Here is a 112,520-nt window from a genome sequence, read left to right as displayed (position 1 = left end):
AGCCGGGTGATCAACCCGCGGATGCGGGCGGCGCTTTTGCGGGTGCGGCGCTGATGCGGGCGCGGAATCCAGCGGGGCAGGGGGAAAAGCGTGGCGAGGCTGATCACCGGCTGGGTTTCCTGATGCTCGCGGAAGGCGGCGAAAACCTCGGCCGCGGTCCGGTCCTCGATGGGGATCGAGAACAGGGCGCGAAAGATGGCGTCGGCGGCGGCATGGCTGGTCATCGGCTCGATATCGAAGGGGCCGAGGTCGGCGCGGGCGGCGATCCGGTCGCTGGCGGCGGCGGTGGCGGCGCGGAGCGCGGGGAAAACCTCGCGCAGGCGGCCGCCCTCGAACGCGGGGTCGATGATGCGGCGCTGATGGCGCCAGACCGCGCCATTGGTCACAAAGATGGACTGGCCGAGAAGCGGCGCCAGCCCGTCGCGAAGCCGGTCGGATTTCGGGAAATTCTCGGGGTGGCGGCGCAGGATCTCGGTGATCAGGGCGGGATCGTTGCACAGGAAGGAATGGCTGACCGGTGTCCGGTACTCGGCCATCCACGCCCGGTAGAGCCGCTGCGGCAGGGCCGACAGCAGATCGCGGCGAAAGTCCCGGACAAGGCGCAGCAAGGATGCGCGCCCCTGCCGCGCGGGGGGTTTGGGCGGGATCATGTCGCGGTCCAGCGGTTCACGGCCCGGGTGATCCGGCCGGGCGAGTGCGGCCGGCCCCGGTAACGGTCGGCGAGTGTGCGGGGGCCGGCGCTGATCGCGAAATAGTCGTAATCGCCGGGCCGGTCGAAGGCGTGCAGATACTGGAAATGCAGCCGGAACCAGCGGTGACGAAGCTGGCGCTGCTTTTCGGGCGACAGGGTCCGGGTGAAGGCGGCCGAGATGACTAGCGGCCAGCGCTGACCTGTGGGCGCGACGCCGGTAACCGCGACCGGATCGCACAGGCCAAAGCTGCACGGATCACCGGGGGCGCTGACATCGACCCAGGTCAGCCGGTCGCTGGCCGAGAGATAGCGCAGATCACCGCGCAGCCGGTTCGCGGTCGGCAGGAACGACGCCATCGGCACCGCCTGACCCAGCGTCAGCAGCGCCAGCGGCGCCTGTGCCGCGTCAGGCGGGTCGGCGCGCAGCAGGTCCGACAGGACCGACACCGCAAGATGCGCGCCCGAGGAATGGCCGACCACCAGAACCTCGTCCCAATCCTGCGCCAGCGCCTCGCGTATGCGGGCGGTAAAGGCCGCCATGCGAGGTTCTAGCTGCGGGGGATAGGCGCCGCCGCAGGCCGCGGTAAAGGCATAGTCGTGCATCAAATAATAGGCGTAAAACCGGTGATCCATGCGGCGGAACAGGATCAGGGTGCCCGCAGCAAGCGCCAGAAACGCCAGCAGGGACAGCGGCCATGACCCCAGAAGATGCCACAGGATCCAGCCGGCGATCGCGCCCAGAACCAGACCCAGAACCAGTTGCAGGCTTAGAAAGACGATCGGATAAAGCCCGGCGATGACCGGCCCGTTCCGGATCTGCAACATCCGGCGAAGCGCGCTTGAGACGGCATAGATCCACAGCGTGCGGACCAGTTGCCAATAGGTCGCGACGATCGAGCGACCCATGGACTTCTGCACGATGTCGGACCAGATCAGCACCTCGACCTGCGCCTCGGTCTCGGCGCCGTCCATGACCGTGGCCACGCCCCAGCCATAGTTCTGGCTTTTCCCCCGATCCTGCCGGGCGCGGGGTTTCAGGTTCAGGGAATAGCCCGAGATGCGCGCCTGTTCCGCGCCCTCGGCCCGATAGATCTCGCGATAGCGTCGCGGCGGAATCGGATCATAGCCGGGGATGTAAAAGACCTTGCGGCGGATAATACGGGACAATTCTGATCCTGACGGCAAGGCACTCATTCACCGCGCCAGAATAGGCGAATGCGGCCCCGGCACAAGGTTCTGCTGTGGATTTCATGGGGGCGGCTTCGGCCCGTGAAGGGCCGCGCGGCTACAGCCCCCAGCGCCGTTCCAGCGCCTCGATCGCGGCGATGCGTTGCGGGGTTGGCGGGTGCGAACGCAGCCATGCCGGCGCCGCAGCTGCGACCGGGGCGACACCCCCGGGACTGGTCAGCGTGTCCAGCTTGGCGAACAGCGATTTCTGGGGCGCGGTGCCAAGACCGGCCTTGACCATCAGGGCGCTGGCGAAGGCGTCGGCCTCGAACTCGTCCTGACGCGACAGGCGCGCGGCCAGCGCCGAGGCGACAAGCCCCGCGATCCACGTCCCGATCCCCGGCAGGAACCGGCCGAGCACGCCCGCCAGCACCAGCCGCACGGCGTTGTGACCGGCGAAATCGACCATGCGGCGGCGCGAGTGGCCCTTGGCCACGTGGCCAAGCTCATGGGCGATGACCGAGGCGAGTTCGGGGGCGGTGACCGCGCCCGCGTCCAGACGGTCCAGAAACCCCCGGGTCAGGAATACCCGGCCGTCGGGGATGGCCAGACCGTTGACGATCGGCACCTCATAGACATGGGCCTGAATCCGCGGCAGGTCCATGGCGCGGGCCAGCCGGTCCAGATGTGGCGTCAGCCGCGGATCGGCAAGCGGCGTCGAACGCCGGTCCATTTCCCTGCGCAGCCGCCATGCGGAAAAAAACCACATGGCCATGGCATAGAGAACCAGCAAAAGCAGGGGCAGAAGCTTGATCATCCATCAAACATAGGCCCGCCGCGCCGGCGATCAACTGGCGATCAACCGGCAATCGGCCATAGATCCGTTATCCGACCTGTTGGCTGCGCTCTAGCCGTCCAGCATCTGGCGCTGACGCGCGCGGTAGCTAAGCCAGAACCACAGGCCGGCCGCCAGCACGGCGACCCCGGCGGCGATGCCGACGGTCGAGCCGGCGATCTCGGCCACGCGCTCGTAATTCGCGCCGACCTCGCGACCGATCAGCAGATAGGCCAGTACCCAGACCACATCGCCAAGAACCGTAGGCACCGCGAAACGCCCGAACGGATGGCGGGCCAGACCCGCGGCAAGGTTCATCCACGGCCCGAGCGGGCTGAGGATGTTGCGGCTGAGGAAGATCGCCCAGAACCCGCGCCGGGCCAGCGACATGCCGGCGCGGCGGACGGCCGCCTGCGTGCGGCGGCTGCGCGCGGCGATCCGGTCGCCGGCGATCCGCCCGGTCAGATAGCCGCAACCATCGCCCAGAAGCGCGCCCGCGATCCCGCAGAAGATCAGCAGCTCAAGCCCGATCCGGCCGGTGCCCGCAACCGCGCCCGCCGCCAGCATCACCAGCGAGGCCGGGATCGGCGCGCCAAAACAGGCCAGCGCGTTCGCCACGAACAGGATCAGCCCGCCATGATAGGGCAGCCATCCCAGCATTTCGTCGACGGTCATCCCAGCACCCGCATTGCATCGCTTAGACCCTCAAGCGTCAACGGCATCATTCGTTCCGCGAAAATCTCGCCTATCATATTGATTGAGCGGGTCATCGCCCAATTCTGCCGGGGAACCGGGTTCAGCCAGACGTGGTCGGGCCAGGTCTCGGTCGCGCGGCGCAGCCAGACCTCGCCGGATTCGGCGTTCCAGTGTTCGTTGGCGCCGCCCGGGACGGCGATCTCATAGGGCGACATGCTGGCGTCACCGACGAAGATCGCCTTCCAGTCGCGCCCGAAACGATGCAGCACGTCCCAGGTCGGCACGGTTTCGTTCCAACGCCGGCGATTGTCGCGCCAGACGGATTCGTAAAGGCAGTTGTGGAAATAGAACTGTTCCAGATTGCGGAACTCGGCCCGGGCTGCCGAAAACAGCTCATCCATCACCCGGATGTGGTCGTCCATGCTGCCCCCGACATCAAGAAACAGCAGCACCTTGACCGCGTTGCGCCGTTCCGGCCGGGTCTGCACGTCGATATAGCCGTGATCGGCGGTGGCGCGGATGGTGGCGTCCAGATCCAGCTCATCCGCCGCGCCGTGCCGCGCCCACGCCCGCAGACGTTTCAGCGCGACCTTGATGTTGCGGGTGCCAAGCTCGACCGTATCGTCGAAGTCACGGAACGCGCGCCGGTCCCAGACCTTGACCGCGCGGCGGTGGCGGCTTTCGTGTTGCCCGATGCGCACGCCCTCGGGGTTATAGCCATAGGCGCCGAAGGGCGAGGTGCCGGCGGTGCCGATCCACTTGCTGCCGCCCTGATGGCGCCCGGCCTGCTCGGCCAGCCGCTCACGCAGACGGTTCATCAGTGCCTCGAAACTGCCGGCGCTGGCGATGTCCGCCATTTCCTCGGGGGTGAGGATTTTTTCGGCCAGCTTCTCCAGCCACTCCGGCGGCAGGTCGACGGCGTTGATCAGCACCTCGAGAGGGATGGTTTCGACGCCCGCGAACGCCGCCTGGAACGCCCGGTCGAAACGGTCCAGATGGCGTTCGTCCTTGACCAGAACCGCGCGGGCGAAATGATAGAAACTGTCGGTATCGAAACCCGCGACGCCGGCTTTCATCCCGGCCATCAGATCGAGCCATTCCCGCAGCGATACCGGCACCCCCTGTTCCCGCAGCGAGACCAGAAAGGGGCGCAGCATGATCAGACCGCCATGCGATAGACTATAACCGCGATAAGCGTGACGGCGCCGAAGGCGAACCCGTGGGCCAGCGCATATTGCGCCACATCCATGCCGTTGCCGCCCGCGCGCCGCGCCCGCCAGAACCCGATCGCGGCACCCAAAGCGAAGATGATGATATAAAGCATGATGCGCCTTTCGTTCCGTGCCGGTCAGATAGCGCCGCCACCGGCAAAAGTCGACCCTGACCGAAGCCGGAATCGGCCCGGGGCGGGTTAAGATAGCGTGACTTCGAATCGCGCCCGCATATGCGACGGGGCGGGTTCGGGCGAAACCGGCGCGATTCAGGCGGCGATGCGTGCGCCGGCAGGGATCTCGCGCGTGATGGCGCCGTGGCCGGTCATGAATAGCCTCGAATGCCGATCCGGGGCCGGTCGCGCCTTGACCGTTTGCCGCGACCCGTCGCCGCAGGGGCACTCGTCGCAAAACGGGCGGCGCAGGGGCCCGCGGAAACCCCGATGTCGACCGCTTTACCGCTTGCCGGGGGTCCGGGGATCGGCGCCGGAACGCCGCCCCCGATCACACCCCCGATCACATCCCCGATCAATCCGGCACATCACCGGCCCTTGAACACGGGGCACGGGCACGTTACCTTGTTTTCAACTTGTTATCGGAGGGCGTGGATATGACGCCCAGGCGTCCTGCGGGTATGGACGCGTTCCCGAGCCCGGTAGAGCCGACCATCACCCGCGCATCCGAGCAGGGCGAGCTATACGCCGCCCTTGATCTCGGGACAAATAGTTGCCGGATGCTGATTGCCCGTCCTCAGGGCAGTCAGTTTCAGGTTGTGGACAGCTTTTCAAAGCCTGTCCAGTTGGGCCATGGGCTGGAAGCCTCTGGCCGGCTTTCGCGCATCTCGATGGCGCGCACGGTGCATGCCTTGCAGGTCTGTCGCCGCAAGATCGAAACACATAACGTCACTCGCATGCGTCTGGTTGCAACCGAGGCCTGCCGGCGCGCCCGCAACAGCCGCGATTTCATGCGCCTGATCCGGCGCGAGACCGGTCTGCCGCTGGAAATCATCGAGGCCGAGGAAGAGGCGCGGCTGGCCGTGATCTCCTGCGCGCCGCTGGTCAGCCTGCGGACCGAACAGCTTATGGTGGTCGACATCGGCGGCGGTTCGACCGAACTGGTCTGGATCGACCTGACCGAGGTCGAGCCGGCCGAAAGGCCGCGTTCGATCATGCGGCTGGCCGACAGTTTCCGTGATCCGCGGCCGGGCGCGGCGCGGGTGGTCGACTGGATCTCGGTGCCGCTGGGTGTCGCCACGCTGCGCGACCAGTTCGCGGATGTCGAGGACGATCAGGGCCGGTTCGCGCTGATGAGCTGGTATTTCGAGGAAAAGCTTGCCGATTTCGCGCCCTATTCCGCCGGCGCGCCGCCCGAGAATTTCCAGATCATCGGCACCTCGGGCACGGTGACCACGGTCGCGGCCAGCCATCTTGGGCTGAAACGCTATGACCGGACCAAGGTCGACGGGCTGACCATGACCAGCGACCAGATCGACCGGGTGATCCGCGACTATCTGATGCTGGGCCCCTCGGGGCGGCGCGCCGATCCCCGCATCGGGCGGGAACGCCATGCGCTGATCATGTCGGGCGCGGCGATCCTGCAAACGCTGATGCGGGTCTGGCCGACCAACCGGCTGTCGGTCGCCGACCGGGGCCTGCGCGAGGGGTTGCTTTATGCGCAGATGGCGCGCGATGGCGTGCTGGAATCCGACGGGTTGAACGGGGTGGCGTGATGACGGGCGAAAAGAAGTCCGGGGAAAAGAAGTCGTCCGGGCGCGGACAGCGCGATCTGCGGGTCCGGGTCAAGACCGCCAAGGGCCGCAAGCTGTCCAGCACGCTGTGGCTGGAGCGGCAGTTGAACGACCCTTATGTCGCCCGCGCCAAGCGCGAGGGCTTTCGCGGCCGCGCCGCCTTCAAGATACTGGAACTGGACGATAAATACCACTTTCTCGTGCCGGGCGCCCGGGTCGTCGATCTGGGCTGCGCGCCGGGCGGCTGGTGTCAGGTCGCGGTGGCGCGCGTGAATGCGCTTGGCGAGAAATCCGGCAAGAAGGTCGGCCGGGTGCTGGGCGTGGACCTGCAAGAGGTCGATCCGATTGCCGGGGCCGAGATCCATCAGCTTGATTTTCTGGACGAAGGTGCCGACGACAAGGTCAAGGCATGGCTCGGTGGCCGTGCCGATGTGGTGATGTCGGACATGGCCGCGGCCGCAAGCGGGCACAAGGGCACCGACCATCTGCGCATCGTGGCGCTGGTCGAGGCGGCGGCGGCATTCGCCTTTGACGTGCTGGAAGAGGGCGGCACTTTCGTCGCCAAGGTTCTGGCCGGCGGTGCCGAGAACGAGATGCAGGCGATCCTGAAGCGCAATTTCGCCAAGGTCGCCAATGTGAAACCGCCCGCGAGCCGCAGCGATTCATCGGAAAAATTCGTGGTTGCGCAGGGGTTTCGGGGCCGATCACCCGATGATGGCGACGGGTCGGTCGAGGATGGCGACGGGACCGGAGCCTAAAGCCGGATCGCGGTTTCCTCTTTGCCGGTGCGGATCACCATCATGGTGGTGAAGCGCGCGACATTGGTCTGGGTGCGGAACAGCCGGTCGCAAAGCGCGTCGAATTCCTCCATGTCGCTGAGCCGCAGAAACAGCACCACATCGGGCTCGCCGGTCACGGCATAGGCTTGGGCGACGGCTTCCTCACGCGTGGCGAGGTCCAGGAACCGCCGCATGTGCTGGTCGCTGTGCGCCTTCAGTTCGACCGTCACCACCGCCTTCAGCACCCGGCCGGCGCGGGCCGGGTTCAGCACCGCCACAATCCGTTCGATGATGCCCGCGCCGCGCAGCCGGCGCACCCGGCGCAGGCAGGTCGAGGGCGACAGCCCGACCGCATCGGCCAGATCGGCGTTGGTGCGCGCGGCATCCTGCTGCATCAGGTTCAGGATCTTGCGGTCGATGCGGTCCATGGGCGGCCTTTCGGTTTGCAATAATATTGCACAAAACCGCAATCTTTGACCACAACCGTCACGCCACCCGTGCCAGAAAGGAGCCGTCAAGAAGGGAATCATACCATGGCTCGGTTGCAGGCGTTCAGGCGCAAGACGGCGGATCTGCTGGTCATCTACTGGGAACTGGCGCGGCTGATCGTGCCGATTACGCTGGCCGCCGAAGCCCTGTCGCGCGCCGGGGTGATCAAGGCGATCGCCCCCGCCTTCGCGCCGGTCATGTCCTTCTATGGGCTGCCGCCCGAACTGGGGCTGGCCTGGCTGACCGGGATGCTGGTCGGCATCTGGGGGGCGTTGCCGCTGATCTTCACGCTGGTGCCGGTATCCGAACTGACCACCGCCGACATCACCGTTTTCTCGGCGCTGCTGCTGTTCACCCACGCCCTGCCGATCGAGCAGGGCATCCTGCGCCGCGCCGGGGCGGCGATGATCGCCAGCACGGCGATCCGGGTGCTGGGCGGCCTTGTCTATGCCGCGATCCTGCACCGGATCAGCCTGACGACGGGCTGGCTCGACGGCCCGATCCAGGCGGTCTGGACGCCGATGGCGGCCAGCCAGGACTGGCCGGGCTTTCTGTGGTCGCTGGCCCAGATGATGCTGTGGATGCTGGTCATCCTGCTGGCGCTTGGCTGGGGCGTCGCGGCCTTGGAGGCGACGGGGACGATGGCGGCGATGAACCGGGCGATCGACCCGGTGCTGCGGCTTGCCGGCATCCGGGGCGAGGCGCGGCAATTCGCGGTGATCGGCACGCTTCTGGGCATCGCCTATGGCGGCGGGCTGATGATCCGCGAGGCGCAAAGCGGCCGCATCACGCCGCGCCAGATTCTCGCCGCCTGCATCTTCATGGGGTTCGCCCATGGCATGATCGAGGATACCGCCGTGGTCATGGCCATCGGCGCCGATGGCTGGGCGATGATCCCGGGGCGGCTGATCTTTGCCATCGTGGCGACGGCGGCGATCATGCGGCTGATCCGGGCGGTCCCCGACCGCTGGTTCCACGGCCTGCTGTTCGTCGGGCCCGCGCCCGCGACGGCCGGGGCCGGGCGCCAGCCGGGGTAGGCGCACGCGCCACACCGGCACGCCCGACCCGGCTCGTCCTACCCGGCCGTCCGGTTTTCTGCTGCTTTTGCGCTGCCTCTGGCCGCCGGCGCGTTCAGCCCGCGGCCACCGGCTGCCAGTCCTGCATCCGGCCGCGAAACCAGATGCGTTGCGATTTCGCGTATTGGCGGGTGGCGATGACGGCACGCTCGATCGCCGCGTCAAGCGTCGTCTCGCCGCGCAGATGCGCGGCCAGTTCCGGGGCGCCGATGGCGCGGATCCATTGCGCGCCCGGCTGCCAATGGGGCAGGGCGGCGCGGACCTCGTCCAGCGCACCCGCCGCCATCATCAGGGCGAAACGGCGGGCGATGCGGTCGGCCAGCCAATCCCGGTCGGCGGTGATCAGCAGCCGCAGCGCGCTTTCCGGTGGCACCAGCGGCGCCGGGGTCTCTGCCTGCCAGTCGGCAAGCCCGCGTCCGGTGGCGCGCAGCACCTCCCACGCGCGCTGAACGCGGGCGGGGTTGCAAAGGTCGATACCGGCCGCGGTGCGGGGGTCCAGCCCCGCGACCATGCGCGCCAGCCCGTCGGGTTCGGCCAGAAGCGCATCGCCGGCAATTCGGATCTCGGGCGGGACCGGGGGAATTACCGCAAGCCCGCGCGTCAGCGCGGTCAGATAAAGCCCGGTGCCGCCGATGATGATCGGTCGCGGACCGCCCCGGGCGGCGGCGCGCAGGATCGCCGCCACCTCGGCCAGCCAGTCGCCGACCGAATAGCTGCGGCCGGGCGCGACATGGCCGTAAAGCGCATGCGGCGCGGCGCCCTCATCGGCGGCCGAGGGGCGCGCGGTCAGCACCCGCCAGCACGACCAGACCTGAAGCGCATCGGCATTCACCACCACCCCGCCGCGGGTCTGCGCGATACGCAGCGCCAGCGCCGATTTGCCGCTGGCCGTGGGGCCGGCGATCAGGACCGGGCGGTCGTCCGGCAGGTCGCTGAGTGACGCAAGGGCAGGATCACGCATCAGATCAATCCAGCGGTTGAAACCAACCCGCTTTTGCGACATTTTGCCCGGCGATGACAGCCTGGCACGACAACTGGCACGACAAGGGGAACCCGATGACAACCAAGGAAGGGACCGCCCCGACCAGCTACCAGCGCGTAATGCTCAAGATTTCGGGCGAGGCGCTGATGGGGGACCAAGGCTACGGGCTGCATCCGCCCACCGTCGCGCGCATCGCCGATGAGGTCGAATCGGTCCACAAGCTGGGCGTCGAGGTCTGCATGGTGATCGGCGGCGGCAACATCTTTCGCGGGTTGCAAGGCAGCGCCCAGGGGATGGAGCGGACGACGGCCGATTACATGGGGATGCTGGCCACGGTGATGAACGCGCTGGCCATGCAATCAGCGCTGGAGGCCAAGGGCATCCATACCCGGGTGATCAGCGCCATCCGCATGGACGAGGTGGCCGAGCCCTATATCCGCCGCCGCGCCGTCCGGCACCTTGAGAAAAAGCGCGTGATCATCTTCGCCGCCGGTACCGGCAACCCCTATTTCACCACCGACACCGCCGCCACGCTGCGCGCCAATGAGATGAACTGCGAGGCCATCTTCAAGGGCACCAAGGTCGATGGGGTCTATGACAAGGACCCGAAGAAATTCCCCGACGCCAAACGCTATGAGAACGTGACCTATGACGAGGTGCTGCAAAAGCATCTGGGGGTGATGGACGCCTCGGCCATCGCGCTCGCGCGGGACAACGGCCTGCCGATCATCGTGTTTTCGCTGGATGAACCGGGCGGCTTCCGGGGTATTCTGGAAGGCCGTGGCACCAGTACGCAGGTTCACGGCTGATCCCCCCGCTGATCCCCTGCGGCCGCCCGCGCCCGACGCGCGACCGGATGGCGGCATCCGGGGCGCGAAAAGCGGCCGGGGGATGACTGCCGGCGCGCGGCGCCGGGCGCATCGCCTGCAACCGACATCGAACGTGTGAAACCGGCATCACGAACCGGCGTCCGGCCGCATGGGACGCGGCAAATGCTTTGCCAAGCCATCGCATTGCAGGTACAACGAAACGAAAGACAAAACGACAGGCAAGACACGATGGCAGATGAGATTGAAGTCGATACCGACGACCTTGAGCGTCGGATGAAAGGCGCAATGGAAAGCCTGCGCCACGAATTCGGCAGCCTGCGCACCGGGCGTGCGTCGGCGACCATGGTCGAGCCGATCATGGTCGATGCCTATGGCAGCCCGACCCCGATCAACCAGATCGGCACCGTGAACGTGCCCGAGCCGCGCATGGTCACCATCAACATCTGGGACAAGGGTCTGGTGGGCAAAGCCGAAAAGGCGATCCGGGAAAGCGGCCTGGGCATCAACCCGCAACTGAACGGCACCATCATCATGCTGCCGATCCCCGAATTGAACGAGGAACGGCGCCGCGAGCTGACCAAGGTCGCCGCGCAATATGCCGAACATGCCCGCGTCGCGATTCGCAACGTTCGCCGGGACGGCATGGATCAGGTCAAGAAGGCCAAATCCGCCGGCATGGCCGAGGATGACCAGAAGTTCTGGGAAAGCGCCGTGCAGGATCTGACCGACAAGATGATCGCCGAGGTCGACAAGGCGCTTGAGGCCAAGCAGGCCGAGATCATGCAGGTGTGATGCCATGGCCGAACCCCTGCCGCGCCCCGAACTCGCCGCGCCCGCACCCGGCGCCGTCATCCCCGGCACGCCCGGACGCCCGCGCCATGTCGCCATCATCATGGACGGCAACGGCCGCTGGGCCACCAACCGCGGCTGGCCGCGCCTTGTCGGCCACCGCAAGGGCGCCGAGCGTGTCAAGCAGATCGTCAGCGCCTGTCCCGACATGGGTGTCGACTGGCTGACGCTATATGCGTTCTCGACCGAGAACTGGAAACGCACGACCGAGGAAGTGCTTGGTCTCATGGGCATATTCGCCCGCTATATCGAGCGCGAGGCCGGGCGCATGTCGGCCGAGGGCGTGCGCATGCGCTTTATCGGCGAGCGTGAGAAGCTGAACCCGAAGCTGCGCGGGCTGATGGACAAGATCGAGATCACCACCTCGGGCAACACAAGGCTGAACTTGACGGTCGGAATCAACTATGGCGGTCGCGATGAAATCGTCCGCGCCGCCGTCCGCATGGCCGAAAAGGTCCGCCGGGGCGAGCTTGGTCAGGATCAATGCGACAGCGCCGCTTTTGCCGGCTGTCTGGACACGGCCGGGCATCCCGACCCGGATCTGGTCATCCGCACCTCGGGCGAGACCCGGGTCTCGAACTTTCTGCCGTGGCAGGCAGCCTATGCCGAATATGAATTCACGCCCACGCTGTGGCCGGATTTCTCGCCCGCGCATCTGGCCGAGATTCTGGACCGCTTCGGCAACCGTGACCGGCGTTTCGGCGGCGTATGACGTCAGGCAACCGATCCGGGACCGAAGGACGGGGCAGATGGGCCGATCTTGGGGTCCGTGTAACCTCGGCCGCGGTGCTGATCGTCATTGCCGTCATTCTGGCGTGGTCGTCGGGGATCTGGCTGCGGCTTGGGGTTTCGGTCCTGACCGGCACGATGATCTGGGAACTGGCGCGGATGACCGCGTGGAGCCACCCCGAGTTTCACACCGTCCTGTCCGGTGAATGGCGGCCGCTGATCACCGGGATTCTGGCGGCGCTGATGACATTTCTGGCGCTGACGATCGATTCAAACTGGGCCGTGCTTTTGCTAGGGATACCGGCATTCGCGGGCATGCTGGGCGCGCGAAACGACCTGAAGCCGGCCTTCGTGCTGTTCGCCGTCGCCATGGGGCTGGGCGGATACGGGCTGGTCCTGCTGCTTGAGGCCAAGGGCTTCGCCGTCGTCGGCTGGATCGTCGGCTGCGTGATCCTGTCCGACGTGGCGGGCTATTTCGCCGGCAAGCAGTTCGGCGGCCCCAAGTTCTGGCCGGCGATCAGCCCCAAGAAAACATGGTCGGGCACCGTCGCGGGCTGGCTCGCCGCTGCGCTTTACGGGCTGGTTCTGGTGGTGGCGGGCCATGCCGGGCCGCTGTTGATCCTGCTGTCGCCGCTGGTCGCTTTCGCCGGGCAGATGGGCGACATCGCGGAAAGCTGGCTCAAGCGACGGACCGGCGTCAAGGACAGCTCGAACCTGATCCCGGGGCATGGCGGCGTCATGGACCGCTTTGATGCGATGACCGGCGCGATCCTTGCCGCGTTGCTGATATGGCTGCTAAGCGGTCTGCCGCAGATCGGGACCGGGGGCTAGCGGATGCGCAGCGTGACCGTGCTTGGCGCGACCGGATCGGTCGGCGAAAACACATTCGATCTGTTGATGCGGGCGGGCGGGCCGGAGGCGTTCGAGACCGTCGCGCTGACCGGGGGCCGGAATGTCGCGCGTCTGGCCGAAATGGCCCGCGCCCTGCGGGCAAAAGCCGCTGTGATCGCGGATGAGGCGCTTTTGGCGGATCTGCGCGAGGCCCTGGCCGGCACCGATACCGTCGCCATGTCGGGCGCGGGCGCGGTGGCCGAGGCGGGCGCGATGCCGGCCGGCTGGGTCATGTCGGCCATCGTCGGCGCGGCCGGTCTGGCGCCGGGACTGGCGGCGGTGGAACGCGGCGCGACACTGGCGCTGGCCAACAAGGAAACGCTTGTCGCGGCCGGCCCGCTGATCATGCGGGCGGCACGCCGCGCCGGCGCCACGATCCTGCCGGTCGACAGCGAGCATTCGGCGATATTTCAGCTGCTTGGCCCCGAAAAGCCCGATTCCGTCAGCCATGTCACCATAACCGCATCCGGCGGCGCGTTTCGCGACTGGCCCATCGAAAAGCTGGCGACGGCCACGGTGGAACAAGCCTCGTCGCATCCGAACTGGGCCATGGGGCAGCGGATCACCATCGACAGCGCCTCAATGTTCAATAAGGCAATGGAAGTCATTGAGGCTGTCGAGTTTTTTGGCCTTACCTCAGATGAAATCGAGGTTCTGGTGCACCCCGAATCCCTGGTTCATGCGCTGGTCACCCATCGCGACGGCGGCACAATCGCCCATCTGGGCGCGCCGGATATGCGCCACGCGATCGGCTATGCGCTGAACTGGCCAAAGCGGTTGCCGCTGCCGGTTCAGCGCCTCGATCTCGCCGCGGCGGGCAGGCTGTCGTTTTACCTCCCCGACGAGGCCCGCTGGCCCGCGCTGCGGCTGGCGCGCGAGGTGATCGACGCGGGCGGGATGGCGGGGGCGGTGTTCAATTCTGCGAAAGAAGCGGCGCTGGACGCCTTTATCGCCGGAAGCATCCGTTTTACAGACATGGCGCCGGTGGTCGAAAACGCGCTGGCGCAGATGGCGGGACAGCCGGGATTCGCACGCGATCCCGACAGCCTTGCCACGGTGATGGACTGGGACGGCGCCGGGCGCCGCGCCGCGCTTCGGGCGACAAGGGAATTTGCATGATCGACTGGCTGCCTGATTTCGGATCCACCCTGTGGACCTTGCTTGCCTTTGTGGTGGCGCTTTCGGTGGTCGTGACCGTGCACGAATTCGGCCATTACATCGTCGGTCGGTGGAGCGGCATCAGAGCCGAGGTGTTTTCGGTCGGTTTCGGCCCGCGGCTTTTTGCCGTGCGCGACCGGCGCGGCACGCTCTGGCAGGTCGCGGCCATTCCCTTGGGCGGCTATGTGAAATTCGCCGGGGACGCGAACGCGGCCTCGATGGGCAGCCGCACCGATGGCATGTCCGCGCGCCAGCGCAGCGAAACGATGGAGGGCGCAGGGCTTTGGGCGCGCTTCGCCACCGTGGCGGCGGGGCCGGTTTTCAACTTCATCCTGTCGGTGCTGATCTTCGGCGGTGTCGCGATGTTCGGCGGTATCGCTGTCGATCAGGTCCGGGTGGGCAGCGTCCTGAACGCGCCGCCCGGGGTCCCGAACGAGTTGCGCGCGGGCGACGAAATTCTGGCCGTCGGCGGGCAGGTGACCCCCGATTGGAGCGCCTTTTTCAAATTGCCCCAGACGCTTAACCCCGGCCCGCAGGATTGGCTGGTCCTGCGCGACGGGGCGCGGACGACCGTGCGCGGTCCCGACCCGTCGCCGGCCCGCATCGGCAATGTCGGCCCGGGTTCGGCGGCGGATGACGCGGGGATCCTTGCGGGCGACGTGGTGCTGTCGGTCGACGGCACCCCGGTCAGCCGCTTTGCCGATCTGCGCGAGCGCGTGGGCGCGGCCGAGGGCGCGCCGATCGCGCTGCGGATCTGGCGCGACGGCACGGGCGAGGTCGCGCTGACGGTCGCGGCGCGGGAAACCGATGTTCCGAACCCGGGCGGCGGGTTTTCAAAGCGCTGGCTGTTGGGCGTGACCGGGGGCGAGGGCTATTTCACCCCCGCGACCCGGATGGCCGGTCCGGTCGAGGCGCTGCAACTGGGCGTGACGCAGGTCTGGGACGTGATCGTGCAGTCGCTCAGCGGGTTGTGGGCGATGGTGACGGGGGCGATCGACAGTTGCAACCTGCGCGGCGCGATCACCATCGCCGACACGACCGGGGCGGCCGCCAGCGCGGGCTTGCAGACCTTCATATGGTGGATCGGGATGCTGTCGACCGCCATCGGTTTTCTGAACCTGCTGCCGATACCGGTGCTGGACGGCGGCCATCTGGCGCTTTACCTTTTCGAGGGCGTCGCACGTCGTCCGCCCAGCCCGCAGGTCGTCAACGTGCTGTCTTTCATGGGCATGGCGCTGGTCATCGGACTGATGCTTTTTGGCCTAACCAACGACATTATCTGCCCCTGATAACGCTTGTTCTTTTGACATTCGCGCCGCCTTTTGCTTTAGGTCTTCGATAAAGCGGTCGGGATAAACCACTACCGCGCAGCCGGGCGTCGAGAGGGGCGGGACAATGACAAGATCAAATGGGCGGGCGCGTGGCCCCGCTGCCGGGAATCGGCGTTCCAGCAGAACGGGTTTGGGACGCGCGGCGGCGCTTGTGACCGCGATCAGCCTTGCGGTTCCGGTCGGGTTCGTCCCGGCGCCGGCCGCGGCCTTTGTCTTTAATTCGATCCGAATCGAGGGCAATCAGCGGATCGAGCCGCAGACGATCATCTCTTACGCCAATATTCCGCGCGGTGCCCAGGTCTCGGCCGGTCAGGTGAACGACGCGGTGCAGCGGTTGCAGAACTCGGGCCTGTTCGAGACGGTCGAGATCATCCCGCAGGGCTCGACCCTTGTGATCCGCGTATCGGAATACCCCACCATCAACGTGATCAGCATCGAGGGCAACCGTCGCATCAAGGACGAACAGTTAAGCTCGGTCATCAAATCGCAGGCGAACCGGGTGTTTTCGCCCGCGACCGCCGAATCCGATGCCGAGGAAATGGCCAAGGTCTATGCCTCGCAGGGGCGTCTGGCCGCGCGCATCGACCCCAAGGTCATCCGCCGTGCCAATAACCGCGTCGATCTGGTGTTCGAGGTCCGCGAAGGCGACGTGACCGAGATCGAGCGCATCACATTTACCGGCAACCGCACCTTTTCGGACCGCCGCCTGCGGCAGGTGCTGGAAACCAAGCAGGCCGGGCTGCTGCGCGCCTTCATCAAACGCGACACCTATCTGCCCGACCGCATCGGTCTGGACGAACGGCTGCTGACCGATTTCTACCGTTCGCGCGGCTATGCCGATTTCAAGGTTCAGGGGATCGCCCCCGAAATCGCGCGCGAGCGGGATGCGTTCTTCATCACCTTCAACATTCAGGAAGGCCCGCGCTATACCTTTGGCAACGTCAATGTGATCAGCGAGATTCCGGGCGTTGATGCGGCGCCGTTCTCGGCCCAGAACCGGGTGCGCCCGGGGCAGGTCTATAACCCCACGGATATCGACAACTCGATCCGGCGGATGGAGTCGGTGGCGATCCAGCAGGGCCAGAATTTCGTCAATATCGAGCCGCGTATCACCCGCAACCTGCGCAACCAGACGCTGGACCTGACCTTCGCGCTGACCCGCGGGCCGCGCATCTTCGTGGAACGGATCGACATCGAGGGCAACACGACCACGCTGGACGAGGTGATCCGCCGCCAGTTCAACACGGTCGAAGGCGACCCCTTCAACCCGCGCGAGATCCGCAACGCCGCCGAACGTGTCCGGGCGCTGGGGTATTTCTCGGATGCGCAGGTGCAAAGCCGCGAAGGCTCGACCCCGCAGCAGGTCATCGTCGACGTCAACGTCGAGGAACAGCCGACCGGCAGCCTGACCTTTGGGGTCAGCTATGGCGCCAACACCGGCGCCGGCTTCAACGCGGCATTGTCGGAACAGAACTTCCTTGGTCGCGGCCAGCAGGTGCAACTGTCGTTCTCGACCGGCAGGGACAACCAGAACTCGTCCTTCACCTTCGTCGAGCCCTATTTCCTCGGACGCGATCTGAAGGCCAAATTCTCGACCTGGTACATCACCACCGACCGCCAGAACGCCGAATACAACACCCGGTCCGCGGGGATCTCGCCGGCGCTGGAATTCCCGGTGTCGCAGAACGGCCGGCTGGAGCTGCGCTATAAGCTGTCCAAGGATACGCTGTTCGATGTGGACCCGATCCATACCGATCCGGAAGACGGCAAGCTGGTCGGCTCGTCCCCGATCCTGAAGCGGGAAGAGGGGTCGCGCTGGACCAGTGCGCTTGGGTATTCCTATACCTATGACACCCGCATCACGAAACTCGACCCCGAAACCAACTATGTCCTGCGCTGGTCGCAGGATTTCGCGGGCGTCGGCGGCGATGTCAAATCGGTAACCTCGTCGCTGTTCGCAGGCGTCGAAAGCACCGCGTGGCGCCCCGAGGTCACCCTGACCGGTCAGTTCGAGGCCGGGGCGATCCACATGCTGAGCAACCAGAAAAGCCGTGTGACGGACCGTTTCAAGGGCGCGGCGAAGATTCGCGGCTTTGCGCCCGGCGGCATGGGGCCGCGCGATCTGGCGGCGCCGAACAAGGACGTTCTGGGCGGCAACTTCTTCTGGGTGGCGCGGGCCGAGGCACGTTTCCCCATCGGTCTGCCCGAGGAATACGGGATTCAGGGCGGCCTGTTCGCCGATATCGGCTCGGTCTGGGGTCTGGACGACCGCGACGGTGCGAACGGTGTTCAGGTGGACGATCGCATGCATGTCCGGGCTACCGTCGGTGTATCCATGTTCTGGGATACGCCCATCGGGCCGTTGCGGTTCAACCTGTCCAAGGCGCTGAAGAAGGAAGATTATGACAAGGCGCAAAGCTTCGATCTCACCATCCAAAGCTCTTTCTAGGGCGGGGCTGGTCGCTGCGGCGGTCATGGTGCTGTCGGGGGCGGCATTCGCCCAGCAAGCCGAGCAGCCGGGCACCGCTACGCCCGAGCTTGGCCTGACGCGCGGCCTGATCGGGCAGGCGCCCGCGTCGGATTTCAGCCAGCCGGTGATCATGTCGGCGCTGCTGACCGTCGATCAAGAGGCGCTTTACGCGGAATCGGCCTGGGGCAAGCGGGTCAAGCGCGAGCTGGAGGAGCAGACCCGCACGATCTCGGACGAGAACGAGCGGATCGTGCGCCAGCTTGCCGCCGAGGAACGCGACCTGACCGAGGCGCGCCAGACGCTTTCGCCGCAGGAATTCCGCAAGCGCGCCGATACCTTCGACACCCGCGTGCAAGAGGTGCGGCGCGAGCGTGACCAGCGTTCGGCAGATCTGTCGCGGCTGGCGGATGCGGAACATGCCGCCTTTCTGAACGCCGCGCTTCCGCTGTTCAGCGTGCTGATGCGGGAACGCGGCGCCTTGGCGATCATGGATCGCCGCACGGTCTTTCTGGCGGCGGATTCGCTCGACGTCACGGCGGATATGATCGCGCGGATCGACAAGTCGCTGGGCGATGGCGCGGGCAGGGCGGTCGTGCCGCCACGAACCGATCCCGCCCCGCCGCCCGATGCCGCGCAGCAACCACAGCCCGCGCAAACCGACGGCGATCACAGCGATGCGGTAAATGGTTCGGCGCCGGGCGCGGCCGCGTCCCCGGTAACGCCGCCGCCCCAATAGCCGGCTGACGGGCGCCCCACCACAGCAGCGGAAACGCGGTTTTCCGGGTGCTATAGCCGCGCCAGCCGCTCGGTCAGCAGATCGAAGAACCCGGCCCGGTCCACGTCGCGCATGAACAGCGCATTTGGGGCCCGGTCGGTCACGCCCCACCAATCGGCGACGGTCATGCCGAGCGTATAGCGGCCCTCGGTCTCGATCTCGACATTGATCCTGCGCCCCGAGAAAAGCCCGGGCCGGATCAGCCATGCGATCGTGCAGGGATCGTGCAGGGGCGCGCCCTCGGCGCCGTATTTCGCCCGGTCATAGCGTTCGAAAAAGCCGGTCCAGGACACCACGGCGCGGGCGACCGGGGTATCTATCGCCGCCATCCGGTCCAGCCAGTCCTGGCTGGTCAGTGCGCGGTGGGTCACGTCAAGCGGCATCACCACCAGATCGACCCCCGCATCGAAAACGATCTGCGCGGCCTCGGGGTCGACATAGATGTTGAATTCGGCGGCCGGGGTGACGTTGCCGACCTCGAAATAGGCTCCGCCCATCAACACGATCTGCCGCACGCGGGGGATGATGTCGGGGGCGCGCTGAAATGCCGCGGCGATATTGGTCAGCGGCCCGATCGGGACCAGCGTGATGCTGCCCTCGGGTTCGCGCCGCAGCGTGTCGATGATGAAATCTACCGCATGACCTTGGGCCAGAGGCATCGTCGGCGCGGGCAGTTCGATACCGTCCAGACCGGTTTCGCCATGCACATATTCGGCCGTGGTCAGCGGCCGGAACAAGGGCGCATCGCAACCGGCATAGATCGGCAGATCGGGCCGCCCGGCGAGTTCGCAGATCTTCTGGGCGTTTCGCACGGTATGGGCAAGCGGCACGTTACCGGCCACGACGGTCAGGGCCAGAACCTCGATCTCGGGGCTCGCCAACGCCAGCAGGATCGCGACCGCATCATCCTGCCCGGGGTCTGTATCTATGATGACGCGGGTTTTTTCCACCGGATCCGTCCTTTTCAGCCCATGGCCCGGATGCTGCCCCAGCGGCGCGGGCTTGTCCACGGGCCCGTCGCGGAAAGCCGTCGCGGAAAGCAGTCGTGGAAAGCAGCCGGTAGGGGCCGGCTGGCAAAGGGTTGACGATATGGTCAACTCGTCGCATTGGCGCGGCCGCCAAAACCGTATAAGGTCCCTTGACGAAAAGAGGTGCCAATGATCGCAGAACTGGGCCATTTCGCGTTGATCCTCGCGCTGGCTGTGGCGTTGTTCCAGACCGTCGTGCCATTCGTGGGCGCGCAGTTGAACGATTCCCGCTGGATGGAGACGGCGCGCCCCGCCGCCGTCGCGCAATTCGGGCTGATCGGGCTGGCGTTCGCGGCCCTGACCCACGCATTCGTGACCTCGGATTTTTCGGTCGCGCTGGTCTATCAGAACAGCCACACCGCCAAGCCGCTGCTTTACAAGTTCACCGGCGTCTGGGGGAACCACGAAGGTTCGATGCTGCTTTGGGTGCTGATCCTTTCGCTGTTCGGCGCGGCCGCGGCGGTGTTCGGAACCAACCTGCCGCCACGTCTGCGGGCGCGGGTCCTTGCGATTCAGGGGGCGATCGGGGTGGCGTTCCTGGCCTTCATCCTGCTGACCTCGAACCCGTTCATCCGGCTGGTTGACGCGCCGTTCAACGGGCAGGATCTGAACCCGCTGTTGCAGGACCCCGGGCTCGCCTTTCACCCGCCGTTTCTTTATCTCGGCTATGTCGGGCTGAGCATGGCGTTTTCCTTTGCCGTCGCCGCCCTGATCGAGGGCCGGGTCGATGCCGCTTGGGGGCGCTGGGTGCGGCCGTGGACGCTGACGGCATGGATGTTTCTGACCATCGGCATCGCCATGGGGTCGTGGTGGGCCTATTACGAACTCGGCTGGGGCGGTTTCTGGTTCTGGGATCCGGTCGAGAACGCCAGCTTCATGCCGTGGCTTCTGACCACCGCGCTTTTGCATTCTGCGATCGTGGTCGAAAAGCGCGAGGCGCTGAAAAGTTGGACCATATTGCTGGCCATACTTGGTTTCGGCTTTTCGCTGATGGGCACGTTCATCGTGCGGTCGGGGGTGCTGACCTCGGTCCATTCCTTCGCCAACGATCCCAAACGCGGCATCTTCATTCTGGGCATCCTCGCCGTTTTCGTCGGCGGTGCGCTGACGCTTTATGCGGCGCGCGCAAGCACCATGCAGGCGCGCGGATTGTTCCAGCCGGTCAGCCGCGAAGGCGCGCTGATCCTGAACAACGTCGCACTTGCCGTATCGGCCTTTGTGGTTTTCATCGGGACCGTCTGGCCCCTGGTCGCGGAAATGATCTGGGGCCGCACGCTTTCGGTGGGTGAGCCGTTTTTCAACAAGGCCTTCCCGCCCTTCATGATCGCGCTGGCGCTGATCCTGCCGATCGGGGTGATCCTGCCATGGAAGCGCGGCAAGCTTTCGCGCGTCATCCGCCCGTTGCGCCCGGCCATGATCTTTACCGCGGCGGTTGGGGTTCTGGTCTATGCGGTTTCCACCGGCAATTCGGCGCTGGCGGTGATCGGCGCCGGTCTGGGAAGCTGGCTTGTCGCGGGCTCGGTCGTCGATCTTTGGCAGCGCACCGGCTCGGGCGGGTTTTCGCGGCTCAGCCGCCTGCCGCGCGCCGATTGGGGCCGGGTTCTGGCCCATGGCGGCCTTGGCGTAACCTTCATCGGTATCTCGCTGATGCTGGCGTGGCAGGTCGAGGATATCCGGGTCGCGAAAGAGGGCGATTCCTTCGACGTCGCCGGCTATAGCCTGACGCTTGCCAAGGTCGATAAGATCGAGGGCCCGAACTATATCTCGCAGACGGCGACCATCGAGGTCGCAAAGGACGGGCGTCCGCTGGCCACGCTGTACCCGGAAAAGCGGATCTATCCGGTGCAGGGCATGCCAACGACCGAGGCGGCGATCCTGAACGGCGTATGGCGCGACATCTATCTGGTGATCGGCGACCCGCAGGCGGACGGTGGCTGGGCGGTGCGCAGCTATGTCAAACCGTTCGCGAACTGGATCTGGGCCGGGGCGCTGCTGATGGCGCTTGGCGGGTTGACCAGCCTGAGCGACCGGCGCTATCGCGTCGCCGCCGGGGCGGCGCGGCGCAGCCGTGCGCAGATGGCGCCGGCGGAATGAAGGCGCTTTGCCTGCTGTTCTGCCTGTGCGTGCTGCTGGCGTTTCCGGCGGGCGCGGTGCAGCCCGATGAGGTGCTGGCCGATCCGGCGCTGGAGGCGCGGGCGCGCGACATCTCGAAACTGCTGCGCTGTCCGGTCTGTCAGGGCGAAACCATCGACGAATCGAGCGCCCCGGTCGCCCGCGACCTGCGGCTTTACGTCCGAGAGCGGCTGACGGCGGGGGACAGCGATCAGGCGGTCATTCAGGCGGTGACCGACCGGTTCGGCGAATTCGTCCTGTTCCAGCCCCGCGCGCGCGGGATCAACCTGATCCTGTGGCTCGCCGGGCCGATCATGGCAGTTCTGGGCGTGCTGCTGGCCATCGTCTATCTGCGCGGCCGCCGCCCCGATCGTGCAAGGCCAGAGCCGCGCGGCCCGCCTTTAAGCGCCGAGGAAAAGGCGCGGCTTGGCGAAATCATGCGCGACTGACGTGGTGTCGCGCTTGGTTGCCGCGTTTGGGCGGCCTAACATCGCGGTGATTTCAGCATGGAAACCGCAATGCAAACCATCACCCGCACGCTGGCAAACGGCATCGCCACCATCACCCTGAACCGGCCCGAGGTCATGAATGCGCTGAACAGCGCCATGCGTGCCGAACTGGCCGAGGTTCTGGCGAACCCGGGCGAGGGCGCGCGGGTCGTCGTGCTGACCGGCACAGGCCGGGCGTTCTGCTCGGGGCAGGATCTGACCGACGCAAGCGCGGGTCTGGACGTCGAGGGCACGCTGCGGCGCGAATATGAACCGATGCTGCGGGCGCTGGTGAACTGTCCCGCGCCGGTTATCGCGGCGGTGAACGGCGTCGCGGCCGGCGCGGGGGCCAATCTGGCGCTTTTGGCCGATGTGGTGATCGCCGCCGAAAGCGCCAGTTTCGTGCAGGCGTTCACCCGTATCGGGCTGATACCGGACGCGGGTGGCACCTGGATGATCCCCCGGCTGATCGGTCAGGCGCGTGCCATGGGGGCGATGCTGTTTGCCGATCCGATCACCGCCCGGCAGGCGGCCGACTGGGGGATGATCTATGAAGCCGTCCCTGACGATGCCTTCGTGACCCGGGTGGCGGCGCGCGCGGATGCGCTGGCACAAGGGCCGACCCGGTCCTATCTGAACATCCGCAAGGCGCTGCGGGCATCCGCGACCAATGATCTTGACGCGCAACTGGCGCTTGAGGCGCGGTTGCAGGGCGAATGTGGCAACAGCAAGGATTTCGCCGAGGGTGTCGCCGCATTTCTGGGCAAGCGCCGGCCGCAATTCACCGGCAGTTAGGCCGGGCCGCGGCTCAGGCGATCTGCCGAAAGCGGGGCTCGGGCCCGCTGTTGTCGAAAAACGGCACGGTCGGCGGCGCTGCCACCCGGGTGCCGCCGGTCAACAGGCGCCCGACCTCGGCCAGCACCACATCGGTGATGAAAGGCAAATCCAACGCCCGGGCCTGATCCAGCGGCACCCAATGCAGATGCGAAAGCTCATCGCAGGCCCGCGAGAAATCATCCGGATCGCAGCTTAGCGCCTCGGCCTCGACCAGAAAGAACCGTGCGTCGAAACGGCGCGAGCGACCCGGCGGCGTGATCGCGCGAAAAATGAAATGCAGCGCCGAGGCGTCCGGCAACAGCCCGGCCTGCGCATAGGCCGCGATCCCCGAGCCGCTGCCCGCGCGCCCGATCACCAGCCCGGTTTCCTCGGACAGTTCGCGCAGCGCGGCCGTCGCCAGCGCATGGGCCGAGGCGTCGGAGTGCGGGAACTGCGCAAGCCGCGCGTCGCTTTTGGCGTCGATGCCCCCGGCAAGCGTTTCACCGGCATCGGTTGCGTCGACCGCACCGCCCGGAAAAACGTATTTCGAGGGCATGAAGGCGGCCTTTTCGCCCCGCATGCCCATCAGGACCGCCGGACCTGCGGGCATCCGACGCAGAACGATGACCGTGGCCGCGTCGCGGATCGGGGCGGGATCGGGGGCGTTATCGTTGGGCATTCAGAACTCCGGCGGCCATTTATCAGGCGCAGCGAAGATCATGCGGGTTCTGGGAAAAAGCGCAACCCGACGGCGGGGCAGGATCGGGCGCGTGATGGCGCCACCTGTCAGCGGCGCCCCCGAGCAAATGCCACAAAGATCAGTCGCGCGCCCGTGCCGGCGACGCGGCATGTTCGAACCCGTGCATGCGGCGCGCCCATTGCAGCCCGACCATGGCGCCCTTGACCCGGGGCAGAAGCAAAAGCGACAGCGCCACGGCGGCAAAGCTGAAGCCAAGCAGCATGGTGACCGGATCCGGACGCCATGCGATGAACACCGCCAGAATCGCCGGGCCGAGCAGATGCGAGACGAACAGAACCGTCAGATAGGCCGGACCGTCGTCGGCGCGCTGGTGATGCAGTTCCTCGCCGCAGGCGGGACAACTGTCGACCACCTTGAGATAGCGGTAAAGGATCTTGCCGTCCCCGCATGAGGGGCAGCGGCCGCGCCAGCCGCGCAGCATCGCCCGCCCGGTCGAGCGCTCGGCATTATCCTGAACGGCGGTGTCGGCGGGCATGGCGGTGGCAGTTTCGATAGCGTCGGCCATTTTCTTTCCCCGGCTGATGCGTGAGGCCGCCAATGGCGGTCGGCGATGACCCCGAAATAGAACGTCGGCCCGGCCGAATCAACCGGGCGCTACCGAATGTCGCAGGCCGGCGGACCGAATGTCGCATTCCGGCGGAATGATGCGCGTTTTGCTCCCCTCGCGCGGACGCGGCGGGTGTTTGCACTAATTCCGGCCGAGGTTCGCGCGTCATTGCCCGCCCATTACGCCGAACACCCCGCTATCGGCGGCACCGCGCGCCCGGGTGGTCAGAGCGCAAGCTGTTCATGCTGTGCCGGCTGCCAACCCGGATCGGCCATGCAGACCCGGTCACGCCCGCCGGCCTTGGCGCCCAGCAAGGCCCGGTCCGAGATCGCCATCGCGATCTGGGTCAGCTGTGCCGGGGTATCGCGCAGGTAACCCGCCGACGCTCCGGGCAGATGCGCAAGACCGATCGACACCGTGACGGACAGCGGCACCGCATCATGGGCGCCGGGCTGGGACGCGACATGGATCGGACGCTCACCCACGCAAGTCCGCAGCCGCTCGGCACAGAGCCATGCATCCTGCGCCGTCTTGTCCGGCAGCGCGATCAGGAATTCCTCGCCCCCGATCCGCGACAAGAGATCGCCGGGCAGCGTCGCCTCGCGCAGCCGGCCCGAGACGATGCGCAGAACCTCGTCCCCCGCGGGGTGGCCGAAACGGTCGTTGATGGATTTGAACCGGTCGATGTCCAGCGTCAGCACCGCCACGCCCCGGCAGCCGGGCCCGGTCGCACCCAGCATGCGTTCAAGCGCCGGCAGGGCATGGCGGCGGTTATACAGCCCGGTCAGCGGGTCGGTGACGGCCAGCACCCGGGTCGCCGCGGTTTCCCGGCGGCGGCGGTCGGCGCGGCGTTTGTGCGCGACCTGCGCGCGAATCCGCAGCGCCGTCTCTTGTGCGTCGGTGGCCGACATATGAACGGGGATAACGTCGCCTGCGCCAAGATCGAAGGCGATCGCCGCCATTTCGACCTGATCGGGCAAAAGCGCCACGACATAGACCGAGTCGCGCGAGCCCCGCCGCGCCCGCAATTCCGACATCAGGCGCAACCCGTCGCCCCGCCGCTCAAGATCCGCGGCGATCAGATACAGATCGGGGACATTACCGAGGCTTGCCTGCGTAAGCGCCGATTCCGCATCGTAAATCCGCATCCGGGCGTTTAACGGGCCTTGAAGCGCGTGCCGCCACGACATCGCCTGCCCGGGCGAGGCGGCAACCAGCGCAATCTCTCCGTCCGTCTGCTTGGGAAGGAAGGCGGCGGCGGTTTCCGCCAGCCCGGAAAGCTGATCCCCCGCCGATGAACCGCCGGCGGGGAAGGGTAAGTGGCGCATGTCGCCGTCATCCGCCGACATGTCCCGCAGGATGCTGCGCACCCGGGCCATCAGAAGCATGCCGTCCAGCGGGCGGCTGAGGACGTCGGCGGCACCGGCCTGAAGGGCCAATACCCTCGCGTCCTGCTCGGCGATCAGGATCACCGGAATCGCCGCTGTCTCGGGGTCGCGGCGCAGGCGTTTGCAGAGCGCGATCCCCGATTCGTCGGGCATACCCGCATCAAGGATGATCATGTCCGGCTGCAGCAGCCGCGCGAGCCGCATGGTCTCGACCCCCGTCGCGGCCAGCACCGTATCATAACAGGCGGAAGCCAGCTTGACCTTCAGCGTGATGCGGTTGGTCGAGACACCGTCGGCGATCAAGATCTTGCCGGTCATGGCCGCCATCACTCCTCTTTACAGCCCGGAAGCACAGGGGCATCCTTGCGCAAAAGGGTTAACAAACCGTTTCCGCTTTGCCGTTGCGGCGGTTTATCGAAAGGAAAACCGTGCCGAAAGAAGCCGAAGCCGCCCGTGATCTGGCCATGCAGGCGTTTTTGCGGATCGCGGCGGATCCCGAAATGGTGCAGAGTTTCATGGCCTCGACCGGCACCGATCCGGTCGGGCTGCGGGCGATGGCGGGGCGGCCGGGTTTCGCGCTGTTCGTGCTCGATTTCATCGCCGAACAGGATGATCGCATGGTGGAAATGGCGCGAATGCTGGAGATCCGGCCGGAAAGCATCGCCCGGGCGCGGGTCATTCTTGATCCCGCAAGCCGTGGCGAGTTCGCCTGATCATTAAAATACCACCTAATTTCCACAAGCTTAAGGCGAGTTCTTAGCGCATCTTTAACCCGCATGTGTTGTGTTGCACCACAGAGGCCTTGGGGAAAATGATGCATCGTTTCGTGATCCGCTCGATCGAGCTTTTTCTGACCGAAACTTATGGCATGGGTTTTTGGCGGCAGGTGGTGGCACTTGTCGGGTTGGGGGATTTCGGCGCGTTTGAGAACTGCCCTCAGGACAAGGTTGCCGGGGTTCTGGCGACGGCTGCGGAAAATCTGGGCAAATCGGTCGACGAATTGACCGAGGATATCGGCGCCTGGCTGGTCCAGATGGAAGCCTTGCGTCGGTTGTTGCGGTTTTCCGGCCCGGATTATCGCGATTTCGTCCTGTCGCTGAACGAATTCCGCGGCCGCTGCCACCTAATCCTGCCCGAGATGGAGGTGCCCGATTTCTCCGTCTGGCAGGAGGGTGAGCGGCTGTCGGTCAGTGTCGATCCCGGGCGGGACGCCGCGATCCATGACCTGTGGCGGTCGCTGGTGGCGGGGGGGCTGCGTGCGATCGCCGATGATTATGGTGCGCTGGCGCTGATCGAGACTAATCCGCAAGGGATCATCGAGGTGACGATACTGTCGACGGATTTCGCCGAGGGCAGGGATTTTGTTCTATCCGCGGGTCTTTCGGCGGCCGCCGTCAGAAGCGGGGCGGGAAGGGTGGACGGTAATGCAGAACACTGAAGCGTCGTCGGCGGGCTGGACGCTCGAGGATTTGCTGCACCGGATGATGCCGATGCATCTGTTGGTCGACGGCAGCGGGCTGATCCGCTCGGCCGGGCGCACGATGGCGCGCATGGGCATCACCGCCGGGCAGTCGCGCCTGTTCGATGCTTTCGAACCCGCACAGTCGCGGGGGCGGTCGGGGACCCAGCCGGATATCGCTGAACTCGCGAGCGGTCGGCGGCTGTTCCTGCGCCAGAAGGAGGCGCCGCATCTGACCATCCGGGGCCATGGCGCGCCGGTTCCCGGGACCGAAACCGGCGTCTTGCTGAATTTCGGCTTTGGTGTCGCGCTGCCCGAGGCGGTGGTGGCTTTGGGCATGACCGACGAAGACAGCGTTCCATCGGACCTGTGTATGGAAATGCTGTTTCTGCAAGAGGCCAATAACGCGGTGCGGGCCGAGCTGACCAATACCAGCGTCCGGTTGGAAGAGGCGCGGTTGCAGGCCGAACGACAGGCGTTCACCGATCCGATGACCGGGCTTTACAACCGTCGCGGGCTGGAGGTGGCGCTGTCGATGCTGGTGCGGCGTATGGACGGCGTGGCTCAGGCGCCTGAATTCGTCATCGCCCATCTCGACCTCGACCGGTTCAAAGAGGTCAACGACACCGGCGGCCATCTGATCGGCGACGCGGTTCTGTGCGCCGTCGCCGAAAGATTGCGCGCGCAGATGCGGGCGCGGGACACGGTGGCGCGGGTCGGTGGCGACGAATTCGTCATGCTGATTTCGGAAAGCCTCGACGATGCGGCGCTGGACCGGCTCGGCCGGCGCATGATCACCCGAATCGAGGAGCCGATCGAGGTCGCCGGCCGGGAATGGAAGGTTTCGGCCAGCATCGGCATGGCCCGCCCCGAAAGGGGTGGCCGGCAGACCTATGACGCGTTGATCCGGCGCGCCGACAAGGCGCTTTATCTGGCCAAGCAGAACGGCCGCGGGCGCACCGAGATTTATAGCGAGATTCTCGAGGAACCGGGGCCGCAAATATCCGTCCCGACCCATCAGGCACCGGGGCACGCCGCTGCCCTTGGGAATGGGGCCGGTCCGGAAATATCCGGCGGTGCCGTCCCAAATCCATAAGGTTCGAACCCAAATCCATAAGGTTCGGTCTTTTCGCTTTCCCGGCAGTCGCTTAGACAGGACTGATGAGACAGGGCTTTCCCATCGCCACGCCGGGGCTTCGGGTCGGATTGCTGGGCGGATCGTTCGATCCCGCCCATGAAGGCCATATCCACATCAGTGAATATGCGCTTTCGCGTTTCGGGCTCGATCGGGTCTGGTGGCTGGTCAGCCCGGGAAACCCGCTGAAGCCCCACGGACCGGCGCCTTTGGACCAGCGCATATCCTTCGCCGACGAACTGGTGCAGGATCCGCGCATTGTGGTGACGGGGTTGGAAACGACGCTGGGCACGCGGATGACCGTCGACACGCTGCGGCGATTGACCGCGCTTTATCCCGGGGTCAGGTTCGTCTGGCTGATGGGCTCTGACAATCTGGCGCAATTCTCGCAATGGGACGAATGGCGCGCAATCGCGGATCTGGTGCCGATCGGCGTGATCGCGCGGCCGGGGTCGCGCCTGTCGGCGAAATTCTCGGTCGCGGCGCGGGTGCTTGCGCGCTATCGCCTGCCGGAATCGCGGGCAAGCGCGCTTGCCTCGACGCCGCCACCGGCGTGGGTGATGATCGACGTGCCGCTCAATTATCTGTCAAGTTCGGCGATACGAGCCGCCCGGCGCGCAAAGACGGCACGGCGCCGCCGCAAGAACGCCGGTGCCACGCCGGAATGACGCAGGGGATCAGGCGCGCCGCATGGCGATCGCCACGCATGGAACGCGATGTTCACCCGTCTGCGACTTGACCTTCGCGCGGAATGCTGGCTATCGGCGGGAAATCATGACGACGAACACGCAAATACTGATACCCCGCCGCGCGATCCTTGCCGGACTTGGCGCGCTTCCGTTTCTGCCGCGCCGGCTGTCGGCCGAGGCCGCGCTGGCCGCCACCCCGCCCAGTTTCGGCGATCTCGCCGCCGATGCGCCGAAGGACGCCGAACTCGCCGCGGTTTTTCGCGATCTGAATACCGGCGATCTGCTCGCGTCGCGGAACGGCCAGCTTGCGCTGCCGCCGGCCAGCACGCTGAAGATCGTCACCGCGCTTTTCGCGTTGCAGCGGCTTGGCCCCGACTATCGTTTCGTGACGCGCGTCATGCAATCGGGCGACCGGCTGATCCTGGCCGGCGGCGGCGATCCGGCGCTTGATACCGATGCGCTGGCCGATATGGCGCGGCGGCTGGCGGCGACGAAACCGGGCGTGCCGCAGCGTTTCGCGGTCTGGGGTGGCGCATTGCCGCGGATTGACCAGATCGCGCCGGGGCAGGCCGAATATCTGCCCTATAATCCGACCATCTCGGGGATGATCCTGAACTTCAACCGCGTGCATCTGGAGTGGCGGCGGCAGGACAAGGGTGGATATTCCCTGTCCTTGCAGGCGCGCGCCCGGTCTCAATCGCCGCGCGCCTATACGGTGACCGCCGTCACCCGCGCCGGCACCCGGCCGCTGATGACCCATCAGATCAAGGACGGCAAGGAAATCTGGTCGATCGCGCAGGGCGCGCTGGGGCGGAACGGCAGCCGCTGGCTTCCCATCCGCCAGCCCGAGCTTTACGCGGGCGACGTTTTTCAGACGCTGTGCCGCGCGCAGGGTCTGGTCCTGCCGGCACCCGAGGTGATCGCCGATCTGCCCGATGATGCCCGCGAACTGACCCGCATCGAAAGCCCGCCCCTGCGCGATATTCTGCGCGACATGATGGAATTTTCCACCAACCTGACCGCCGAGGTGGTCGGGCTTGCTGCCAGCGGGGCGCAAAGCATTCCGGCATCGGCAGAGGTCATGCGCGACTGGCTTTCATCGACGGGCGTGGCCGGAGAGATGTATTTCCACGATCATTCCGGTCTTTCACCCCAGAACCGCATTTCCGCCGAAACCCTGGTCGAGGTGATGAGCGGTCCGGGTCGCGCGGCGGGGTTGCGCGACCTGATGAAGCATATTCCGGTGCTGGATGAACGCGGAAAACGCATCGCCAGCCCGGTGCGGATAGACGCCAAAACCGGCACGCTCAATTTCGTGTCGAACCTTGCCGGCTATGCCGAGGGCGGCGACGGCCGCATCCTTGTGTTTGCGATCTTCTGCGCCGACCCCGAAAAACGCGCCCGAAGCGAGGGGCAGGAGCTGCCGGCGGGCATGATAAGCTGGGTCAAGCGGGCCAAATCGCTGCAGCAGCGGCTGATCCTGTCGCAGGCGGGATAAGGCGCCTGAGGCGAACCCGGCCCTAAAGCAGGCGATGGCGGGCGCGGGCCGAAAGCTCGATCGCGGCCGCATGCAGCCGGTCGATCTCGAACTGATCGCGGATTTCGGCCAGCATCTGCAACTCGGCGTCGGCCAGCTTGCCATTCGCGGCGGCCACGTCGCAGGCCAGCGCATAGGCAGTATCATAAAGCCGCTCGGGCAGCGATTCGCGGACCAGACCGAAAAGCGCGTCAAGACCGTCCTCTTCTTCGAAAAGGGCGATCACGGTCTGGGAAATCGCGCGGATCCGGTCCGCATCGTAATTGGCGAAAACCGGCGCGTGATCGACCATGCGTTCGATCGCGACCAGTTCCGAGGTCGGCATCGTGCTGTCGGATGCCGAAACGGCCACCATGACCGCAACCAGCGCGTCAGGGGCAGAAAAGGATGGCAGATCGGTGGTCACGCTGAGGGTTTCCTTTATCAAGCGACACCCCCTGATTATTGACCATTTGTCACGGTTTCAATACGGGGAACCGCGACGGGTCGCATGACGCGCGGGAAAAGGGATTGATACATGGCACAGCTTGGTGACGCGGCAAGGACATCGAAGGCATGGCCTTTCGAGGAGGCGCGGCGGGTGCTGAAACGCTATGAGAAGGCGCCGCCGGAAAAGGGCTATGTCCTGTTCGAGACCGGCTATGGCCCCTCGGGGCTGCCGCATCTCGGGACTTTCGGTGAGGTCGCGCGCACCACGATGGTCCAGCGCGCCTTCGAGGAAATCAGCGATATTCCCACCAAGCTGGTGGTGTTCTCGGACGATCTGGACGGCATGCGCAAGGTGCCGGACAACGTGCCCAACACCGATATGCTGCGCGAACATCTGCAAGAGCCGCTGACCACCGTGCCCGATCCGTTCGGCGAATACCCGAGCTTTGGCGCCCATAACAACGCCATGCTGCGGCGGTTTCTGGACACGTTCGGGTTCAAGTACGAATTCGTCAGCGCCACGGATTTCTATCGCTCGGGCCAGTTCGACGAGACCCTGCTGCGCGCGGCCGAGCGTTACGACGCGATCATGGAGGTGATGCTGGCCAGCTTGCGCGAAGAACGGCAGCAGACCTATTCCTGCTTCCTGCCGATCAGTCCGAAATCCGGCCGGGTGCTGTATGTGCCGATCAAGCATGTCGATGCGAAGAACGGCACGATCACCTTCGACGACGAGGGCGAGGAAACCACGCTTCCGGTCACCGGCGGCAATGTGAAACTGCAATGGAAGCCCGATTTTGGTGCCCGCTGGGCGGCGCTGGACGTCGATTTCGAGATGTACGGCAAGGATCACAGCACCAACACGCCGATCTATGACCGCATCTGCGAGATCCTTGGCGGCCGCAAGCCCGAGCATTTCACCTATGAGCTGTTCCTTGACCAGCATGGCCAGAAGATCAGCAAATCCAAGGGAAACGGGCTGTCGATCGACGAATGGCTGACCTATGCCGCGACCGAAAGCCTGTCCTATTTCATGTTCCTGAAGCCAAAGACGGCGAAGCGGATGCATTTCGACGTGATCCCGAAAGCCGTCGATGAATATCATCAGCAGCTTCGCGCCTTCCCCGGCCAGACTCCGGATCAGCAGGCCGCGAACCCGGTCTGGCACATCCATGGCGGCGAGGTCCCCCCGTCACACATGGTCGTGCCGTTCTCGATGCTGTTGAACCTTGCCTCGGTGGCGGGCGCCAAGGACAAGGACGGGCTGTGGGGCTTTATCCGCCGCTATGCCCCCGACGCCAGCCCCGAGACGCATCCCGATCTGGATGCGGCGGCGGGCTATGCGGTGCGCTATTTCAACGATTTCGTCGCCCCGACGCGGCAGTTCCGCCTGCCGGACGAACGCGAACGTCGCGCGATGGAGGATCTGGCCGCGCGGCTGGCGGCGTGGCAAGGCCCGGCCGATCCCGAGACCTTGCAGACCATGGTTTTCGCGATCGGGACCGAGCACGGGTTCGACCCCCTGCGCGACTGGTTCGGGGCGCTTTATCAGGTGCTTCTGGGCGCCGATCAGGGGCCGCGTTTTGGTGGTTTCATAGCACTTTACGGCGTTGATGAGACCCGGGCGCTGATCGAAAAAGCCCTGGCGGGCGATCTGGTCAAGGCCGCCTGAGGCAGCGCCGGACCGGCTTGCGTTGCGCCGAAACCGCGGCGCAACGCACGCTGCGCTCAGGCTTTGTTAACCATCCCCGGACAGATTGCCTCGTGAATGCGCGGGCAGGTCCCGTAGCAGGGCCTTGATAATCTGAAGGGGAAATAAATGAATATCGCGATCACGCAGGGCGTCGCGCTGATGCCGCCGCGCTTTTCCGCCGGGCTTGCCACCTGGTCGCGCAGCGATGGCACGCCCAGCAGCCCGAACTGGGCCAATGTCAGCACCGCCGCCGTGGTTCCGGCGGATCAGGATTTCGGCACCTGTCTGGAACTGACCAAGACCGAGGATCTGTGCCGCATCCGCTATAAGGGCAACACCCCGATCCGGCCCGGCGTCTATCTGCGCATCAGCGCCCGGATCAAGGCGATCGCCGGGCCGCTTGCCTCGGTCCGCGTCGGCTCGTGGGCGGGCACCAACGCCGGCGCGCGTGTCGGCGGCCTCGCCGAGACCGGCGCGATGACGCCGTTGCCCGGTTATGGCGAAGTGGTCGAGGTTTCGGCCATCGTCGGCGCCGGCAACCGTGGCGGCGTCGATCTGGTCTGGGGGACCGCGCCCGACATCGGCCATTTCGGCATCGACCTTCTGGGCGCGAATGGCGGCACGGTGCGCATCGAATCCATCCGCATCGAGGATGTGACCGACGCCTTCCTGCGCGACATGATGGATTGGGTCGACGTGCGCGATTTCGGCGCCAAGGGCAACGGGGTATCGGACGACCGTGAGGCCTTCGCCGCCGCCGACGCGGCCGCGCGGGGGCGTTCCATCGTGGTGCCGGCGGGGGTTTATGCGATCAACGCGGACCTGACCATCCAGTCGCCGATCCGCTTCGAGGGCAAGCTCAAGATGCCGGTCGCTGCCCGGCTGGCGTTGATGAAGAACTTCGATTTCCCGACCTATGAGGCCGCCTTCGGCAATGACACCGAGGCGCTGAAGAAGGGCGTGCAGGCGCTGCTTGGCTATACCGACCACAACGTCTTTGATCTGGGCGGCCGGCAGATCACGCTGACCGAGCCGATCAACCTGCGCGCGGTGGCGCCGGATCTGTCGACCTATGTCAACCGCCGCATGATCGCCAATGGCCAGATCAACGTCGTCGCGGGGGCGGCGTGGAACACGACGGCGGTCAACTCGACGGCGACCTACAGCAAGGCGCAGCCGACGCTTCTGACCAGGGTGGTCAACGCCGCCGCGATCGAGCCGGGCAGCCTCGTGACCGGCGCCGGTGTGGGGCGCGAGATCTATGTCAGCTCGGTCGATGTGGCGGGGCAGAAGCTCGTCCTGTCGCAGCCGCTTTACGGCGAGGCGGGAAGCCGCAATTTCGGCTTTACCCGGTTCCGCTATGCCTTTGACTTTTCGGGCATGTCCAAGGTCGAACGGTTCGGCTTCGACAATGTGGAATTCCTGTTGAACGGCATCGCGAGCGGTTGGCTGCTGCCGCCGGGCGGCCAGGAAAACTTCATGCGCGACTGCCACGTGAACAAGCCCCGCGACCGGGGGATTTCCTCGCCCGGGCAGGGGTGTCAGGATCTGGTGGTCGACCGCTGTCAGTTCATGTCGAACGAGATGGCCGAACTGGCCCAAAACCGTTCCTCGATCGCGATCAACGTGAATGCCAATGACGCGAAGATCCGCTCCAGCCGGTTCATCCGCTTCCGGCATTTTCTGGTCGCGGGCGGCAACGGCCATCTGATCGTCGGCAACCACTGGTTCCAGGGCGATGAGGCGACGAATGCGGTGCGCGTGGCCGGCGTGGTCTTTACCGAGGTCAACCCGCGCGCCGCCCTGACCGGCAACTATATCGACAATTCGACCATCGAATGGACGAACGAACATGTCGCCGAGCCCGACCTTGGCACCGGCTTTTCGTTCAGCGGCCTGACGATCACCGGCAACCATTTCGTGGCGATCAACGTGGCGCCGTGGTTCCGCTGGTTCTCGATCAAGCCCTACGGGAACGGCCATTTCATTCAGGGCCTGACGGTGACCAGCAACGTGTTCCGGGCGCTGAACAGCACCGTCGACCGGATCGAAAGGGTCGATACGACATTCGCCGACCTGAACTATGGCCGGATGCGCAACATCGACTTTTCGGGCAATGTGTTCAACGGCGTGACGCAATTCGTGTCGAACCCGGTGCGTTACACCCATGTCCAAAGCACGGCTCAGCCGGTGTGGGTGGTCAACGCCTCGGATTTCCTGCCGTTCGGCGGCTGGGCCCGCAACGTCGACGCGATCGTGGCCGATGGCGCGGTCACCAATGCCTCGGGCGGCAGGGTCACGGAAATGCCCTTTGTCACCACCGAACAGGGCAGCCAGAAAAAGGAAATCCGCATCAACTATTCTCAGGCCGCCAAAGGGCGCATGAACGTCCTGTTGCGGATGGATACGGCGAACTGAACCGTCGGGCAGCAACGACAAGAACCGCCCCGGCCGCCAGCATCAGGCGGCCGGGGTTTTCAGCATGTCCGCCGGGTCCATCTGATAAGCCCGGCCAAAGCCCGCGATCATCAGACCCGATGTCGGCATCAGCCGCCAGAAATGGAAATCGGGCAGGTTGATGTAGACCGTGGCCTTTGGGTTCAGCCGCAGCCAATCCGCTTTCAGCGCCGGGTCCTGAAAGGCATGGAAACTGCCCGAAACGGTAAGCCGGGGATGGGTCATCGGATCACCCTTCGCGCCGGGCTCACCCAGCAGCAGCGATCCCCGCGGATCGGCGCGCAGCGCGCGGCAATGCGTCGACAGCTCCGACAAAAGCGCGACCGGCCGGCCATTCCGGTCGGCCATCACCGCCACCCGCGCAAGAACAGGCATCCCGTCGGCCCCAAGGCAGCCCAGAACGCCAGAGCGCGCCTCGCTTAGAATCTGCCGGGCGAGCAGGCGCGCATTCTCGTCAACGGCTTGTAGTGGTCCAGGCAAATCGGTCATTTTTTTGCTTACACTTCACGCGATCCCGTGTTTACTTAAACGTGAGGAGCGAAATGGGGGTCCGGTTTTCGCTTCAACGCGATAGCGGCGGCGACCCTCATGAAACAGGGGGAATTCATGTCCGAGGAAGCCACCACAACACATCCCATTCCGGCGGGGTTCGAGAACGCCCATGCGACGCCGGAAAGCTACAAGCGGATGTATGCTGAATCAATCTCGGATCCGAATGGCTTCTGGGGGCGCGAAGGCAAGCGGCTTGACTGGATCACGCCTTACACCAAGGTCAAGGACACCGATTTCACCACGGGTCAGGTCTCGATCAAATGGTATGAGGACGGGGTTCTGAACGTCTGCGTGAACTGCGTCGACCGGCATCTGCCGGAACGCGCCGATCAGGTCGCGATCATCTGGGAACCCGATGACCCCGCAACGCCCGCCCGCCAGATCACCTATGCCGAGTTGTCGGACAAGGTGAACCGGATGGCCAATGTCCTGCTGTCACAGGGTGTGATGCGCGGCGACCGGGTGGTGATCTATCTGCCGATGATCCCCGAGGCCGCCTATGCGATGCTGGCCTGCGCGCGGATCGGCGCCATCCATTCCATCGTGTTCGCCGGTTTTTCCCCTGATGCGCTGGCCAACCGGATCAATGACAGCGGCGCCAAGGTGGTGATCACCGCCGACACCGCGCCGCGCGGCGGCCGGCGCACGGCGCTGAAATCGAATGCGGACAAGGCGCTTCTGCATGCCTCGGACAAGGTGCGCTGCCTTGTCGTCAAGCACACCGGCGACCAGACCACCTGGGTCGAGGGGCGCGATGTCGACGTGCTGGCGCTTATGGAGCAGGTAAGCCCCGATTGCCCGCCGCGCCCGATGAATGCCGAGGATCCGCTGTTCATCCTGTATACCTCGGGCTCGACCGGCAAGCCGAAGGGCGTGGTGCACAGCTCGGGCGGCTATCTGACCTTTGCCGCGATGACCCATGAATATACCTTCGACTATCATGACGGCGATGTTTTCTGGTGCACGGCGGATGTGGGCTGGGTCACCGGGCACAGCTATATCGTTTACGGTCCGCTGGCGAACGGCGCCACGACGCTGATGTTCGAAGGCGTGCCGACCTGGCCCGACGCCGGCCGGTTCTGGGAGGTCTGCGACAAGCACAAGGTCACCCAGTTCTATACCGCGCCGACCGCGATCCGGGCGCTGATGGGGCAGGGGACCGAGTTCATCGAAAAGCACGACCTGTCCTCGCTGCGGCTTTTGGGCACGGTGGGCGAGCCGATCAACCCCGAGGCCTGGGTCTGGTATGACAAATACATCGGCAAGGGCAAATGTCCGATCGTCGACACCTGGTGGCAGACCGAGACCGGCGGCCATCTGATCACGCCCTTGCCGGGGGCGATCCCGACCAAGCCGGGTTCGGCCACGCTGCCGTTCTTTGGCATCAAGCCCGCCGTGCTGGTGCCCGAAACCGGCGCGCCGATCGAGGGCAACCCGGCCGAAGGCGTGCTGTGCATCGCCGATAGCTGGCCCGGGCAGATGCGCACCGTCTGGGGCGATCATCAGCGTTTCGAGGAAACCTATTTCCAGCAATACCCAGGCTATTACTTCACCGGCGACGGCTGCCGGCGGGACGAGGACGGCTATTACTGGATCACCGGCCGGGTCGACGACGTGCTGAACGTCTCGGGCCACCGCATGGGCACGGCCGAGGTCGAATCGGCATTGGTCGCCCACCCGAAGGTCGCCGAATCCGCCGTGGTGGGCTACCCGCATGAGGTGAAGGGGCAGGGGATATATGCCTATGTCACGCTGATGAACGGGGTCGAACCCAGCGAGGAGCTGCGCAAGGAGCTTGAGGCCTGGGTCCGCAACGAAATCGGCCCGATCGCCAAGCCGGACCTGATCCAATGGGCGCCGGGTCTGCCCAAGACCCGATCCGGCAAGATCATGCGGCGCATTCTGCGCAAGATCGCCGAAAACGATTATGGCGCGCTTGGCGACACCTCGACGCTGGCCGAGCCGGCGGTGGTCGAAGATCTGATCGAAAACCGAATGAATCGCGGCTGAAGATCGCGGACATCGCTGCCGGGCTTACCGCCACGAGGCCGGACAGCGGGAACAATGATGGCGGATCAGAAACCTGTCCGAATAGGGAGTAAGGGACATGAGTGATAGAAAATCGTCGTCTGCCTATTGGCAGGCGAACCTGCGCATAATCTGGATTTGCCTGATCATCTGGGCCCTTGTGTCCTTCGGCTTCGGCATTCTGCTGCGGCCGCTGATCGCGGGGATCAAGGTTGGCGGTTCCGATCTGGGGTTCTGGTTCGCCCAGCAGGGTTCCATCCTGATCTTCATCGTCCTGATTTTCGTCTATGCGGCCCGGATGAACGGTCTGGACCGCGAATATGACGTAGAAGAATAGGGGGCGGACCGATGGACCAATATACCCTGAACCTCGTCGTCATCGGGCTGTCCTTCGCGCTGTATATCGGCATCGCGATCTGGGCCAAGGCCGATACCACGTCCGAATTCTATGCCGCGAACCGGGGCATCAGCCCGGTGATGAACGGCATGGCGACGGCGGCCGACTGGATGTCGGCGGCCAGCTTCATCTCGATGGCCGGGCTGATCGCCTTCACCGGCTATGACAACTCGACCTATCTGATGGGCTGGACCGGCGGTTACGTGCTGCTGGCGCTGTTGCTGGCGCCCTATCTGCGCAAGTTCGGCAAGTTCACCGTCCCCGAATTCATCGGCGAGCGGTTCTATTCCCGCACCGCTCGGATCATCGGGGTCATCTGCCTTCTGGTGGTGTCGATCACCTATGTCATCGGCCAGATGGAGGGCGTGGGCATCACCTTCGCGCGCTATCTGGGCGTGACCAAGGAAACCGGGCTGTGGATCGGCGCTGCGGTGGTCTTTGCCTATGCGGTTCTGGGCGGCATGAAGGGCGTCACCTATACGCAGGTGGCGCAATATGTCGTGCTGATCATCGCCTATACCATCCCGGCGATCTTCATCTCGCTGCAACTGACCGGGAATTTCCTGCCGCAGCTCGGGCTGTTCGGAACCCATGCGGATTCGGGCGTGGCCTTCCTGGCCAAGCTGGATCAGGTGGTGACCGATCTGGGCTTCAACTCCTACACCGGTCATCACCGCTCGACGCTTGACATGGTGCTGTTCACGCTGGCGCTGATGATCGGAACGGCGGGGCTGCCGCATGTCATCATCCGCTTCTTCACCGTGCCGAAAGTGTCGGACGCGCGCAAATCGGCGGGCTGGGCGCTGGTGTTCATCGCGCTTCTGTACACCGTCGCGCCGGCTGTCGGCTCGATGGCGCGTTTCAACCTGACCGCGACCATGTGGCCCGGCGCCGCCACCGGCGAGACGTTCAGCCAGCCGGCGCTGGCGGTCAGCGACATCGACACCCGCCCCGATCTGCAATGGATGAAGAACTGGGAGACCACCGGCCTGCTGAAATGGGAGGACAAGAACGGCGACGGCCTGATCCAGTATTACAACGACAAGGCCACCGATGGCCCGGTGGTTGAAATGGCCGCCGCCCAGGGGCTTCAGGGCAATGAGCTGACCACGATCAGCAATGACATCATGGTTCTGGCCAACCCCGAGATCGCGAACCTTCCGGGCTGGGTCGTCGCCATCGTGGCAGCGGGCGGTCTGGCGGCGGCACTGTCGACCGCGGCGGGTCTGCTTCTGGCGATTTCGGGCGCGGTGTCGCACGATCTGGTCAAGGGCGCTTTCAACCCGAACATCAGCGAAAAGAACGAGCTGATGGCCGCCCGGATCTCCATGGCGATCTCGATCCTTGTCGCCACCCTGCTCGGGCTGCATCCGCCGGGCTTCGCGGCGCAGACGGTGGCGCTGGCCTTCGGACTTGCGGCGAGTTCGATCTTCCCGGTGCTGATGATGGGCATCTTCAGCAAGCGGGTGAACAGCGCCGGCGCGATCTGGGGGATGCTGGCGGGGATCCTGTCGACGCTGATCTATATCTTCACCTACAAGGGCTGGTTCTTCATCGCCGGCACCAACATGCTTGAAGATACCGCCGATCAGTGGCTGTTCGGCATTTCCCCGGCCTCGTTCGGGGTGATCGGCGCGGTGCTGAACTTCCTTGTCGCCTATCTGGTTTCGAACGCGACCGAAGAGCCGCCGGTCGAGGTGGTCGAACTGGTCGAATCGATCCGGGTGCCGCGCGGCGCAGGTGTGGCGACGCATCACTGACCGGCCCCCCGGGGAGTCTGACAAGACGAAAGCCGGCGTCCCGAAAAGACGCCGGCTTTCAGCACCAAGGGCCCACGGGCCGCGACGGAAGGAAGACGAATGAAAGGCATCGGCTGGGACGTGATGGGCGTGATCGCCGTCGGTATCGGCGCGGCGGCGATCATGTACGCGCTGCGGCATGCGCTGTGGCTGGCGGGGCGGCGCGTCCTGCCCTCGTGGCTGTTGCCGGCGGCGATCGGCGGGGCGATGTTCAGCTATGCGATCTGGAACGAATACACATGGTTTTCGCGCATCACCGCGCAACTGCCGGAAAGCGTCGAGGTGCTGGGCACCGGCGCCGGCGGCAAGGCGTTTCGGCCGTGGAGCTTCATCGTGCCGGTGACCACGCGCTTCTGGGCCATCGACCGGCGCGAGATCACCACGGTTGGCGACCGGCAGGAGGTGCGGATCCTTCTGGTCGAGCGGTGGCGGCCGACGAAGACCGTGCGCATGGCGGTCGATTGCGCAGGGCGCCGGCAGGGGCCGGTCGATAGCAAGGGCGAGGTCGTTGAATGGGGACCGATGCCGCCGTCCGATCCGCTGGGCCGGGCGCTTTGCGCCAAAGGCGTGGCGTGACGGCATGTCCGGGCCGGTAATGGACCGGCTGAAAGCTTGGGCGCGAAGGCTGAAGCGTGACGTGGTGGCCCTGTGGATCGCCGCCCGCGATCCCCGGACGCCGCTTGCCGCCAAGCTGCTGGCCGGGGCGGTCGCGGCCTATGCGCTCAGCCCGATCGACCTGATCCCCGATTTCATCCCGGTTCTCGGCTATCTTGACGATCTGCTGATCGTGCCCTTGGGGATCATGATCGCGGTGCGCCTGATCCCGCCGCCGCTGATGGCCGCGTTTCGCGAGATGGCCGAGCAGCGCCGCACACGGCCGCGCAGCCTTGCCGGTGCGGCGGTGATCGTATCGGTCTGGCTTGCGGCCATCGCCGTCACCGGCTGGCTGATCTGGCGGTGGCGGCGCTAAGGGGCTGCCCGCTTACAGGTCGATCTGTGGGCCCGTCGGGCGCAGGGGATCGACGGGGGCGGGCGGAACCGGGTTCTGGGGAAGGGCGGGCGCCGGGGGCGGCGCCACATACCCCGGCTCGGTCAGGCTGCGCATCATGTTGCTAAGCGGCGGCGGTGGCGGCGCATCGGCGCGACGCCGGATCAGGATGTCGCCGTTCGGCAGACGCTCGGGCCGCTGATAGTTCTTCATGTCATCGACCATCCCGCCCAGATCCTGCGCCAACGGGCCCAGCTTGTCGGCCGCGCCGGCAAGCCCGCGCATCACATTGTCCAGATCGGGCTGAACCTCGCGCAGGATCCCTTCGAGCAGGCTGTTCGCCACGTCATCGAACGGATCGCCCGAGCTGTCCGGGGCCGGGTCGGCGGGCGGCAAGCCGAACGGGTTCGCATCGGGCATCGTATCCGGCGCGGGCACGGTATTCCGGGGCGTGTCTTGCGGCGCATTCTGCGGCGGCGTATCGGCGGGGGGCGGCGTCCACCCCTGCGCCAGCACCGCCGTTGCGGGCAGGATCAGCGCAAGCGCAAAAGCCGGCAACCGGCCCGCGCGGGGCTGCATACCCCGACGCGATCGGGCGGGGGCGGGATCACGGGCGGGGGTGGGATCAGATGAAACAAGGGTTCTGGTCATTATACTGCGCTTCCTGCGCTTGGGGGAATTCGCGGCAGACGATCTGCCAATGAAACAATGCCCGGTGGCCGGGTAAGTTCCCGAAACCGGCCGGTGAAGGTCCCGAAACCCGCCCGCACCCGTCTAATGCGGCGCCTTGTGCAGGATCGCGGCGGGGCGCTGCATGGCCTGAAAGCTTTGCCATGCCTGATTGAGGGCCCGGGTCCGGGCCTCGGCCAGCCGGATCGCCTCGGGCGGCAGACCGCGCGACGAAGCGGTGTCGGGATGCGCCTCGCGCACCAGTTCGCGCCAGCGCCTGCGCGCCTCGGGCAGAGGGGTATCGGCGGGAATGCCCAGCACCTCATGCGGGGCATCGGCGGTGTGCTGGCCATGGCGGGCGCGGATGCCGGCGATGCGCGCGGGGCTAAGCCCGAAGATCTCGCCGACCTGATTGATGAACTCGATCTCGGCCGGGTGCAGCGTATCATCGGCCGAAGCGATGATCACAAGCCCTTCGACGACATCGGCAAGAACCGGATCGCCCGGCGGAAACATCGCGCCGATCCGCTTGGCCCAGGTATCGAAACCGGCGACATCCTGCCGGGCCAGATCAAAGACCCGGGCGGCGTTACGTTCCTCCGAGCGGGGGATGACGAAAACCCGGCGGAAGGCGGCGACCTCGGCCCGGTCGACCCGGCCGTCGGCCTTGGCGACCTTGGCCCCCAGCGCGATCACCGCGATCGTGAAGGCGACCGAGCGTTCGGGGGGCACCGCGGCGCGCGGTCCGGTCAGCAGCGCCGTCAAACGGTCGAGCGTCCGCTGCCAGAAGCTGCGGCGCTTGGGAAGATCCGGGGCCTGGGGCGGGACGAACTGATCCATAGCGGCTGAAGCTAGCCCGGAACAGCGCGCTGCGCCAGACGTCCGGCGTCAGCTTTCGGGTGCCAGATCAAGGCCAAGAAGGATCAGGTCGTGATATCGTCCGAACTTCCATCCCGCCGCCGGGATGCGGCCCCATTCAGCATAGCCAAGGCGTTTGTGAAACGCGATCGAGCCGGCATTGGAGGCGGTGATCGCGCCGATCATCAGCCGTGCCCCGGCCCGGCGCGCGTGATCGTGAAGATATGTCATCAGGGCCCGACCGACGCCCCGGCCGCGCGCCGCATCGGTCAGGTGGATGGTGTGTTCCATCGACCGCGCGTAACCCGGACCGCCGCGGAACTGGCTGTATGAGGAGAAGCCGATCACGCCGCCGGCCACACCGCCGCCAACACCGTCACCGCTGTCGGCCACGAAAAACCCGTGACCTGCCGCCTGGCGGTCGCGGATCATGGCGGCGACCTCATCAGCCGGGCGTTCCAGCGGATAGAAGGTGATCGGGGTATCCCGGATGATCGGGTTCCAGATCGCGGCAATGGCGCCCGCATCCTCGGGTCTTGCGTCGCGAATCAAAGCCATGCGTCACCCGTGGGGGTCTGGATATGGAAATGCAGCCCCGGCGCGCCCTGCGCCAGCATCAGCCGCGCGTCGTCGAACGGGGGCAGGGCGCGGGCCAGCGCGGCGGGATCGGGATGGGTCAGTTTCATCGCGGTCAGGCGCAGGCCGGCGTCGGGCAGGTTGTCGGCGGGGTGGCGGCTACCCGCGGCCCATTCGATCAGCATCGGCACAAGGCCCTGCATCGGCATCTGGCCGCTGTCGGGAATGGTGATCCGCCAGCGCAGATCGCCCCGGCGCGCCGGTTGCGGGACGGGATGGTCGGGCGGCCGCTCGTGATCCAGATCATCGCTGCGCAGGACCCAGCCGGCGGCGCGCGGCGGGCCGTCGAAACCGTCCAGCCCGAACCAGCGCGGGCGCGAGGGCGGCGGCGCATCCGGGTCGATCGCGATCAGTTCCAGATACTCGCCCGGCCCCAGCCGCAGCAGGCGGTTATGGGTGGCCATGAAGTCATGCGCGCCGCCGCTTTGCGGCCGGGTCCCCAGCCGGGCCGTCAACCAGTCGGCGCCGCTGTCCAGATCGGTGCAGGCGATGGCAAGGTGATCAAAGCGCAGCATCGGGCGGCTTTCCCTAGTTTGACGACAGCGATCGCCCGGTCCGGCCGGGCAGCGACACCCCGGTCGCAGCGATGATCGCGATCACCGATTCACCGGATTTCGCCACCTCGGCCCGCATCCGGATGAAATCCTCGACCCCCAGCGTGCCGTCGTATTTGTCGCCGCGATTGTCGATGAAATCGGGACGGAACCGGCCGTCACCGGCCTCGGTCCATGCGGAATGACAGATCAGGTTGCGAAAATCCTTTTGCGCGCGAAGGTCCTTGATCAACTGCGGATCGGCGCCCGCCGCCGGGTTGCCGCGCATCTGCGCATCGAACTGATCAATCAGGGTCGAAAGCGAATCGTCGGCGATGTCGTTCATCTGCCGGATCCAGTCGCGCAGCATCCCGTCGGTGATGCGTTCCTGCGGCCGGGTCGCGGTCAGGGCGAATATCGCCCGCTTGAGATTATCCTCGAGCCAGCCAAAGGTCGCCACCGTGCGCCCCAATTCGGCCATGAACCCATCCGGCAGGGCCGATGTGGGCCAGTCGTCGGGCGAATGCGATGTGGTATTCTGATCCTCGCCGCTCATTGGTCCTTTCCCCGCCGCCTGTGGCCCCTATATGGTTTTAGTAGAAAAGGAGAGCAGGTGCGAATTTCGTCGTTATTTCTGGTCGTTGCAGCATTGGCCGTGTCCGGCATGGGTTCATTGGCGCCGGTCGGGGGCAATCCGGAAACCGCCGCCCTGCCACCCTCGACCCGCGAGCCGGCACCGGCCCCGCCCCCCGCGCCGGCCCCGAAGGGTGTGCAAAGCTTTGCCGCCGATGACGTCGATCCGGCCGAATTCCTGTGGAAATTGCGGCCTTTGGTGGTGTTCGCGGATACCGCCGACGATCCGGCATATGTGCAGCAGATGGCGGCAATTCTGCGCGATCCGGGACCCTTGGCGGTGCGCGATGTCGTGGTCATCACCGACACCGACCCATCGACCTCAAGCCTGTGGCGCACCATGCTGAATCCGCAAGGATTTTCGCTGGTTCTTCTGGACAAGGACGGACAGGTGAAGCTGCGCAAGCCGCTGCCGTGGGACGTGCGCGAGATCAGCCGCGCCATCGACAAGTTTCCGCTGCGCCGGCAGGAAATCGGCCGCGCCGGGCTGACGCCTTGATTCTTGCGCATAAGCCGCCCGGCGCCTATATTTCCATTATCGAAAGGGAGTGTCTGCAATGAGCGCAACCTATAACCCACCGCCGATCAAGGTTCGGACTGGTCCGAAACCCGGTTACTGACGGCCGCCCGCCGTCCGGTGCCGTCGATATTGACGCTGATGGCCGCCAGCGCGGCCTCGCCCAGATCAATGGCGCCCAGCTTCAACTGAATATAGTCGCGGTACATGCCCGCCGCCCGCTTGGCCCCGATGTGATCGGGATTCAGGGCGCGCAGATCCTCGATCATCGCGGAAATGGCATTCAACTGGCTGTAATACAGCACGACCGGATCCACGGTATCGCGCGGCAAAACGTGGATATCCCCGACAATCGCCCGGAAAATCGCGTCGTTGTTCTCGGTCGGGATCACCGGGAAATAGCCCTGTTCGGTTTCGATCCGCTGCGCGATCGCGGCGCCGTAGCTGTGCAGATCGTCGCGCCGCAGCGCCGCCAGATAGGCGCGGATCTCGGCATAGATGGCGCGCTGCACATCGCGCACCCGCGCCGCCCGCAGCGCCGCATCGCGCCGCCGGTTCTGCCAGGCCACCACCCACCAGCCGACGGCAAGAAACAGCCCCGCGACAAGCGAAGCCTGCGCCTGCGGGGCGAGTATCTGGTCCAGCGGCGGCGTCATCCACGCCACCTTGCGGCGTCATCGCCGGAAAAAGAACCGCCGCCCGGGCACAGGGCACGGACGGCGAGGGTCTTGAACGATCGCCCGGCCGGTGAAGCGGCCGGGCGGCTGTTATCAGTATGCCGGGCGGCAAACGCCAGCGTCGTCGCAGAGCGCACCGGCTGCCGCGCCACCGACGGCACCGACGACCGGGTCCTTGTCGAAGGCTTTGGCGGCGACGGCGCCACCGATGGCGCCAATGGCCGCACGCTGAGAGTCGGCCGAAGCATAGGTGCCCGGCTGGCACGCCGCCAAGGTCGAGATGACCAGAAGGGCCGCACCGACCCCGGCGAAACGAACGGATTTCTGCATAGTAGACTGCCTCTGTTTGACTCGGCGGAATATTCCGCGTCGAGAAGTTTCGATATGGCGCTTTTGACATGCGCAGCGCCAAAGACATAGCAACAACGGCGTGAGCCGGCAAAGGGTTGCCGAGGAACACCAAACCGTGTTTTCCGCATAAACCGGCTGTTGCCGTTTCGCAACGCCGAGGTCATGCGTCCTCCGCGTCGTCATCGTTCCAGTCATCGTCATCCCAGCCGAAATCCGGCGGATTGTCCGGGGCGAAAAGTTCCGGAAAGCCGGCCTCGGCCCGTTTCATGTCGACCTGCAACAACTGCTCGTAACTGGTCGGGTCCAGCTTGCCGACGGCCACCACCTCGCGGTTCAAAAGCCATGACAGCCGGCCGGCGTCCAGATTGCCGCGCTCAAACGGCTGATCGCCGAAATAGTCTATCAACGCCGCCAGAAACGCGGCGTCGGCGCGCTTGTCCAAGGGCGCGCGGTCCCGGAACCGCTCGCGCACGATCAGCTTGGTCGCGCCTTTCTTGTTGGCGCGGCGGATGGTGAATTGCAGATCCGAGGACGGAAGCCGGCCGGGGAAGCCGCGATGTTTCAGCATGTCAGTCCCCGAATTCGTGGCGCCAACCGGCGCGGGCGCGGCAGGAACCACGGGCGGACGTCCCGCCCGTGGGAGTTACAGAATGCGCGAACCTCAGTTCGGGCCGTATTTGCCCTGATACACCGGCTCGACCGTGACGGGGGCCGGGGTGACGACGGTTTCCTCACGCTTCTGGCAGGCGGCGGTGAAAGCGACGCCGGCAAGCACCATCGCAAGAACGACTTTCTTCGACATTGAATCAAGCTCCTGTATGACGGGCGCATTGGCCCGCATTTTGTTGTGTTGTCCCTCGTCCTGATCAGGGCGAGTTGCGCAAGTGTAGCTGTCACAAGGATTTTCCGACAGATATCTGCAACTGGCCCGGCACTGGCCACGGATCTATGTGGCTTCGCTGCATCATCGGCGGAACCACGCATCAGAACACTTCCCATCGGCAGGATCCCGCCGCCAGATCGGGGGCGAAGGTTTCAAACACCTGAATGACCTCGGGGTCGGCATCGCCGAAGGCGACCGGCCGGTCGGCGATCGAGATGATGATCTGCTGGGGCACCGGGCCGGGAACGGCGATCCGGGGCAGGGCGAAATGCTCGCACAGCCACAGCATGTCCTTCAGCAGCGGATCGTCGGGCAGGGGGCGGTCGGAATCGGCGGTTTCGTCATCACCGTCCGGCGCCTCGGCCCCAGGATCAGGATCGGGATCGGGCGGCGCGGGTGCGGCCGCCACCTCATCGGGAACCGGCGCGGTTTCCGGTGCAGCCTCTGCCGTGATGTCGGGTGCGGTGATGTCGGGCAGGTCGGTGGGTTCGGCGAAAATCTGATCCTCGGGGATCATGCCGTCATCCGCGCCATCATCCGCACCATCATCCACGCCGTCATCTACTGGCGGCTCGGGTATGGCGGGGACCCGCGCGGCCAGATCGGGGGCGACGAAGCGAAAGCGCGCGGTCAGACCGGAAGACCCCGGGGCGTTGTTGATCACCTCGTCCAGCGTCGCCTTCATGCCCGAGGGCAGGGTGATCTCTGCGGCCATCGCGGGCAGCGCGATGATGGCCGCAAGCAGCGCGCCTGTTCCGGTTCTCATGTTCCGGTTCTCATGGCTTCACCCCCGCGCGGGTGCCAGAATCTGCCGCTGGCCGCCGCGTCCCTGTTCCTGCCTGTTTTCGGCAAGGTTAGTCCGGCGCCGGGCCCGAGGAAAGCCCCATCGCCGCTTGCGGTCATTGGGTGGGGCGCGGGCGCCACGACGAAAGTTTCGCTTGACCCGGGCGGCGGCTGACGGCAATGCGCGGGTCATGGGAATGACCGTTGATCTTGGTGCGATCGTGGCGAACTGGCGGGCCTTGGCCGCGCTGGCCCCGGCGGCGCGGCCCGGCGCCGTCGTCAAGGCGAACGCCTATGGCCTTGGCGCCGAGCGGGTCGGACCGGCGCTTGCCACAGCCGGCGCGCGCGATTTCTTTGTCGCCATCGCCGCCGAAGGCGCCGCGCTGCGCCGCGCCCTTGGTCCGGGGCCGCGCATCTTCGTGCTCAGCGGTCATATGAACGGCATGGCCGGGGTTCTGGATCAGGCGGATCTGGTCCCGGTCCTGAACAGCCCCGAGCAATTTCACCGCGATCTGCTGCTGCGCGCCGGAAAGCCCTTCGCGATCCAGTTGGACAGCGGCATGAACCGGCTGGGGATCGAGCCGGGCGAATGGGCCGCGATCCGCGCCGAAGCCGTCGCCCGCCCGGTGCGGGACGCGGGCCAGGCGTCGGGGCAAGGGCGGGGGCCGGCGCTGGTCATGTCGCATCTGGCCTGCGCCGACGAACCCGCCCATCCGATGAATCCGCGCCAACTGGCCGCGTTCGTGGACATGACCCGCGATCTGGGCGTGCCGCGCAGCCTCGCCGCGACCGGCGGCATTCTGCTGGGGCCGGAGTATCACTTTGACCTGACCCGGCCGGGCGTCGGTCTTTATGGCGGGCTGCCCTTCGCGGATGCCCGCCCGGTGGTGCGGCTTGCGCTGCCGGTCATCCAGACCCGGCGGGTCGCGCCCGGCGAAACCGTCGGCTATGGCAACGCCTGGACCGCAGGGCGCGAATCGCGCGTCGCCACGGTCGCGGCCGGCTATGCCGATGGTCTTTTGCGCAGCCTTTCGGGGTCAGGCGCCCGGCTTTGGGCGGGCGACAGGGCCTGCCCGATCATCGGGCGGGTGTCGATGGATCTGATCACGGTCGATGTCACCGATCTGGCCGATATCCCGGAAGCCCTTGATATTCTTGGACCTCATCAGGGTGTCGATGCGCTGGCTGATGCGGCAGGCACGATCGGTTATGAAATCCTGACCAGTCTTGGCGACCGCTATCCGCGCACCTATCTGCCGGTGCCGGCGGAACCGGGCGCTGCGCGGCCGCATGCGGCGCCGGCGGCGTAACCCGGCTCATCCGTGAAACTTTGCCCATCCGGGCCGCGTTTTCACGTCAACCCTCACGTCAACCCCTTGTGGAAATCCCGCGCGCTTGTCACGATGTATTGAGGTATTGAGCCTTTGCCCGACAATCAGGAGAAGCCTTTGGGATCTGTCCCTCCGCCCCCCGCCACCACGTCCCCCGTTGCAGCTGGCGAAATGCTTCTGGAATATCCCGACAATCGCAAGCTGATCGACCTGTGTGGCCCGCATGACCGCCACCTTGCCCGGATCGAACAGGCGCTGGGGGTGCACATCCTGCACAGCGGCAACCGGCTGGCGGTGGTCGGCCCGCCCGAGGCGCAGGCCGACGCCGCCGCGATCCTGAACAGTCTTTACGCGCGCCTTGAACAGGGCCGCCCGGTCGAGATGGGCGAGGTCGAGGCCGCGTTGCGCATGGGCGTCGATAGCGGCGACGATCTGAGCCCGTCCGAACAGATCGAGATGTTCGGCGCCGGCAATTACGAATTGCGCACCCGCAAGAAATCGGTCGAGCCGCGCACCGACGCGCAAAAGGCCTATGTCCGCGCCCTGTTCGAGAATGAGCTGGCCTTTGGCATCGGCCCGGCGGGCACTGGCAAGACCTATCTGGCGGTCGCCGTCGGCGTGACCATGCTGATCGGCGGTCATGTCGACCGGATCATACTGTCCCGACCCGCCGTCGAGGCGGGCGAGCGTCTGGGCTTTCTGCCCGGTGACATGAAGGAAAAGGTCGATCCCTACATGCAGCCGCTTTACGACGCGCTGAACGATTTCCTGCCCTCGAAGCAGATGCAGAAGCTGATGGAGGAAAAGCGTATCGAGATCGCGCCCCTGGCCTTCATGCGCGGCCGCACGCTGGCCAGCAGCTTTGTCGTGCTAGACGAGGCGCAGAACGCCACCACCATGCAAATGAAGATGTTCCTGACCCGTCTGGGCGAGGGCTCGCGCATGGTGATCACCGGCGACCGCACCCAGATCGACCTGCCGCGTGGTGTCGGCTCGGGCCTGACCGAGGCGGAAAAGATCCTCAAGGGCGTGCCGGGTATCAGCTTCAGCTATTTCACCTCGAAGGACGTGGTGCGTCACCCGCTGGTCGCCCGCATCATCGAAGCCTATGACGCCGAGGACGCCGCCGCCCTTGCCCGGGGCGAGACGCCCGACGACCGCACCGCCCGCATTCCCCGGCGGGAGCCGCGCAATGTCTGATCGGTCCGAGGAATATTTCGAACATGACGAGCACGCCGCCGGTCCCATCGATTGCGTGATCGAGGATGACCGCTGGCTTGACATCAACCTGCCGCTGCTGGCCGACATGGCGGCGCGGGCGACGCTGGACTGGTTGTCGCTGGACCCGAACAAGGTCGAGATCGTGTGCCTTGCCTGCGACGACGCCCGCATCGCGACGCTGAACGCGAGCTTTCGCGGCAAGCCCACGCCGACCAATGTGCTGTCATGGCCCGCCGTCGCCGCCGTGCCGCGTCAACCCGGCGAGACGCCGCGCCTGTCCGACCCGATGGGTTTCGAGGGTGCGCTTGGCGATATCGCGATCGCGTGGGAAACCTGCGCGGCCGAGGCGGTGGCGCAGGGCAAACCCATGCCAAGCCATGTCATCCATTTGCTGATCCATTCGATCCTGCATCTTGCGGGTTATGATCATATCGACGAAATGGACGCCGAAAACATGGAAAGCGTCGAACGCCAGATCCTTGCCGGACTGGAAATTCCCGACCCTTACGCAGATGAAAAGGTAGTGTCATGAATCCCGCGGAAACCGGAGGGTCCGAGACCCACGGCGCAGAGGCCCCGCAAGAACAGCCCCGAAGTCCGGGGCTGACCAACCGCGACGACCCGCGCGGCCTGCCACCCCGGCCGGCGCTGCCGCTGGGACCCGTGCCGGCGGGATGGGCCGACGGGACCGACGGGGATGGGCGCGACCTGCCGCAGTCGCGGGGCTTTCTGGGGCGGATTCTGGACGCTTTTTCGGGCGCGACCGAGGCCGAGCCCGACGGGCCGGTCGCGGTCTCGGAACCGGCGGGCGGTCTGGGCAGCGGCACTATGCCCGGTATGGTCAACCTGCGGCGGATGCGGGTCGACGACGTGGCGGTGCCCAAGGCGGAAATCGTCGCCGTTCCGGTCACCATCGGGCTGGATGAACTGGTCGAGACCTTTCGCGAACACGGCTTTTCGCGCATTCCGGTGTTCCGGGGAACGCTGGACAGCCCGCTTGGGCTGCTCCACCTCAAGGACCTGGCGCTGAAATACGGCTTTGGGGCCAATCCCGGCCGCAAATTCCTGCTGCGTCCGATGCTGCGCCCGATGCTTTACGTGCCGCCCTCGATGCCGATCGGGGTGCTTTTGCAGCAGATGCAGCAAAAGCGCATTCACATGGCGCTGGTCATTGATGAATATGGCGGCGCCGACGGGCTTGTCACCATCGAGGACCTGATCGAACAGGTCATCGGCCAGATCGAGGACGAACATGACGAGGCCGACGGCGGCCTTTGGGTCGAGGAAAAGCCGGGCGAGTGGCTTATTCAGGCCCGCGCGCCGCTTGAGGATGTCGAACGGGAAACCGGGCTGACACTGGCCAATGGCGAGGAAGGCGACGAGGTCGATTCCATCGGCGGGCTGGTTTTCATGCTGACCGGCCGGGTGCCGGTCCGGGGCGAGGTGATCCGCCATCCCTCGGGCGCGGAATTCGAGATCGTCGACGCCGATCCGCGCCGGATCAAACGCTTGCGGCTGCGGCTGCCCTCGCCGCCAAAGCAGGACAGCTAGGCGGAAAGCCTCGCGGGTCGCTGGTTGGGCAGTCAGGCGGGCAGTTAAGTGGGCAGTTTGGCGGCCAATTTGGCAGCTTGGGCGGGCTCAGCCGATGGCGAAGGCCGGCGGGTAGGTCAGCGTCGCCTTGTCGGGCAGGGGCGCGCCGATCAGGTCAAGCGCCATCTGATAGGGCCCGGCATAGCGGCTTTCCCAGCCGACATGCTGAAAGCCGAAGCGGCCGTAAAACACCGGATCGCCGACCACCACCACCACGCTGCCCTGTGCGGCGTCAAGCGCCGCCCGCACCAGATCGCTGCCAAGGCCGCGGCCCTGCAACGCCGGATGGACCGAGACCGGCGCCAGACACAATGCCGGAACGGGGGCGCGGACCCGGGACAGACCGACATGGCCCGCGACATGTGCCCCCGCCATCGCCACCAGCGAATGCACCAGATCGCCGTCGGCGCGCAATTTGTCGACGATCCGCGCCTCGGCATCGGTCGGAAAGGCTCGGGTGACCAGCGATCTGATCCCGGGAAGGTCGGCGGCGACTTCGGGCCGTATCACCGGATCGGCAAGCCGGGCATTATAGTCGCGGCGAATGCCGGCGGTGGCCTGCCCCCAGTGGTTGCCGCTGATCCGTTCCTGATGATGGGCAAAGGCCTCGCTGTCGGCAAAAGCCTCATCCACCCGCCAATTCGCGTCGTCCCCCGCCGGTTCGGCCGAAAAACCGATGCAGCCGGGTTCGTTCCGGGTGGTTTCGGCATGGCCGGGCAGGATCGCCGCGATCCGCTTCGCGGCCTCGGGGTCGACCGGGCCGAACGTTCCATCGACGATGTAGACCTGTCCCCGCATCGGCGGCACCTTTTCCGATTGACGACGCCGAACGCGCCGACGAAAGCAAACAAACAAGGCATGAATGGCCGATTTCCGGCATAAGAAATCTGTGCCATTGCCGGGCCCGCTTGTCAAATATCAACTCGGTTCTGGCGGATTGACGCGGAATCGCAGATGCAACGGCCAAGACGTCTGTTATGGCGCGACTTTTCCTGATTCCGCTTGGGGCGGATCCGCCGCGTGCGGCAGGAGAGCAGGGACGGGAATTTCGGATCGGCGGCGGCCAGGTTCCGGTCCTTGCCGGGGCGCGCGCTCGGGCGCTGACCGGCGGTTGACGGGGCAGAGGTTTCAGCGCTTCATTTGCCGACCGGGCCGGAGACGGAAGCGCCTTTTCGGCGGGGCAAGAGTTTCCGGTCAAAAACACCAGCTTGAAAGGCGGATGCACTTGCGGCCGGTCTCCGGCAGTCCCCGCCGTCGTCAACCCCCGTGACCGTGCCGAGAACGACAGCCGAGGCCGCCCGCGCCTGAATATCGGTCATGATTGCGGCGTGCGCGACCGGTTTGGCCGGCGCCGCGATAACAGCCGTATCGGCGCGTTAAGAAAGCCGGTGGATCAGCGCCGTCGCGCAGGCCGGGTTGCGGCTTTTGGTGCCGGCGATCACGTAAAGATAAAGCTCGCGACCATCGGCCATCCGCCGCGCCTCGGCCGCCCATTTGTCCAGCCCGGCCGCGTCATAACCGTTGTCGACGTCCTGTGTGCCCATCAGCCGCGCATAGGCGAAATCGGCTGTCTGCACGTCGATATCGGGAAATTTGCTGTCCATGGCCCGAACCAGGGCGATATTGCGCGCGCGGCACAGATCGGCGGCCTCGGGCGCGCAGAAACTGTCATGGCGCGCCTCGATCGCGTGGCGCAGGGGCAAACCGTCCTGTTCTTCGGGCAGCAGCGCCAGAAAGGCGGCGAAATCCTCGGCGTCGAATTGCTTGGTCTCGGCAAATTGCCAATTGATCGGACCCAGCTTGGTCCCCAGTCGGGTGATGCCGGAATTCAGAAACCTGTCGATGCTCTCGGCCCCCTCGGCGAGCTTCCGGCGGCTGGTCGCAAAGCGGCTGGCCTTGACGGCGAAGCTGAAATCATCGGGGGTTTCGTCATGCCATTTCTGGAAACTTTCCGGCTTTTGACTGCCGTAATAGGTGGCGTTGATCTCGATACTGGTCAGCGCGCGGCTGGCATATTCCAGCTCGCGTTTCTGGGGCAGGTCGGCAGGATAGAACACGCCCTTGCGCCATTCCGGAAAATTCCAGCCGCCAATGCCGATGCGGATCCTGCCCATGATGTCCCCTTATGAACGGCTGTCGGTGCGAACGGGTGTTGAGCGGGTTAATGTTCGGCCAGACAGAATTCGTGATCGGCCAGCGAGGCCAGCACGTAACAATCGCCGGCGTCCCCCGGGCCGGTGCAGCCTTCGGAGATGCGGGTCAACTCGGCCTCCAGCGTCTGGAGCCGTGCAATGCGTCCCCGCACATCGGCAAGCTGGGCGCGTGCCATGCGGTTCGCTTCCAGACAGGACCGGTCCGGGTGGTCCTGCAACTCGATCAGCGCGGCGATGGCCTCGATCGAAAAGCCCAGATCACGAGCGTGGCGGATGAACCCCAGCTTTTCCATTTCGGCCTTGCCATAGCGGCGCTGATTCCCCTCGGTCCGTTCCGGCGCGGCCAGAAGGCCCATGCCTTCGTAATAGCGGATGGTCGGAACCTTGACGCCGGTCCGGCGGGACATCTCACCGATGGAGAACATGACGATCACCTGTTCAATCTATAGTCACTAGAGAAATTTAGGTGCATCCTGGGTGAGAAGCAAGGGGCCGGTCAGGCAGGAGGTTTCCGAATGGCGTGCGGTTTGACGGAGCCGCGCGCGGTCAGCGGCGGTCACGGGGTTATCGCGCGGAAGCCGATCCTGTTTATGGGACGGCGGCGGCAGCTGGCAAGATCGCGGATATTGCCGGCGGTCCGCCGTATTCCGCGACCGAAACGCTCACCTGCCGAACCGCGCCGGCCGAATTTTATGGTTCCAGAGGATCGGCGATAGGGCGCGCGTGAAGGGGGTGGGTCACTCCCACTCGATCGTCCCCGGCGGTTTTGACGTAATGTCATAGGTCACCCGGTTGATGCCCTTGACCTCGTTGATGATCCGCGTTGCCGTTTCGCCCAGAAACTCATGCGTGAAGGGATAGTAATCTGCCGTCATTCCGTCGACCGAGGTCACGGCGCGGAGCGCGCAGGCGTAATCATAGGTGCGGCCGTCGCCCATCACGCCGACCGTGCGGACCGGCAGGATCGCGACGAAAGCCTGCCAGATCTCGTCGTAAAGACCGTGTTTACGGATCTGGTCGATATAGACCGCATCGGCGCGGCGCAGGATTTCCAGCTTCTCGCGGGTGATCTCGCCCGGGCAGCGGATGGCAAGGCCGGGGCCGGGGAAGGGATGGCGGCGGATGAATTTTTCCGGCAGGCCAAGCTCGCGGCCCAAGGCCCGGACCTCGTCCTTGAAAAGCTCGCGCAAGGGTTCGACCAGCTTCAGTCCCATCTTTTCGGGCAGCCCGCCGACATTGTGGTGGCTTTTGATCGTGACCGAAGGCCCGCCCGAAAAGCTGACGCTTTCGATCACGTCGGGATACAGCGTGCCTTGCGCCAGAAACTCGGCGCCCTCGATCTGACCCGCGTATTTCTGGAACACGTCGATGAACAGTTTTCCGATGGTCTTGCGCTTGACCTCGGGGTCGGTGACGCCTTCCAGCGCGGTCAGGAACAGTTCGGATTCGTCGGCATGGATCAGCGGGATGTTGTAATTGTCCCGGAACATGGAGACGACTTCCTCGGCCTCGTTCTGGCGCAGAAGGCCGTGATCGACGAAGACGCAGGTCAGGTTGTCGCCGATCGCCTCGTGGATCAGAACCGCGGCGACGGATGAATCGACGCCGCCCGACAGCCCGCAGATCACCTTTTTGTCGCCGACCTGTTCGCGGATCTTGCGGATCGCCTCGTCCTTGTAGGATGCCATGGTCCAGTCGCCGGTGAACCCGGCGAGGCGCACGAAATTCTCCAGCATCTGGCGGCCGTTCGGGGTGTGGTGCACCTCGGGGTGAAACTGGACGCCGTAGAAATTGCGCGTCTCGTCCGCGATCATGGCGAAGGGGGCATTGGGCGATGTGCCGATGACCTCGAAATCGGGTGCGAGGCTGGTGACGCGGTCGCCATGGCTCATCCAGACCTGTTCACGCTCTGACAGGCCGGCGAAGATGCCGTCCTTTCTGTGGCCGGGCGCCGGGGTGACATAGGCGCGGCCGTATTCGGCATGATGGCCGCCTTCGACCTTGCCGCCAAGCTGCTGGGTCATGACCTGCTGGCCGTAGCAGATGCCGAAGATCGGGACGCCCATTTGCCAAAGCGCCTCAGGCGCGCGGGGGCTGCCCGCGCGGGTCACGCTGTCGGGACCGCCCGACAGGATCACGGCTTGCGGGGCCAGGTCGCGCAGCGTGGCGTCGGTCACGTTCTGATAGGGCAGGATTTCGCAATAGACGTTCAACTCGCGCAGGCGGCGCGCGATGAGCTGCGTCACCTGAGAGCCGAAGTCGATGATGAGAAGGCGCTGATGCTGGGTCATGGCGAGGGAATATGCCGCGCGCGGCGGCACGGCAAGGGGGGAAGGGCGGGGCGCTGCCCCGCACCCCGGGATATTTTCGCAAGGAAGATGCGTCAGCGTTCCGGCAGAAGACCGCGCGGGGCGAAGCGCAGGACCAGAAGCAGGATCAGGCCCATCATCACCAGACGCATATGGGCGCTGGCCTCGACCAGTTGCTGGCGCACCACGCTTTCGCCCATCAGGCTGGTCAGCCCGCCCATCAGCGCCGGCCCCCAGACCTCGGCCTTGATCCAGACGAACCACATCAGCAGCGCCCCCAGAACCGCGCCCCAGTTGTTGCCCGAGCCGCCGACGACGACCATCAGCCAGACGATGAAGGTGTATTGCAGCGGGTTATAGCCCGATGGCCACAACAGGCCGTTCTTGGTCACGAACAGCGCGCCGGCGATGCCGATGACCGCGCTGCCGAGGATAAAGACCTGAAGGTGGCGGGCGGTGACATCCTTGCCCATCGCCTCGGCCGCGGTTTCATTGTCGCGGATCGCGCGCATCATCCGGCCCCAGGGCGAGTTCAGCGCGAATTCGGCCAGCGTGACGATGGCGAACAGGATCAGCGCGAAGGTCAGGCTGTAGCCGATCTTGACCCAGATCGTGCTGGCCGTGGTCAGGTCCAGCCCCCAGGCGGCGGCGCGGGCCTGAAACGACGGGTCCGATTGCAGCGCAACCTCGGATCCGACCGGCCATGGCCGCGGGATCGGCGAGACGCCCTTGACGCCCCGGGTCAGCCATTCCTCGTTCCGCATGACCGCGACGATGATTTCGCCGATGCCCAGCGTGGCGATGGCGAGGTAATCGGAACGCAGGCCAAGCGCCACCTTGCCGATGGCCCATGCCGCGATCGCCGCAAAGATGCCGCCGACCAGAAAGGCCAGCCAGACCGGCAGCTTCAGCCCGCCGAGATAGCCGTAAGCGGCGGGGTTGTTCGCCTCGATCGCCAGGGCGGCGGGATCAAAGACATAGCGATAGACGACCAGCCCGACGATCAGGATCGCCGTCACCACCAGACCGCGGGCGCGGATCCGCATCCGGTGCCAGACCAGTGCCGCAAGCGCCAGCGTGCCAAGCCCGATCAGAAGCGCAAAGACCATGCGCACCCCGCCCGCGGCCCATGCCCCCGGCACCGGCGGCATCGAGATCAGCACCGGCGCCAGACCGCCAAGCGCGAAAAACCCGACCACGCCGACGTTGAACAGCCCCGCGTAACCCCATTGCATGTTCACCCCAAGGGCGACGATGGCATAGATCAGCCCGACGTTCAGGATCTCGAGCGCGGTGCTCCAACTGCCCGAGAACATGGCGTTTCGGGTCGTCCCCTCAAGCACGAACAGGGTGGCGAGACCCAGAAACAGCAGGGGGCTGCGCCAGACGCCACCAGCGGCGGCCTCGGCCTGACGGGATTGCGCATTGGCCATGATCCGCCCCTTTTCTCAATAAGCCTTGCCGCGGAACAGGCCGGTCGGCCGGAACAGCAGCACCACGATCAGGATCACGAAACTGACCGAGAATTTATATTCGGTGGACAGAAGTTGCAGCAGGCCGTCGGGTTGCCAGTCCGGGAACAGATAGCCCGCGACCTTCTTCCACGGATAGGTGACTGCGACCTCGGAAAAGGCGACCAGAAAGCCGCCGACGACCGCGCCCAGCGGATTGCCCAGCCCGCCGACGATGGCGGCGGCGAAGATCGGCAGCAGAAGCTGGAAATAGTTGAAAGCCTTGAAGCTTTTGTCCAGACCGTACAGCGTGCCCGCGATGGTGGCCAGCGCGGCTGCAATGATCCATGTCATGCGGACGACCTTTTCCGGCTCGATCCCCGACAGAAGCGCCAGATCCTCGTTATCCGAAAACGCCCGCATCGCCTTGCCCGACCGGGTGCGGTTCAGAAAACGGAACAGGATCACGCAGATGACGGCGGCGGCGACCAGCGTGATGACCTGGGTCGAGCGCAGGGCGAGGGGCTCGGAAAGGCCGCTCCAGGCGCGGAACTCGGCGGCGGTGATGATAAAGCGCGTGCCGTCGTCGAAATTAATGTCGCCGACCCCGACCAGCACCCGGGTCACGCCGTTCATCACGAACATCACCCCGATCGAGGCCATGACCAGCACGATCGGCGCTGATTTGCGCTTGCGGTAATAGCGATAGACGGCGCGGTCGGTCAGCAGCACGAAAACGGCCGTCACGGCGATCCCGAAGGGCAGGGCGAGAAGCGCGGTCGGCAGGGGGCCGAAGCCGATGCCGGCCCGTTGCATGGCCCATGTCACCATGATCGTGATCGCGGTGCCGAAGGCCATGGTGTCGCCATGCGCGAAGTTGGAAAACCGCAGGATGCCGTAGATCAGCGTCACCCCCAGCGCGCCCAGCGCAAGCTGCGCGCCATAGGCGCTTGCCGGAATGATCACGTAATTGAGGATGGCCACAAGGGCGTTCAGGATATCCAAGGTCGGTCCGCTCCGTCAGTGGGCATGCAGGGTCCGGGCCGCACTGGCGCGGTCGATCGGGTCAGGCACCGGATCGGCGCGGCGGCGGACCTGAAAACGGGTTTGTGAGGCATCGGTCTAGCCCCCGAGGAAGGTGCGCCGGACCTCGTCATTGGCCATCAGCTCGCGGCCGGTGCCGGTATGGGCGTTGCGGCCCTGCACCAGCACATAGGCCTTGTCGGCGATGTTCATGGCCTGCTGGGCGTTCTGTTCGACCATCAGGACCGGCAAGCCGCCGCGGGCGATGGCGATGATGCGGTCGAAAAGCTCGTCCATCACGATGGGGCTGACCCCGGCGGTCGGTTCGTCCAGCATCAGAAGGCTGGGCCGGGTCATCAGGGCGCGGCCCACGGCGACCTGCTGGCGCTGACCGCCCGACAATTCGCCCGCCGCCTGTTTGCGTTTTTCGGCCACGGCGGGGAACAGCTCATAGACCTGTTCCATGGTCTGGCGGATATCGTCGTTGCGGATGAAGGCGCCCATTTCAAGGTTCTCCTCGACCGTCATCGAGGGGAAGATGTTGCGCACCTGCGGCACGAAGCCCATGCCGGCCCGGACCCGGTCCTGCGGGTTCAGCGCGGTGATGTCGCGCCCGTCCAGCCGGACCGAGCCGCCGCGCAGGTCCAGCATCCCGAACAGCGCCTTCATGGCGGTGGATTTCCCGGCGCCATTGGGGCCGACGATGACCGCGATCTCGCCCTTGTCGACGGCGATGGTGCAGTCATGCAGGATGTCGGGGCCCTTGCCATAGCCGCCGGACATCGCCTCGCCGATCAGGAACGGATCGCCCGCGCGCCCCGGACCGACCGGCCCCGAGCGGCGGGTGCTGTCGATTTCGCCGCCGCCACGCGGGTTCACCACCGAAGCATCGCGGTTGCCACGATTGCCGAAGGTCGGGTCCGCGTTGCTCATGCGCCCAGCATCTCCTTGTTCTTCAGGCCGGTGCCCAGATATGCCTCGATCACCGCTTCGTTCTGCATGATCTGATCGGCCGACCCCTCGGCCAGCACCTTGCCCTCGGCCATGACGATCACCGGATCGCAAAGCCGGGCGATGAAATCCATGTCGTGCTCGATCACGCAGAAAGTATAGCCACGTTCGCGGTTCAGGCGCTGAATGGCGTCGGCGATGGTGCCCAGAAGCGTGCGGTTCACGCCGGCGCCGACCTCATCCAGAAACACGACCTTGGCGTCGACCATCATCGTCCGGCCAAGCTCCAGCAGCTTTTTCTGACCGCCCGAGAGGTTGCCGGCACGCTCGTCGGCCAGATGGTCGATGGTCAGGAAATCCAGCACCTCATCGGCGCGGGCGCGCAACGCGCGTTCCTCGGACCGGATGCGACCGCGCGCGAACCATGTGTTCAGCAGCGATTCACCGGCCTGATTGCCGGGCACCATCATCAGGTTCTCGCGCACCGTCATCGAGGCAAACTCATGCGCAAGCTGGAAGGTGCGCAAAAGACCGCGGTGGAACAGCGTATGCGGCGGCAGCCCGGTGATGTCGGCGCCATCCATGAAAACCCGGCCGGAAGTTGGTTCAAGAACCCCGGCGATCACATTGAAAAGCGTGGATTTTCCGGCGCCGTTAGGCCCGATCAGTCCGGTGATCGACCCGGTCTTGATTTCAAGACTCGCGCCATCGACGGCACGAAAGCCGCCAAAATGCTTGTGCAGATCCTCAACCCGGATCATCTGTTGTCAACTTCCCTGTCAGTTCCTGCCGGTCGGGCAGAAGGTCCCGTTTTCGGGATTTTTGGTTGGATCGCCGCGACCCGGAAACGGGTTCCGGGTCGCGTCATTCATGCGCGTGCCTCAGCGATAGCCGACGACGTCCATCTTGCCATCCTTGAAGGCGATCTCACGATAGCGGCCGGCGGATTCGCCCGGGCCGACCAACTCGACCGCGGTCGCGCCGTCATAGTCGATGTCGGTGCCGGCGGCCAGCAGCTCCAGCCCCTTGGCCAACTCGCCGGGCAGGATCTTTTCACCGGGACCGTTGGCCACGTCCATGACCTTGTCCTTGTAGACCTTGGGATCCGAGGATTTCGCCGCCTGCATCGCCAGCATGATCAGCGCCGCCGCATCATAGGATTCGCTGGCGAAGGCCGCGGTGCCGTCGAAATCCGCCGCCTTGGCCATTTCGACGAACTTGTCGCGGCCCGGGCCTTCGGCGGCCGGGTTCTGTCCGAAGGATCCGGTCAGCTCGGGGCCGAAGTTGGTTTCCAGCGCCTGCGCGACCATGCCGTCGGTAAAGACGAAGGTGTTGAAGGCGCCCGAGTCGATGGCGCCGCGCAGCACGCCCGCGCCGCCCTGATCGACGTAACCCGCGATCACCAGCGCGTCACCGCCTGCCGCCGCCAGCGCCGCGACCTCGGCCGAATAATCGGCCTTGCCGTCGTCATGCGGGGCGGTGATCGTGACATTGCCGCCCTTGGCCTTGAAGGCCGCGTCGAAGCTGTCGGCCAGACCCTTGCCGTAGTCGTTGTTGGTATAGGTGACGGCGACATTCTTGATGTTATGCTCAAGAATGATGTCGGTCATCACTTCGCCCTGACGAGCGTCCGAGGGCGAGGTGCGGAAGAAATAGCCCTGATCCTCGATCGTCGACAGGGCCGGCGAGGTCGCCGAGGGCGAAATCATCACCATCCCGTTCGGCACCGCGACGTTCTGAAGGCTGGCGATCGTTTCGCCCGAGCACATGCCCCCGACGATGCCGTTCACCTTGTCGGCGGTCACCAGACGCTCGACCGCGGCGGTCGCGGCGGCGGCATCGGCGCAGGTGTTGTCGGCGGTCACCACGGTCACGGTCGAGCCGTCCAGCAGCTTGCCGCTGTCATTGACCTCTTTGACGGCCAGTTCGGCGCCTTTTTGCATCGCCGGCGCCATCGATTCCAGCGGTCCGGTAAAGCCCAGCGACAGGCCGATCTTGATGTCCTCGGCCGAAGCGGCGCCCGCCAAAAGGCCGGTCGCTGCCGTGGCCAGCAGCAGTTTTTTCATGTTGTTCACTCCCAGTTGGAACAAGTTCCTGCACAGAGGTTAAAAGCCCCGCGCTGAAAAAGAAAGCCGATAGAATACGTCGTTCTGACGATTATCACGTCACTTTGCCCGCTGCTGGGCAACCTCGGCCGGTGCCTCGCCGCCCGAGGTGCCACGCTCGCGGTAGGGGGTGGTGCCGTAAAGCGCCCGGTAGCATTTCGAGAAATGCGACGGGCTGGCGAAACCGCAGGCAAGCGCCACCTCGATCACCGAAAGATTGGTCTGCATCAAAAGGTTGCGCGCCCGCGCCAAACGGGTTTCCATGTAATAGCGTTTCGGGCTGCGGTTCAGATAGCGGCGGAACAGCCGTTCCAGTTGACGGGTGGACATGCCGGCCTCGTCGGCAAGCTGGGCCGGGCTGATCGGGTCCTCGAGGTTCGATTCCATGCGCAGGATCACCGCCGCAAGCCGCGGATGGCGCACGCCGATTCGGGTCGGGATCGACAGGCGCTGGCTGTCCTGCCCGGTGCGGATGGCCGTATAGATCAACTGATCGGCGACGTTGGTGGCAAGATCCTCGCCATGTTCCTGCGCGATCGTCCGCAGCATCAGGTCGGTCGCCGCCGTGCCGCCGGCGGCGGTGATGCGGTTGCCGTCGGCGACAAAGACCGAGCGGTACAGATCGACCTTCGGGAAAGCCTCGGCGAAGCCGTCGTGGTTTTCCCAATGGATCGTCGCGCGCCGGCCATCCAGCAGCCCGGCCTGCGCCAGCGCCCAGGCCCCGGTGCACAGCCCGCCCAGAATGCCGCCGCGCCGGGCCTCGCGCCGCAGCCAGTTCAGGACCGGACGGGTGGCGGCGCGGGTGATGTCGATGCCGCCGCAGACCAGAATGGTGTCATCGCGCGCGGTTTCCACCAGCCCCTGATCCGGGGCGACACGGGTGCCGTTCGAGCAGGCGACGGGCAGCCCGCCCTCGGTCACCAGCATCCAGCGGTAAAGCTCGCGTCCGGCCTGCCGGTTGGCCAGCCGCAGCGGCTCGATCGCGGCGGCGAAGGACATCATCGTGAAACGGTCGAGCAGCAGAAACACAAATCGCCGGGGCCGGGCGGCCGGGGCAACGCCAAGCGACGGCCGGTCCGGCTGGGACCGGTCCGGGGCAGGGGGCTGGGTGGCGAGGCTGTTCGGTGACATGGCTGGCCCGTGATATCCAGACCAGTTGACCTGAAACGCGCGCCTGCGCAAGCCCGGCCATTGTCAATCCCGACTGATTGCATATCTGGGCGCGATACCGGTATAAGACTGCACCTATCAACCAGAGGATCGTACAATGCCGAAGGACACGCGAAACGCCGCCCCGAACGCCGCCCAGACCTGGGACAAGGCAAGCTGGCGCGCGTATCCGCGCATCCAGATGCCGGATTATCCCGACCCCGAAGTTCTGGCCGGGATCGAGGCGCAACTGGCGCGCTATCCTCTGCTGATCTTCGCCGGCGAGGCGCGGCGGCTGAAGGCCCAGTTGGGCGAGGCCGCGGCCGGCCGCGCGTTCCTGTTGCAGGGCGGTGACTGCGCCGAGAGTTTCTCGGAATTCTCGGCCGACAACATCCGCGACACGTTCCGCGTCATGTTGCAGATGGCGGTGGTGCTGACCTGGGGCGCGCAGATGCCGGTGATCAAGGTCGGGCGCATGGCCGGCCAGTTCGCCAAGCCGCGCAGCGCGCCGACCGAGACGCAGAACGGCGCCGAACTGCCCAGCTATCGCGGCGACATCATCAACGGCTTTGATTTCACCGCCGAATCCCGCGTCCCGGATCCGCAGCGGATGATGCAGGCCTATACGCAGGCGGCCGCGACGCTGAACCTGCTGCGCGCCTTCTCGACCGGCGGTTATGCCGACATGCACCGGGTTCAGGCCTGGATCACCGATTTCGTCAGCGGCCCCGAGGCCGAGCGTTACCGCGATGTCGCCGACCGCATTTCGGATGCCATGTCCTTCATGGCGGCGGCCGGGGTGACGGCCGAAACCGCGCATGATCTGGGCACGGTCGATTTCTACACCAGCCACGAGGCGCTGCTGCTGGAATACGAACAGGCGCTGGCGCGGATCGATTCGACCACCGGCCTGCCGGTCGCGGGCTCGGGTCACATGATCTGGATCGGCGACCGCACCCGTCAGATCGACGGCGCTCATGTCGAATTTGCACGCGGCGTGCAGAACCCGATCGGGCTGAAATGCGGCCCCTCGATCTCGGAAAGCGATCTTAAGGCGCTGATGGCGCGGCTGAACCCGGAAAACGAGCCCGGGCGGCTGACGCTGATTGCGCGTTTCGGGGCGGGCAAGGTCGGCGACAACCTGCCGCGCCTGATCCGCGCGGTCGAGGAAGAGGGCGCGAACGTGGTCTGGACCTGCGATCCGATGCACGGCAACACCATCAAGGCCGCCTCGGGCTACAAGACCCGGACCTTCGATTCGGTGCTGCGCGAGGTGCGCGAGTTCTTCGCCATCCACAAGGCCGAGGGCACCAACCCGGGCGGCGTCCATTTCGAGATGACCGGGCAGGATGTCACCGAATGCACCGGCGGCGTGCGCGCGGTCACCGACGAGGATCTGTCCAGCCGTTATCACACCGCCTGCGACCCGCGCCTGAACGCCAGCCAGTCGCTGGAACTGGCCTTCCTTGTCGCCGAGGAACTGCGGAACCGCCGCGAAACCGCGGGACGCGCGGCCTCGGCCAGCAAGGCGGGCTGAGCCGGCGGAGCTGTTGAGGCGGGTCTGTTGAGGCGCGTCTGTTGAAATGAAAAGGGCGGTGCATGTGCACCGCCCTTTTTCCATGGCCGGTCTTGGCCACGACCTTTTTTTCATCGCGGCCCTATTGCCGTCACCGTCTTTTTCCGGTGCCGCCCTTCTGCATCGCGGGCGTGTTCATCGCCGGCGGCGAGTGGCCATTCCGGCACGCCCTAAATAATCGGCGTTATTTTTTCGGCGGATGCGGGTTTGCCACCACGACCCGGAACCGTGCGCGCCGCTGCTCGGGGCTGGTGGTGGCATCGCCGCCCGCCAGCCCGTCCACGCCGTCGCCACCCTGCGCGGCCGGGCTGTCCCAGATACCGCGTGCTTCGGCAAAGCCGTCCCGCGCGCGGCCCGCGGCCGGATCCTGAACCGATCCGCCCGGCAAAAGCGGGCGCAGGGTTTCCGACACAAGATCGAACCGGCGCGGCGCGCGGCCGATCTGACCATCGCCGACCAGACAGCCGAGCGCGCGGGTCACATCACCAAGATCGGACCGCAGCGGCAGCAGCAAAAGCCCGCCCTTCAGGGGCGGCCGGCCATAGGACGACGGCGATTCGATCTCCATTTCAACGCTTTGAGGGGCGCTGAACACGCTTTCCAGCAGGTCCGAGGCACGGCCCCGGCTGGCCGGGTTGAACAGCGCCGACAGCGGCATGCCGCGCACCTCCATCCCCATGATGTCGATCAGATGCCGCCCCGCCAGCCGGAAACGCGCCGCCCCGGGGGCAAGACGTTCAAGAATGAAGGCATGGCCCAGCACGCGGCGCATGCCCTTTGGCTCGACATCCGAGCGGGCAGGGACCGCGCGGCCGTTGCGCAGGTTTTCCCAATAGGCCCGCATCTCGGTCAGGATCCGCGATGGCCGGCCGGGGTCGAAATCGGCCATGCGGATGACCGATGCGCCGTCCGGCACGGGTGGTTCAAGCTCGGGGTCGAAAAAATCGCTCACGGGTGTATCTGCAATCACATCGGGGCCACGGCCTGGACCATTTACGCGTTAACGGTGTCTGAGACGTCTTGTTCCCCAGGATATTTCGTCAAACCCTGAAATCCGAGAAAAATCTTTCCAAAAGGTTAAGCGGGAAACCATCGCCGCCGCATCTGCGGGGTTGACCCCCGGCCCAAGGCTGCGCCATGTCCGTTGCAGGGCGCGGCCATCGGCAAGGGGTCAGGGACGGGCGCCTTTCGCCAAGGGAAAGACAACCGAATGCAGAACGCTGGACAGCCGCCACAGCCGGAACAGCCCGCTCAGCCCGGCGCGGAACCGCAGCCGATCCGCCGGTCGGGGCTGTTGATCATCCTGTCCTCGCCCTCGGGGGCGGGCAAGACGACGCTGTCGCGGCGCCTGATGGCCTGGGACCCGTCGCTTGCCTTCTCGGTTTCGGCGACGACCCGTCCGCCGCGCCCCGGCGAGGTCGACGGGCAGCATTATCATTTCTGCACCCGGGAGGAATTCGCCGCCATGGTCGACGGCGGCCAGATGCTGGAGCATGCCGAGGTGTTCGGCAACCTTTACGGAACCCCGCGCGGCCCGGTCGAGACGGCGATGTCGGCCGGCCGCGATACGCTTTTCGACGTGGACTGGCAGGGCGGCCAGCAGATCCGCAACTCGGCGCTGGGGCAGCATGTGGTGTCGATCTTTGTCCTGCCGCCCTCATTGGCTGAACTGGAGCGGCGGCTGCGCAACCGCGGGCAGGATTCGGACGCGGTGATCGCCGGGCGCATGCAGAAAAGCCTGTCCGAGATAAGTCATTGGGCGGAATATGATTTCGTTCTGATCAACGACGATCTGGACCGGACCGAGGCGCAATTGCGCGCCATTCTGACCGCCGAACGGTTGCGCCGCAGCCGCCGGATCGGCATGGGCGACACGGTGCGCAAGCTGATGGAGGAACGGCAGTGATCTGGGAACTCGACGGAATTCAGCCGCAATGCGCGCCGGACGCATGGGTCGCGCCCGATGCGCAGCTTATGGGTCGGGTGGTTCTGGAGGCGGCGGCAAGCGTCTGGTTCGGGGCGGTTCTGCGCGGCGACAACGAACAGATCCGCGTCGGCGAAGGCTCCAACGTTCAGGATCTTACCGTGATCCACACCGATCCCGGCTTTGCCTGCACCATCGGCCGCGACTGCACCATCGGCCACCGCGCCATTCTGCACGGCTGCACGATCGGCGACGGGGTGCTGGTGGGCATGGGGGCGATCATCCTGAACGGCGCCCGGATCGGGGCGGGGTCGCTGATCGGGGCAGGGGCTTTCGTGCCCGAAAACCGCGAGATTCCGCCCGGCAGTCTGGTGATGGGGATGCCGGGCAAAGTGGTGCGAGAACTCGACCCCGGGGCGCGCGCGAAACTTCTCGATTCCGCCCGGCGCTATCGCGACAATGCCGCGCGGTTCCGCGCCGGCCTTAAATCGGTGGGGTGAACCCTTGGCCGAGCGTTTGCGCACCTATCTGGACGCGGTGCCGATGGCGGTGATCATCGTCGACGAAACCGAACGGGTCGCCAATGCCAACCGCGCCGCCGAGACCGCCTTTGCGGCCGGCGCCGATCTGACCGGCCGCCCTTTCGTCACGGTTCTGCGCCAGCCGGCGCTGTTCTCGGCCGTCGAAGAGATATTGGCCAGCCCGGTTGTCACCGCCCAGACGCCGGGCGCGGCGCAACGCGTCATCCAGATCGAACTGCCCGCCGATGGCCGGCCGACGCTGTTCGAGGTCACGGTGACCCGGATCGCCGATGGCGCGATGCTGGCCTTTGCCGACCAGACCAGCCAGGGTCAGGCCGAGCAGATCCGGCGCGAATTCGTCTCGAACGTCACGCATGAGCTGCGCACGCCGCTGACCGCGTTGATGGGGTTCATCGAGACGCTGCGCGGTCCGGCGCGCAACGATGCCGAGGCGCGGGAGCGGTTTCTGAACATCATGGAGCGTGAGGCGGGGCGGATGAACCGGCTGGTCGGCGATCTGCTGTCGCTGAGCCGGGTCGAGTCCGGCGAACGCAAAAGGCCGTCGCAAACCGTTGATATCGTGCAGATATGCCGTCAGGCGCTTGAGACGATCACACCCTCTGCCAGAGATGCCGGGGTCCGGCTGGAACTGGATGCCGACAAGACCGTGCAGGCGAAAGTTTCCGGCGATTCCGATCAGCTGGTTCAGGTATTCAACAATCTGATCGAGAATGCGGTGAAATACGGCGGCGCGGGGGGGCTGGTGCGCATTCAGGTCCGCCCCGTGGCGCATGAGCCGGTGCTGCGCGGCCCGGCGTGGCAGGTTGATGTGATTGATCAGGGCGAGGGGATCGAGGCGCTGCATCTGCCGCGGCTGACCGAACGGTTCTATCGCGTGGACAGCCACCGCTCGCGCAAGGAGGGCGGCACCGGGCTGGGACTGGCGATCGTCAAACACATCATCAACCGCCATCGCGGACGCCTGCGCATCGAAAGCGAGATCGGCAAGGGCAGCCGCTTCTCGGTCTTTCTGCCGCAGGCGCCGGTAAACTAAGCGTGCGTGACGGCGCCACGATAAAGCGCGCTGATGCGGGGCTGTACGGCATAACGGAACCGGCGTGGCCTTCGTCGATCATCGCCACGGGAGGGGCGGCGTACAACGATATCATCAATGGGTTGGCCCGATCCTTCAGCGCATAAAAAGAATTTTATTACATTTAAAACAATTAGTTAATATGTAATACCTTGAAGTAACATGAAATCAAGATGAGCCATCGGGCAAGCGAGAAGGTGAATTTGCACCCCGGCGTTTACGCATCCCGATCCATGAAAAAGGTCGGATGGCAAACGGCGCTGACCGGTCCCGGGGCCATTACCCACCTGCGACAATAAGCACCACTCCGCGCCCCCGTCCGTCGATGGACACCCGCGCCGTCACCTTCTAACAACGAAAAACCCCATTCGGATGGGGCGTTACCGTTCGTTGTTTCTGAGTTAGTTGGTTAATGTGTTGATGGGGCAGGGCAGGTCGGCCCAACGACCGCTAAAGATCGTCATGGTCGGTCACGGGGTCAATCTTGGCGGGATCGAGCGGCATGTGGTCGCGCTTTCCGCCGCCTTGCGCGGCGCCGGGCATCAGGTGGCCTTTGCGGGTCCGCTGGATGGCTGGCTGGGGCGCGCGATGGCCGCCGAAGGCCTTGAATGCCAGCACCTGCCGATGCGCGGCATGTATGATTACAGGTCAGCATGGAAGCTGCGCCGTTTCGCGCGGACGTGGCGGGCGGATATCCTGCACGGTCATGCCATGCGGGGCACGCGTTATGCGCTGATGGCGAAAACCGCGCGCATGCCCGTGGTTGCGACCGCCCATTCGACGAATGCCTCGTCGCGATTGCGGCATGACCACCCCATCATCACCGTATCAGATGCGGTGCGGGAGTTCCTGATCGGCAAGGGATTTCCGGCGGAACACATCGTCTCGGTATATCTTGGGGTCGGCGACCTAGGGCTTGCCGCGGCGCCGTCGCCGGCGGGAATTGGGGCTGACCGGCCTTTGACGCTTGGGATGCTTTCGCGGCTGGAACCCGTCAAGGGGCACGACATCGCGCTTGAAGCCGTACATCTTCTACAGAACGATCTGCCGCTGCGTCTGGTGATCATCGGACCGGACAATACCGACTGGGCGCGGCAGATGAAGGCAAAGACCATTGAGCTTGGGCTACAGGATCGGGTCGAATTCAAAGGCGAGGCGAGCGACCTTCGCGGCGTTTTCGACGGCATCGACCTTATGCTGGCGCCGTCGCGCCGCGAGGCGCTGAGCCTGTCGCTTATCGAGGCGGGCGCGGCCGGCCGGCCAAGTATCGGCGCCCGCATCGGCGGCATCCCCGAGGTGATCGAGGATGGACGCTCGGGTCTGCTGGTCCCGCCGGAAGACCCGCCGGCGCTGGCCGAGGCCATTCAGCGGCTGGGCCGCGATGACGCCTTGCGCCAGCGCATGGGGCAGGCGGCGCGGGAAGTGTATGAGGCCCGTTTCACCGAAGAGGTGATGGTCCGCAGGACCGAAGCCATCTATGAACAGGCAATACGGAACAGACAGGCACGTGGATGAGCGGCATATCCATCTTCATGTACCATCAGGTCGGAACTTTCCGCGATATCAGGACGCATCGGGCGTCCTATTGCGACGTTGGACGGTTCCGGGCGCAAATGAATACCCTGCGCCGGTTGCGTGTACCGGTTATTTCCATGTCCGACGCGGCGCTCGCCTTGTCTGGTCAAGCGCCGATGCCGCGACGTGCGGCCGTTCTGACCTTCGACGACGGTTGCAGGAACTTTCGCGAGAACGCATTGCCCATACTGGAGGAGTTCGGTTTTCCTTCGATCGTCTACGCGATCGCCGGCATGGTCGGGGGAACCGCCGACTGGCTTGCCGACGCCGGCCATGCCACGCCGCCGCTGATGAACTGGGATGAACTGAGGGACCTGCAGCAGCGCGGCGTCGAAATAGGCAGCCACAGCCTTCACCATATCCGCTTGGCGGAGCTGTCGCCCGTGGGACAGCTTGCAGAGATGGCGGACAGCAAGGCATTGCTGGAAGACGGACTGGGCCGCGAGGTTCGCCACATGTGCTATCCCTATGGCTCATATAACAGTGACAGTATGCGGGCGGCGGCGCGGGCCGGGTATATGACCGGCGTCACATGTGTGCGGGGCGCTGCGTCGCCAGGTTTTGATCCCATGGCATTGCCGCGCAAGGCAATTTCCTATGGCGACGACAGGTTCGGGTTCATGTGGAAGCTGTTCATGAAGGACGCGCCGAAATCCGGCAAGATCGCAAGCGGAAAGCCTTTGTAAAAACAGGCGCTTGACCGCGATTAGTGCGGTGGCGAATGAAATTTACCGACTGCCCGCGCAGCACCAGCCGGGAAACGCCCACGGATCACCGGCAGCTTTGCGCGATCCTGAACATTCGCATCACGCGAAAGCCGCCAACCCGGCAAGGCCCGTCAAAAAACCGCGCCGGGGCAGAGAGGCGTAACCCGCCGTCCGATATATCCAAAATTGTGATAATCGGTAGACGGGAACCGGCCGCACAAAAGAGGCTCATATAGTACCGCACACAACGCGCGGTATCAGTCAAGCAAAAAATTGCTACCTACAGGTAGACAAAGCGCGAACATAACACGCCGCGCAACCGAGGTGGTATTATTACACCTACCCACCTCAAGTTGCATCATTTTTTGCACCAAGGCACGAATGGCCTTGAACCGCCGGAACCGCGCGACGAGGCAGGCCGAGCCTTACACGCCGCGGCACGCATGTTCAATTGCGCCTTCGGACGAGCCGAAGGTTCAACCGACGCACGAGACGGCTTAGACGCCACCCGCTTCGCGGGTTCAGCCGCGCGCAGCTTCGCCCGATCGACACGTGGCGCGACACTACGCTGCTGCACGACCGCAGGAAGCGCGTCCGACAACACACGTTGCGCACGCGCCACGCGAAACGTGCCGCGAGACGGCTCGCGAACCGTCTCACGGGCCACCCGCGCGACGGGCCGATTTATATCAAGAGTTTGCGCACGCTCCTGACGTGCGCGACGCTTACGAACGCTCATGCTCGACCCTCCACGGTCTCCACTCGCCATCAACCTTAACAAGCGGCCCGAACGCCTTACTCATGGCATCGAGCCGCTCAACCTCGCGCGCGTCCGAAAACTTGCGCGCGATACCGGCTTGTTCACCAAGCCGTTGCCGGTTCTCGCGATACGCTTCGTCGATGACCTCAACAGGCTGTGCCTCCAGATCGGCCACCCGCGCCGCAAGCGCGTGCTTGTCGTACGTCTTACCAACCCATTCAGACATACGCGGCCGATCAGTTTCGACAGGCGCCAACGCGGCGAGATAATCCCGCCGTGTGGCACCTGTCATCATATACCGCCGGGACTTATCGCCACCCGGCGGAAGATATTCAAAAGAGGAAGGCAATACGCCCAACTCGCGCGCCTTCTCCGCGCGCGCCGCAAACCAAGCCGCCCCGAGGGCCGGCTTTTTGCTCAAAGAAAACCAAGCGTTTTGCTTATCCTCTTTAAGCAGGTATTTACAGACATACCTTGCGGATTTATCCGAAAAGGACCAATCCAAATTAACGTGGCCATGCGGCCACTCGCGAATGTGCACCATTCGCTTATGCGGTATCTGGCCGGAGAAACGCTCGGAACTTTCCGGGTCGTGCAAATGCGCCGGGTTATAACCCGGAACTCCCGGAATATCGGCCAAATGCTGAAAAAACAGCAGCGCATGAAAATGCGCGCGGCCTTTCTGATCACCATATTCGCCGGCAACCAGATACCTAACTTTGTGACCCGACCGACGAAGCAGCTTCATAAAAAGCTGGAAATGACGGGGCAGCAGCACCTTATCCGCGAGATCATCGCGCGGAGCATAGGTCAGCGTGATCGCGCAGGACACCTCCGACGTTGCCGCCTCGGCAAGCGAGCGAGCGACATAATCATTCATACGGTTCTGACGACACCGCCAGCACTGGCGACACGCGACGGGCTGCTTTTCCCAATTCGGACCGCGTGACACCCAAACATAGCTAGGGTTGATACACATTTTCGCCTCCTTCGGGTCGTGTCACTAAAAGGGTATGTAAATCAAGAACCACACCCGCCCGCGCGTGAAGATATAACTTCACGCGCGGGACGGACGAATTTGCCCCCCGTCAACTCCGATATATGGAGTCTCCGTTGCCGGGGGACAAATTCTAAACAAATGCCGTGTAAATCAGCGCCAAAAGCAGCGCGCGCAAAGCGAATGCAAAGCATGCTAACTGCTCATATCAGCGCCGAATTACGGCATTAACCAAAATCATTGAGCGCCTGAATAACGGCGAATAGACATCCGCCCAAAAACAGCGCCCAAAAATAAACAACCAAAGCCTTCCAGATCAACCTACACCTCCGTACCGGGCACGAAGCCCGGCCGGAGTATAGCGCACAGGCGGCACATCAGCGAGTGGTCGACGGCGGGAACGGAAATCCCAGATTTCCCAATGCGCAGGATCGTACAAAGACGACCAATTGCCGCCCCACTCAAGGCGCAGCCGATCAGCCGCCGGAACACCGGCGTTGAGGCGGTCGAGGACCCGCACGCCCAAAGCGTGCAGGAACCGCCACTCATCAAGAGACATATCCCAATGATACAGACCGTGGACCACGTCCACAGCCTCACCAATATTATGGGCGGACATAGGATAGCTCGCCTTAGTCCGACCAGATGCACGCAGCCGATCCTGTTCGGCACGGCCCCGAAGGGCCGTGTGCACATAGAGCGGGATACCGCGCCGGCGAGCCGCCTCGATAAAGCGCCCAGACCACGCCATAAGGCGAGGATCGACATGCGCCCAGTTGGCCATGTCGTACTGGCGAAGAGCGGCGTTCGAGGATAAAAAACCACGCGCCTGAAGGCGCTTAGGAGCGTCCCACACCAAACCATCGTCCGGCGTGGACAAAAACCGAGGATCAGGCAACGGCCGTTCGCCCCGGAAGGCAGCGATGATCGCTTGGGGCGTTCGGAGACGCCCCGCGAACAAATCTTGCCACACTTTCGAGACCACAGCACCCGGCCTCATTCTTCGGCCTCATCGGCATCAGGTTCAGGCTCGACAGGCGCGACAGCCGACGGCGCAGGGGTCTTAACAGACCCCTGCCGCCGAACCGCAGCAATCGCCGCGCGCATATCGCGACCGTAAGCACGACGCTCCATTTCGAGAGCGCGAAGCGCTTTCTGAACCTCATACATCGACCCGCTTTCTTCCGGAAGGCGGTCGATGTTGGTGAAAACCTCACCGATCGACGGAAGCACCGTACCGGGCGGCGCGTGAACAAACACGCGAACGCCCTCCGGAGCGTCAACGCGCCACGTCACCGCTTCCGATACCTCGACGTCGAACGAGGTCTCAACGCCCGCGAGGGCTTCACAGCCCTGCGCGGAGATGTAGAGCGGGGCTTGTGCACTGCACCGCACCCGCAGGCGGCCTTTGGCCGCTTCGTATTCTTCATTGACTGACACCTCGTGCCATGAATATGGATCAAATCGCATGCAAAAACCTCGCAAAAAAGGGCCGGGTGACTACCACCCGGCCAGTTACGGCGATAGCCGATTATGGAGCCATCGGCCCCACCGGATACGGGGCACGCGGCGTGCCGTCCGGCATACCCGACCCCTTAACGGCGTCGTAGTCGTCGTTATTCTCGGCGAGGACGTCGCCGATCTGCGTCAGACCGCGAATGGCCACGTTATGGCGTGCGACGAACTCGAACGCATCGGCGTTCGCATCCGAAAAAACGGAATGCGGAAACGGCGCCGGCGCAAGATAATGTTCATCCGAAAACTTCGGATTGACGATCTCGGTTTGCCAGATATTGGACCGGTTTTCAGTCCAGCCGCCGCCGGGTTGGGCCATATAAAAATCGCCGCCCAGCCGCGTGAAGTCACGGTTCCAGCGGTCATTCATGGGTTCGTACCCATACAAGCCGCCCGGCTCATTGTGCTTGGCGTCGATCCGGCGATTGGGCACGTAGTCCACCGGCTCGACCCGCTGAATGTCACGGAGCGCATTCGGAAGATCATTGGGCGCGTCGGCCGAAATCCAGTCATCGCACATGCGTTCGTCGATGCGCTCCGGCAGAACCTCAAGCGTCACGACAATGACGCCACCAACGTCCTGCCGAGGCACGTTAAGCCGCAACACAGCCGACGCACGACCGAGCGTGACCGATTGATCGAGGTTGGCCGCGTCGGTCGCGAACCGCTCGGCAAAGCCGACCGGCACACGCGCCGAGTCAAGCAGCCACGGCCGCTTGAACTCCTCGGGCGGAACCGACATGCCCTGCATCAGCAGAGCGACCAAGGTTTCGTCATTGTCGAACCCGGTCGCATCATTGCCGGCATATGCCGTGCGAAGCTTAGCAAACGCCTGCGTCGTACGGGCCTTGTCGATGTCCGCGAGCGTGATACCGATAGCCGTCCCATTAGGACCGGCGCCGCCAATTTCACCCCAAACGTTTGAAAAGTCGACCTGCCAGTTACCAAGGCCGGGATCGATATAGAGCGGATGGAGATCATCCATGATCGTCTGGCCCGTCGGATCGATACTCAATTGACCCTCACCCAACGGCGGATTGGGAACCGTATCGCCCTCGACCAGACGCCAGATACGCGAACTGTCGTTACCAACGATCTTGCCATCACCGCGCAAACGCACCTGCCCGACAGCAATATCGAGATCGAAATTGCCCAAGATCAACGCGCGTTCATAGTCAGGCACCACACGCGACAAGCGCGACGAAGGCCAGAACGCACGGGGCAGGGTGGTCGCCGCACCGATATCTTCCGACGCGTACGGCCGGCGCGTCAGCCGCGATGAATGCGCAGCGAGCCGGAAATTGTAGATGACCGAAAACGCGTCAAGCAGATCGGTGTTCAGCGGCACGCCTTGAGGCACGTGCAGCCCCAGCGTTTTGAAGAAAACCGACGCCTCCGCCGTCGTGCGTGCCTGCCCCTGAAGCACCGTAAAGAACGGCGGCGGATCGCGATCATCGGCGCCAAGCGCCTTGATCGCTTCGCCGGTATAGGCGTGCATGTATTCGTCGCGCCCCGGAAACTGCGGATGGGCAGTTTTCGGCACAAACCACGCCTGAAAATTCGCCTGAACGCCGTTCAGGAGCGGCTTCGGCATTTCCTTCAACTGGACGTCGATGCCGACGGAACCGGACGCGCTGTCCTCCGCAAGAAGCGGAATGTAGGTGACGGGCACCACCACGCCAGCACGCGCGCTGGACATGGTCACGGCCGCATCGCGCCGGGTCGATTGGGTAAACTGAACGGGAGTCGTGGATTGTCGCGCCATATCATTTCCTCCGATAAGCGTCGCTGGTGGGATTAAGACCGTTGAACGGCCACCCGCGCAGATCGTATTGATCGCGCTTGGATTTTTCTTCCTTCTTACCGCGCTGATACACACGGCCAGCATCCATATCGATGACAAGGCCGGGTTCCGCGAAACCGTCACGAGGCAGGCGCACAGCGCCGGCCTTCGCGGCGGAGCTAAGTTTATTGTAGACAACCTGCGGAGCGCCCCACATCAGCGCAGTAGCCATCTCATCCCATCCCCATGGCTCACCGCCGTCACCTGGGATGATCACCGGTCCACCGGTGAACGCGTTCTCGACCTCGATAACACCGCCGGTATTCGACACCTCATCGACCTTAACAGGACGGCCCGGCGTCACCCGACTTTCGCCGGCAGAAAACTTCCCGGTAGGACCGGAATAACCCGGATTGCGCGCCGACCGCGCCGCCATGCGAGGCGTAACCACCTGAACATTGCGCTGAACGACCTGACCGGACCGACGCCCAAGCGGCGACGGACCAACGCCGATTGAATGAACCGCCTGCGGTTCTATCTGATAAACACCGGAGCGGGCCTGATCCAACCTGATCTTAGCGAGGTCAAGCTCCAGCTGATCAGCCTGACGCCGCCGCGCGGCGTCGCCCGAAATCACATCATCAAGCCCGGCAAGACCGCCGGACAAGAGATCAATCGAGGCAAGGGGAGGGGCACCACCAGACAGACCGGGACCGGTCTGCCCGTACTGCAACATAGTAAGCGGGTTAAACCCGTATTTCGCTGCGGCTTCGCGCGCGCCCTGCGCCTGCGCCAGAAGGTTTTCACGCGGACCGGGTTGCTTTTCATTAGCCTTTTTAAGGCCGAAAAGACCGCCGAGAATATCGACGCCGGCCTTAGCGATACCGAGTATGCTGCCGAGACCAAGCGCCATCAGCGTGCCCTCCGGGACCGGACCGGACCGCGCCAGCCGCTACCGGCCGGCGCAGCCGGACGACTGGCCGACCGCCAGCCCTCGCGCAGATCACCAAGAAGCCGCGCCGGGGTCACCCAGAAAAAATCACAAACGAACCGGCCGACGACTGGCAAGCAATCCTCGGCCGAGTCGAACCATTCTTCGGCATAGCCATGCTGCCACAGCCAGCGCAGCGCCTCATCATACGTGCTAACAGACTGCGGGGTCATACCGTAAACCCCGCACAAAACGCACTATGGAAGGCCGGCGCGATCGTCGCGAACATCGCTCCGAGCGCACCGAACAGGCCCGGAACCAACGTCCGAGCCGCTATGACCCACAGGGGCCGCCAATCCTCGAATTTGAACACAGAAGCCTCCTATACAACCTAGGATGCCTCTATTTGTGATAATCGGTATTATGGAACTACAGCCGATATACGTGGGCCGCTAAAGCAGCCCACGCCCGGCAAGATTGCGCATCAGCGCACCGGCGCCAAAGGTCCATTCGTGACATTCGGTCGACAGCGCCACCCGGTTCGCCAAAGTGCCGATATTGGGTTCATGGATGGTGACCAGATCGTCCGCCTGATGGGTAAAGCCCTGACCGGCCGCGCCGCGATCCTGCGTCGGCGCGAACAGCGTGCCCAGATACAGCATGAAGCCATCGGGATACTGGTGATGACGTCCGCGCGCCTGACTGACCAGATCGGCGGGATCGCGGCTGATCCGCGACATCGAGGACGCGCCGTCCATCACGAAACCGTCCGCGCCCTCGACCCGCAGCGTCAATTCGGCGCCGCGCACGTCGTCAAGGTCATAGCTGTCATCGAACAGCCGGATGAACGGGCCCAGCGCGGCGCTGGCGTTATTGTCCTTGGCCTTGCCCAAAAGCAGCGCCGAGCGGCCCTCGACATCGCGCAGGTTCACGTCATTGCCCAGCGTCGCGCCCAGAATCCGGCCACGGCTGTCGACCGCGAGCACGATTTCGGGCTCGGGGTTGTTCCAGCGGCTGATCGGGTGCAGGCCGACCTGCGCGCCCCAGCCGACCGAGGCCATGGGCTGGCATTTGGTGAAAATCTCGGCGTCCGGGCCGATCCCGACCTCCAGATACTGCGACCACAGCCCTTCCTTCTGCAACGCCGCCTTGACCTCGGCGGCGCGTTCCGAACCCGGCACGATGCCGCGCAGGTTGTCGCCGATGGCGGCCCCGATACGGGCGCGGATTCCGGCGGCGAGATCGGGGTTTCCGGCGGCCTGTTCCTCGATCACGCGCTCGACCATCGAATCGGCGAAGGTCACGCCGCTCGCCTTGATCGCCTGAAGATCGGCCGGCGACAGCAGCCGCAGGTCATCGGCGCCCTGCCCGGCATTCTGCAGATCGGCCAGCGTGCCGATCACCTCGCCGGTTTGCGCATCCAGCCACCCGGCGGGATCGTCCATCTCCAGCAGATCGCGCATGGTCGGCGCCTCGGCGCTGGTGACATCGACCACCTGATCGCCGCGCACCGTGACCAGTGCCGGGCCGATGCCGGGCCGCCAGACACGGCCGACGAAACGGCCACCCGATGGCAGGTTCATCTGTTCGTGCATCGTCATTTCCCCCAACGCAAGGCCACCGGGTCCAGCGGCCGCACCAGATCCATCAACATCGCCCGGGTCGCCGGATGCAAGGGGGCGATCGGGTGGCGGCAGAACTCCGAGCCGATAACCCCGCCTTCCTTCATCACCGCCTTGGCCGAGCGGAACCCGCATTGCCGGTTTTCATGGTTCACCGCCGGCAGCACGCGGGCATAGGCCGCCGTGGCGGCGGCGCGGTCGCCGGCCTTCCAATGCGTAAGCACCGGCTTGATCTGGTCGGGGATCATCGCCGAGGTCATCGCCCCGGTCGCGCCCGCGTCCAGATCCGCCAGCAGCGTGATCGCCTCTTCCCCGTCCCAAGGCCCTTCGATGGCCGCGCCACCCTCGGCGATCAGCGTGCGCAACTTCGCGGCGGCCTGGGCGCATTCGATCTTGAACAGCTTCACCATCTCGATCTCGCGCGCCATGCGGACCAGAAGCGGCACGGTCAGGTCGACGCCTGACAAGGGCGCGTCCTGCACCATGATCGGAATGCCGACCTCGCCCACGGCGCGGAACTGCTCGAACGTCTGCTCGGCGGTGCCGCGCATCAGCGCACCGTGATAGGGCGGCATCATCATCACGATATCGGCGCCCTGATCCTTGGCTCGGCGCGCGCGGTCGACGACGATGGGCGTGGCGAAATGGCTGATCGTCACGATCACCGGCACCCGGCCCGCGACATGCTCCAGCGACAGCCGGGTCAGCGTCTCGCGCTCGGCGTCGGTGATCAGGAACTGTTCCGAGAAGTTGGCGAGAATGCAGATGCCGTCGACGCCCTGATCGACCATGCAGTCGAGCACGCGCCGCATGCCTTCCTCGTCGATCCGGCCGTCATCGTGAAACGGCGTCGGCGCGACCGGCCAGATTCCTTCGTATTGCGGCATCCCCTGCCCCCCTGGTTTGCGTTGATCGGCGCGCCGTGGCCCCTGCCCCCGCGCCCCTCTGTCCTTTACAGCCATGCCACATCTGGTATACCAAAATCAACAGCCCGTCCGCCGCATGCGAAAGGATCCAGCCACCATGACCGACACCCGCGCCAACAAGCGTTTCCGTTCGCAGGAATGGTTCGACAATCCGAACAATCCCAACATGACCGCGCTTTATATCGAGCGGTATCAGAATCAGGGCTATACCCGGCAGGAATTGCAGGGCGACCGGCCGATGATCGGCATCGCCCAGACCGGCAGCGATCTGGCGCCCTGCAACAAGATCCATGTTTTCCTGATGGACCGGATCAAGGCGGGCATTCGCGACGGCGGCGGCGTGCCGATCGAGTTTCCGGTCCATCCCATTCAGGAAACCGGCAAGCGCCCGACCGCAGCACTTGACCGCAACCTCGCCTATCTGGGGCTGGTCGAGGTGTTGCACGGCTATCCCATCGACGGGGTGGTGCTGACCACCGGCTGCGACAAGACCACGCCCGCCATGCTGATGGGCGCGGCGACGATGGATATTCCTGCGATCACCCTCAACGGCGGTCCGATGCTGGACGGCTGGTGGAAGGGCAAGCGCGCGGGCTCGGGCACGATCGTCTGGGAAAGCCGGCGCCTGCTGGCCGAGGGCAAGATCGACTATGAGGAATTCATCGAGCGCGCCTGCGCCAGCGCCCCCAGCCTTGGCCATTGCAACACCATGGGCACAGCCAGCACGATGAACGCAATGGCCGAGGCCTTGGGGATGTCCCTGCCCGGCTGCTCAGCCATTCCGGCGCCGTTCCGCGAGCGGATGGCCATGGCCTATGAAACCGGCAAGCGCATCGTTCAGATGGTGCTGGACGATCTGAAGCCCAGCGACATCCTGACCCGCGCGGCTTTCGAGAACGCCATCGTCGTCAACACCGCCATCGGCGGCTCGACCAACGCCCCGCCGCATCTTCAGGCCATCGCACGCCATGCCGGGGTCGCGTTGAACGTCAAGGACTGGGAAACCATCGGCTTTGATCTGCCCTTGCTGGTCAACATGCAGCCGGCGGGCGAATACCTGGGCGAAAGTTTCTTCCGCGCCGGCGGTGTCGCCGCCGTGATGGGGGAATTGCAGCAGGCCGGGCATCTGCGGCCCGATGCGATGACCGTCACCGGCAAGACTGTGGGCGAGAACGTGGCGCAGATCCGCTCGACCGATCATGACGTGATCCGGCCATTCACCGACCCCTTGCGTCCGCATGCGGGATTCCTTGTGCTTTCCGGCAACCTCTTCGACAGCGCGCTGATGAAGACCAGCGTGATTTCCGAGGATTTCCGCAAGCGTTTCCTGTCCGACCCGGGGCATGAGGGCGTGCACGAGGCCCGCGCCATCGTTTTCGAGGGCCCCGAGGATTATCACGACCGGATCAACGATCCGGCGCTGAAGATCGACGAACATTGCATCCTGTTCATCCGCAACGTCGGCTGTGTCGGCTATCCGGGCAGCGCCGAGGTGGTGAACATGCAGCCGCCGGACGCGATGCTGAAAGCCGGCATCAACCATATGCCGACCGTCGGTGACGGGCGTCAGTCGGGCACCTCGGAAAGCCCCTCGATCCTGAACGCCAGCCCGGAATCGGTCGTGGGCGGCGGTCTGGCCTTCCTGAAAACCGGCGATATGATCCGGCTCGACCTGAACGCGCGGACCATGAATGCGCTGGTCGACGACGCCGAATGGCAGGCGCGCCGCGATGCGTGGACTGCGCCCACGCTGGTCAATCAGACCCCGTGGGAAGAGATTTATCGCAAGAATGTCGGGCAACTGGCCGATGGCGGTTGTCTGGAACTCGCCACCGCTTATCAGCGGGTGGTGAAAACGCTTCCGCGCGACAATCACTAAGGGGCCAGCGCCATGCCAGAGACCACGAAAACCATCATCGTCACCGGCGCCGGCAGCGGTATCGGCCGGCTGACCGCGCAGACATTCCTGAACGCCGGCTGGCGGGTCGGGCTTGTCGGCCGGCGCGAGGATGCGCTGCGCGAGACGGTGGAAGAGATGGCGGCCGAGACGACAGGCGGTGCGGCAGACGGGGTGGCAAACGGCGTGGCGGGCGCGCTCGTCCTGCCCTGCGACGTCACCGATGCCGATGCGGTCGACGCGGCCTTTGACCGCGCGGTCAGCGAATGGGGGCGGGTCGACGTGCTGTTCAACAACGCCGGCACCGGCAGCCCGCCCCTGACCCCCGACCTGACCACGCCGGAATCGTTCCGCAACGTGATCGAGGTCAATCTGATCGGGGTGTTCAACTGCGCCCGGGCCGCGTTCCGGGTGATGCGCGCCCAGAAACCGCAGGGCGGCCGGATCATCAACAACGGCTCGGTCTCCTCGACCATGCCGCGGCCGGGCTCTATCGCCTATACCGCCTCGAAACACGCCGTGTCGGGCATGACGCGGACCATCGCGCTGGACGGCCGTCCGTTCAACATCGCCTGCGGGCAGATCGACATCGGCAACGCGCTGACCAAGATGGCGCAGGCGATGACCACCGGCGTGCCGCAGGCCGACGGCTCGATCAAGGTCGAGCCGGTGATGGACGCGCAGCTGGTGGCGGATGCGGTCCTGCATATGGCCAGCCTGCCGGATGGCGCGAATGTGCAGTCGATGACCATCATGGCCACCAACATGCCGTTCGTGGGCCGCGGCTGAACATGACGATGGCGCGCCGGTCGGTCTGGCCGGCGCGGTGATCGAACCTGACGGCGGCATGGCCGCCATGTTGCGAAAGGAAAACGCATGCCGCAGATTGTGGCCTTGGGAAGTTACAGCGATTCCGATCAGGCGGCCCTGACCGCGCTCGGGGCCGTGACCGTGGCGTCGAATGATGAGCTGAGAGCCCTGTCCGACGCCGACCGCGCCACGGTCGAGGGGCTGGCGTTCAAGGGCCATCAGCCGTTCGGCGCGGCGGAAATGGCGCTGTTGCCGGCGTTGCGGGTGATCGCGAATTACGGCGTCGGTTATGACGCCATCGACGTGGCGGCGGCGACGGCGCGCGGGATACAGGTCACCAACACGCCGGACGTGCTGAGCGATGATGTCGCTGATCTGGCCGTCGGCATGCTGATCGCGCAGGTCCGCGACTTCGAGACCGGGATCAAGGCGGTCAGAACCGGCACCTGGGCGACGACCGGCGACCTGCCGCTGTCGCGCAAGATGTCCGGGCGCCGGGTCGGGGTGCTGGGTCTGGGCCGCATCGGACGCGAGATCGCCGACCGGCTGGCGGCGTTCAAATCCCAGATCCACTATTGGTCCCGCAGCGAAAAGGACACGCCCGCCGGCTGGGTCTGGCATGACGATCCGGTGGCGCTGGCGGGCGCCGTCGACGATCTGGTGATCGCGCTGGTCGGCGGCCCGGACACCAAGGACATGGTCTCGGCCAAGGTGATCGAGGCGCTTGGCCCCGATGGCGTCGTCGTGAACATCTCGCGCGGCAGCGTCATCGACGAAGCGGCGCTGATCGAGGCGCTTCAGAACGGCGGGCTGCGCGGCGCGGCGCTGGACGTGTTCCAGGGCGAGCCGAAGATCGACCCGCGGCTGGCCCAGGCGCCGAACGTCCTGCCCCTGCCCCATATCGGTTCGGCCACCGTCGAGACCCGCGCCGCCATGGGCGAATTGCAGCGCCGCAACCTGACCGAGGTGCTGGCGGGGCGTCCGCCGATAACCCCCGTGAACGCCCCCAAAGCATCGACGTGAGCGATCGGGGCGATCCCACCTATCCGGCCAACCTTGCCCGCCAGTTGCGGCGCGAGATCCTGATCGGTGACCTGCCCCCCGGCAGCCCGATCAAGGAACGCGATCACGCCGCCCGGCTGGGCGTCAGCCGCACGCCGCTGCGCGAAGCGGTGCGCATCCTTTCGCAGGAGGGGCTGGTGATCCTGCGCCCGCTGCGCAGCCCCGTCGTCGCCGACCCCGGCCTGCAGGAGGTTCTGGACGAAATCGTCGTTCTGCGTCAGCTCGAGATGTTTTCGGGCGAACTGGCCTGCCTGCGGGCCACCGAACCGGAAATCGACGCCATCCTTGATCTGAATGCGCGCGTCGCGGCCGAACATGCCACCGGCGACAAGCTGGACGTGTTCGATCTGGACATGCAGATGCATCGCAATATCGTCGCGGCGGCGCATAACCCGGCGCTGGCCCGGACGCATGGCGAATACCTTGCTCGGCTGTGGCGGATACGGTTCATCTCGGCCAGCCAGCGCACCGATTCCGCCCGGGTTCTGGCCGATCACGCGGGCATGGCGCAGGCGCTTCGGGCCCGCGACGGCGCCACCATGATGCGCCACATCCGGTCGCATTTCGACGGCTTCATCCGCAATGTCGAACGTCATTTCGCCCCGGATGCGGCATCCGGTCCCGCCAACGCGCGGGAAACGGCGGGCGGCCCCGGGCAGCCGGTCAAACTCGGCCGGGCGTGATGCGGCGGCTTGCGTATGGCGGCTTGCGTATGGCGGCGTGGCGCGTCAGTACTGATCCGGCTGTTCTGAACCCTTCCATGATCGCGGAGCGTCGGTCCCCCATGTCGCCACCCACATCGTCACCCATGTCGCCAAAGGATATCCTGCTTGCCGGGCTGATCGCGGTCGCCTGGGGTTTCAACTTTGTGGTGATCAAGGTCGGGCTGCAGAATTTTCCGCCGCTGTTGTTCTCGGCGCTGCGGTTCACCCTTGCCGCCGTGCCGCTGGTGTTCTTCCTGCCGCGTCCGGCGGTCAGCTGGCGGATCATCCTTGGCATCGGCACCGTGCTGGGCGTGATCAAATTCTCGCTTTTGTTCGTCGGAATGGACCTGGGCGTTTCGGCGGGGCTCGCCTCGCTTCTGCTGCAATCGCAGGCGTTTTTCACGCTGATCCTTGCCGCGCTGATCCTGCATGACCGGCCGACGGGCGGCCAGATCGCGGGGGTGTTCGTCGCCTTCTGCGGCATCGCGCTGGTCGCGACCAGCGTCGACGCGGGGTTCACCGTGACCGGGCTGGTCCTGTTGCTGGGCGCGGGTCTGGCATGGGGGTTTTCCAATATTATCATGCGCCATGCGGGGCCGGTGAACATGCTGAACCTGATGGTCTGGGTCTCGCTGGTGCCGTCGGTGCCGATGCTGATCCTGTCGCTGTTGATCGAGGGCGCCGATGCGGACCGGCAGGCGATCGCCGCGTTGAACTGGTACGGGGTCGGCGCGGTGCTTTACGTGGCCTATGTCGCGACGATCCTTGGCTTCGCGGGCTGGGGCTATCTGATCTCGCGCCACGGCGCCGGTCAGGTGGCGCCGTTTTCCTTGCTGGTGCCGATTTTCGGAATGCTGTCCTCGGCGCTTATTCTGGGGGAATCCTTCGGGCCGGCGCGGCTGGCGGGGGCGGCGCTGGTGCTGGTCGGGCTGCTGATGACGGTGATCAGAAAGCCGCGACAGCGCCCCGGCGCCACGCAGGCCCTGCCCCCCGGCGCCTGAAAAGGCTCAGCTTTCGCGCAGCCATTGCATCCAGCCAAGGGTTTCTTCGGTAAGACCCACGGGGATGTATTCGACACCCAGAGGCCGGTTCCAGCCGAGCGAGTCGAGCAGCCGGCAGATGTGGCGATAATTGACCTCGCCCTCGTCTGGGGGGCCGCGATCGGGGACCGAGGCGATCTGAACATGGCCGATCAGCGGCAGCAGCGCGGTGATCCGCCGGCTTAGATCGCCGTCCATGATCTGCACGTGATAGCAATCGAATATCAGCTTCAGATTCGGGTGTCCCATGCGGTCGATCAGCGCCAGCGCATAGTCGGCATGCGACAGGAAATAGCCCGGCATGTCCTGCTGGTTCAACGGCTCGATCAGGATCGTCATGTCATGTCTGGCCGCGGCGTCGCAGGCGTAATCGAGATTGGCGCGAAAGGTCGTGTCGGCCGCCGGCGCGTCTGTAAACCCGGCCAGAAGATGCAGCGCGTCGCATTGCAGCCGGCGGGCGATGGCGATCGACTTGTCGATATCCGCGCGTGCCTCGGCCTCGCGCCCCGGAATGGCGTTGAAGCCGATTTCGCCCGGCGCCCCCTGCCCCGTGTTCATCAGTTGCAGGGGCAGCCCGGTAGTGTCCAGGGCGGCTTTGACGGCGTCTATATCCTCAAGGTCCAGACTGTGGGTTTCGACCGCGTCAAATCCGGCACGATGTGCTGCGAATATCGCCTGAGGTAAGCTCAACTCCGGCCAGAGAAACCCCAAATTCGCAGATAACCGTACCATTCATTCCCAAGAAATACCGTGCACTGTAATCAGATCGGCGACCTGCTCTGCTGTCAAGCCTTGCGGGTCCTGTCCCCGCAACATCAGCGCCAGCCGCGCCGTGGCTTCCAGTTCCTCGATGGCGTTGCAGGCGGTCTCGGGGGTCTTGCCCGCGACGACCGGGCCGTGATTGGCCAGCATGACCGCCGCGCGGCGCCCGTTCAGCCCGCGCACGGCATCGCCCATGGCGGCATCGCCGGGCCGGAAATAGGGTAGCAGGCGGACCTTGCCCAGCAGCATGATCGCATAAGGGGTCAGCGGCGGCAGAAAGTTGTCGGGGTCCTGACCCGGCAGCATCGACAGCGCGACCGAATGGCAGGAATGCAGATGCACCACCGCCCCGGTGCCGTCGCGGGTGTCATAGAACGCCTTGTGCAGCGCCATTTCCTTGGTCGGCGGATCGCCGTCGATCTGACGCCCCCGGTCGTCGAACCGCGCCAGCCGGGCCGGGTCCAGCCGGCCAAAGCTGGATCCGGTCGGCGACACCAGAAGGCCGCCATCCGGGGTTCGTGCCGAGATATTGCCGGTCGAGCCATGCGTCAGGCCGCGCTGATAAAGCGAGGCGGCCAGCTCGCAAAGCGTCTCGCGCAGACGCGACTCGGCAGGGGTCATTTGGCGGGCAGCACTTTCTGCGTCTGCTCGCCCAGCCCCTCGATACCCAGCCGGATGGTTTCGCCGCCGCGCAGGAACACGGGCGGTTTCTGACCCAGACCGACGCCCGGAGGGGTGCCGGTGGTGATCACGTCGCCGGGCAAAAGCGTCATGATCCGCGAGCAATAGCTGACCAGCGCCGCGACCCCGAACACCATCGTCTTGGTCGAGCCGTCCTGATAGCGCTTGCCGTCGACCTCAAGCCACATGGCAAGGTTTTCGGGGTTCGGAATCTCGTCGGCCGTCACCATCCACGGGCCGATCGGGCCGAAGGTGTCAAACCCCTTGCCCTTGTCCCATGTCCCGGTGCGTTCGATCTGCCATTCGCGTTCGCTGACGTCGTTCACCACGCAATAGCCCGCGACATGTTTCATCGCCTCGGCCTCGCTGACGTCCGAGGCGGGCGCGCCGATGACGACGCCCAGTTCGATTTCCCAATCGGTCTTTTTCGATTCGCGCGGGATCTGGATATCGTCATCCGGGCCGACGATGCAGCTGGTCCATTTGTTGAAAACCACCGGTTCGGACGGCACGTCCATGCCGGATTCGGCCGCGTGATCGGCATAGTTCAGCCCGATCGCGATGAATTTGCGCACCTCGCCCACACAGGCGCCCAGCCGCAACCCGTCCTGCGGCTTGCCCTTGACCACCGGCAGGGACGCCGGGTCGATGGCCCGCAGCTTGTCCAGGCCGGCCGGCGTAAGTACGTCGCCCGCAATGTCTTTTACGTGACCCGACAGGTCGCGGACCTGCCCGTCGTCATCCAGAAGACCCGGCTTTTCGGCCCCCGCGGGACCATAGCGCAGCAGTTTCATCAGACTCTCCCTCAAAGCTAGGCCGGACCATATCCGCAGCCTGCGGCCATGGCAATCTGGCATACCAAATTTGACTTGTCTGGACCTCCAATGCAAAAGGCGGCAAACCATGCATACACCTCATCCAAGGAGCGGAAGATGGCATTTACCCCTCATGGCAAGCATCTGGTCGGTGGCGAATGGGTCGCGGGCGACAGCACGTTCAAATCCAGCCCCGCGCATGGGCCGGCCCATGATTACGCCGTCGGATCGCCCGAACTGGTGACGCGCGCCTGCATCGCCGCCGATGCTGCGTTCGAGCCCTATGCCGCGAAATCGCGCGAGGAACGGGCGGCGTTTCTGGAAGCCATCGCCGACGAGATCGAGGCCCGCGCGGCGGAAATCACCGAGATCGGCACCCAGGAAACCGGCCTGCCCGAGGCGCGGCTGAACGGGGAACGCGGACGCACCTCGGGGCAGATGCGGCTGTTCGCCGACCATATCCGCAAGGGTGCCTATCTGGACCGCCGCACCGACAAGGCTCTGCCCGACCGCCAGCCTGCCCCGCGCCCGGAAATCCGCATGATCCAAATGCCGATCGGGCCGGTCGCCGTGTTCGGCGCCTCGAACTTTCCGCTGGCCTTCTCGACCGCCGGCGGCGACACCGCCGCCGCGCTCGCCGCCGGTTGCCCGGTCGTGGTCAAGGGCCACTCGGCCCATCCCGGAACCGGCGAGATCGTGGCCGAGGCGATTGCGGCGGCGATCGAGAAAACCGGCATGCCCAAGGGTGTGTTCAGCCTGATTCAGGGCGGCAACCGCAAGGTCGGAGAGGCGCTGGTCACCGATCCGCGCATCAAGGCGGTCGGCTTCACCGGCAGTCTGGCCGGCGGCCGCGCGCTGTTCGACCTGTGTGCCGCGCGCCCCGAGCCGATCCCGTTCTTCGGTGAGCTTGGCAGCGTCAACCCGATGTTCGTCCTGCCCGCCGCCGCCGCCGCGCGGGGCGAGGAAATCGGCAAGGGCTGGGCCGGTTCCCTGACCATGGGCGCGGGCCAGTTCTGCACCAATCCGGGCATCGCCGTGGTCGCCGCCGGCCCCGACGCCGACCGTTTCGTCAATGCCGCCAAGGCCGCGCTGGCCGAGGTCGCGCCCCAGACCATGCTGACCGACGGCATCGCCAAGGCCTATCATGACGGCAACGAACGCATGGCGCATTCAAATGCCGTCACCCCGGTATTCACCAGCGACAGCAAGGGCCGCGAGGCCTCGCCCAACCTGTACGAGACCAACGCCGACGCGTTCCTTGCCGAACATAATCTGGCCGAAGAGGTGTTCGGTCCGCTGGGTCTGGTCGTCCGCGTCAACAGCCCCGACGATATGGAGCGCGTGGCGCGTGGTTTTCAGGGCCAGTTGACCGCCACGCTGCAAACCGATCCGGCCGACGCGGATCTGGCGCGCCGGCTGCTGCCGGTTCTGGCCGAAAAGGCCGGCCGGGTGCTTGCGAACGGTTATCCGACCGGGGTCGAGGTGGTCGATTCCATGGTCCACGGAGGCCCCTATCCGGCCAGCACCAACTTTGGCGCGACCAGCGTCGGCACGCTGTCGATCCGGCGTTTCCTGCGTCCGGTGGCGTTCCAGAACCTGCCCGACTATCTGCTGGAAGGCGATCTGCTGGCCTGAACGCCCATGGTCACGACCGCCTCTCTGCCGCCCGACCTTGGCCAGCCGGCCCCCGATTTCACCCTGCCGGATCCGTCCGGTAGGCGCTGGTCGCTGGATGACCTCCGGGGCGCGCGCGGCACGCTGGTCATGTTCATCTGCAATCATTGCCCTTATGTGCTGGGGGCGATCGACCGCATCACCCGCGATGCCCGCGACCTTCAGGCGGCGGGTGTCGGCGTGGTCGCGATTTCGGCCAATGACGTGGGCGCATATCCGCAGGACGGCCCCGACCATATGGCCCGGCTGGCGCGGGATCACGGGTTCACCTTTCCCTATCTTTACGACGAAACCCAATCCGTCGCGCGGGCCTATGGCGCCGTCTGCACGCCCGATTTCTTCGGCTACAACGCTGCGGGACGCCTGTGCTATCGGGGCCGGCTGGACGCGGGGGGACGCCAGCCGCCAGCGCCTGGCGCGCCGCGCGAACTCTATCAGGCGATGCGCGACATCGCCCTGACCGGGCAGCCCCCCGCCCGACAGATGCCCGGCATGGGCTGCTCGATTAAATGGAAACGGCCATGAACGTCTGCATGGCCCCGGTCCCGGTGGTTTTCGATCTGGACGGCACATTGATCGACAGCGCCCCCGACATCCACGCGGCGGTGAACGCGACCCTGAGGGCGGCGGGATATGCGCCGCTTTCCTTCGACATGATCAAGGGGTTCATCGGACAGGGCGTCGCCCATACCTGGACCCAGATCGCCCATGCCCGCGCCATCCCCTCGGACCGGATCGAGGATCTTTTGGCCGGGTTCATGACCCGCTATCACAGCGCCACCGCGCTGACCCGGATCTATCCCGGCGTGCTCGAGGCCTTGGGCGCGCTGGCCGATGCCGGTCATCCGTTGGGTATCTGCACCAACAAGCCGATGGGGCCGACCCGGGCGGTGCTGGACCATTTCGGCATCGCGGGCCTGTTCGCCGTGGTCATCGCCGCCGACAGCCTGCCCGAGCGCAAGCCCGATCCCGCACCTTTGCGCAAGGCGATGGCCGATCTTGGCGCCGACCCGCGCAAACCGCAGGGCATCTATGTCGGCGACAGCGAGGTCGACGCCCAGACCGCCATGGCGCTGGATGTGCCTTTTCTTCTGTATACGCGCGGCTATCGCAAGGCGGCGGTCGAGGCCCTGCCCCATCACGCCGCATTCGACGATTTTGCCGCCCTCCCCGCCCTGATCGAGCAATTGCGCGACTGACCGCCGGTCGCCCCCGTTCCGGCTGGTGGGCGATTGCGGGCCGCGCCCGGACGCTTGACACCGGGCCGATGGCCTGCGACGCACGAACATTCCCTGCCGGAGCATTTTCATGGATATTCGCCCGTTGACCCCCGATCTGGCGGTGGCGCCGCAGATCACCCCCGACCAGGTCCCCGCACTGGCCGAAGCCGGCTTTCGCATGCTGATCAACAACCGCCCCGATTCCGAGGTCGGCCCCGAGCTTTCCAGCGCCGCCATGGAACAGGCCGCGCTGGCCGCCGGCATGGCCTATGTCTACAACCCCTTCGAGCCCGGTCAGGTCACGCCCGAGATGATCACCATTCAGGCCGAGGCGATCCGCAAGCATCCGGCATTCGCCTATTGCCGCAGCGGCAACCGCTCGACCGTGCTTTGGGCGCTGAGCCAGGCGGGGGTGCAGCCGATCGAAACCCTGCTGGCGACCGCCGACAAGGCGGGATATGACCTGACCCCGATCCTGCCGCTGCTGCAATCGCTGGCCGGACGCAACGAAGGCTGACGAAAGGCGCACGGGGATGAGCGAGCCGCAGACGCTGGACATATTCGCCGATCCGATCTGCCCGTGGTCGATGCTGGGCAAGGCCAATCTGGACCGGGCGCTGGAAAGCCGGCCCGATCATCCTTTCGTGCTGGCGTGGCACCCGTTCCGCCTGAACCCGCAGACGCCCCGCGGCGGCTATGACCGTGCCGCCTATATGCAGGCGAAATATGGCAATGATGCGGCGCGCATGGACGCGCAGGTCATGGATGCGGCGGCGCGCGCCGGCGTCGATGTCGATCTGCTGGCGATCCGCCGCGTGCCCGACACGACCGATGCGCATCGGCTTTTGCACTGGGCGGGGGTCGAGGGCGTGCAGACCCCGGTCATGTCGGCCCTGATGCGCGGCTATTGGCGCGAGGGGCGCGACATCGGCGACCCCGAAGTTCTGGCCGCGCTTGCCGCTTCGGCCGGCATGGACCCCGCCATGGTCCGGCGCCTGCTGGCCAGCGACGCCGATCTTGACACCATCGCGGCGCGCGAGGCGCACGCCCGCGAACGCGGGGTGAATTCGGTGCCGACCTATATCATCGCCGGCCGCCATGCGGTGTCGGGCGCCCAGCCTGTGGCGCTGTGGCAAAACGTGATTGACGAGCTGAACCAGCAACCGCCGGCCGGGGCCGAGCCGTCATCATGATCCCGGGCGCCTGACCGATGCGAAACGGCGCAGGCGAAGGTTTGCGCCGGTCGACGGTGCGTTTTGGCGGGTATCCCGCGCCGGCAGTCGGTCGCGTCAACACCGGCCGCCATGCGGTGTCGGGCGCCCAGCCGGTGGCGCTGTGGCAGAACGTGATTGACGAGTTGAACCAGCAGCCACCGACCGGGGCCGAGCCGTCATCATGATCCCGGGCGCCTGACCGACCCGAAGCGGCGCGGGCGCAGGTTTGCGCCAGTTGACGGTGCGTTTCGACGGGGATCCCGCGCCAGCAGGCGATCGCGTCAACGCCGGCATTCGGTCCCGGGGGGTTGCCCTCACCCGCCGACAGGCAGAAGAAGTTGGCCATGACCGACTCAACCCTGAACCCCGTCCGCCGCTTGCCGCTGCCCGAATTCATCGGGTTGATGGCGATTCTGTTCGCGACCATCGCCTTCTCGATCGACGCCATGCTGCCGGCCCTGCCGGAGATCGCGGCCGAGCTTGTGCCCGACGATGTCAACAGCGCCCAGCTTGTGCTGACCTCTTTCATGATGGGGATGGGGATCGGCACCTTGTTCGCCGGGCCGATTTCGGACGCCTTGGGCCGCAAGCTGACGATCTCGCTGGGGCTCCTGATCTATATCGCGGCGGCGTTTGGCGCGCATTATGCCAGTTCGCTGGAAAGCCTGCTGGTGCTGCGGGTCTTGCAGGGGCTTGGCGCGGCCTCGCCCCGGATCGTCGGGCTGGCGCTGGTGCGTGACCTTTATCAGGGCCGCGAGATGGCTCGGATCAGCAGTTTCGTGATGATGGTCTTTATCATGGTCCCCGCCCTCGCCCCGGCGGCCGGGCAATTGATCATCAATATTGGCGGATGGCGGGCGATTTTTCTGGCCTTCATTGCGCTCGGTCTGTTCAACCTGACTTGGCTGAACCTGCGCCAGGCCGAAACGCTGGCCCCGCCCGCGCGCCGGCCGCTGGCCTTCGGCACGCTGATCGCGGGCGCGCGTGAGGTTCTGTCCGACCGTCAGGTCATGATCTGCATGGTGGTGATGACGCTGGGGTTCGGCCAGATGTTCGCGCTTTTGGCCAGCGCCCAGCAGCTTTTCGGCGAGACCTATCATCAGGGCGACCGTTTCCCGGTCCTGTTCGCGGCCATGGCGTTGCTGGCCAGCGTCGGCACGATCCTGAACATGCGCTATGTGGTGCAGCTTGGCATGCGGCGGATCGCCAAGGCGGCCTATATGATGCAGATCGTCTCGGCCGCGCTGTTCCTGACCACGCTGCTGACCGGGATCCTGCCCGAGCCCTTGCGTTTTCCCGCCTTCTTCCTGTGGGCGGTGTCGGTCTTTGCGATGGCCGGCGTGACCTTCGGCAACCTGAACGCGCTTGCCATGCAGCGCATGGGCCATATCGCCGGCATGACCGCCTCGATCGTTTCGGCCTTTTCGACGCTGGGCGCGATCCTGATCGCGGCGCCGGTGGGGCTGATGTTCAACGGCACCGCCATACCCGTCGCCTCGGCCGCGCTGATCTGTTCATCGGTCGCGTGGCTGCTTATGCGGCAGTTGGAGGACTGAGGCTGCGGCGCGGGTGCATTCCGCGCCCGCTTGCGCGTAATGCCCGCCCCGGCGAACGAAACGGCGCTTCCGCGAAACGCTTCGTTTAAACAATCCCGTCCACAAAAAATTTGCCGCGGTTTTCCGATTGAAAACCGCGGCCAGATCTGTACCGAACCAATATTTTTGGTAACCACATGCACATAGCAAACGGCCCGTGATGGGACATTAAACAAAAGTTCACCCTCCGTAAACTTGACCAAAACGGCAGGTTGGGGGTCGTGCGGCCCCGTCGGTTACGCGGGCGCTGTTCTTATTTTTTCAGCCAGATCGCGCGCGATGCCGAACGCGCCCTTGATACGGTCCGAATCGCTGGTCCAGTCGCGCCGGATGATGATCTTGTTGTCCTGCACCTTGGCCAGCCCGCGCTCGGCGGTCAGAAAGTCGACCAGCCCGGCGGGGTTCGGGAACTTGTCCATGTGGAACTGCACCGTGGCGCCCTTTGGCCCCGCGTCCAGCCGCGCGATATTGGCGCGCTTCGCCATCGCCTTGATGCGGATGACCAGCATCAGCAGGTTCACCTCGCGCGGCAAGGGCCCGAAGCGGTCGATCAGCTCGGCCGCGAACCCCTCGAGCTCGACCTTGGTGCCAAGCTGCGACAGGCGCCGATACAGGCCCAGACGCACATCCAGATCGGGGACATAGCTTTCGGGGATCGTCACTGGCACGCCCAGATGCAGCACCGGCGCCCAGTCGTCTTCGGGCGTGCCCTCGATCTCGCCCGATTTCAGCTTGGCGATGGTTTCCTCCAGCATCGCCTGATAAAGCTCGAACCCGACCTCTTTGATATGGCCCGACTGTTCTTCGCCCAGAAGATTGCCGGCGCCGCGCAGGTCCAGATCCTGACTGGCGATGTTGAACCCCGCCCCCAGACTGTCGATCGAACCCAGAAATTTCAGCCGCCGCAGCGCCTGCGGGGTCAAGGGCACCCGGGGTTTGGTGGTCAGATAGCAATAGGCGCGGGTTTTCGAGCGCCCGACCCGACCCCGTATCTGGTAAAGCTGCGCCAGCCCGAACATGTCGGCGCGCCACACCACCATCGTGTTCGCGCTGGGAATATCCAGCCCCGATTCCACGATGCTGGTCGCCAGCAGCACATCCGCCGCGCCGTCGTAAAAGGCGTTCATCCGGGCGTCCAGCTCGCCCGCCGCCATCTGGCCATGCGCCACGATCACCTTGACCTCGGGCACCTCGGCCTTCAGCCATTCCTCAAGCTCGCGCAGGTCGCTGATCCGGGGGGCGACAAAAAACGATTGCCCGCCGCGGTATTTCTCGCGCAGCAGCGCCTCGCGGATGGTGATTGTGTCGAATTCGCTGACATAGGTGCGGATCGCAAGGCGATCGACCGGCGGCGTTCCGATGATCGACAGATCGCGCACGCCGGTCAGCGAGAGTTGCAGCGTGCGCGGGATCGGCGTCGCGGTCAGGGTCAGCACATGCACGTCGGACCGCAATTCCTTGAGCCGTTCCTTGTGGGCGACGCCGAAATGCTGTTCCTCGTCGACGATCAAGAGGCCAAGATTCTTGAACCTGACCGATTTCGACAGGACCGCATGGGTCCCGACCACGATGTCGACCGAACCATCGGCCAGCCCGGCGCGGGTGGCGTTCGCATCGCGCGCGCTGACGAAGCGGGACAAGGGGCGCACGTTGATCGCGGTGCCGCGGAACCGTTCGGCAAAGGTCCGGTAATGCTGCCGCGCCAGAAGCGTGGTCGGCGCGACGACGGCCACCTGCTTTCCGGCCTGCGCGGCGACAAAGGCCGCGCGCATCGCGACCTCGGTCTTGCCGAAACCGACATCGCCGACGATCAGCCGGTCCATCGGCCGGCCGGCGGACAGATCGGCCACCACATCGTCGATGGCGGCGGCCTGATCGTCGGTCTCGGTATAGGGAAAGCGGGCCGAGAACGTCTCCCAGTCGTGGTGCGGGGCCTCCAGAACCGGGGCCGGGCGCAGCAGCCGTTCGGCCGCAACTCGCATCAGCCGGTCGGCGATCATCCGGATGCGTTCCTTCAGCCGGGCCTTGCGCGCCTGCCACGCGCCGCCGCCCAGCTTGTCCAGCAGGCCTTCCTCGTGCCCGTAACGGCTGAGCAGTTCGATATTCTCGACCGGCAGATAAAAACGGTCGCCGCCGGCATATTCCAGCGCCACGCAATCATGCGGAATGCCAAGCGCCATGATGGTTTCCAGCCCGGTATAGCGCCCGATGCCGTGTTCGACATGGACGACCAGATCGCCGGGGCTGAGCGAGGACGCCTCGGTCAGAAAATTCTCGGCCCGGCGGCGGCGTTTCGGGGCGCCGATCAGCCGGTCGCCCAACACGTCCTGTTCCGAGATGACCGTCAGCGGGCCCGGATCAGCGGATCCGGCCTCGAACCCTTCGTCGAGCGGCCAGATCGCAAGCGCGACCGCGCCGTTTTCCCGTGGCAGATCGCGCATGCTGGCGATGGCCTTGACGCCACTCAGCCCCTCATCCGCCAGAAGGCCGCTCAGCCGTTCGCGGGCGCCTTCGGAAAAACAGGCGATGATCACCCGACCGCGCTTTTGCCGGTCGCGGATATGGTCGGCCAGCGCGCCGAACAGGCTGAGCTTCTCCTGCTGGCGTTCGGGGGCGAAATTGCGCCCTGCCCGGCCGCCCGCGTCCAGAATGCCCGGCCCCGGCGGCTGCGGCAGAACCGCCAGCCGCACATGCCGACGCGCGTTGAGCCAGTCGGAAAACTCCTCGGCCGAGGGATAAAGGCTGTCCGGCGGCACCGGCTTATAGACGGTATCGGCCCGGTCGCGCCGGTTCAGCGCCTCGCGCCGGGCGTCATATTGTTCGTGGATGGTGTGTTCGCGGGCGTCGACGACCTGATCCAGCCGGTCGTCGGTCATCACCGTGGCGCCGGGCAGATAGTCGAACAGATTCTCCATCCGGTCGTGAAACCACGGCAACCAATGTTCCATCCCCGCCATCTTGCGCCCGGCGCTGATGCCTTCGTAAAGCGGGTCATTGCTGCCGGCCGCGCCGAATTCACGGCGATAGGTCTGGCGGAACCGGGCGATGGCATCGGCGTCAAGAATGACCTCGGACATCGGCACCAGCTCGACCCGATCCAGCTTTTCGGTGGTGCGCTGGGTTTCCGGATCGAACCGCCGCGCGCCGTCCAGAACATCGCCGAACAGGTCAAGCCGCACCGGGCCCGGTTGGCCGGGCGGATAGATGTCGATGATGCCGCCGCGGATGGCATAATCGCCCGGCTCGGTCACCGTCGGCGATTGCACGAAACCCATGCGGACCAGAAATTCGCGCAAGGCGGTCTCGTTCACCCGCTGTCCGACACGGGCCACGAAGCTGGCCCCCGCCACGGTGTCGCGCGCCGGCAACCGTTGCAGCGCCGCGTTCAGCGTGGTCAGCAGGACGAACGGCCCCTTGATCTGCCCCGAACTCAGCGCCGCCAGCGTCGCCATCCGGGTCGAGGATACCGCCGCATTGGGCGACACCCGGTCATAAGGGGTGCAATCCCACGCCGGAAACTCCAGCACCGGGACATCGGGCGCGAAAAACTGCAACGCCGCCCGCACCGCCGCCATGCGCCGGTCGTCGCGTGCCACGAACACCACCGGGACGCCGCGCGCCACCTCGCGCGCCAGCAGCGCGCCGTCATAGCCCTCGGGCGCGCCGGACAGGGTGATCTGGTCGGGGTTAAGGGGTGTTTTCGCCGCGATTTTCGTCATTGCGTTGACCTAACGTGCGGATGGGCGGTGTCAAGATCGGGCGTGCGGGGCTTCAGAAACCCAGCGGATGGCGCAGCATCCACAGCGCGCCCCATGCGGCGGTCACGCCCATCGCGATCACGCCGATCACGCTGGTGATCAGGCGCTGCGACCACAGCGCGCGGGCGGCGCGTTCGGCCGCCTCGGCCGGCGGGACCTGTTCGGTCTGGGCCGCTTCCATCAGCCCCTGCATCCGGCCCGCAAGGCGCACCCGCAGCACCCCGGTGACGGCAAGCGGTGTCAGCAACAGCCATCCGGCCTGTGCGATCTCGACCCCCAGCAGCGCCAGAACCGCCAATGCCGCCAGAACAAACCCGCCGGCGGCCAGGGCAAAGACCGCGACGCCGGGACTGGTCTGGCGCATCGGCAGGGTCAGGGACAGCCAGTCCAGAAGCAAAAGCCGCGCCTCGTCGCCGTCCGGGCCGTCGGCGGGAAAGCGGGCGCGGGCGATCACCTCGGCCGGGACGCCCAGCACACCGCGCCCCATCAGTGACCAGCACAGCACCAGAAACAGCCAGAACCACACGGCCGCGAAGCTGCGTGTCTCAAGATTGGGTAGTCCTTGCAGTATCGCGTCCATCCTCGACCCTTCTGTCTGGCGGTTGAAACCCGATCCGGCCCGGCATTCAAGCGCGAACTGCGCGCCCTTGCACTTGCCGCGCCGGTTATGGCACGGTCCTGCCGCCCGATCTGGTCAAGGACTGCGCTGCGATGCCCCATGTCACCACCCCCGCCCCCTTCCCCGCCGCGCGGATGCGCCGCATGCGGCGCACGGCCGCCCTGCGCGGAATGGTCGCGGAAAACCGGCTGAGCGCCGCGGATCTGATCTGGCCGATCTTCGTGACCGAGGTCGCCGGCGCCGAGGGGCCGATCCCGTCCATGCCCGGGGTTTCCCGGCTGACGCTGGACGGCGCGCGCCGCGCGGCCGAAACGGCGATGGAGCTTGGCATTCCAGCGATCTGCATATTCCCCCATTCCGACCCGGCGCGGAAAACCGAAAGCTGCGAACGCGCCTGGGACCCCGAAAACATCGGCAACCGCGCCATCCGCACAATCAAGGAAGTCGCGCCGGATCTGGCGGTGATGACCGACATCGCGCTCGATCCCTATAATATCAACGGCCATGACGGTTTTGTGGTGAAGGGTGAAATCCTGAACGACGAAACCGTCGCGGCACTGGTCAGGATGGCGCTGGCGCAGGTGGCGGCGGGGGCCGATATTCTGGGGCCCAGCGACATGATGGACGGCCGCATCGGCGCATTGCGCATGGCGCTTGAAGAGGCCGGCCACAAGCATGTGGCGATCCTGTCCTATGCGGCGAAATATGCCAGCGGCTTCTATGGGCCGTTTCGGGATGCGGTTGGCGCATCGGGGCGGCTTGTGGGCGACAAGAAAACCTATCAGATCGACCCCGCGAACCGGGACGAGGCGCTGCGCTGCGTCGCCCGCGATCTGGCCGAGGGCGCCGATATGGTCATGGTCAAGCCCGGCATGCCCTATCTGGATATCTGCCGCGACGTGCGCGAGAGCTTTGGTGTGCCGACCTTCGCCTATCAGGTCAGCGGCGAATACGCGATGATCGCGGGCGCGGCCGACGCGGGCTGGCTGGACCGGCGCGCGGTCGTGCTGGAAAGCCTGCTGGCGTTCAAGCGCGCCGGTTGCGACGGGGTGCTCAGCTATTTCGCCCCCGAAGCCGCGGCCTGGCTGCGCGAGGCATAAGCCATCGGCGATGTTGCGCTGACCGCGCCGTGTCGGCCCGACGGGCATGACAGCGCCGCGCGCTTGCATTAGGATAGGTGCGAACGGGCCGCCAAGTGCCCGCGATGATGCAGGAAAAAGGGACAGGACAATGAGCCAGTCAAGGAATTCGCGGGTCGTGACGGCGACGCCCGCCATGGCCCAATCAAAGCTGACCCGGCGCGGTCTTCTGGTTGCGGGTGGCGCGACGCTGGGTCTTGCTGCTTGCGGCAACGGCGTCGGCATGAATGGCGCGTCGCGGCTGGACGCGCGGGTCGACGCGACGCGGGACTATCTGTTCAGCACCTATCCGGCGGTCCAGCCGATGGCGCAGAATGCGCAGGGTGTGCTCTACATGCCGCTGATGACCGAGGTCGGGCTGGGTTTGGGCGGCGCCTATGGTCAGGGCGCGCTGCGGATCCGGGATGCCACGGTCGATTACTACTCGGCCACCCGTGCCAGTGTCGGGCTTCAGATCGGGGCGCAGCAATACGCCCATGTGCTGATCTTCCAGTCGCAGGACGCGCTGGCCGAGTTTCGTGGCGCCGATGGCTGGGTCGCACAGGCCGACGCCTTCTATGCCCTGCCCGATCGCGGCGTGGCGATGGGCGTGGACAGCGTGACCCAGCAATATCCGGTGGTCGCGATGATCTTCGGTCAGTCGGGCCTGATGGCGGGCGCGGCGATCGCCGGCACGAAATACAGCCGGATCATCCCCAGCTCATTCTGACAAATCGCCTTAAAAAACATACAGAAGCCGCTGAATCCATTGTGGTTCAGCGGCCTTGTTGTCAAAACGGTTCAGATGCGGCGCGCTCAGCCGCCGTGAATGACGCGGACGTAGTTCTTGGTCTCGCTATAGGGCGGGATACCCTTGTAGCGCGCCACCGCCTCGGGCCCGGCGTTATAGGCCGCAAGCGCCAGCCGCCAATCGCCAAAGCGCGAATACATCATCTTCAGATAACGCGCCCCACCCTCGAGGTTCTGACGCGGGTCGGCGGGGTTGACGCCAAGCTTCGCGGCGGTGCCCGGCATCAATTGCGCTAGACCCATGGCGCCCTTGTTGCTGCGCGCCGACGGATTCCAGCCCGATTCCTGCTGGACCAGCCGCAGGAACAGGTTCTCGGGGATGCCGTGCTTTTGCGCCATCGCCTTGGCATGCGCCAGATACTGCCCCTTGTAGCGGCCGCGATAGGCCGGGATCGCGCGGCTGGGCGCGGGGGTCAGGGCGGCGAAACTGGCAACTTTTGGCGCATTGGGGCGCAGCCGCGCGGATTGCGCGTATTGGCCGGCAAGGCGCCGGTCGATCAACTGCGTCTGGCGCTGGAACTGGCTGACCCGGGATTTCGACGAGGCCCCGGAAAGACGAAGCCCCTCGGCGCTGGCCAGGCTGGGTTTGTAGACCGGCGACAACCCAAGAATGACCGTAAGACCAACACCGACAATTCGAGAAATTACCGGATGAACCATATGACTGCCCCTCGCTGTCCGTCGCGAATTTTTTTGTTACTATAAACGTATTTTAACCATTTGCCACCAATTTGGCCGAAATCCGCTGCCCGGGCGGGCGAAGTTTCGCCTATCCGGTGCCCGGGATGGAACTATTTCCCGGCCCGCGTTTGCGCAGCCTGCATCTACGCGCCTGCGGTTGCCCGTCTGCGTTTGCCGGCTCTGCTGATGCGGCGCGGGATCGAACGGGGCCTTTGCAATCACGCCGCGGGTGGTTAGACAGGCGATCACGACAGCAAACGGATGAGGATGCGATGGCCGGAAGTGTGAACAAGGTGATCCTGGTGGGCAACCTGGGTCAGGACCCCGAAATCCGGACCTTCCAGAACGGCGGCAAGATCGCCAACCTGCGCATCGCCACCTCGGAACAGTGGAAAGACCGCAATTCGGGCGAACGGCGCGAGCGCACCGAATGGCATACCGTCGTCATTCATTCCGAACCGCTGGTCCGCGTGGCCGAGCAATACCTGAAAAAGGGCAGCAAGGTCTATGTCGAGGGTCAGCTTGAGACCCGCAAATGGCAGGACCAGCAGGGCAACGACCGCTATTCGACCGAGGTCGCGCTGCGCCCCTTCCGCAGCGAGTTGCACATGCTGGACGGCCGTGGCGGCGGTCAGGGCGGCGGCGGCGATTGGGACCGCGGCGGTTCCTCGGGCGATTATGACAGCGGACCCTCGGGCGGTGGTCAGGGCGGTCAGGGTGGCGGCCGCGACTTTGACGACGAGATTCCGTTCTAGGAAACGTCCGGCACAGGCGTCCGACACAGACGTTCACAACGGCGCCGGGATACGGCAGCCGGCGACAGCGAAAACGGGCGGGCAGCGATGACCCGCCCTTTTTTCGTCGGGTCAGGCCGCGCGGGATTCGGCCAGCACCTGCCGGACCGCGCCCATGTCGACATCCTCGGCCACGAAAGCCTTGCCGATCCCGCGTGCCAGGATGAAACGCAGTTTGCCGTCACGCACCTTCTTGTCCTGCCCCATCAGCCGGATCAGGGATTCGTCATCGGGGAGTTCGGCAGGAATGTCGCGCAGCCGCGACGGCAACCCCATCGCGGCAAGATGCGCCGCGACGCGGCTGGGTTCCTCCTGACTGCACAGCCCCAGCCGGGCCGAAAGCTCGAAGGCGAGCGCGCAGCCGACCGCCACGCCCTCGCCATGCAGCAGCCGTTCCGAATAACCCGTCGCCGCCTCAAGCGCATGACCGAAGGTATGGCCAAGGTTCAAAAGCGCGCGGTCGCCCTCTTCCGTCTCGTCGCGGGCGACGATATCGGCCTTCATCTGCACCGAATGGGCGACGGCATATTGGCGCAGCGCGGTATCGCCCGCCGCCAGATCGGGGCCGTTCTTTTCAAGCCAGCCGAAGAATTTCGCGTCCCCCAGAAGCCCGTATTTCATCACCTCGCCATAGCCTGACAGAAAATCGCGCTTGGGCAGCGTCTTCAGCACGTCGATGTCGGCCAGCACCAGCGTCGGCTGGTGAAACGCGCCGATCAGGTTCTTGCCCGAGGCGCTGTTGATGCCTGTCTTGCCGCCGACCGAGCTGTCGACCTGCGCCAGAAGCGTGGTCGGGATCTGGATAAAGCGCACGCCGCGCCGCAGGACCGCCGCGGCGAAGCCCGCCAGATCGCCGATCACCCCGCCGCCCAGCGCGATGACCAGATCGCGCCGCTCGATCTTTTCGTCGATCAGCCATTCGACGGCGCGCGAGAACTCGGGCCAGCCCTTGGTTTTCTCGCCCGCCGGCAGGGCAAGCTCGGCATGGGTGATGCCGGCGCCGTCCAGCGACCGGCACAGCCGGTCAAGGTGCAGCCCGGCCACGGATTCGTCGGTCAGGATGGCGACGCGCTTGCGCTGGGTCATCGGCGCTATGGCCGCGCCCGCGCCGTCGATCAGACCGGGGCCGATGCGCACGGGATAGCTGCGGCGGCCCAGTTGGACGGTGACTTCCTCAGCGGGCATTACCTTCTCCTTTGGTCAGAAATCCGTTGGCGGCCAGCATCTCGATCATCCGCCGGGCGGTGCCGTCGACGGTGTCGCGGTCGCTGGTCAGCAGCCGCAGATCGGCCTTTGCATAGACGGGGCGGCGTTGATCCACCATCGCGGCCAGGGTCTCGTGCGGGTTCGGCGTCATCAGCAGCGGGCGCGTGGCGCGCAGCCGCACCCGGTTCCACAGCGTTTCCAGATCGGCGTCGATCCAGACCGAGACCCCGCCGGCGCGGATGATCCGGCGATTCTCGGGCCGGATCCACGCGCCGCCGCCGGTCGAGACGATGCCGGGTGGTCCGGCCAGTATCCGCGCCAGCACCTCCGATTCGCGGGCGCGAAAGAATTCCTCGCCATCGCGTGCGAAAATTTCCGTGATCGTCATATTCGCGGCACGTTCGATTTCATCGTCGGAATCGGTGTAAGGCCGGCCCAGAAGCCGCGCGACCTCGGTCCCGACGGCGGTTTTTCCGGCCCCCATCATGCCGACCAGCACGATATGCCGCGCCAGATCGTGCCCCGGTGTCTCGCCCTGTGCCAATCTGCTCTCCCTTGCCTGTCGGTTCCGAATGGCGTGATCTTTCCGATAATGCCATATATATTCACAGCTAACCGGCGAAAGACCGGAAGGAAATGCGGACACGGGCGGCTGGGGCGCCCGGCCGGCGGAAATAACTGGGGCAGACGATGCGCGTGGCTACAATTCTGGTGATTCTGTTCATTCTGGCGCTGCTGGCGCTGGCGGGATACGCCTATCTTGGCGATATGGCGGCCGACCCGCAGCCTGTGCGGGTGCCGGTGCAGGTCGATACGAATGGCTAAGGGGCGGCGATTGGCCGCAAGGCTGCCGGCAATCGCGGCGGCGGCGGCGCTGAGCATGGGATGCGGGGCCACGGCATTCGCCCAGCAGGGACCGCTCAGCTCGAACGACTGGCTGACGGGCAAGGGCGCGCCGCCGCCGCCGGTTTCGACATGGCGTCCCGGCGATCCGCTTCCGGGCGATGCCGTTGGTCGTAGGCCGAAATCGCCGCCGGTGGCGCAATCCGGCGCGGTCGAATCGGTCGGCGTCTCGCGGCTGGACGGCGAGAACCCCGATTCGAAAGGTGTCGTCGCCGCACGCGAGGCCGGGCTGCCGGTCGATCTTTGGGGCGAAAGCGAACCCGAGACGCTGGCCACGCTGATCCAGTCCGCCGGACGACCGGTCCTGCCCGCCATGCAGACCCTGTTGCGCCGCGCCTTGCTGACGCAACTGGACCCGCCGCGCGGCAACGGCGCGCCGGGGGCGCTGTTTCTGGCCCGGGTCGACAGCCTGTTGTCGCAGGGCGCGCTTCAGGATGCGGCGCAGCTTCTGGACGCAGCCGGCCCCGCCGACGCCCAGCGTTTCCGGCGGCAATTCGACGTGGCGGTGCTGTCCGGCGACGAAAGCCATGCCTGCGACATCATCCGGAAAACGCCCGGCGTCGCGCCGGATCAGGCCGCGCGGATCTTTTGTCTGGCGCTGTCGGGCGACTGGAACGCGGCCGCGCTGACGTTTCGCGGCGCCGTCGCCCTGGGCGAGATCACCCCGCCCATGGACGCGCTGATGGCGCGCTATCTGGATGACAGCTATGCCGATGCGACCGATCAGATCGGTCCGCCGCAGGAAACCCCCTCGCCGCTGGTCTATCGCCTGCATGAGGCGATCGGCGAGCCCTTGGCTACCGCTTCGCTGCCGCTGGTATTCTCGGCGGCCGATCTGCGCAGCAATTCCGGCTGGAAGGCCCAGATCGAGGCGGCCGAGCGGCTGGCCCGGGCCGGCTCGCTGGACCCTGCACAACTGCGGTCGATCTATTCCGAACAGCAGCCCCCGGCCTCGGGCGGGGTGTGGGACCGTGCCGCGGCGATCCAGAAGCTGACCGGCGCCCTGCAATCGAGCGATAGCGCGGCGGTTGATGCCGCCCTGCCCCCGGCGTGGGATCAGATGGCGGCGGCGGGGCTTTCCGGCGCTCTTGCCGCGATGGCGGCGCCCGAACTGAGCGGGTTTCCGAACCTGTCCGGCCGCGCGGCGCAGATCGCGCTGTGGATCGCCGCGATGGAAGGTCAGCAGCCGGCGAACGCAACGCCCGCCCCCGCCGATGACCGCGATGCGTTCATCGCGGCGCTGGCGCGGGGCGACACCTCGTCCACCCCGGCCCCGGCCGCCGATCCGCAGGGCGTGGCCGCGATGCTGAAAACCGTGTTCGACGCCCCCGCGCCTGCGGTAGACGCTCTGTCCGGGCCATTTGCCGAACTGATCGCCGCGAACCGCCGGGGCGAGGCTTTGCTGCGCGCCATCCCGGCGGTCGATGCGGCAACCGAGGGCGATCTGAATCGTGCCTCGGCCGGGCTTCTGGCCCTGCGCGCCCTTGGTCAGGAAGATCCGGCGCGGCGCGCGGCGGTGCAGATCATGCTGCTGGGGCCGCGCAGTGGGACGGACCCGGGCTGATGCCGGAGCCTGCGCCACCGTCGGGAATACCGGCCGGAACACCGCCCGGAAAACCGGCCGCCATTCCCGACAGCCGCCGCATCTCGGCCTTTCTGGACGCGCAGGCGGCCGAACTCGGCGCGGCGCGCAACACGCTTTTGGCTTACGGTCGCGATCTCGGCGATTATCGCGACTGGCTGGCCGGGCGGGGTCAGGCGATGATGACGGCCACGCGCAGCGACATCGAGGCCTATCTGGGCCATTGCGACGCGCAGGGCTTCGCCCGCAGCACCCGCGCCCGCAGGTTGTCCGCGATCCGGCAGCTTTACCGTTTCGCGCTGGACGAAGGCTGGCGCGAGGACGATCCCGCCATCCGCATTTCGGGGCCGGGGCGCAGCCAGCGCCTGCCGAAAACCCTTTCCATGGCCGAGGTCGGCGGCCTGCTGGACGCCGCCCGCGACCCGAAAAAGCCCGAGGCCGAGCGGTTGCGCGACACCGCCCTGATGGAACTGCTTTACGCCACCGGCATGCGGGTCAGCGAATTGGTAAGCCTGCCCGTCGATGCCTGCCGGGGCGATCCGCGGGTGCTGCTGATCCGCGGCAAGGGCAACAAGGAACGCATGGTGCCGCTGACCCCGCCGGCGCGCGCGGCGCTGCATGACTGGCTGGCGTTTCGCGACGATGCCCCGCGCGACAGCGCACTGGGGCGGCTGGTCGCGGGACCGGGCGCGCGCTTTGTTTTTCCGGCCGCCGGCACCGCTGGCCATATGGCGCGGCAGGTGTTCGGCAGGCTTCTGGACGGGCTGGCGATTGCCGCCGGCGTGCCGCCCGCGCGGGTGACCCCGCATGTCATCCGTCACGCCTTCGCCACCCATCTGCTGGAAGGCGGCGCCGATCTGCGGGCGATCCAGACGCTTCTGGGTCATGCCGATCTGTCGACGACCGAAATATACACTCATGTCCTTGATGCCCGGCTGCGTGATCTGGTGCTGAACCACCATCCGCTGGCCGGGAACTGAGACCCAAACGAGACGCGGATCAACCCGATGACATCTGGATTTCTTGACCTGCAATTCTGGACCACGGCCGGGGCGATCGTCTGCCTTCTGGCGGCCTCGGCGTTCTTTTCCGGTTCGGAAACCGCATTGACCGCCGCCAGCCGCGCCAAGCTGCGCGCCCGCGCCGACCGGGGCGAAAGCGGCGCCGAAACCGCGCTTGCCCTGACCAATGACAGCGAACGGCTTATCGGCTCGCTTCTGTTGGGCAACAACGTGGTGAACATCCTGTCGGCGTCGCTGGCAACGGCGCTTTTGTCGCGGATATTCGGGCATTCCGGGGTGGCGCTGGCGACGCTGGTGATGACGTTCCTGGTGCTGATCTTCGCCGAGGTGCTGCCCAAGACCTATGCCATTTCGGCACCCGAGGATGTGGCTATCCGGGTCTCGCCGCTGGCCCGGATCGTCAAGGCGCTGCTGGCGCCGCTGGTCGCGGTCGTGCGTGTCATCGTGCGGGGGATATTGGCGATCTTCGGGCTCAAGACCGATCCGGAATCGCAGATGTTCTCGGTGCGCGAGGAAATCGCCGGGGCGCTGGCCATCGGCCATTCCAGCGGCGCCATGCACAAAGAGGACCGCGACCGGCTGCTTGGCGCGCTGGACCTTGGCAGCCGCTCGGTCGAGGAGATCATGCGCCATCGCTCGGGCATCGAGATGATCGACTGCGACCTGCCGCCCGAGGCGATACTGGATGCGGTGCTGACCTCGCCCCACACCCGGTTGCCGCTGTACAAGGACGAACGCGAAAACGTGGTCGGCGTGATCCACGCCAAGGACCTGCTGCGCGCGGTCAACAAAGTCGTGCGCGCCGGCGGAACGGTGGCCGACATCGACGTTCTCAGCGTCGCGATGCCACCCTATTTCATTCCCGACACCACGGCGCTGGACGAACAGATGCGGACCTTTCTGTCCCGCCGCACCCATTTCGCGCTGGTCGTCGATGAATATGGCACGCTGCGCGGCCTGATCACGCTTGAGGATATTCTTGAGGAGATCGTCGGCGACATCACCGACGAACACGACACCGAGGCGCTGCCGACCCTGCACCCAACATCCAGCGGCGATTATCTGGTCGAGGGGTCGATGACGATCCGCGACCTGAACCGCGCGCTTGACTGGAACCTGCCCGATGACGAGGCGAATACCGTCGCCGGGCTGGTGATCCATGCCGCCCAGTCGATTCCGGCGCAGGGGCAGGTGTTCAGCTTTCACGGCTATCGCTTCGAGGTCGTGGCCCGGCGCGAGAACCGCCTGACCCGCCTGCGCATCCGGCCGCTTTCATCGCCGTCCTGATCCTGTCCCAATCCTGCCCAGATCCTGCGGCACCGGTGATTTTTTAGCGGGCATTAAGACAGCATTGCCGATTTGACGGCAATGCCGGCCATTGATTTCTGTTGCGGGATCGGGGGCGGGTGATCCAACCTGTCGTCATACCGCATGAGGATGTGACATGGCCGAAACCACCCACCCCGTCGACGAGATATTGCCCCCTACCCGGCTGTTCACGCTGGGTCTGCAACATGTGCTGGTCATGTATGCGGGCGCGGTGGCGGTGCCCTTGATCGTCGGACGGGTGCTGAAGCTGGAACCGGCGGATGTCGCCTTTCTGATCTCGGCCGATCTGTTCTGCTGCGGGGTGGTGACGCTGATCCAGTCGTTCGGGGTAACGCAATGGTTCGGCGTCAGGCTGCCGGTGATGATGGGGGTCACTTTCGCCTCGGTCGGTCCGATGGTCGCCATCGCCGGGCAGAACCCCGGGCCCGAGGGCGCGCGGATGATATTCGGGGCGATCATCGCGGCCGGTATCGTCGCGATGCTGATCGCGCCCTTGGTCGGGCGGATGCTGCGGTTCTTTCCGCCGGTAGTGACGGGGACGATCATTCTGGTGATCGGCGTCACGCTGATGCGGATCGGGATCAACTGGATCTTCGGCAACCCGGTCGGTCCGACCGCGCCGAAGCTGGTCAGCCCCGAGGCCGCGGCATGGATGAAAACCGTCGCCGATCTTTCCGGCGCGGGGGTGGTTCCGGCCATGCCGCAGGGGGTCGCCATCGCGCCGGGCGCGCCGAACCCGCTTTACGGCAATCTCGGCAATGTCGGGATTTCGGCGGTCGTGCTGGTCTCGATCCTGCTGATCGCCCGCTATGGCAGGGGCTTCGTCGCCAATATCGCGGTGCTTCTGGGGATCATCATCGGCGCGGTCCTGACCGGGCTGATGGGGCAGATGAATTTCGAGGGCGCGGCGAAGGCCGCGTGGTTCGGGGTCATCGCGCCGTTCCATTTCGGCACCCCGATCTTCGACCCGGTGATGATCCTGACGATGGTTCTGGTCATGATCGTGGTGATGATCGAATCGACCGGCATGTTTCTGGCCCTGGGCGAGATGACCGGGCGCCCGGTCACGCAGAAATCGCTTTCGGCGGGGCTGCGCACGGACGGGCTGGGGACCCTGATCGGCGGGATATTCAACACATTCCCCTATACGTCATTCTCGCAGAACGTCGGGCTGGTCGGGGTGACGGGGATCCGCTCGCGTTATATCTGCGTGGCGGGCGGGCTGATCCTGATCGTGATGGGGCTGGTCCCGAAGATGGGGGCGTTGGTTGAATCGCTGCCGACCGCGGTTCTGGGCGGCGCCGGGATGGTCATGTTCGGCATGGTCGCGGCGACCGGAATACGCATCCTCAGCCAGGTCGATTTCGCCGGCAACCGCAACAACCTGTTCATCGTGGCCGTGGCGCTGGGGTTCGGGATGATCCCGCTTGTCGCGCCCGAGTTCAAGCAGTGGATGCCCCACGCCATCCACCCGCTGATCGAATCCGGCATACTGCTTGCGACGATCGCGGCGGTGGGGCTGAACCTGTTCTTCAACGGCGCCAATGCGACGCGCGACGACCTGGCCCGCGCGGCTTCGGCGGCGGATCACTAGCGCCGCGATCCGGCCCCCCGGCCGCGCCAAAATTCCCATGCGGCCCCGAGTTTGCGCGGGCTTCGCCTTGCGTCGCCCGGCCTGTGCAAATATCAGGGGCGGGACACGTCAGCCAAGGAATGCGCCATGGACATCGCCGATCGCCGCAAGGCCGACCCCGAACACTGGAAACTCGCCACCGCGATCCGCGTGCTGGCGATGGACGCGGTTCAGGCCGCGAACAGCGGCCACCCCGGCATGCCGATGGGCATGGCCGATGTCGCGACCGAGCTGTTTCGCAATCACCTGAAATTCGACGCCTCGGCGCCGCATTGGTTCGACCGCGACCGTTTCGTGCTGTCGGCCGGCCATGGCAGCATGCTGATCTATGCGCTGCTGCACCTGACCGGGTACGAGCAGATGACGCTGGACCAGATCCGCAACTTCCGCCAATGGGGCTCGATCACCGCGGGCCATCCCGAATACGGCCATGTCGAGGGGGTCGAGACCACCACCGGCCCGCTGGGTCAGGGCCTTGCCACGGCGGTCGGCATGGCCATCGCAGAAGAGGCGATGCGGGCCCAGTTCGGCGCCGATCTGTGCGATCACCGCACCTGGGTCATCGCCGGCGACGGTTGCCTGATGGAGGGAATCAGCCACGAGGCGATCGGCCTTGCCGGGGCGCAAAAGCTGTCGCGGCTGATCGTGCTTTGGGACAACAACAACATCACCATCGACGGCAAGGTCAGCCTGTCGGACCGCACCAACCAGCACGAGCGGTTCGAGGCCGCCGGCTGGCGGGTCCTGTCCTGCGACGGCCATGATGCCGCCGACATCAACCGGGCGCTGCGCGATGCGGCCTCGGGCAAGGACGACCGGCCGGTCATGGTCGACTGCAAGACCATCATCGGCTTCGGCTCGCCCAAGAAAGAGGGGACGGCGGCAGCGCATGGCTCGCCCCTCGGGGCCGAGGAGATCACTGTCGTCAAGCACGCCTATGGCTGGGAATACGGCCCCTTCGTCATCCCCGACGACATCCGCGCCACGTGGCTGGAGATCGGCAAGCGCGGCGCCGCCCCGCGCGCGGAGTGGAACGCCCGCGTCGACGCCCTGCCCCAGGATCAGCGCGACGAATTCGCCCGCCGCATCAGCGGCGCGGTCAGCGAGAAACTCGCACCGACGATTCTGGCCCTGAAGGAACAGGCCAGCGCCGCCCAGCCCAAGGTCGCGACCCGCAAGGCCTCGGAAATGGTGCTGGAGGTGATCAACCCCGCGGTGCCCGAAACCATGGGCGGTTCGGCCGATCTGACCGGATCGAACAACACGCTGACCAAGGATCTGGGCATCTTCAGCCCGGAAAACCGCAAGGGCCGTTATATCCATTACGGCATCCGCGAACACGGCATGGCGGCCGCGATGAACGGGCTTTGGCTGCATGGCGGGTTGCGGCCCTATGGCGGCACCTTCCTGACCTTCACCGATTACGCGCGCGGCGCGATCCGGTTGTCCTCGCTCATGGGGCTGCCGGTGATCTATGTGATGACCCATGACAGCATCGGTCTGGGCGAGGATGGGCCGACCCACCAGCCGGTCGAGCATCTGGCGATCAGCCGCGCCACGCCGAACACCATGACCTTCCGCCCCTGCGACATCATCGAGACCGCCGAGGCGTGGGAATTGGCGCTCTCCTCGGAAACCACGCCCTCGGTCATGGCGCTGTCGCGGCAGAACCTGCCCTGCCTGCGGACCGACCATATCGCCGAGAACATGACCGCCAAGGGCGCCTATATTCTGGCCGAGGCATCGGCGAAGCCGCAGGCGATCCTGATGGCCACGGGGTCCGAGGTCGAAATCGCGATGAATGCCCGCGCCGATCTGGAACAGGGCGGCATCCCGACCCGGGTCGTCTCGGTGCCGTGCATGGAGCTGTTCCACGACCAGCCGGAAAGCTATCGCAAGAAGGTCCTGCCGAAAGGCCCGGTCCGTATCGCGGTCGAGGCCGCCGTCCGCCAGCCGTGGGACTGGCTGCTGCTGGGCGAGCGGGGCAGCGAGGCGAAGCAGGCCTTCATCGGCATGACCGGCTTTGGCGCCTCGGCCCCGGCCGAGGTCCTGTATCGCGAATTCGGCATCACGCCCGCGGCCGTGGTCGAAAAGGTCAAGGCGCTGCTGTGACACTGGCCGCCGGCGGCAGCGCGCGGACCGAACAGTCCCGCGGTATCCTGCTGCTGCTGGGGGCGGTCTTGATCTTCACGCTGATGGATGCGACGGCGAAATACCTGTCGCAGCTTTACCATCCGCTACAGGTCGTCTGGTTCCGCTATGCCGGCAATCTGGCGATCCTTCTGATCGTGTTCGCGCCGCACCTGCGGGAATACGCGCGATCGCGTTCGCCGTGGCTGCAATTCTGGCGGGCGCTGATGCAGATCGCCTCGGCGGGGCTGTTCTTCTTTTCGCTGGTCCATATCGGCCTGACCGAGGCGACGGCGATCATGGATCTGAACCCGGTGCTGATCACGCTGGGCGCGGCTGTGTTTCTGGGCGAGCAAATCGGCCCGCGCCGCGCCGTCGGCATTCTGGTGTCGATGGTGGGGGCGCTGATCATCATCCGGCCCGGTCTCGGCGTCTTTCAGCCCGCCGCGATCCTGCCGCTGATTGGGGCCTTCACCTATGCCGCCGGCGCCATCCTGACCCGGCTGGTGCGCGGTGATTCGACCCGCACCTCGGTCCTGTGGTCGGCCGGGGTCTGCTCGCTGGTCGCAAGCGCCGCCCTGCCGTTCATCTGGCAACCGATCCAGCTCCAGCATTTCTGGGCGTTCGGCCTGATGGCGGTGTTCGGAACCATCTCGCAGGTCCTGCTGATCCGCGCCTTCGCCGTGGCCGAGGCATCGGCCATCGCGCCGTTCGGCTATACCGGGCTGGTCTGGGCGGGGGTCTGGAGCTGGCTGTTCTTCGACAGCCTGCCCGACATGTGGACGGTGGTCGGCGCGGCGGTTATCGTCTGTGCCGGCATTTATGTGTGGTCACGCGAAAGGCAGCAATGAGCGATAGCGAAGTGACCCGGGCCGTGGACGATGCGTCGCTGGCCGACCGTATCGGCAACCGGGCATTCCTGATCGTGATGGGGCTGGCGCGGGCGCTGCCCTATCGCTGGCGAATCCCGGCGGTGGGCTGGTTCTTTGCGCATGTGCTTGCGCCGCTGGCCGGCTGGCGGCGGCGGATCCGCGAAAACCTCGCCCTTGCCCGCCCCGACCTCGGCCCGGCCGAGGTGCGCGCCCTGACCCGCGCGGTGCCCGACAACGCCGGCCGCGCGCTGGCCGAAATCTATTCGGGCGAGGAGTTTACCGACCGGATCCACGCCGCCGATCCGCTGACCGGCCCCGGCCTGCCCGAGCTGGAGGCCGCCGCGCAATCCGGCCGCCCGGTCATCCTCGCCTGCGCGCATTTCGGCAATTACGACGCCATGCGTGCCGCCCTTGCCGGCCGGGGCTGGCCGGTCGGGGCGTTGTTCCGGCCGATGAACAACCGGGTGTTCAACACCCATTACATTCCCGCCATCCGCGCCATCGCCGAGCCGCTGTTTCCGCGTGGACGGTCGGGGCTGACCGCGATGCTGCGGTTTCTGAAGGGCGGCGGCTGGATGTGTCTTGGCTTCGATCAGTTCGACCGCCACGGCGCCACGCTGCAATTCTTTGGCCTGCCGTCCGAGACCGTGCTGACCCCGGCGGAACTCGCCCTGCGTTACGACGCGGCGCTGATCCCGATCGCGGGCGTCCGGCAACCCGACGGCCTGTCGTTCCGGGTCGAGGTCGGCAAGCCGATTCCGCCCGGCACGGCCGAGGAAATGATGCAGGCGCTGAACGACGATCTGGAGCGCCAGATCCGCGCCAACATGGGGCAATGGTTCTGGGTTCACCGCCGCTGGAAACCGCGCCGTCAGAAGAATTCCGAATCGCGCCTGTAGGCCCAGCCGGGCGCGGGCTCTGCCCGGCCGCGACTGTGCAACATCTCGGGGCCGGTGCGCCGGAAACCTGCGCGTTCCAGCACCCTGATCGAGGCCGGGTTGTCGTCGAACACCTCGGCCGTCAGATGGCGCAGATCGAACCGCGCCGTCACCGCCTCGCAAAAGGCCGGCACGATCTCGCTTGCCAATCCGCGACCGCCGACCTCGGGCGCGAGGAAATAATAGATCTCGTTCTCGGGCGGTGCGCCGATCCCGATCGAGCCGATCATCCGGCCCCCCGTCCGGATCGCCAACCGGAACGGCGGCGCGCCCTGCCACGACCAGTCGCGAATGAAGTCGCGCGCCCGGTCGGGGCCAAAGCCCGAATCGAACAGAAACAGCATCCGCGCGACCTCGGGCAGCGAGACGATGGCGGCAAGGGCCTCGGCATCCCCGGGGAGCAACGGGTCCATGATTGTGCGCGCGGTGGCGATCCGGAACGGATTGGCGGCGGCGAAATCGCGCGGGGTCAGCGTCTGGATCGCGCGGGCGACCAGCTTGCCCCGCGCCGCCGAGGGGCGCTGTTCGCTGCCCGCGTCGCGAAACCCCAGCCGGTGCAGCAAAGCGGCCGATCCGTCATTGCCGATCTCGTAACGCGCGGTCAGCGTGCTGTAGCCGGCCGCGAACCAGCGCATCACCGCCAGCCGCGCCGCCCCGGTCGCCAGCCCCCGGCCCCGCTCGGGCGCGGCCAGCCAATAGCCAAGCTCGGCCCCGGTGGTCGAGACCGAGCCGACCAGCCGCCCGCCCGCGCGGATCACGTAATCCCAGCGCCCCGCCTGCTGCGAGATCCAGTGCCGCGCATCGGCCTCATCATAAGGGCACCTCGATTTTTCACTGAATTCCTCTGAACGGACGAGATCAGCGGCTTGAAGCGGGGACTGCGACCGCCC

Annotated in this window: 110 protein-coding genes (1 of these 110 running past the window's edge); 59 read left to right on the top strand and 51 right to left on the bottom strand. The window is 65.6% G+C overall.

Annotation, left to right across the window (positions count from 1 at the left end):
- The 6 genes from ACFSCT_RS05025 to ACFSCT_RS05000 form a co-directional block, all read right to left on the bottom strand.
- Positions 1–650: the 5' end (the start) of a cytochrome P450 gene (locus ACFSCT_RS05025; protein WP_379140624.1), read on the bottom strand. Its footprint begins 733 nt before the window's first position; 650 of the gene's 1,383 nt are visible here — the first part of the coding sequence; it begins with the start codon at positions 648–650; its stop codon lies off the left edge, out of view.
- Positions 647–1,885 (bottom strand): hypothetical protein, encoded by a 1,239-nt coding sequence (locus tag ACFSCT_RS05020; protein WP_379140622.1) that lies wholly within the window; start codon positions 1,883–1,885, stop codon positions 647–649. The genes ACFSCT_RS05025 and ACFSCT_RS05020 overlap by 4 nt, the downstream gene beginning before the upstream one ends.
- Positions 1,886–1,976: 91 nt before the next feature.
- Entirely contained in the window at positions 1,977–2,675 is a 699-nt protein-coding gene (locus ACFSCT_RS05015; protein ID WP_379140620.1) for a M48 family metallopeptidase, read from the bottom strand.
- Positions 2,676–2,765: 90 nt separating this feature from the next.
- Positions 2,766–3,368 (bottom strand): DedA family protein, encoded by a 603-nt coding sequence (locus tag ACFSCT_RS05010; RefSeq protein ID WP_379140619.1) that lies wholly within the window; start codon positions 3,366–3,368, stop codon positions 2,766–2,768.
- Positions 3,365–4,546, bottom strand: coding sequence for a vWA domain-containing protein (locus tag ACFSCT_RS05005; RefSeq protein ID WP_379140617.1), 1,182 nt, complete (start codon positions 4,544–4,546; stop codon positions 3,365–3,367). Before ACFSCT_RS05005 ends, ACFSCT_RS05010 begins: the two co-directional genes overlap by 4 nt.
- 2 nt (positions 4,547–4,548) lie before the next feature.
- The gene (locus tag ACFSCT_RS05000) at positions 4,549–4,713 is read right to left on the bottom strand and encodes a hypothetical protein (protein ID WP_379140615.1); all 165 of its coding nucleotides are present in this window, start codon (positions 4,711–4,713) and stop codon (positions 4,549–4,551) included.
- Between the two features lie 497 nt (positions 4,714–5,210).
- On the opposite strand from ACFSCT_RS05000, the gene ACFSCT_RS04995 reads away from it, so the two are divergent.
- Both ACFSCT_RS04995 and ACFSCT_RS04990 read left to right on the top strand, forming a co-directional pair.
- Positions 5,211–6,329 carry a Ppx/GppA phosphatase family protein gene (locus ACFSCT_RS04995; protein WP_379140614.1) on the top strand — a complete coding sequence of 373 codons (1,119 nt, stop codon included), beginning with the start codon at positions 5,211–5,213 and terminating at the stop codon, positions 6,327–6,329.
- Positions 6,329–7,105 (top strand): RlmE family RNA methyltransferase, encoded by a 777-nt coding sequence (locus tag ACFSCT_RS04990; RefSeq protein ID WP_379140612.1) that lies wholly within the window; start codon positions 6,329–6,331, stop codon positions 7,103–7,105. Before ACFSCT_RS04995 ends, ACFSCT_RS04990 begins: the two co-directional genes overlap by 1 nt.
- On the opposite strand, the gene ACFSCT_RS04985 is transcribed toward ACFSCT_RS04990, so the two are convergent.
- Positions 7,102–7,554, bottom strand: a complete 453-nt coding sequence (locus tag ACFSCT_RS04985) for an Lrp/AsnC family transcriptional regulator (RefSeq protein ID WP_379140609.1) — start codon at positions 7,552–7,554, stop codon at positions 7,102–7,104. The genes ACFSCT_RS04990 and ACFSCT_RS04985 overlap by 4 nt on opposite strands.
- A 105-nt stretch (positions 7,555–7,659) precedes the next feature.
- Here ACFSCT_RS04985 and ACFSCT_RS04980 point away from each other — a divergent pair, with 105 nt between their 5' ends.
- Positions 7,660–8,652 (top strand): nucleoside recognition domain-containing protein, encoded by a 993-nt coding sequence (locus ACFSCT_RS04980; protein ID WP_379140606.1) that lies wholly within the window; start codon positions 7,660–7,662, stop codon positions 8,650–8,652.
- A gap of 94 nt (positions 8,653–8,746) precedes the next feature.
- Here the strand turns inward: ACFSCT_RS04980 and miaA are convergent, their stop codons facing one another.
- Positions 8,747–9,652, bottom strand: coding sequence for a tRNA (adenosine(37)-N6)-dimethylallyltransferase MiaA (gene miaA / locus ACFSCT_RS04975; RefSeq protein ID WP_379140604.1), 906 nt, complete (start codon positions 9,650–9,652; stop codon positions 8,747–8,749).
- 95 nt (positions 9,653–9,747) lie between these two features.
- On the opposite strand from miaA, the gene pyrH reads away from it, so the two are divergent.
- From pyrH to ACFSCT_RS04935, 8 genes are all read left to right on the top strand, one after another.
- Positions 9,748–10,482, top strand: a complete 735-nt coding sequence (gene pyrH, locus ACFSCT_RS04970; RefSeq protein ID WP_379140601.1) for a UMP kinase — start codon at positions 9,748–9,750, stop codon at positions 10,480–10,482.
- A 249-nt stretch (positions 10,483–10,731) separates the two neighbouring features.
- Positions 10,732–11,295 (top strand): ribosome recycling factor, encoded by a 564-nt coding sequence (gene frr, locus ACFSCT_RS04965; protein WP_379140600.1) that lies wholly within the window; start codon positions 10,732–10,734, stop codon positions 11,293–11,295.
- 4 nt (positions 11,296–11,299) lie between these two features.
- Positions 11,300–12,064, top strand: coding sequence for a polyprenyl diphosphate synthase (gene uppS / locus ACFSCT_RS04960; protein ID WP_379140598.1), 765 nt, complete (start codon positions 11,300–11,302; stop codon positions 12,062–12,064).
- Positions 12,061–12,912: a phosphatidate cytidylyltransferase gene (locus ACFSCT_RS04955; protein WP_379140596.1), complete on the top strand. Its 852-nt coding sequence runs from the start codon at positions 12,061–12,063 to the stop codon at positions 12,910–12,912. Before uppS ends, ACFSCT_RS04955 begins: the two co-directional genes overlap by 4 nt.
- A 3-nt stretch (positions 12,913–12,915) precedes the next feature.
- Positions 12,916–14,091: a 1-deoxy-D-xylulose-5-phosphate reductoisomerase gene (gene dxr / locus ACFSCT_RS04950; protein ID WP_379140594.1), complete on the top strand. Its 1,176-nt coding sequence runs from the start codon at positions 12,916–12,918 to the stop codon at positions 14,089–14,091.
- Complete coding sequence (gene rseP / locus ACFSCT_RS04945) at positions 14,082–15,419, top strand: RIP metalloprotease RseP (RefSeq protein ID WP_379140729.1); 1,338 nt, start codon at positions 14,082–14,084, stop codon at positions 15,417–15,419. Before dxr ends, rseP begins: the two co-directional genes overlap by 10 nt.
- Before the next feature lie 106 nt (positions 15,420–15,525).
- Positions 15,526–17,910, top strand: coding sequence for an outer membrane protein assembly factor BamA (gene bamA, locus ACFSCT_RS04940; RefSeq protein ID WP_379140593.1), 2,385 nt, complete (start codon positions 15,526–15,528; stop codon positions 17,908–17,910).
- Positions 17,864–18,667, top strand: a complete 804-nt coding sequence (locus ACFSCT_RS04935) for an OmpH/Skp family outer membrane protein (RefSeq protein WP_379140591.1) — start codon at positions 17,864–17,866, stop codon at positions 18,665–18,667. Before bamA ends, ACFSCT_RS04935 begins: the two co-directional genes overlap by 47 nt.
- 50 nt (positions 18,668–18,717) lie before the next feature.
- Here the strand turns inward: ACFSCT_RS04935 and ACFSCT_RS04930 are convergent, their stop codons facing one another.
- Positions 18,718–19,656 carry a nucleoside hydrolase gene (locus ACFSCT_RS04930; RefSeq protein WP_379140589.1) on the bottom strand — a complete coding sequence of 313 codons (939 nt, stop codon included), beginning with the start codon at positions 19,654–19,656 and terminating at the stop codon, positions 18,718–18,720.
- 207 nt (positions 19,657–19,863) lie between these two features.
- On the opposite strand from ACFSCT_RS04930, the gene ACFSCT_RS04925 reads away from it, so the two are divergent.
- The 3 genes from ACFSCT_RS04925 to ACFSCT_RS04915 all read left to right on the top strand — a co-directional run bounded on the left by ACFSCT_RS04925 (position 19,864) and on the right by ACFSCT_RS04915 (position 23,129).
- Complete coding sequence (locus ACFSCT_RS04925) at positions 19,864–21,828, top strand: heme lyase CcmF/NrfE family subunit (RefSeq protein ID WP_379140587.1); 1,965 nt, start codon at positions 19,864–19,866, stop codon at positions 21,826–21,828.
- Positions 21,825–22,295 carry a cytochrome c-type biogenesis protein gene (locus tag ACFSCT_RS04920; RefSeq protein WP_379140586.1) on the top strand — a complete coding sequence of 157 codons (471 nt, stop codon included), beginning with the start codon at positions 21,825–21,827 and terminating at the stop codon, positions 22,293–22,295. The genes ACFSCT_RS04925 and ACFSCT_RS04920 overlap by 4 nt, the downstream gene beginning before the upstream one ends.
- Positions 22,296–22,364: 69 nt before the next feature.
- Positions 22,365–23,129 (top strand): enoyl-CoA hydratase-related protein, encoded by a 765-nt coding sequence (locus ACFSCT_RS04915; protein WP_379140584.1) that lies wholly within the window; start codon positions 22,365–22,367, stop codon positions 23,127–23,129.
- A gap of 13 nt (positions 23,130–23,142) precedes the next feature.
- Here ACFSCT_RS04915 and ACFSCT_RS04910 read toward each other — a convergent pair whose 3' ends face one another.
- The 3 genes from ACFSCT_RS04910 to ACFSCT_RS04900 form a co-directional block, all read right to left on the bottom strand.
- Positions 23,143–23,829 (bottom strand): NUDIX hydrolase, encoded by a 687-nt coding sequence (locus ACFSCT_RS04910; RefSeq protein ID WP_379140582.1) that lies wholly within the window; start codon positions 23,827–23,829, stop codon positions 23,143–23,145.
- A gap of 139 nt (positions 23,830–23,968) precedes the next feature.
- The gene (locus ACFSCT_RS04905) at positions 23,969–24,415 is read right to left on the bottom strand and encodes a DUF983 domain-containing protein (protein WP_379140580.1); all 447 of its coding nucleotides are present in this window, start codon (positions 24,413–24,415) and stop codon (positions 23,969–23,971) included.
- A gap of 266 nt (positions 24,416–24,681) precedes the next feature.
- Positions 24,682–26,163: a diguanylate cyclase gene (locus ACFSCT_RS04900; RefSeq protein ID WP_379140579.1), complete on the bottom strand. Its 1,482-nt coding sequence runs from the start codon at positions 26,161–26,163 to the stop codon at positions 24,682–24,684.
- Positions 26,164–26,273: 110 nt separating this feature from the next.
- On the opposite strand from ACFSCT_RS04900, the gene ACFSCT_RS04895 reads away from it, so the two are divergent.
- The 5 genes from ACFSCT_RS04895 to dacB all read left to right on the top strand — a co-directional run bounded on the left by ACFSCT_RS04895 (position 26,274) and on the right by dacB (position 30,626).
- Complete coding sequence (locus ACFSCT_RS04895; RefSeq protein WP_379140577.1) at positions 26,274–26,558, top strand: DUF3572 family protein; 285 nt, start codon at positions 26,274–26,276, stop codon at positions 26,556–26,558.
- Positions 26,559–26,656: 98 nt separating this feature from the next.
- Positions 26,657–27,283, top strand: coding sequence for a heme NO-binding domain-containing protein (locus ACFSCT_RS04890; RefSeq protein WP_379140574.1), 627 nt, complete (start codon positions 26,657–26,659; stop codon positions 27,281–27,283).
- Entirely contained in the window at positions 27,270–28,400 is a 1,131-nt protein-coding gene (locus tag ACFSCT_RS04885) for a GGDEF domain-containing protein (RefSeq protein WP_379140572.1), read from the top strand. The genes ACFSCT_RS04890 and ACFSCT_RS04885 overlap by 14 nt, the downstream gene beginning before the upstream one ends.
- A 65-nt stretch (positions 28,401–28,465) precedes the next feature.
- A complete protein-coding gene (locus ACFSCT_RS04880; protein ID WP_379140569.1) occupies positions 28,466–29,107 on the top strand; it encodes a nicotinate-nucleotide adenylyltransferase in 642 nt (213 codons plus the stop codon).
- A 106-nt stretch (positions 29,108–29,213) separates the two neighbouring features.
- Positions 29,214–30,626 carry a D-alanyl-D-alanine carboxypeptidase/D-alanyl-D-alanine endopeptidase gene (dacB, locus tag ACFSCT_RS04875; protein ID WP_379140567.1) on the top strand — a complete coding sequence of 471 codons (1,413 nt, stop codon included), beginning with the start codon at positions 29,214–29,216 and terminating at the stop codon, positions 30,624–30,626.
- Positions 30,627–30,648: 22 nt separating this feature from the next.
- On the opposite strand, the gene ACFSCT_RS04870 is transcribed toward dacB, so the two are convergent.
- On the bottom strand, positions 30,649–31,020 hold the full coding sequence (locus ACFSCT_RS04870; RefSeq protein ID WP_379140728.1) for a tellurite resistance TerB family protein: 372 nt from the start codon (positions 31,018–31,020) through the stop codon (positions 30,649–30,651).
- 162 nt (positions 31,021–31,182) lie between these two features.
- Between ACFSCT_RS04870 and ACFSCT_RS04865 the strand changes: the two genes are divergently transcribed.
- Both ACFSCT_RS04865 and ACFSCT_RS04860 read left to right on the top strand, forming a co-directional pair.
- The gene (locus tag ACFSCT_RS04865; RefSeq protein WP_379140566.1) at positions 31,183–32,766 is read left to right on the top strand and encodes a lysine--tRNA ligase; all 1,584 of its coding nucleotides are present in this window, start codon (positions 31,183–31,185) and stop codon (positions 32,764–32,766) included.
- Between the two features lie 147 nt (positions 32,767–32,913).
- Positions 32,914–35,205, top strand: coding sequence for a glycosyl hydrolase family 28-related protein (locus ACFSCT_RS04860; protein WP_379140564.1), 2,292 nt, complete (start codon positions 32,914–32,916; stop codon positions 35,203–35,205).
- 42 nt (positions 35,206–35,247) lie between these two features.
- Here the strand turns inward: ACFSCT_RS04860 and ACFSCT_RS04855 are convergent, their stop codons facing one another.
- The gene (locus ACFSCT_RS04855) at positions 35,248–35,733 is read right to left on the bottom strand and encodes a HugZ family pyridoxamine 5'-phosphate oxidase (RefSeq protein WP_379140563.1); all 486 of its coding nucleotides are present in this window, start codon (positions 35,731–35,733) and stop codon (positions 35,248–35,250) included.
- A 99-nt stretch (positions 35,734–35,832) separates the two neighbouring features.
- On the opposite strand from ACFSCT_RS04855, the gene acs reads away from it, so the two are divergent.
- The 5 genes from acs (at position 35,833) to ACFSCT_RS04830 (ending at position 40,990) form a co-directional block, all read left to right on the top strand.
- Complete coding sequence (gene acs / locus ACFSCT_RS04850) at positions 35,833–37,806, top strand: acetate--CoA ligase (RefSeq protein WP_379140561.1); 1,974 nt, start codon at positions 35,833–35,835, stop codon at positions 37,804–37,806.
- Between the two features lie 97 nt (positions 37,807–37,903).
- Positions 37,904–38,161, top strand: coding sequence for a DUF4212 domain-containing protein (locus tag ACFSCT_RS04845; RefSeq protein ID WP_379140559.1), 258 nt, complete (start codon positions 37,904–37,906; stop codon positions 38,159–38,161).
- 11 nt (positions 38,162–38,172) lie between these two features.
- Entirely contained in the window at positions 38,173–39,981 is a 1,809-nt protein-coding gene (locus ACFSCT_RS04840; RefSeq protein ID WP_379140558.1) for a sodium:solute symporter family protein, read from the top strand.
- A gap of 99 nt (positions 39,982–40,080) precedes the next feature.
- Entirely contained in the window at positions 40,081–40,596 is a 516-nt protein-coding gene (locus ACFSCT_RS04835) for a hypothetical protein (protein ID WP_379140557.1), read from the top strand.
- 4 nt (positions 40,597–40,600) lie between these two features.
- The gene (locus ACFSCT_RS04830) at positions 40,601–40,990 is read left to right on the top strand and encodes a YkvA family protein (protein ID WP_379140556.1); all 390 of its coding nucleotides are present in this window, start codon (positions 40,601–40,603) and stop codon (positions 40,988–40,990) included.
- A 12-nt stretch (positions 40,991–41,002) separates the two neighbouring features.
- Here the strand turns inward: ACFSCT_RS04830 and ACFSCT_RS04825 are convergent, their stop codons facing one another.
- The 5 genes from ACFSCT_RS04825 to ACFSCT_RS04805 all read right to left on the bottom strand — a co-directional run bounded on the left by ACFSCT_RS04825 (position 41,003) and on the right by ACFSCT_RS04805 (position 44,260).
- On the bottom strand, positions 41,003–41,659 hold the full coding sequence (locus tag ACFSCT_RS04825; protein WP_379140555.1) for a hypothetical protein: 657 nt from the start codon (positions 41,657–41,659) through the stop codon (positions 41,003–41,005).
- A gap of 123 nt (positions 41,660–41,782) precedes the next feature.
- Positions 41,783–42,517 carry a TerB family tellurite resistance protein gene (locus tag ACFSCT_RS04820; protein WP_379140553.1) on the bottom strand — a complete coding sequence of 245 codons (735 nt, stop codon included), beginning with the start codon at positions 42,515–42,517 and terminating at the stop codon, positions 41,783–41,785.
- A gap of 48 nt (positions 42,518–42,565) precedes the next feature.
- On the bottom strand, positions 42,566–43,093 hold the full coding sequence (locus ACFSCT_RS04815; RefSeq protein ID WP_379140551.1) for a GNAT family N-acetyltransferase: 528 nt from the start codon (positions 43,091–43,093) through the stop codon (positions 42,566–42,568).
- A complete protein-coding gene (locus ACFSCT_RS04810) occupies positions 43,084–43,686 on the bottom strand; it encodes a VOC family protein (protein ID WP_379140550.1) in 603 nt (200 codons plus the stop codon). Before ACFSCT_RS04810 ends, ACFSCT_RS04815 begins: the two co-directional genes overlap by 10 nt.
- A 13-nt stretch (positions 43,687–43,699) precedes the next feature.
- On the bottom strand, positions 43,700–44,260 hold the full coding sequence (locus ACFSCT_RS04805; RefSeq protein ID WP_379140548.1) for a hypothetical protein: 561 nt from the start codon (positions 44,258–44,260) through the stop codon (positions 43,700–43,702).
- Between the two features lie 57 nt (positions 44,261–44,317).
- On the opposite strand from ACFSCT_RS04805, the gene ACFSCT_RS04800 reads away from it, so the two are divergent.
- Entirely contained in the window at positions 44,318–44,836 is a 519-nt protein-coding gene (locus ACFSCT_RS04800; RefSeq protein ID WP_379140547.1) for a DUF4174 domain-containing protein, read from the top strand.
- A gap of 86 nt (positions 44,837–44,922) precedes the next feature.
- Here the strand turns inward: ACFSCT_RS04800 and ACFSCT_RS04795 are convergent, their stop codons facing one another.
- From ACFSCT_RS04795 to ACFSCT_RS04775, 5 genes are all read right to left on the bottom strand, one after another.
- Positions 44,923–45,510: a hypothetical protein gene (locus ACFSCT_RS04795; RefSeq protein WP_379140731.1), complete on the bottom strand. Its 588-nt coding sequence runs from the start codon at positions 45,508–45,510 to the stop codon at positions 44,923–44,925.
- Positions 45,511–45,624: 114 nt separating this feature from the next.
- Positions 45,625–45,861 carry a hypothetical protein gene (locus ACFSCT_RS04790; RefSeq protein ID WP_379140545.1) on the bottom strand — a complete coding sequence of 79 codons (237 nt, stop codon included), beginning with the start codon at positions 45,859–45,861 and terminating at the stop codon, positions 45,625–45,627.
- Positions 45,862–46,042: 181 nt separating this feature from the next.
- Positions 46,043–46,450, bottom strand: coding sequence for a hypothetical protein (locus ACFSCT_RS04785; RefSeq protein WP_379140543.1), 408 nt, complete (start codon positions 46,448–46,450; stop codon positions 46,043–46,045).
- A gap of 93 nt (positions 46,451–46,543) precedes the next feature.
- On the bottom strand, positions 46,544–46,684 hold the full coding sequence (locus tag ACFSCT_RS04780; protein WP_379140542.1) for a hypothetical protein: 141 nt from the start codon (positions 46,682–46,684) through the stop codon (positions 46,544–46,546).
- A 181-nt stretch (positions 46,685–46,865) separates the two neighbouring features.
- On the bottom strand, positions 46,866–47,531 hold the full coding sequence (locus ACFSCT_RS04775; RefSeq protein WP_379140540.1) for a DUF6497 family protein: 666 nt from the start codon (positions 47,529–47,531) through the stop codon (positions 46,866–46,868).
- A gap of 208 nt (positions 47,532–47,739) precedes the next feature.
- Between ACFSCT_RS04775 and alr the strand changes: the two genes are divergently transcribed.
- The 4 genes from alr (at position 47,740) to ACFSCT_RS04755 (ending at position 51,651) form a co-directional block, all read left to right on the top strand.
- Positions 47,740–48,858, top strand: a complete 1,119-nt coding sequence (gene alr, locus ACFSCT_RS04770) for an alanine racemase (RefSeq protein ID WP_379140538.1) — start codon at positions 47,740–47,742, stop codon at positions 48,856–48,858.
- 192 nt (positions 48,859–49,050) lie between these two features.
- Positions 49,051–50,079, top strand: coding sequence for a PhoH family protein (locus tag ACFSCT_RS04765; protein WP_379140536.1), 1,029 nt, complete (start codon positions 49,051–49,053; stop codon positions 50,077–50,079).
- Positions 50,072–50,632, top strand: coding sequence for an rRNA maturation RNase YbeY (ybeY, locus tag ACFSCT_RS04760; RefSeq protein ID WP_379140534.1), 561 nt, complete (start codon positions 50,072–50,074; stop codon positions 50,630–50,632). The genes ACFSCT_RS04765 and ybeY overlap by 8 nt, the downstream gene beginning before the upstream one ends.
- Positions 50,629–51,651 (top strand): hemolysin family protein, encoded by a 1,023-nt coding sequence (locus ACFSCT_RS04755; protein WP_379140533.1) that lies wholly within the window; start codon positions 50,629–50,631, stop codon positions 51,649–51,651. Before ybeY ends, ACFSCT_RS04755 begins: the two co-directional genes overlap by 4 nt.
- Positions 51,652–51,738: 87 nt before the next feature.
- Here ACFSCT_RS04755 and ACFSCT_RS04750 read toward each other — a convergent pair whose 3' ends face one another.
- From ACFSCT_RS04750 to ACFSCT_RS04705, 10 genes are all read right to left on the bottom strand, one after another.
- Complete coding sequence (locus ACFSCT_RS04750; RefSeq protein ID WP_379140531.1) at positions 51,739–52,488, bottom strand: GNAT family N-acetyltransferase; 750 nt, start codon at positions 52,486–52,488, stop codon at positions 51,739–51,741.
- Positions 52,489–53,066: 578 nt separating this feature from the next.
- On the bottom strand, positions 53,067–53,804 hold the full coding sequence (locus ACFSCT_RS04745) for a DUF72 domain-containing protein (RefSeq protein WP_379140529.1): 738 nt from the start codon (positions 53,802–53,804) through the stop codon (positions 53,067–53,069).
- A gap of 47 nt (positions 53,805–53,851) precedes the next feature.
- Positions 53,852–54,268, bottom strand: a complete 417-nt coding sequence (locus ACFSCT_RS04740) for a MerR family transcriptional regulator (RefSeq protein WP_379140527.1) — start codon at positions 54,266–54,268, stop codon at positions 53,852–53,854.
- A 312-nt stretch (positions 54,269–54,580) separates the two neighbouring features.
- Positions 54,581–56,134, bottom strand: a complete 1,554-nt coding sequence (guaA, locus tag ACFSCT_RS04735) for a glutamine-hydrolyzing GMP synthase (RefSeq protein ID WP_379140525.1) — start codon at positions 56,132–56,134, stop codon at positions 54,581–54,583.
- Between the two features lie 92 nt (positions 56,135–56,226).
- Entirely contained in the window at positions 56,227–57,585 is a 1,359-nt protein-coding gene (locus tag ACFSCT_RS04730) for a branched-chain amino acid ABC transporter permease (RefSeq protein ID WP_379140523.1), read from the bottom strand.
- A gap of 15 nt (positions 57,586–57,600) precedes the next feature.
- Complete coding sequence (locus tag ACFSCT_RS04725) at positions 57,601–58,608, bottom strand: branched-chain amino acid ABC transporter permease (RefSeq protein WP_379140521.1); 1,008 nt, start codon at positions 58,606–58,608, stop codon at positions 57,601–57,603.
- 117 nt (positions 58,609–58,725) lie between these two features.
- Positions 58,726–59,559, bottom strand: a complete 834-nt coding sequence (locus ACFSCT_RS04720; RefSeq protein ID WP_379140520.1) for an ABC transporter ATP-binding protein — start codon at positions 59,557–59,559, stop codon at positions 58,726–58,728.
- Positions 59,556–60,338, bottom strand: coding sequence for an ABC transporter ATP-binding protein (locus ACFSCT_RS04715; protein WP_379140518.1), 783 nt, complete (start codon positions 60,336–60,338; stop codon positions 59,556–59,558). The genes ACFSCT_RS04720 and ACFSCT_RS04715 overlap by 4 nt, the downstream gene beginning before the upstream one ends.
- Positions 60,339–60,458: 120 nt before the next feature.
- Positions 60,459–61,643 (bottom strand): ABC transporter substrate-binding protein, encoded by a 1,185-nt coding sequence (locus ACFSCT_RS04710; RefSeq protein WP_379140516.1) that lies wholly within the window; start codon positions 61,641–61,643, stop codon positions 60,459–60,461.
- Positions 61,644–61,742: 99 nt separating this feature from the next.
- Positions 61,743–62,813, bottom strand: coding sequence for a GlxA family transcriptional regulator (locus tag ACFSCT_RS04705; protein WP_379140514.1), 1,071 nt, complete (start codon positions 62,811–62,813; stop codon positions 61,743–61,745).
- 136 nt (positions 62,814–62,949) lie between these two features.
- Here ACFSCT_RS04705 and ACFSCT_RS04700 point away from each other — a divergent pair, with 136 nt between their 5' ends.
- Complete coding sequence (locus tag ACFSCT_RS04700) at positions 62,950–64,368, top strand: class II 3-deoxy-7-phosphoheptulonate synthase (RefSeq protein WP_379140513.1); 1,419 nt, start codon at positions 62,950–62,952, stop codon at positions 64,366–64,368.
- Between the two features lie 223 nt (positions 64,369–64,591).
- Here the strand turns inward: ACFSCT_RS04700 and ACFSCT_RS04695 are convergent, their stop codons facing one another.
- On the bottom strand, positions 64,592–65,359 hold the full coding sequence (locus tag ACFSCT_RS04695; protein ID WP_379140512.1) for a PAS domain-containing protein: 768 nt from the start codon (positions 65,357–65,359) through the stop codon (positions 64,592–64,594).
- 324 nt (positions 65,360–65,683) lie between these two features.
- Here ACFSCT_RS04695 and gmk point away from each other — a divergent pair, with 324 nt between their 5' ends.
- The 5 genes from gmk to ACFSCT_RS04670 all read left to right on the top strand — a co-directional run bounded on the left by gmk (position 65,684) and on the right by ACFSCT_RS04670 (position 70,206).
- Positions 65,684–66,313, top strand: coding sequence for a guanylate kinase (gene gmk, locus ACFSCT_RS04690; RefSeq protein WP_379140726.1), 630 nt, complete (start codon positions 65,684–65,686; stop codon positions 66,311–66,313).
- A complete protein-coding gene (locus ACFSCT_RS04685; RefSeq protein WP_379140510.1) occupies positions 66,310–66,831 on the top strand; it encodes a gamma carbonic anhydrase family protein in 522 nt (173 codons plus the stop codon). The genes gmk and ACFSCT_RS04685 overlap by 4 nt, the downstream gene beginning before the upstream one ends.
- 4 nt (positions 66,832–66,835) lie before the next feature.
- Positions 66,836–67,906 carry a sensor histidine kinase gene (locus ACFSCT_RS04680; protein ID WP_379140508.1) on the top strand — a complete coding sequence of 357 codons (1,071 nt, stop codon included), beginning with the start codon at positions 66,836–66,838 and terminating at the stop codon, positions 67,904–67,906.
- A 501-nt stretch (positions 67,907–68,407) separates the two neighbouring features.
- Positions 68,408–69,460 carry a glycosyltransferase family 4 protein gene (locus tag ACFSCT_RS04675; protein WP_379140506.1) on the top strand — a complete coding sequence of 351 codons (1,053 nt, stop codon included), beginning with the start codon at positions 68,408–68,410 and terminating at the stop codon, positions 69,458–69,460.
- Entirely contained in the window at positions 69,457–70,206 is a 750-nt protein-coding gene (locus ACFSCT_RS04670) for a polysaccharide deacetylase family protein (RefSeq protein WP_379140505.1), read from the top strand. Before ACFSCT_RS04675 ends, ACFSCT_RS04670 begins: the two co-directional genes overlap by 4 nt.
- Positions 70,207–70,952: 746 nt before the next feature.
- On the opposite strand, the gene ACFSCT_RS04665 is transcribed toward ACFSCT_RS04670, so the two are convergent.
- The 7 genes from ACFSCT_RS04665 to ACFSCT_RS04635 form a co-directional block, all read right to left on the bottom strand.
- Positions 70,953–71,867 carry a rolling circle replication-associated protein gene (locus ACFSCT_RS04665; protein ID WP_379140503.1) on the bottom strand — a complete coding sequence of 305 codons (915 nt, stop codon included), beginning with the start codon at positions 71,865–71,867 and terminating at the stop codon, positions 70,953–70,955.
- 433 nt (positions 71,868–72,300) lie between these two features.
- Positions 72,301–72,603: a M15 family metallopeptidase gene (locus tag ACFSCT_RS04660; protein ID WP_379140725.1), complete on the bottom strand. Its 303-nt coding sequence runs from the start codon at positions 72,601–72,603 to the stop codon at positions 72,301–72,303.
- 377 nt (positions 72,604–72,980) lie between these two features.
- Positions 72,981–73,454 (bottom strand): hypothetical protein, encoded by a 474-nt coding sequence (locus tag ACFSCT_RS04655; protein WP_379140502.1) that lies wholly within the window; start codon positions 73,452–73,454, stop codon positions 72,981–72,983.
- A gap of 61 nt (positions 73,455–73,515) precedes the next feature.
- Entirely contained in the window at positions 73,516–75,264 is a 1,749-nt protein-coding gene (locus ACFSCT_RS04650; RefSeq protein ID WP_379140500.1) for a hypothetical protein, read from the bottom strand.
- 1 nt (position 75,265) lies between these two features.
- Complete coding sequence (locus ACFSCT_RS04645) at positions 75,266–76,195, bottom strand: hypothetical protein (protein ID WP_379140498.1); 930 nt, start codon at positions 76,193–76,195, stop codon at positions 75,266–75,268.
- Between the two features lie 470 nt (positions 76,196–76,665).
- A complete protein-coding gene (locus ACFSCT_RS04640) occupies positions 76,666–77,814 on the bottom strand; it encodes a fumarylacetoacetate hydrolase family protein (RefSeq protein ID WP_379140497.1) in 1,149 nt (382 codons plus the stop codon).
- On the bottom strand, positions 77,811–78,722 hold the full coding sequence (locus tag ACFSCT_RS04635; RefSeq protein ID WP_379140496.1) for a dihydrodipicolinate synthase family protein: 912 nt from the start codon (positions 78,720–78,722) through the stop codon (positions 77,811–77,813). Before ACFSCT_RS04635 ends, ACFSCT_RS04640 begins: the two co-directional genes overlap by 4 nt.
- Before the next feature lie 136 nt (positions 78,723–78,858).
- Between ACFSCT_RS04635 and ACFSCT_RS04630 the strand changes: the two genes are divergently transcribed.
- From ACFSCT_RS04630 to ACFSCT_RS04610, 5 genes are all read left to right on the top strand, one after another.
- Positions 78,859–80,640, top strand: coding sequence for an IlvD/Edd family dehydratase (locus ACFSCT_RS04630; RefSeq protein WP_379140494.1), 1,782 nt, complete (start codon positions 78,859–78,861; stop codon positions 80,638–80,640).
- Positions 80,641–80,652: 12 nt separating this feature from the next.
- Positions 80,653–81,447, top strand: a complete 795-nt coding sequence (locus ACFSCT_RS04625) for an SDR family oxidoreductase (RefSeq protein WP_379140493.1) — start codon at positions 80,653–80,655, stop codon at positions 81,445–81,447.
- 87 nt (positions 81,448–81,534) lie between these two features.
- Positions 81,535–82,491, top strand: a complete 957-nt coding sequence (locus tag ACFSCT_RS04620) for a 2-hydroxyacid dehydrogenase (RefSeq protein WP_379140491.1) — start codon at positions 81,535–81,537, stop codon at positions 82,489–82,491.
- Positions 82,488–83,213, top strand: coding sequence for a GntR family transcriptional regulator (locus tag ACFSCT_RS04615; protein ID WP_379140489.1), 726 nt, complete (start codon positions 82,488–82,490; stop codon positions 83,211–83,213). The genes ACFSCT_RS04620 and ACFSCT_RS04615 overlap by 4 nt, the downstream gene beginning before the upstream one ends.
- Positions 83,214–83,338: 125 nt before the next feature.
- Positions 83,339–84,235 carry an EamA family transporter gene (locus ACFSCT_RS04610; RefSeq protein WP_379140487.1) on the top strand — a complete coding sequence of 299 codons (897 nt, stop codon included), beginning with the start codon at positions 83,339–83,341 and terminating at the stop codon, positions 84,233–84,235.
- Between the two features lie 6 nt (positions 84,236–84,241).
- On the opposite strand, the gene ACFSCT_RS04605 is transcribed toward ACFSCT_RS04610, so the two are convergent.
- From ACFSCT_RS04605 to ACFSCT_RS04595, 3 genes are read right to left on the bottom strand one after another with little or no spacing between them, the layout of a single operon-like run.
- Positions 84,242–84,964, bottom strand: a complete 723-nt coding sequence (locus ACFSCT_RS04605) for a hydroxypyruvate isomerase family protein (RefSeq protein WP_379140486.1) — start codon at positions 84,962–84,964, stop codon at positions 84,242–84,244.
- A 42-nt stretch (positions 84,965–85,006) separates the two neighbouring features.
- Positions 85,007–85,657: a 3-oxo-tetronate 4-phosphate decarboxylase gene (gene otnC / locus ACFSCT_RS04600; protein WP_379140485.1), complete on the bottom strand. Its 651-nt coding sequence runs from the start codon at positions 85,655–85,657 to the stop codon at positions 85,007–85,009.
- Complete coding sequence (locus ACFSCT_RS04595) at positions 85,654–86,511, bottom strand: ureidoglycolate lyase (protein ID WP_379140483.1); 858 nt, start codon at positions 86,509–86,511, stop codon at positions 85,654–85,656. The genes otnC and ACFSCT_RS04595 overlap by 4 nt, the downstream gene beginning before the upstream one ends.
- 138 nt (positions 86,512–86,649) lie before the next feature.
- Here ACFSCT_RS04595 and ACFSCT_RS04590 point away from each other — a divergent pair, with 138 nt between their 5' ends.
- From ACFSCT_RS04590 to ACFSCT_RS04565, 6 genes are all read left to right on the top strand, one after another.
- Positions 86,650–88,167, top strand: coding sequence for an aldehyde dehydrogenase (NADP(+)) (locus ACFSCT_RS04590; RefSeq protein ID WP_379140482.1), 1,518 nt, complete (start codon positions 86,650–86,652; stop codon positions 88,165–88,167).
- 6 nt (positions 88,168–88,173) lie between these two features.
- Positions 88,174–88,731 carry a thioredoxin family protein gene (locus tag ACFSCT_RS04585; RefSeq protein ID WP_379140479.1) on the top strand — a complete coding sequence of 186 codons (558 nt, stop codon included), beginning with the start codon at positions 88,174–88,176 and terminating at the stop codon, positions 88,729–88,731.
- A complete protein-coding gene (gph, locus tag ACFSCT_RS04580; RefSeq protein WP_379140476.1) occupies positions 88,728–89,405 on the top strand; it encodes a phosphoglycolate phosphatase in 678 nt (225 codons plus the stop codon). The genes ACFSCT_RS04585 and gph overlap by 4 nt, the downstream gene beginning before the upstream one ends.
- 109 nt (positions 89,406–89,514) lie before the next feature.
- Entirely contained in the window at positions 89,515–89,943 is a 429-nt protein-coding gene (locus tag ACFSCT_RS04575) for a protein tyrosine phosphatase family protein (protein WP_379140474.1), read from the top strand.
- Positions 89,944–89,959: 16 nt separating this feature from the next.
- Positions 89,960–90,619: a DsbA family oxidoreductase gene (locus ACFSCT_RS04570; protein WP_379140473.1), complete on the top strand. Its 660-nt coding sequence runs from the start codon at positions 89,960–89,962 to the stop codon at positions 90,617–90,619.
- Positions 90,620–90,984: 365 nt separating this feature from the next.
- Entirely contained in the window at positions 90,985–92,196 is a 1,212-nt protein-coding gene (locus ACFSCT_RS04565; RefSeq protein WP_379140471.1) for a multidrug effflux MFS transporter, read from the top strand.
- A gap of 275 nt (positions 92,197–92,471) precedes the next feature.
- Here ACFSCT_RS04565 and mfd read toward each other — a convergent pair whose 3' ends face one another.
- Together mfd and ACFSCT_RS04555 are read right to left on the bottom strand one after the other, a co-directional pair.
- Positions 92,472–95,954: a transcription-repair coupling factor gene (gene mfd / locus ACFSCT_RS04560; protein ID WP_379140470.1), complete on the bottom strand. Its 3,483-nt coding sequence runs from the start codon at positions 95,952–95,954 to the stop codon at positions 92,472–92,474.
- A 52-nt stretch (positions 95,955–96,006) separates the two neighbouring features.
- Entirely contained in the window at positions 96,007–96,573 is a 567-nt protein-coding gene (locus tag ACFSCT_RS04555; RefSeq protein ID WP_379140468.1) for a hypothetical protein, read from the bottom strand.
- 131 nt (positions 96,574–96,704) lie between these two features.
- Here ACFSCT_RS04555 and hemB point away from each other — a divergent pair, with 131 nt between their 5' ends.
- On the top strand, positions 96,705–97,712 hold the full coding sequence (gene hemB / locus ACFSCT_RS04550; RefSeq protein ID WP_379140467.1) for a porphobilinogen synthase: 1,008 nt from the start codon (positions 96,705–96,707) through the stop codon (positions 97,710–97,712).
- Between the two features lie 175 nt (positions 97,713–97,887).
- A complete protein-coding gene (locus tag ACFSCT_RS04545) occupies positions 97,888–98,460 on the top strand; it encodes a lipid-binding SYLF domain-containing protein (protein ID WP_379140724.1) in 573 nt (190 codons plus the stop codon).
- Between the two features lie 86 nt (positions 98,461–98,546).
- On the opposite strand, the gene ACFSCT_RS04540 is transcribed toward ACFSCT_RS04545, so the two are convergent.
- On the bottom strand, positions 98,547–99,200 hold the full coding sequence (locus tag ACFSCT_RS04540) for a lytic transglycosylase domain-containing protein (RefSeq protein WP_379140465.1): 654 nt from the start codon (positions 99,198–99,200) through the stop codon (positions 98,547–98,549).
- A gap of 293 nt (positions 99,201–99,493) precedes the next feature.
- Here ACFSCT_RS04540 and ssb point away from each other — a divergent pair, with 293 nt between their 5' ends.
- Positions 99,494–99,976, top strand: a complete 483-nt coding sequence (gene ssb / locus ACFSCT_RS04535) for a single-stranded DNA-binding protein (RefSeq protein WP_379140464.1) — start codon at positions 99,494–99,496, stop codon at positions 99,974–99,976.
- Positions 99,977–100,087: 111 nt separating this feature from the next.
- On the opposite strand, the gene aroB is transcribed toward ssb, so the two are convergent.
- Together aroB and ACFSCT_RS04525 are read right to left on the bottom strand one after the other, a co-directional pair.
- Positions 100,088–101,200: a 3-dehydroquinate synthase gene (gene aroB / locus ACFSCT_RS04530; RefSeq protein WP_379140462.1), complete on the bottom strand. Its 1,113-nt coding sequence runs from the start codon at positions 101,198–101,200 to the stop codon at positions 100,088–100,090.
- Positions 101,190–101,708: a shikimate kinase gene (locus tag ACFSCT_RS04525; protein ID WP_379140723.1), complete on the bottom strand. Its 519-nt coding sequence runs from the start codon at positions 101,706–101,708 to the stop codon at positions 101,190–101,192. The genes aroB and ACFSCT_RS04525 overlap by 11 nt, the downstream gene beginning before the upstream one ends.
- 203 nt (positions 101,709–101,911) lie before the next feature.
- Here ACFSCT_RS04525 and ACFSCT_RS04520 point away from each other — a divergent pair, with 203 nt between their 5' ends.
- The 8 genes from ACFSCT_RS04520 to ACFSCT_RS04485 all read left to right on the top strand — a co-directional run bounded on the left by ACFSCT_RS04520 (position 101,912) and on the right by ACFSCT_RS04485 (position 111,591).
- Positions 101,912–102,046, top strand: coding sequence for a hypothetical protein (locus tag ACFSCT_RS04520; protein WP_379140459.1), 135 nt, complete (start codon positions 101,912–101,914; stop codon positions 102,044–102,046).
- A 10-nt stretch (positions 102,047–102,056) separates the two neighbouring features.
- Complete coding sequence (locus ACFSCT_RS04515) at positions 102,057–103,688, top strand: hypothetical protein (protein ID WP_379140458.1); 1,632 nt, start codon at positions 102,057–102,059, stop codon at positions 103,686–103,688.
- A complete protein-coding gene (locus ACFSCT_RS04510; protein ID WP_379140457.1) occupies positions 103,688–104,686 on the top strand; it encodes a site-specific tyrosine recombinase XerD in 999 nt (332 codons plus the stop codon). Before ACFSCT_RS04515 ends, ACFSCT_RS04510 begins: the two co-directional genes overlap by 1 nt.
- A 27-nt stretch (positions 104,687–104,713) precedes the next feature.
- Entirely contained in the window at positions 104,714–106,015 is a 1,302-nt protein-coding gene (locus tag ACFSCT_RS04505; protein WP_379140456.1) for an HlyC/CorC family transporter, read from the top strand.
- Between the two features lie 157 nt (positions 106,016–106,172).
- Positions 106,173–107,651, top strand: a complete 1,479-nt coding sequence (locus tag ACFSCT_RS04500) for a nucleobase:cation symporter-2 family protein (RefSeq protein ID WP_379140454.1) — start codon at positions 106,173–106,175, stop codon at positions 107,649–107,651.
- Between the two features lie 126 nt (positions 107,652–107,777).
- Positions 107,778–109,802: a transketolase gene (gene tkt / locus ACFSCT_RS04495; RefSeq protein ID WP_379140453.1), complete on the top strand. Its 2,025-nt coding sequence runs from the start codon at positions 107,778–107,780 to the stop codon at positions 109,800–109,802.
- Positions 109,799–110,671, top strand: coding sequence for a DMT family transporter (locus ACFSCT_RS04490; RefSeq protein WP_379140451.1), 873 nt, complete (start codon positions 109,799–109,801; stop codon positions 110,669–110,671). Before tkt ends, ACFSCT_RS04490 begins: the two co-directional genes overlap by 4 nt.
- The gene (locus tag ACFSCT_RS04485; protein WP_379140450.1) at positions 110,668–111,591 is read left to right on the top strand and encodes a lysophospholipid acyltransferase family protein; all 924 of its coding nucleotides are present in this window, start codon (positions 110,668–110,670) and stop codon (positions 111,589–111,591) included. The genes ACFSCT_RS04490 and ACFSCT_RS04485 overlap by 4 nt, the downstream gene beginning before the upstream one ends.
- On the opposite strand, the gene ACFSCT_RS04480 is transcribed toward ACFSCT_RS04485, so the two are convergent.
- The coding region (locus tag ACFSCT_RS04480) for a GNAT family N-acetyltransferase (protein WP_379140449.1) at positions 111,564–112,520 on the bottom strand (957 nt) is incomplete at its 5' end. The two genes, ACFSCT_RS04485 and ACFSCT_RS04480, sit on opposite strands and share 28 nt — an antisense overlap.

The organism is Paracoccus pacificus, assembly GCF_042680785.1.
GTDB classification, from domain to species: domain Bacteria; phylum Pseudomonadota; class Alphaproteobacteria; order Rhodobacterales; family Rhodobacteraceae; genus Paracoccus; species Paracoccus pacificus.
This window is presented reverse-complemented; position numbering and strand designations above follow the sequence as displayed.

Bases quoted from the DNA above. Each gene is read 5' to 3' on its own strand.
- ACFSCT_RS04905 (WP_379140580.1), bottom strand. From the start codon at position 24,415: ATGGCCGACGCTATCGAAACTGCCACCGCCATGCCCGCCGACACCGCC.
- ACFSCT_RS04995 (WP_379140614.1), top strand. From the start codon at position 5,211: ATGACGCCCAGGCGTCCTGCGGGTATGGACGCGTTCCCGAGCCCGGTA.
- ACFSCT_RS04505 (WP_379140456.1), top strand. From the start codon at position 104,714: ATGACATCTGGATTTCTTGACCTGCAATTCTGGACCACGGCCGGGGCG.
- ACFSCT_RS05010 (WP_379140619.1), bottom strand. From the start codon at position 3,368: ATGACCGTCGACGAAATGCTGGGATGGCTGCCCTATCATGGCGGGCTG.
- dxr (WP_379140594.1), top strand. From the start codon at position 12,916: ATGCGCAGCGTGACCGTGCTTGGCGCGACCGGATCGGTCGGCGAAAAC.
- ACFSCT_RS04885 (WP_379140572.1), top strand. From the start codon at position 27,270: ATGCAGAACACTGAAGCGTCGTCGGCGGGCTGGACGCTCGAGGATTTG.
- guaA (WP_379140525.1), bottom strand. From the start codon at position 56,134: ATGACCCAGCATCAGCGCCTTCTCATCATCGACTTCGGCTCTCAGGTG.
- hemB (WP_379140467.1), top strand. From the start codon at position 96,705: ATGCCCCATGTCACCACCCCCGCCCCCTTCCCCGCCGCGCGGATGCGC.
- frr (WP_379140600.1), top strand. From the start codon at position 10,732: ATGGCAGATGAGATTGAAGTCGATACCGACGACCTTGAGCGTCGGATG.
- ACFSCT_RS04865 (WP_379140566.1), top strand. From the start codon at position 31,183: ATGGCACAGCTTGGTGACGCGGCAAGGACATCGAAGGCATGGCCTTTC.
- ACFSCT_RS04985 (WP_379140609.1), bottom strand. From the start codon at position 7,554: ATGGACCGCATCGACCGCAAGATCCTGAACCTGATGCAGCAGGATGCC.
- ACFSCT_RS04795 (WP_379140731.1), bottom strand. From the start codon at position 45,510: ATGACGCCGCCGCTGGACCAGATACTCGCCCCGCAGGCGCAGGCTTCG.
- ACFSCT_RS04500 (WP_379140454.1), top strand. From the start codon at position 106,173: ATGGCCGAAACCACCCACCCCGTCGACGAGATATTGCCCCCTACCCGG.
- ACFSCT_RS04730 (WP_379140523.1), bottom strand. From the start codon at position 57,585: ATGGCCAATGCGCAATCCCGTCAGGCCGAGGCCGCCGCTGGTGGCGTC.
- acs (WP_379140561.1), top strand. From the start codon at position 35,833: ATGAAACAGGGGGAATTCATGTCCGAGGAAGCCACCACAACACATCCC.
- ACFSCT_RS04565 (WP_379140471.1), top strand. From the start codon at position 90,985: ATGACCGACTCAACCCTGAACCCCGTCCGCCGCTTGCCGCTGCCCGAA.
- ACFSCT_RS04900 (WP_379140579.1), bottom strand. From the start codon at position 26,163: ATGACCGGCAAGATCTTGATCGCCGACGGTGTCTCGACCAACCGCATC.
- ACFSCT_RS04745 (WP_379140529.1), bottom strand. From the start codon at position 53,804: ATGGGCAGGATCCGCATCGGCATTGGCGGCTGGAATTTTCCGGAATGG.
- ACFSCT_RS04570 (WP_379140473.1), top strand. From the start codon at position 89,960: ATGAGCGAGCCGCAGACGCTGGACATATTCGCCGATCCGATCTGCCCG.
- dacB (WP_379140567.1), top strand. From the start codon at position 29,214: ATGACGACGAACACGCAAATACTGATACCCCGCCGCGCGATCCTTGCC.
- ACFSCT_RS04790 (WP_379140545.1), bottom strand. From the start codon at position 45,861: ATGCAGAAATCCGTTCGTTTCGCCGGGGTCGGTGCGGCCCTTCTGGTC.
- ACFSCT_RS04910 (WP_379140582.1), bottom strand. From the start codon at position 23,829: ATGCCCAACGATAACGCCCCCGATCCCGCCCCGATCCGCGACGCGGCC.
- ACFSCT_RS04520 (WP_379140459.1), top strand. From the start codon at position 101,912: ATGCGCGTGGCTACAATTCTGGTGATTCTGTTCATTCTGGCGCTGCTG.
- otnC (WP_379140485.1), bottom strand. From the start codon at position 85,657: ATGACCCCTGCCGAGTCGCGTCTGCGCGAGACGCTTTGCGAGCTGGCC.
- ACFSCT_RS04700 (WP_379140513.1), top strand. From the start codon at position 62,950: ATGCCGAAGGACACGCGAAACGCCGCCCCGAACGCCGCCCAGACCTGG.
- ACFSCT_RS04840 (WP_379140558.1), top strand. From the start codon at position 38,173: ATGGACCAATATACCCTGAACCTCGTCGTCATCGGGCTGTCCTTCGCG.
- ACFSCT_RS05020 (WP_379140622.1), bottom strand. From the start codon at position 1,885: ATGAGTGCCTTGCCGTCAGGATCAGAATTGTCCCGTATTATCCGCCGC.
- ACFSCT_RS04660 (WP_379140725.1), bottom strand. From the start codon at position 72,603: ATGTCCGCCCATAATATTGGTGAGGCTGTGGACGTGGTCCACGGTCTG.
- ACFSCT_RS04855 (WP_379140563.1), bottom strand. From the start codon at position 35,733: ATGACCGATTTGCCTGGACCACTACAAGCCGTTGACGAGAATGCGCGC.
- ACFSCT_RS04935 (WP_379140591.1), top strand. From the start codon at position 17,864: ATGACAAGGCGCAAAGCTTCGATCTCACCATCCAAAGCTCTTTCTAGG.
- ACFSCT_RS04710 (WP_379140516.1), bottom strand. From the start codon at position 61,643: ATGAAAAAACTGCTGCTGGCCACGGCAGCGACCGGCCTTTTGGCGGGC.
- ACFSCT_RS04870 (WP_379140728.1), bottom strand. From the start codon at position 31,020: ATGGTGGCCGTTTCGGCATCCGACAGCACGATGCCGACCTCGGAACTG.
- ACFSCT_RS05015 (WP_379140620.1), bottom strand. From the start codon at position 2,675: ATGATCAAGCTTCTGCCCCTGCTTTTGCTGGTTCTCTATGCCATGGCC.
- ssb (WP_379140464.1), top strand. From the start codon at position 99,494: ATGGCCGGAAGTGTGAACAAGGTGATCCTGGTGGGCAACCTGGGTCAG.
- ACFSCT_RS04575 (WP_379140474.1), top strand. From the start codon at position 89,515: ATGGATATTCGCCCGTTGACCCCCGATCTGGCGGTGGCGCCGCAGATC.
- ACFSCT_RS04585 (WP_379140479.1), top strand. From the start codon at position 88,174: ATGGTCACGACCGCCTCTCTGCCGCCCGACCTTGGCCAGCCGGCCCCC.
- ACFSCT_RS04525 (WP_379140723.1), bottom strand. From the start codon at position 101,708: ATGATGGGGGCCGGAAAAACCGCCGTCGGGACCGAGGTCGCGCGGCTT.
- ACFSCT_RS04810 (WP_379140550.1), bottom strand. From the start codon at position 43,686: ATGCTGCGCTTTGATCACCTTGCCATCGCCTGCACCGATCTGGACAGC.
- ACFSCT_RS04740 (WP_379140527.1), bottom strand. From the start codon at position 54,268: ATGTTCTCCATCGGTGAGATGTCCCGCCGGACCGGCGTCAAGGTTCCG.
- ACFSCT_RS04555 (WP_379140468.1), bottom strand. From the start codon at position 96,573: ATGGACGCGATACTGCAAGGACTACCCAATCTTGAGACACGCAGCTTC.
- ACFSCT_RS04920 (WP_379140586.1), top strand. From the start codon at position 21,825: ATGAAGGCGCTTTGCCTGCTGTTCTGCCTGTGCGTGCTGCTGGCGTTT.
- ybeY (WP_379140534.1), top strand. From the start codon at position 50,072: ATGTCTGATCGGTCCGAGGAATATTTCGAACATGACGAGCACGCCGCC.
- ACFSCT_RS04590 (WP_379140482.1), top strand. From the start codon at position 86,650: ATGGCATTTACCCCTCATGGCAAGCATCTGGTCGGTGGCGAATGGGTC.
- ACFSCT_RS04915 (WP_379140584.1), top strand. From the start codon at position 22,365: ATGCAAACCATCACCCGCACGCTGGCAAACGGCATCGCCACCATCACC.
- ACFSCT_RS04785 (WP_379140543.1), bottom strand. From the start codon at position 46,450: ATGCTGAAACATCGCGGCTTCCCCGGCCGGCTTCCGTCCTCGGATCTG.
- ACFSCT_RS04750 (WP_379140531.1), bottom strand. From the start codon at position 52,488: ATGCGGGGACAGGTCTACATCGTCGATGGAACGTTCGGCCCGGTCGAC.
- ACFSCT_RS05005 (WP_379140617.1), bottom strand. From the start codon at position 4,546: ATGCTGCGCCCCTTTCTGGTCTCGCTGCGGGAACAGGGGGTGCCGGTA.
- ACFSCT_RS04825 (WP_379140555.1), bottom strand. From the start codon at position 41,659: ATGACCAGAACCCTTGTTTCATCTGATCCCACCCCCGCCCGTGATCCC.
- ACFSCT_RS04880 (WP_379140569.1), top strand. From the start codon at position 28,466: ATGAGACAGGGCTTTCCCATCGCCACGCCGGGGCTTCGGGTCGGATTG.
- uppS (WP_379140598.1), top strand. From the start codon at position 11,300: ATGGCCGAACCCCTGCCGCGCCCCGAACTCGCCGCGCCCGCACCCGGC.
- ACFSCT_RS04595 (WP_379140483.1), bottom strand. From the start codon at position 86,511: ATGAAACTGCTGCGCTATGGTCCCGCGGGGGCCGAAAAGCCGGGTCTT.
- ACFSCT_RS04610 (WP_379140487.1), top strand. From the start codon at position 83,339: ATGTCGCCAAAGGATATCCTGCTTGCCGGGCTGATCGCGGTCGCCTGG.
- tkt (WP_379140453.1), top strand. From the start codon at position 107,778: ATGGACATCGCCGATCGCCGCAAGGCCGACCCCGAACACTGGAAACTC.
- ACFSCT_RS04655 (WP_379140502.1), bottom strand. From the start codon at position 73,454: ATGCGATTTGATCCATATTCATGGCACGAGGTGTCAGTCAATGAAGAA.
- ACFSCT_RS04645 (WP_379140498.1), bottom strand. From the start codon at position 76,195: ATGGCGCTTGGTCTCGGCAGCATACTCGGTATCGCTAAGGCCGGCGTC.
- ACFSCT_RS04675 (WP_379140506.1), top strand. From the start codon at position 68,408: ATGGTCGGTCACGGGGTCAATCTTGGCGGGATCGAGCGGCATGTGGTC.
- ACFSCT_RS04665 (WP_379140503.1), bottom strand. From the start codon at position 71,867: ATGAATGATTATGTCGCTCGCTCGCTTGCCGAGGCGGCAACGTCGGAG.
- ACFSCT_RS04510 (WP_379140457.1), top strand. From the start codon at position 103,688: ATGCCGGAGCCTGCGCCACCGTCGGGAATACCGGCCGGAACACCGCCC.
- ACFSCT_RS04775 (WP_379140540.1), bottom strand. From the start codon at position 47,531: ATGAGAACCGGAACAGGCGCGCTGCTTGCGGCCATCATCGCGCTGCCC.
- ACFSCT_RS04835 (WP_379140557.1), top strand. From the start codon at position 40,081: ATGAAAGGCATCGGCTGGGACGTGATGGGCGTGATCGCCGTCGGTATC.
- ACFSCT_RS04650 (WP_379140500.1), bottom strand. From the start codon at position 75,264: ATGGCGCGACAATCCACGACTCCCGTTCAGTTTACCCAATCGACCCGG.
- ACFSCT_RS04620 (WP_379140491.1), top strand. From the start codon at position 81,535: ATGCCGCAGATTGTGGCCTTGGGAAGTTACAGCGATTCCGATCAGGCG.
- ACFSCT_RS04820 (WP_379140553.1), bottom strand. From the start codon at position 42,517: ATGGATCAGTTCGTCCCGCCCCAGGCCCCGGATCTTCCCAAGCGCCGC.
- ACFSCT_RS04815 (WP_379140551.1), bottom strand. From the start codon at position 43,093: ATGGCTTTGATTCGCGACGCAAGACCCGAGGATGCGGGCGCCATTGCC.
- ACFSCT_RS04545 (WP_379140724.1), top strand. From the start codon at position 97,888: ATGGCCCAATCAAAGCTGACCCGGCGCGGTCTTCTGGTTGCGGGTGGC.
- ACFSCT_RS04845 (WP_379140559.1), top strand. From the start codon at position 37,904: ATGAGTGATAGAAAATCGTCGTCTGCCTATTGGCAGGCGAACCTGCGC.
- ACFSCT_RS04990 (WP_379140612.1), top strand. From the start codon at position 6,329: ATGACGGGCGAAAAGAAGTCCGGGGAAAAGAAGTCGTCCGGGCGCGGA.
- ACFSCT_RS04635 (WP_379140496.1), bottom strand. From the start codon at position 78,722: ATGCCGCAATACGAAGGAATCTGGCCGGTCGCGCCGACGCCGTTTCAC.
- ACFSCT_RS04925 (WP_379140587.1), top strand. From the start codon at position 19,864: ATGATCGCAGAACTGGGCCATTTCGCGTTGATCCTCGCGCTGGCTGTG.
- ACFSCT_RS05000 (WP_379140615.1), bottom strand. From the start codon at position 4,713: ATGCTTTATATCATCATCTTCGCTTTGGGTGCCGCGATCGGGTTCTGG.
- ACFSCT_RS04485 (WP_379140450.1), top strand. From the start codon at position 110,668: ATGAGCGATAGCGAAGTGACCCGGGCCGTGGACGATGCGTCGCTGGCC.
- ACFSCT_RS04625 (WP_379140493.1), top strand. From the start codon at position 80,653: ATGCCAGAGACCACGAAAACCATCATCGTCACCGGCGCCGGCAGCGGT.
- ACFSCT_RS04980 (WP_379140606.1), top strand. From the start codon at position 7,660: ATGGCTCGGTTGCAGGCGTTCAGGCGCAAGACGGCGGATCTGCTGGTC.
- ACFSCT_RS04830 (WP_379140556.1), top strand. From the start codon at position 40,601: ATGTCCGGGCCGGTAATGGACCGGCTGAAAGCTTGGGCGCGAAGGCTG.
- miaA (WP_379140604.1), bottom strand. From the start codon at position 9,652: ATGCGTGATCCTGCCCTTGCGTCACTCAGCGACCTGCCGGACGACCGC.
- ACFSCT_RS04860 (WP_379140564.1), top strand. From the start codon at position 32,914: ATGAATATCGCGATCACGCAGGGCGTCGCGCTGATGCCGCCGCGCTTT.
- ACFSCT_RS04890 (WP_379140574.1), top strand. From the start codon at position 26,657: ATGATGCATCGTTTCGTGATCCGCTCGATCGAGCTTTTTCTGACCGAA.
- gph (WP_379140476.1), top strand. From the start codon at position 88,728: ATGAACGTCTGCATGGCCCCGGTCCCGGTGGTTTTCGATCTGGACGGC.
- ACFSCT_RS04780 (WP_379140542.1), bottom strand. From the start codon at position 46,684: ATGTCGAAGAAAGTCGTTCTTGCGATGGTGCTTGCCGGCGTCGCTTTC.
- ACFSCT_RS04640 (WP_379140497.1), bottom strand. From the start codon at position 77,814: ATGACGATGCACGAACAGATGAACCTGCCATCGGGTGGCCGTTTCGTC.
- ACFSCT_RS04715 (WP_379140518.1), bottom strand. From the start codon at position 60,338: ATGATCCGGGTTGAGGATCTGCACAAGCATTTTGGCGGCTTTCGTGCC.
- ACFSCT_RS04720 (WP_379140520.1), bottom strand. From the start codon at position 59,559: ATGAGCAACGCGGACCCGACCTTCGGCAATCGTGGCAACCGCGATGCT.
- ACFSCT_RS04630 (WP_379140494.1), top strand. From the start codon at position 78,859: ATGACCGACACCCGCGCCAACAAGCGTTTCCGTTCGCAGGAATGGTTC.
- alr (WP_379140538.1), top strand. From the start codon at position 47,740: ATGGGAATGACCGTTGATCTTGGTGCGATCGTGGCGAACTGGCGGGCC.
- ACFSCT_RS04755 (WP_379140533.1), top strand. From the start codon at position 50,629: ATGAATCCCGCGGAAACCGGAGGGTCCGAGACCCACGGCGCAGAGGCC.
- pyrH (WP_379140601.1), top strand. From the start codon at position 9,748: ATGACAACCAAGGAAGGGACCGCCCCGACCAGCTACCAGCGCGTAATG.
- ACFSCT_RS04670 (WP_379140505.1), top strand. From the start codon at position 69,457: ATGAGCGGCATATCCATCTTCATGTACCATCAGGTCGGAACTTTCCGC.
- mfd (WP_379140470.1), bottom strand. From the start codon at position 95,954: ATGACGAAAATCGCGGCGAAAACACCCCTTAACCCCGACCAGATCACC.
- ACFSCT_RS04765 (WP_379140536.1), top strand. From the start codon at position 49,051: ATGCTTCTGGAATATCCCGACAATCGCAAGCTGATCGACCTGTGTGGC.
- aroB (WP_379140462.1), bottom strand. From the start codon at position 101,200: ATGCCCGCTGAGGAAGTCACCGTCCAACTGGGCCGCCGCAGCTATCCC.
- bamA (WP_379140593.1), top strand. From the start codon at position 15,526: ATGACAAGATCAAATGGGCGGGCGCGTGGCCCCGCTGCCGGGAATCGG.
- ACFSCT_RS04955 (WP_379140596.1), top strand. From the start codon at position 12,061: ATGACGTCAGGCAACCGATCCGGGACCGAAGGACGGGGCAGATGGGCC.
- ACFSCT_RS04705 (WP_379140514.1), bottom strand. From the start codon at position 62,813: ATGTCACCGAACAGCCTCGCCACCCAGCCCCCTGCCCCGGACCGGTCC.
- ACFSCT_RS04805 (WP_379140548.1), bottom strand. From the start codon at position 44,260: ATGAGCGGCGAGGATCAGAATACCACATCGCATTCGCCCGACGACTGG.
- ACFSCT_RS04540 (WP_379140465.1), bottom strand. From the start codon at position 99,200: ATGGTTCATCCGGTAATTTCTCGAATTGTCGGTGTTGGTCTTACGGTC.